Below are 115,343 nucleotides of genomic sequence, written 5' to 3' on the forward strand. Positions count from 1 at the left end.
TACTACCGGTTTCATGAATCGCTAAAGATTCGTGCGGTAAAAACCAAAGTAATTTCAAAACCCAAGCGGTCAACACAGTTTTATAAAAAAGTTCGTGGTTCATGGAAGAAAGATAAGATTTTTTTATATAAGTTTCGGTGTGATGATAGAGGTTATGAGACATAATTCAGGAGGCAGAAGAGAAGGGGGAATGCGGCAATTAACAAATGATTGGCGGCGATAACAAAAAAGCTAACGGAGGATTGCTGGTGGAGTTCCAAGAACGAACTATTCGACTATTGATTGTTATATTGTGCGGCGGCACACTTGAGTTGGATTTTGCTGTTTCTATGATAGAAACAAATTACATCTTCTTTTCTAACTTAAAGTTTGTTTGATGGAAGAAGCCGGATGGGGGTTGTTTGGTGGTTGAATGAGTTTATATCTCTGTGGGAAAGCTTGTGTGTGATAGAACTATGAACTTTGGGGAAAAATATTTTGAGGGATTGCAGTTCTGTTTGATGGAATGAGCGTTCTGTGGTAGAAGGAAGCCATTGGGTGGCGGGTCTAGTTCCCCACCCTACAATCAGGGCGGGGTGATTGTACTCACTAATACCTAACGTTAAACTGCATGTAACCATACCCTTCCTCCGCCAAAACAACGGTAACCCGACAGGAGCGATACGCCCACCGCCCTTACCCCCAAAATTCTCTTGCAATATCTTGATTCAATGTAAGAATTTCATGAACTTGGAATGAATTCCTATCTATGAAAAAAACATTCACTATATCTTTCCTCATCCTATTCACTTCTCCACTTTTTGCGGTCAATACCGTCATTCTTAAAAATGGAAAGACCCTAAAGGGCAAAGTTACGGATCAAAATGAAAGCGGACTCACAGTTCAAACTCCAGAAGGGCCACAAACCCTATCTAAATCTCAAATCCTAAAAGTTGTTTATAAAGACTTAAATGAACAAGAAGCAGAAAAAATTCGCATCGCAGAAGAAAAGAAACTAAAGGATAAAGAAGAGAAAGAAAAAGCAAAATTAGAAAAGGAACGTTTGATCGCTGAAGCCAAAGAACAAAAAAGATTAGAAGAAGAAGCCAAACTTGCAGAGCAAACCAAACTCACCGAAGAAAAAGATAAAGAAACCGAGGCCGAAAAAGAAGCCAAGGCAGAAGCAGAATGGTTAGCCACAAGAAAACTTGGCCCCTCACCGGCAGCATCTGAGTGTGGTGGTCGACTAGCTTTAATTTGGCGATCAGCACTCATTCCAGGATGGGGGCAACTTTGCGGTGGTTATTATACATCGGCAGGAACATTTAGCACAATGTTCTTTGGAACTTTATTTTATACTCTTGGTCCGCTTCGTACCGAAGAAAAAAACGCCCAATCACATTACGATACAATGATCCTTCTCAATCAGATTGTTGGGCCTGGAACAAGATTCAATGCTCAAAATATCAGCCTCCCCTCAGAATTATTTGCAGGAATCATTGAAACTTCTATTACTGATGATTTCATTGCCAAAAGCAAAGATAGTGCCAAAGCAGCCAATACCAAATACCTTGCAGGGCTTGGAACTGCTGGAATTATCTATATCACAAACTTAATCCATGCGTTTATGATTGGAACAGATCGTTATCCGGAACGTCCCAGTGTCACCACTGGAGGAAAACAAATCCGCGAGGGATTGGACTTCGATACAGGTTGGGACAAACCTTATACAATAACAGGAATTCGACCACAAACCAATTCAGTCTATGCGGAAGTCCGATATTCCATTCTGTTTTAAGGAGCTTCTAATGAAAAAATTAGTTTTAACAATCTTAGTTCTTATATTTTCCTTACAATGCAAAATATTTAAACCTTCTGACCTAGACCCTTCACAAGATTTAGGATCTTTACAAACATTACTTCGGTATCTCGCCTTGGCCGATGCATTCAATACCTGTAGCCAAACTGTTGCCTTTATGAAGTTTACCGATTCCAATGGAACACCATATAGCACGGGAACTGTTGAATATTCAGTTTTTAACGAAGCAGATGAAAATGGAATTCCAACCTCTCCCTATGGAGAAAATATTCAACCGTTGACTGTGACTTTAGATACGTCAGGTAGAGGTTTTTTATTTTTTAGCGAAAGAGGAATTGCGAATCTCACCGTTAAAAATTCAAGTAACGTAATTGTAGGAACAGCAAAATTTCGAATTTATAATGGGATCACCAAACAATCATTTTCGATCTTAAGCCAAACCGGAGCCACCCAAGTCATTCTTGAAGACTTAGCAAACTACCGTAATCGGATGGCATCATACGGTTCCCTTGTTCCACTCGGTTCTGCAAACGGTCGACAATTTCTTTACATCCAAACGCAAACTTCTTATATCTCTAGCACGGATAACGAAAACAGGGGTTATATAATTTCAAGTATTGATGGTGAAAATTATGACCAAGTCATTGCTATCGATGGCGTATCCATTAATACAAAAGGAGCAACGCAAAAATTATTAAAAATATCCCAACCAACTTTTGATGGAAATCAGTATGTGTTTTTCCTATCAGAACAAACAGATCTGTCAGGCACTTACACATCCAACAAAAATTTAGTCCTTCGAATTCCAACTTTTTCCACACCATCCTCAGTGACAGTAGAAACATTAGCACTTCCGACTAACTATAACTTGTTTACCCAAAATGATAATTCTTGGTTATACCCAGCACTCTATGTAGGGAATGGAAGATTTGTTGTAACTCCCTATTTTTCAACAAATTACCGTCCCACTCTAATTAGCTTTGATTCTATTACTACGAATGATTTAAATGCTGGATTTAGTTGTGCAATTGCAACACCAGAACGCCATTTTGCAGGATACCAAGTTTTTAATGACAATGGTAATGCTTATCTCCAATGTCCAACCTCTCTAACTTTAACAGTAAATCCATTACCGACTAGAACCATTCGAATGTCTGACCTTTCCATTAATATGATTAACTTCGATGCTACTGGCGTTAATTTCGAATCAAATGTATTCTCATACAAAGGTAAATTAATTGCATTGGCAAATGGTACTCCACCATACAATGGCTATACCTTCCCTACAGGTTCTTACTCCTTTTCTAATCCAACAATTTCAAGAAACTCTTCTCCCATTTCTGGAATTTCTACTTCGACTACGTCCACTGATTCGATATTAAGAGCTATCAAAGGATCTCTCAACTCTGATTATATGATTCTCTCCAACAATGCGTTATTTTCTGCTCCAACTCTAGTAATTTACAAATCAACAGATGCTTTTTCTAGTGCCACAACGGTTGGGTCAATTCCAACCTATTTCAGTTCACCCCTCTATAGTCTGGAGCAATTTCAATCTGCCAACGGTAAATTAAACTTAACCTGGAATATTTATGCAGGTACTGGCATTGACTCAAGACCTGTCTACCTCACTCATTTCACTAACGACGACGGAACTTGGGAAAGCCTACCACGATTAATCAAAATCCGATAACATTATCCACCTATCAATCAATAGGTGGATTAATCCAAAGCCAATATTATCCTTTCCAAATATTTACTTCGGAAAAGAAGTATTCTCTTTTAGGAAAGTATTCACCACTGATTCGTATTCGTCATAACGAAGGTCAATCGACTTACAATGTTTAGCCCCCCAATCAGTAACTAGTAATTGTTTTCGATTTGATTTTAAATTTTGAAAGATTTCTTCGGAATGAGATACGGGTGTGAATTCATCTGTTTTAGAATGAATGAGTAACACTGGTAAAACTATAGATTTTGCTGCCTTCTTAGGGGATACTTCATCCACAAGAAAGTCCGCCCGTAATTCTGCAATCGATAGGGCAATCGGAGATAAAAATAAAACTAGAGGTGAATATAAATCAACAGCTCTTTTTTCGACAATCGAACGCATATCCATATACGGGGAGTCCGCTATTACAAAAGCAAAATCATTTCGTCCTTCTGCATATTGCAAAGCCGTAGCAGCTCCAAAGGAAGCTCCCATAATTCCAATTTGTTCTTCGGGAACTGTGCTAATCTCAGAAAAAAATTCAATGGCGCGTTCTAGGTCTTGTTTTTCATAAAAACCGTATGTTCCGTGCTCTCCGGCACTTTCACCATGATGCCTCGCATCATAAGCAAACAAACTACAACCTCTTTTCCAAAACAGAGGCGCATACTTGAGGACACCGTAACGGGTTCTCGTATGCCCGTGAAGCAAAACGACCCCACATTTTTTCTTTTTTGGATTTTTGAAATACCAACCTCGAAGTCGTAAACTTCCATTTTGGAATCGAATGGATTCCGGTTCCGGAAGTCCAAAATCGGCAACGGATTCAATTTTTAATCTTGTTTTGTCTTCCTCTAAAGTTGTTACGGGAAAGGATACAATGGAAGATGAAAAATAGTAACCTGCACCTAGCAAAAAAAAGGTGAAAAAAATAATAAATGTACTGAGAATCTTTTTCATTAAAGGAAGCCTAGTTGGAAAAATCTAGGAGAGACCACAATCAGAAAAGCGAATTTTCCAAAATGTTCGATTTTAGTGCGAAAAAGAATTGCCTGCCTATGATCCTCCCCCCATTTCTAAAGGAAATCTATGAAACCATATTTAGCGTGCCTATCCCTCCTCCTAAGCCTTTCCTTTGCAAACTGTCGCACGATGGATGCTGCAATCCAATACCCTGATTCAGGAAAAGCGGATTTGGGAATTACCAAAGTAGCTATTTTACTTTTTGATATAGAAGAAGCGAAATGGGGTGACGAATTCACCGACGCCGTATCGTTACAAATTGCAAAAAATCTTCCCATCAAAGTCATCGAAAGGGAACAACTTTCCAAAGTTGTCAATGAACAAAGTTTTTCTAAAACAGGAATCATTGATACACAAACAGCCGTTCGTTTGGGAAAAGTATTAGGTGTTGATGCGCTCATATTTGGAAGAGGTTCTGCTCTCAAAAAGTATGATGAAAAAGGAAAACTTATCCCCAATCTCGTGGACACAGTTTCATTAAAAATAGTTCATATAGAATCGGGACATGTAATCGTAAATGCACGTAAAAAACCAGGTGCAGACTGGACTATAATCCGACTTTTGCAATATAGTTTGGGACTGGGACTTATTTGGAGTCGGGAAGACATTTTACTCTCTACTAGCGAATACGATTTCGTAGCAGAAAGTCTAGTGGGACGAATTGTATCCGAACTAAAGAAATAATCTATTTAAAATAAAGGACAAATAATGAAAATTAACATTGGAATCCCAGAAGAAGAAAGAAGTGCGATCTCAGAGTCTTTAAAAAAACTCTTAGCTGATACGTACACTTTGTATCAGAAAACACATAGTTACCATTGGAATGTTACAGGGCCTATGTTTCAAACTCTACATATTTTGTTTATGACTCAATACACAGAACTTTGGAATGCAATTGACCCTATTGCCGAAAGAATTCGATCCTTAGGTTATTATGCTCCTATGGGCGGGTGGGAATTCGCAAAATATTCTAGCATTTCCGAAGACAAAGAAGTTCCAAAGGCAACAGACATGATTAGAAGACTAGTGGAAGGTAATGAAGCAGTGATCCGCACAGCACGTGCCGCTTACGAACCTGCCGAAAAAGGAAATGACCAAGCCACCTTGGATCTACTCACACAACGTTTGGACATTCACGAAAAAACTGCTTGGATGTTACGTTCGTTACTCGAAGATTAAAAATTTGAACAGTAGTCAATTCTAGACTACTGTTCCTTAACCGCTTACAACCAACTCGGACTATTAACTTTTTTTGATAATTCCCAATCAATGAGCACAAGTCAGAACATAACCATCTTTAGAAATTAAAAATCCAGATCCAGTCCAACGTTTTTTCCCAAGTAAATCCTTGTTTTCAATCGAGATAGAAACTGTCCGCGAAACATAATTCGTAAAGATGTTTTGGTTGGGATTTTTGGAATCCAACTTACAAGAAAAACACAGAGATAAGATAAATGAAAAATAAAAAGGTAAAATTGCTTTCATAACGATAAACATCCGTTATGCGGTATTCTATTTCAAGAAATTAACGAAAGATCTTCTCTCAAAATTTCCAAATACTCTTTTTGATGAGTGAAGTGGATATAATGGCCGCCACCAGGAATGGTTTTAATGAGTAGATTGGAAAATTTTTTTTCAATCAAATCCAAGTCGTCTTTTGAAATATATTCCGAATTACCTCCAATCAAAAAAAGAGTTTTTGTTTTGGAAGATACAATTTCAGAAAAAACATCTTCAAACACTCGCCTTGCCTGATTTAGTCCTGCCACATTGAGTTTCCAACGATATTCTCCCGAATCCATACGTTCCAAACTCATCTGCAAAAATTGGCGAATGAATGTATCAGGTAAATACTTCGCCATCTCCGCATCAATACCGTTTCTGGATGAAAATCCATCCAAAGGAAAAGACATCGCCTGAATTTCTTTATCGTAAGCAAAAGGATAAGATCTGGGTGCGATGTCTTGGATGATGAGTTCCTTCAAAAATCCTGGATGGGTAAAATCAAAGTACATCGCAACAAGTCCACCCATAGAATGCCCAAGTAAAATTGGCTCTTTGATTTGATGATCGGATAAAAATTCTTCTAAATCCTCTGACATCAGTTTGATGGAATGTTCGTTTGTATGAGGAGATTCTCCATGATTTCTTTGGTCGAGTGTATAAACAGAACCAAAGTTTGAGAGATACTTTCCGACTGTGACCCAGTTTTTGGATGAACCAAATAACCCATGTAAGATAATGATATCACCGATTGATTTCTGGTTTTCGGAATTTACTTGGAAAGGATAGAGTTTGTAACTTAATTTCATTAAAACTTTCCTAAGAGTTCAGGTGACAGTTATCGAAAACATTCTTTTTTAAGAATTTGTAAATGAGGAAGGATTTGTTTTTTTTCTCTAGGCCCAATTTCCGATGCATATCGGATCATCTGATTAATTTCAGATTTAATTCCTTCACCCACCGGCACAAAACAAGGAATGGAATCTGGGTCTTTTGTCATCGATTGTAAATTGGAAACTATATCTTTAGTATACAAATTGATATAATTGCCATTAGGAAAAAGATAAATGTATCGAAGTTTTCCCTTTCTTATCTCTTCCAAACGACATTTTAAATCGGCTGCGCATTCTGCATTCGGCATACTTTCTGTTGCCAAATAACCTGCGTAATCCGAATGTTTGGTCTTAGGATAAGACTCCAGAAGTTTCCAAAAATAATTGGAATCTACATAGTATTTTCCAGAGTTATAATCATATAGTAACTTAGTTTGGTGGTGTTTTAAAAACTCGAGTGTTCCCGGATCATTATCTGGTTTGATTCCCTTTTCATTCATAAGATCCACTGTTTTTTTTAAGAAAAATCCAGCCTTGGCTCGTATAAAAATAAAATCATCTCCAGTAAATTTACCTGTCGAAGAAATTGCAAAAATTGTATCGGTAATCTCTTGTTTTGATGAAAAATCAATTTGATTAGAAAGAATCATCCGTTCTGCTTCAAATAACAAAGTTGGTAGGTATTGTTTTGGTGGAACAGAACGAACTACGGATCGTTTGATAAATCCAGAAAGACCATCTTCTAACTTTACAGGGATCCAATCTTCTTTGGGACTTTCCAGAGAATCCTTATCAAAAGAAACAGGTTCTCCAAATTTTAATTTGCGTAATACATCACTTTTTTGGTCAGCAAACAAATGCAAGTTGAGACCAATCACAGGAATGACAATTTGTGACTGCAAATCTCTTCGCAGAAGTTCGGAAGGTTTAATTTGTTTGGATTTTTCTCGGATGGTTGGAACTGATTCCAGGGAACCGGTCTTCAGTATAAAGACCATCAAAATAGAAAGAAAAGAAATACTAAAAAATCGAGAGCGAAAAATATTTTTCCTTCGCCAATTTACCATTAGATAAAAAAACAGAGCCCCTCTTCGAAGATATTTCGGCAAAGGGGCAGGTTTCATTTTACTTTTGTAAGTCCTCAACCATTTGTTTGATCCGAGCGACACCTTTTTCAATGTCCTTATCACCTAACGCATACGACAATCGAATGGCTTTGTCATCCCCGAAGGCAATGCCCGGCACCGCTGCGACATTGTATTTGTCGAGGAGCACATCACAAAATAGTTTTGAGTAAGAAGATTCTTTTTTCTCTGCGAGGAGTCTTTTGAACCCAGGAGTTGCGTAAACACCCGTGATGTAAGGGAAGGCGTAAAAAGCACCTTCTGGCATCCGGCATTCCACACCTGGGATCTCACGTAAAAGTCCCACGATCAGTTTACGGCGTTTGTCAAAAGCTTTGAGCATATCCGCAACGGGAGTTTGATCTCCCGAAAGTGCGGCCTCTGCTGCTGCTTGTGAAATGGAAGAAGCATTGCTTGTGGACTGGCCTTGCATGGTATCCATGTTTTTTATAATCTCTGGATTTCCTGCACCGTATCCAATCCTCCAACCTGTCATTGAGTATGCTTTGGACACTCCATTGATGACAAAGGTTTTTTCCTTCATTTTCTCGGAGATCATTGCAGGATTTACAAATTCCAATCCATCATAAATGATTTTTTCGTAGATATCATCCGAAACTGTAATGATATCTTTTGGTTCTAGTACCCTTACAAGTGCTTCGACATCCGCACGAGTGTAAGCCGCCCCCGTTGGATTGGAAGGGGAATTAAAAATAAATACCTTAGTTTTCGGAGTGATGGCTTTTTCCAATTGATCCGCTGTGATTTTAAATCCACTGGAAATATCAGTGGATACAATCACAGGAGTTCCTTCCGCCAAACGAACGATGTCCGCATAACTTACCCAATACGGTGCAGGAATGATGACTTCGTCTCCCGGATTTAAAGTTGCCATAAAAAAATTGTAAAGAACCTGTTTTCCACCTGTTCCCACAATGATTTGATTCTTTTCGTACTTTAATCCGTTTTCTGTTTCAAACTTACGAATGATGGCATCTTTTAAGGAAACCGTTCCACTCACAGGAGTGTATTTGGTTTTTCCTTGGTCCATTGCTTTTTTAGCAGCTTCTTTGATATGTGTCGGTGTATCAAAGTCAGGTTCCCCTGCTCCAAATCCAACCACATCAAGTCCACTCGCTTTCAACTGATTGGCTTTGGCAGTGATCGCGAGAGTGGGAGAAGGTTCTACGACATCCAGTCGTTTTGCTACAAGTTTCATTTTGTCCTCTATTTAGTGAGTGATTCCTCTGGAACTGTTTCTTTAAACTGATCCAAAGTATAAATTTCGTATTCATACCCTTGTTCGGTGAGGAAGAGTTGTCTGTTTTGACCAAACCTTTCTTCGTTAGTATCACGCGAAATTAACGAGTAAAAAATAGCGGTATTGTCTTGGGATTTCGGACGAAGGATTCGTCCTAGACGCTGCGCCTCTTCTTGTCTCGAACCAAAGGTTCCCGATACCTGGATGGCAATGTTTGCATCTGGTAAGTCGATAGAAAAGTTTGCCACCTTAGAAACCACAAGTTGTTTGATTTGTCCTGTACGGAAGGCTTGGTAGAGTTCTTGTCTTTCAGGAAGAGGAGTTTTTCCCGTAATCAAAGGAATTTTGAAAGTATTGGAAATCTCTTCTAACTGATTGATATACTGTCCAATCACCAAAATGTTGTTAGTGGAATGTTTTTTTAGGATATAACTAATCGCCCGAAGTTTTTCAGGATTTTCTGATGCCAAACGGAATTTTTCACGGTCATCCGCAACAGAATATTTCATACGAAGGTCATCTTCCATAGGAACACGAATCTCCACACAATTAGCTTCTGCAATCCAAGACTTTGCTTCAAGCTCCTTCCATGGTACATCGTATTTTTTAGGACCAATAAGTGAGAATACATCTTCTTCGAGTCCATCTTCACGCACAAGAGTTGCCGTAAGACCTAACCTACGTTTGGCTTGGAGTTCCGATGTCATACGGAAAACAGGAGCTGGTAATAAGTGAACCTCATCATACACAATCAGTCCCCAGTTGTTCGCACTGAAGATATGAAAATGTGTGAAGTCCCCACCTTTTTTCTTTCTATGAGTTAAGATGTTATAAGTAGCAATTGTTATGGGTTTAATTTCTTTCATCTCACCCGAATACTCACCAATATCAGACTCAGGGATATCTGTTTTGTCTAAAATTTCATTTCTCCACTGGCGAATGGACAAAGTGTTCGTTACAAGAATGAGAGTTTCTGCTCCAACAATTTGCATCACCCCCATACCCACGATGGTTTTTCCCGCACCGCAAGGTAATACAACCACACCCGATCCACCTTCGTTACGTCCACCGGCATGAAAGGCTTCGACCGATGCTCTTTGGTAGTCACGCATTCCGAATTTTATACCACTGATGGTAACAGGGCGTAAGTTAAATGGATATTTATTCCCTTCATCATAACCCGCAAGGTCTTCGACAGGGAAACCAATTTTGATTAACGCTTGTTTGATGTGACCACGATATTCTTTTTTAATACGAATTTTATCACCTTCCATTCCATCCACAAAGGGTTGAACCGCGCGGTTGTTTGCAATTTCTGTGATGAATCCTTTTTCGTTGGAAATGATATACAATTCCCCAGATTCTTCTTTTACCAGTTTTACTTTTCCGTAACGAGAGATTTGTTCTCTCACTTCATTCATTACGTTTTTAGGAACGGAATAACGTGCAAACTTAGTTAAACCTTCGATGATCTCATCTGCAGTCATTTTGATGGATGCGGCATTCCACAAAGACAGTGGAGAGATGCGGTAAGTATGCATATATTCCGGGCTTTTTTCAAGCTCTGCGAATTTGGCAATGAGGTCCCGACAGGCTTCAAATTCTGGGTTATCCACCTCAAGAAGCATTGTTTTATCACTTTGTACGGTGAGTGGTTTGGTCATGGTATTCCCTCTCAATTTAACCAGGCTGGGAAGAGAAACCGCCCTGTCAACTCATTTGATTTTAATAGATTTTCGAAGTGTTTTCGCCATGTTTTTCAGGCAAATCCAGAATATTTGGAACAAAGTTGAGTAGCGAACCGTCTAATTAAAGTTACTCTACGCCTTTTAAATTATTTTTTTTAGATTGACTGATTTTGTTTTTTATGGGCGTTCCCAATTGGATTTTTGTTTCCCACTCTCATTTTCCAAGGGTCAGGCTCACTCCGGGGTGCGCTTACGCTCCCGCCAGCTTCTCGTCGTTAGACGATACGCTGGCCTTACGCCCTACGGATCCTTAACGCTTCAAATAATCCCGTAAAATAGATTCATTGGCACCTGTTAGATGCATTCGGTCTGTGAGAAATTTTCGATATTCCCGGGCTCCCTTTTCTCCATGAAAAAGACCCAAAATATGCCTAAGGATATGGTGCACTTTTCCCTCTTTTTTTAGAGCCAACCGAATATAAGAGATTAGTTCTATTAGCACTTCTTCTCTCGAAGGAGGATTTTCCATGGAACCAAAGTAAAATTGATCCACTTCGTGAAACAAAAATGGATTGTCGTAGGCGGCCCGCCCTATCATCACTCCATCTACTTTCGCTAGGTGCTCTTTGATCTCTGTATGAGTTTTGATCCCCCCGTTGATAGTCATTGGTAATCCAGGAAAATCATTTTTTAGTTTATATACATCTGCGTATCGTAGCGGAGGAATTGTTCGATTTTCTTTCGGAGAAAGCCCCTCCAAAATAGCAATCCTTGCATGAACGATGATATGATCCACACCTGCTTCCTTAATTTTGGAAACAAAATGGAATAAATCTTCATAACTTTCTTTTCCATTCACACCAATTCGGTGTTTGACGGTGACAGGAACTTTTACTTTAGATTTGCAGGCCGCCACCATCTCTGCCACAAGTTCTGGTTCTTTCATCAGGCAAGCACCAAAACTTCCACTTTGCACCCGGTCCGATGGGCAACCAACGTTGAGATTGATTTCGTCATACCCATAATCTTCCCCGATTTTGGCACATTCAGCCAGAGCTTCTGGTGAATCTCCACCTAACTGGAGAGCTATGGGATGTTCTTCTTTTGAAAAGTCTAAGTATCTGTGATTGTCTTTTCCACGAAGGATGGCACCTGTGGTCACCATCTCCGTATAAAGTAATGCGTGTTTGGAGATAAGCCGGATAAAAAAGCGGAAATGTCTGTCCGTCCAGTCCATCATCGGAGCAACAGATATGCGATACGATGGAACGGGACTTGTCAAAAATATTCTCCTATGCTTCTTGTGGGTGTTCCTCTCTGGATGGAAGGCTTAAAACCGAAGCGATTTCTGTCGGAACCCCTCTATGGATCTCTTCAGAAGCAATTACTGCAAAGTTCCTGGGGGGTAGTTCCTTTGTCAAAAAGAATGCAAACGCTTGTCTGAGGTATCTAGAAACCACAAAAATCAGGAATCTGTTTTCATCCAATGCCTTTTGTAATTCGTTATAAACTGACTCCAAAATTCTCACACGAACATCATGAGGAAGGATGATGAGTTTACTTCCATCCGTTTCATCTAGAGTGATACTTTTATTCATACGATCAATGATCCTTGGATCAATGGTCACCACATGTAACTTTCCATCAGGAGAAAGGAAGTCATTGATGATTTGGCGAGACAATGCTTGCCTTACATGTTCTGCCAAATCAAACGGATTGTTAGTGCGTGTGAGATGATTTGCAATGGCATCCATAATTTTGGGAAGGTTTTTAATGGAAAGTCCCTCTGCCAAAAGATTCTGTAAGGTTTGTTGGATGATCCCAAGACGACCTTGTTTATCATAATCCAATTCACCCACAAGAGTGGGATGAGTTTGTCGTAAATGTTCGAGAAGTGCCTTCACCTCTTCTCTTCCGAGAAGCTGTGATGCATAATTAGAAATTAATTCTTTCAAATGAGTGATGATGACAGTGGAAGGATCCACCACCGAATAACCCTTGTTCTCTACTTCAATTTTATCATTTGGATCAATCCAGGTTGCTTTCAAACCAAATGCAGGTTCCGTAAATGGTTCTCCAATGATGGCTTCCAAATTCCTGGAAGTATTGTTCATGGCCATCAAACGATCTGCTTTCACTGCAGATTGACCAACAACCACTCCGTTGATACGAATGCTATAGTTATCATGAGGGATTTCTAAATTGTCTATGATCCGAATGGCTGGGATCACAAGCCCAAAATCAATGGCAAATTTTTTACGAGTGTTAGCAATTTGTTCGAGTAAATGCCCACCAGATGAAGCATCCACTAACGGAAGTAAATCGCGACCAAGCTCTACTTGAATGGCTTCTACAGAAATTTCTTTGATATAGTTTTCTGGTTTTTTCTCTTGGACTTTTTCCTGGGTAACGTTTTCAATTTTTTTGATTTCTTCTTTTGCTACTTTTTCTATGGAATAACCCAAATACCCAATCGCACCAGCTAAAAAGAGGAGAGAGAAAAAGGGAAGTCCAGGAATGAGACTTGCCATTCCAAGAGCGCCCGCAACGACATACAATGTTTTTGCATTTCCAAAAAGTTGGTCTTTGATCTCCACAGTCAGTTTCTTTTCTGAACTGGATCTTGTAACAATGATACCAGTGGCAGTTGTAGAAAGTAGACCTGGAATTTGGGAAACAAGTCCATCTCCAATCGTAAACTTTCCATAAGTTTCAATGGATGCGAGAAAGGATTCCCCACGAATGGTAGAACCAATAAGAATCCCTCCAATCAAATTGATTGCCGTGATGATAAGCCCTGCTCTTACATCCCCTTGTACGAACTTGGATGCTCCATCCATAGCCCCATAAAAATCAACTTCGCGTTGGACTTTTTTTCGTTTTACCTTGGCCTCTGCTTCGGTAATTGCCCCACTGTTTAGTTCCATATCAATGGACATTTGTTTTTGCGGCAATCCATCGAGTGTAAACCTTGCTGCCACTTCCGAGATCCGAGTCGCACCTTTTGTGATGACTAACACCTGTACAATGGTTAAGATAATAAAGATAATGAGCCCCACAACATACTTACCAAGTCCCGATTCTCCACCCACAACAAAGGTTCCGAAGGCTTCAATGACACTAGAGTTCATTGCAGGACCTTTGGATAAAATCTGTCTTGTCGTCGAAACGTTGAGCGCTAACCGAAACAAGGTAGTAATTAGTAATAAACTTGGGAAAATGGAAAACTCACTTGGTTCAGTTACTGATAGCGCTGTCATGAGTATTAGAAGTCCAAGCCCAATACTCACAACAATTAGAACGTCTAAGATAAACCCTGGCAAAGGGACAATGAGCATTGCCAGAATCATTAGTGTTCCCACACCTAAAACTAAATCGGATTGTTTGAGTATGTCTCTAAAGTTCATTCGCTTATCCCATTCCTACTTTTTTTCTAAACTTTTCAAGAGTGATGAGGATTTGCACCACTGCATTGAAGAACTCTTGCGGTATTTCCTGACCCACTTCAACCTGCGCATACAAAAGACGAGCTTGTTTGGGACTTTCTACTATAGGAACATCGTTTTCACGAGCAATCCTTCTTATTTCGAGTGCTAGGCGGTTTTCACCTTTAGCAATCACACGAGGCGCAGAGTCTCTTCCCATCTCATAAGATAATGCCACAGAATAATGTGTGGGATTGGTAATGACAACGTCAGCTTTCGGGACTTCACGTAACATATTGCCTTGCATCATGTCACGAGCCAGTTGCATCCTACGATTTTTCATCACAGGATCTCCGGAATCTTCCTTCATCTCTCGTTTGGCTTCCGAAGGAGTTTGTTTGAGTGAATCTTCAAATTCCGATTTTTGAAAATAAAAATCTGCGACGGCAATCCCAAGTAACAAAAGTCCGGCGGCCATCATAATCTTAAATCCAGAGTAAGTAATGAGTGAGATGGCCTGCATCATCCCCATATTCCCTGTCAAAAGTACTTTGAGAAAATCTCCAGAAATTAATATGTAACTGATGACACCGATCATCACAACCTTAGCCAAAGACTTAAGCAAATTAAACAATGTTTGGCGGTTAGGCAATACCCTTTTAAAATTGGGTTTAATCCGATCAAACCGAAACGCTAAGGCACGAGGTGAAAACATAAATCCAACTTGAACCACATTTCCCACAACGGCAAAAACAAGGGTAATCGCAAGAACAGGCCAAAGAAGATTAAAAAAATCACGAGAAACACCGGAAAGAATCACCCGGAACTCTTCTGCTCCAAACCTGTCTAGTTTCATACCCATAGGAAGGTATTTTTTAATAAAAATGGCAGTATTACGAATAAATGTATCACCCAAAATAAAAAGAACACCCGTCCCACCTAACAAAACCAAAGTGGATGCCACTTCATTGGATTTAGGAACGTTACCCTTTTCTTTTTCTTCTCGCCTACGCCTTTCACTCGGCGGCTCGGTTCTCCCTTCATCCGCTGCGGCAAAAAGTTGGAGTTGGATTTCATAGTATCCAGTAGCCAAACGAGTATCAGCTAACAAAACTTCTGTTTGTACGTTTGGTTTGAAAAAAAATAGGTTCAAACCAAGATCACCAAACAATGATTTGATCCAAGAACCAAACTCGGTGTTCTCAAAAGCAAATACAATCCGCATCCAATCTTTCATAGTTCTGGCCACTCCCGGATGAGTAAACTGGCCTTATCCATAGAAATTTGAATCCCTTGCACCATTTGTGTGGCAATGAAAGTGAGAGTCGCAATGAGAGTCAGTGTTCCAATAAAAACTTTGAGTGGAAAAGACATGGACATCACATTCATTTGTTGAGCAGCTTTACCCATAAGGCCTTCTGCTAACGAAACCAAAAATAATATCCCCATCACAGGAAGAGCAATTTTAAACGAAACCACAAACATGGCTCCAATTGCATCTTCGATGAGTTTGTATAAACCAGCATTTACTTTAGCTGTAAAAGAAATGATTCGAATTTTTTCAAAAGAATAAGCCAAAGTTTCGATAAGGAACCGATGAGCCCCAATCACAAGAAAAAGTGCCGTTGCCATAAGGTTTTTCATTGTACCAATGGCAGGAAGTGAGTTTTGTGTGACTGGATCTAAAATTTCCGTATACCCAAATCCAATTTGATTGTTAAAAAATTCTCCAGCCATTTGAAAGGCAGCAAACACAAGTGATACGAGAAATCCAAGAAAGATACCGATTAACATTTCTGAGATGATCAGAATTCCAAAGTTTACCATATGGCCGGGAACAGGCGGCATATACGTTGCGACAACAGGATAAACAATGAGAGAAACCATAAAAGAAAAAATCATCCGAAGTGAAAAATTGATCGATTCGGAAGAAAAAAATGGTGCTACAAGGAAAAGTCCGAGCAGTCGAACTAAAACAAAAAGAAAAGATTGAAAGTGTAAAACAAATGCTTCCATATCATATCTTTTCTATCATAAAAAAAATTTCTCTGGTGTAGTCCGTCATCACTCGTACCATCCATGCTGAAAAAAATACAATCACAGCAAAAATAGAAACAAGTTTAGGAACAAAGGCAATGGTTGGCTCTTGGATGGATGTTGTTGTTTGTAAAATACCAACGATTAGTCCCACAACCAGTGCCGTAATCAAAATGGGACTAGATATTTTTAACGTAACTATGAATGCTTCCCGGAGTAAATTGACTACGTCGACTTCTGTCATTTATAACTCCTCACAAGTTCTAACACTAGTAAGTTCCATCCATCAATCAAAATGAAAAGGATAAGTTTGAGTGGGAGAGAAATCATTACCGGTGGCAACATCATAAAACCCATAGCAAGGAGGGCCGATGCAACAATCAAATCGATGACAATAAACGGAATGAAGATATAAATACCAATGATAAATGCTTTTTTGATTTCGCTCAGCATAAACGCGGGAACTAAAACATAAGAAGGAACATCTTCGAATGATTTTACGTTTTGTACTTTTCCAATTTTTAAAAACAGGGCTACGTCTTTGGTTCCATCTTTCCCGAGTTGACGGATCATAAATTGACGAAGGTGTTTCATCGATCCTTCAATCATTGCCGTTTGGTCAATTTTCCCATTTAAGTAAGGTTGGAGGGCTTCGTCATTCACCTTACCAATGGTAGGCGCCATAATGAAAAAAGTAACAAAAAGAGCAAGCCCCATCATCACCTGGTTTGGTGGTAAGTTTTGTAAAGAAAGAGCCCTTCTCACAAAATCAAACACAATCACAACCTTAGTAAAGGAAGTCACACTCATCACAATGGCAGGTGCCAAAGATAGAATGGTAACTAAAAAAAGGATCATCAGAGACAAACTTGTTTCTTTTGGCCCCTTCGCCTCATTTACGTTAAATGATAAATTGGGAATCGGAATTCTGGAACCTTTGTCCTGCGCCATAAGCCCTGTAAACCCACCAGCCGTGATGAGAAACAGAATCCCAATGAGAAAAATAATAGATTTATGTCTCTTAACGAAGGAAAAAAATCGAGGTCTCACGATTCCCCTCCCTCTAATAATTCACGGTGTTTGCGTAGCCGCTCCAAACCTTCTTTGGCCTTTCTTTGGATTTCAGCCGCCCCATCAAATTCCAAACTTTCCATCTTGGAAGGGTTGATTCGGATTTTTCTTTGAGCCTTGGATTGTAAACTCTCGAGAACTGTTTCTAAAAAATTAGGAACGTAAGGATCTGCTTCCTCTTTCATCTTTTGGATTTGTGATTTTTCATCGGGAGCAGTTACTTCAGTAAGTAAACTCACAGATCCATCAGCAACACCGAGCACCAGTGTACGACCACCCACTTCCACAATTTGTACGGATTGCGTAGCAGAAAGTGGCAAACTAGACAAAACCTTCATAAACCCTTTCACAGGGTATTTAGCAGATTTTGTTTTTTGCATTTGTAGAATTAAATAATAACCCGCTCCCACAAGGATAGCGAGGACAAATAAAATCTTTAGTAAAATCCAGGTCGCAGAAGGGGAATCGTCTGGATTTTCCGCATACCTTTCTTGGATTAAATTGGTTTCTTCCGAAACTTTTTGGCTCTCTTCGCCTTTCGCTTTATCAGAGTTAGAGGATCCTTCGAACTTAGGAGCCGGATTAGAATTACTGGGATCCGCTGGTTTTGCTTTAGAATCTCCCAATTCTTGGCGAAGGATTTGGTCAAGTTCCTTGGTTTCCACATTTTGGGAAACGAGAGGAGAAACAACAAAAACAAGGATGAGGCAAAAGTACATAACTTGCCCCTTTTGTTTAAGGTTTCTCTGAAAAAATCTGATCATTTCTCGCCTTTGAGTCTGTCTGTAGGACTTACGATATCGGTAACACGAACCCCAAAGTTTTCATCGATGACCACAACCTCACCTTTAGCGATGAGTTTGCCGTTTACAAGTAAATCCACTGGCTCACCAGCTAACTTATCTAGTTCGATGATGGAACCTTCACCCAAACCCAAAATATCTTTGATGTACATTTTGGTTCTTCCAAGTTCCACTGTCAGTGCCATTTGCACATCCATAAGGAGGTTGAGGTTTGTTTGTCCAGGGCCACCACCTGCTGTAGCAAGAGATGGAAAATTAACACCTTTGATTCCAACAGATCCCTGGCCACCACCCATACCCATATTGGGTTGCATGTTGACATTCATCCCGCCGGACTGTTGTTGTTGTTTTTGGCCCCCACCTTTTTGGATATCAAGGATGGAGTTTGCCATAGATAATGCGATTACGTAATATACTTTAAAAGAGCCAACTCCATCAATATTCAAACTGAGGGATGTTTTCACCAAACTACTGTCATCTGGGAGTTGTAGATCCCGTCCTGAATTCACAAGAGCAATTTCAGGTGGGTTCCCTGACATAGTGCCACCAAGTTTCATACCAATTTGTGCGGTAACCGTTCCGAGGATTGGAGCAAGTGAATCTTTTAATGTTTGGAGTTGAGCATTGTCAAGTTGACCGGGAGGAGTCATTCCCCCCATCATCACACCTGCAATTTTTGCGGCGTTTTCTTGGGCCATAATGAGACAAACTCGTCCCGCCAAACTTCCGCTAATGGTTGAGAATAAACTGACGGACTTACTGCCCAGTTCTTTTTGGATATCGGCCGAGGAGCTCGATTCGGTGGCAGGGTTCATAAAACGAGTGTTTTTTGCCAAGATCGTGCCAAGTGTGTTCCCCGCCACCTGGAATGCAGAGCCGATCACATCAGATATAATGTCACGGTCAATAGGAGATAGGTTGTCCGATGACGAACTTGCGGCGCCACTTAAAGAAGAGAGGTCGAATGTATCATCCGCGCCTTGTAGTAATGCGTCTATCTCGTCTTGTGAGAGTGAACCTTCACCCATACCCTTTTATCTCCGGAAAAACTTAGGATAATGAGACATAATATGAACCTTTTTGTCACTCAGTTTTTTTCCGAATTGACAAAAAGTATAAGGAATCAGTCAAAAGCACTTTCGAATCCGTCGGAATATGCCCGAAGGTTGTCGTAGGAGTAAATTCCCGTGTTGTGGTAGTCACTCCAGACGATGGAAATCGCATAACGGCCCACTTTTGTCCATGACAAGAGTTTGATGGACTGGATGTGACCGGTTGCGTCCCCTACTTTTCCGCCATGCCCACCCCGGCAAGTGGCACAGGGGCATTTTTTTCGCAGGTCGAGGAGAGAATACTTCGACCCATGCCCATCCTTCCATTCGATATAGAGCGAATCGTCATCGAAAGAAATTTCTTTAGGGAAGGTGGCAAGTTGTGAGTTCGGCATTTTATGCTTTCACCGGTAGTTTGGTCGTTTTGGAGCGAAAGTTTCCAACCGTGGTTCCGTATTGAATTTTGTCACCAAGGGCGATGTTTGTCAAGTCGATGGTGTCATTTTCAAACACTAGGATCACGGTAGATCCCATTTCAAAACGGCCAAGTTCCGACCCTTTATCAATCATAATAGATACGTCTTTGTAATGGTGTTCCTTCGCAAAACGGATCCAATTGTTGGTCACAATTTTATTGTCATAAGTGACACGGATCTTTCCTACGTTGGAAGCCCCAACTTTGATCACGGCAATTTTACCGTATTCGGTTTGTAAGAAGGTGATGAGTCTTTCGTTTTTCGGGAAAAGCCCACGGATGTTTAGAACCGCCAAATCGTTTACAGGGAAAAGTTTTCCCGGTTCATAATAATAACCCAAAATTTGGCCCGCAAACGGACTGTGGATACGATGGTAATCCTGAGGTGACAAATAAAACGTGATGTATTTTCCATTAGTGAAGTATGGGTAGTATTTCTCGGAACCTAACAGTTCTTTTACGGAATAATCAATTCCTTTGGCTTGGATGATCGTTGATTGGTTGATATTTCCAAAACTAGTAATTTTAGAGTCTGTAGGAGAAACCACGGCATTGGCAGCTGAATCGATGATCCTTGCTTCGGCCCGAAGGGCACGAGTGAAAAACTGATTGAGTGATGCGTATTCTTTGATTTCGAGTTCTGCTTCACTTAAATTGATTTTATAAGCTTTGGCAAAAGCCTTTAAAATAGGGATCATCATAAACCGTGGTAACTTAAACATAGAGAAGTAACCAAAAAGTTTAGAAATTAGATTTTTAGGAAGAAGTGTTAGAAACAAAAGATAAATATCTTTGAAAATTTCGTATCTTGCACCCGACTCCGTCAGGTATTTTTTGAGTTCAAAATTGGCAGATTTCCCAAGCAACATAAGGGAAACTAACAGAGGAATGCTTGTGATGACGGCCGCAATATAACCCCAATGCATTACAATGCTTAGAACATCGATTCCGTATTTTGTATAAAGGTAAGCAAACCCAAGTGTGGATCCAATAAACAACATTCTAAAAAAATTGGCAAATTTTTCACCAAATACATAAAATGCGTTTTGTTCTCCACTATAGAACCAACCAGCTAAACTCAAAATTCCAAAACACAAAAAGGAAACAAAAAATAAAATGGCAGGTAAGGATTCCTTTTGTTCTAAAATTCGGTTGGGGAAAGCCAAAATGGTTTCTAAATTGACTGCTCCATAAGAATACAAAACAAATCCAACAAGGGTTGCCATTACAAAACCCTCAAAAAAGGAAGCGAGCATACTCACTAACCCTTGTTTTGCGGCATAATCAGTACGAACCACACCAGCAATCCCAGAGGATTTTCCAACTGCAGTTTCTGTAGACAGAAAGAAAGTACTTAAAGAAGCAGATAGTGCTCGTAAAACTCCAAAAGCACCGCCACCTTGCAGCGCTTTGATGGAAAATGCTTCTTTTGTCACATCAGATAAAAATCCAAAAAATGAAATCATCCCACCGGAAAACAAGGAAACATATCCAAAAATAAAAAGTATGATACCTATGGGCGCCAAAATGGAAGCCGCTCTACCAACTCGCCTAACTCCACCGATGACTATAAAAAGTAAAATGACGGAAATGGAGATGGGGCCGGAAAGCCCTGAAAGATTTAATCCTTCTTTTGTGATATATGTCAGTCCAACAAATGGGAAAATACCACCAAACAAAAGCACGGTGACAAGACTTGCTAAAGAAAAAGCTACAGCAAGCCACTTGGCACGTAATGCTTTTTCAATAAAATACATGGGACCGGAAAGGTAACGGCCACTGGGAAGTTGGTTTCTAAATTTAACAGCAAGTGTCGAGGAAACAAAGCGGATGGGCATCACAAACAAACTCATCACCCAGATCCAAAAGAGAACACCAATTCCACCATAGGCAATGGCAAGTGCGGTTCCAATGACAGAACCAAGTAGGAGAGACGAACCAATTCCTGCAAAGAAGGCTTGCGAATGTACGAGTTGGCCCTTGGAACCCTTGAAGTCCATATTCCCGGTAAGGATTTTGAGAGCCAAAAAGAGAAAACGAATTTGCGGAAATCCTAACCGAAAACTCAAATAAATAGAGGCGACCAGGATGAGATAGAAATAAGGGCTGAGAATGTCAGATCCTAAAATCAGATTAAACTTAGATCCGTTTTGAAAGAGTGTTTCCATATTGGTTCTTCCTCACGAAATTGGATGAAATTGTTATGTCAAGATGTATTGTGATTCTTCCGTTTTTGGTTTTTATGATTTCTTCCGCTTACTCCCTCTCTTTAAGTGCGGAACCTTCGGGGATCGAGGTGGGAATGAGGTACGGAGCTGGGGAACGAGTGCCTGGTCGTTTTGATGGAGACCTAAAACAGTTTTCTTCCACCTTTAACCCTCTTATTTTTTCCAGTGTCAGTTTGAACGGTGGAAAATCCACAGACCTCTACGAAGGTTTTGTTCGGTTCCTTTTAGATTCACGTTCAAGGGTGGGTTTTGTCGTCGGTAGAAATGACTGGCAGATGCTCCAATTAACAGAAGTTACAAGTGACCTTTATTATACAAAACTTCGTTCGGAAATTTATTCCTATCATGTCCTAGGGATGTATTATTTTAACATGCCCATCTTTCGCAATTGGGAATGGGAAAACGGACTAGGGGTGGGTTTTACTTCAGCGGATTGGAACCTTTGGGGTTACTCCATTGGAGAAGCCGCCCCCAACACGAGATACTACAACCAGAGGGGAAGGCTTAGAGGGAGTGGACTTGCCTACCGTGTAGAAACTGCCATCAATCGTAGGTTATACGAAGATACTTTTTTTCAAATTGGACTTGGATACCACCACGTCGCCATTGATAAGTTTAGCGGGAACTACAACGGGGAGTTGTCTAGTTTTTATATACGAGCAGATGGAAAGGTCGGGGTGATCGATGACACGAGAATCATTGATGCCACTGTGAGCACTGCACAAACTTTTAGAAGGTTGGATATGAATTCGGGATCATGGGTTCTTTATTTTTCAGTGTTCCAAAGGTTTTTAGATTGACGATCCTTCCTGATAAGTATCATGCTTTAAGAAAATTACATGAAATCCTCTAAAATCATTACCATTGGCATCAAAGAACTGGCTCACCAAAAAGTCATCCTTGCCGCTTGGTATAACTTTCTAAAAGAAAACTTCGATGCAAAAAAAGTGACTGCGGAAGAATTTACCCAGTATCTACAAGCACATGTGATGTATGATTTGGACAAAGATCAAATTGAGTTGATGTTGTCTGGATCGGAACCTCTTTTAGAAGATTTCAAAAAGTCTATTTTTGGATGAACCTCCAAATCTTCGGAACTAAAAAATGCAAAGACACTAAGAAGGCGCAGTTGTTCTTCCAGGAACGACGTGTGAATTTTCAGTTTATCAATCTCCAAGAAAAAGAAATGAGCAAAGGGGAACTCAGATCCATCTTAGGAAGTGTAAATTTGGATGATTTGATTGATACAGAATCTAAAGTTTACGAAGACAAAAATCTAAAATACATGTTATACGATAAAGAAGAGGCCTTACTGACGAACCCCCTCCTCTTCAAAACACCAATCGTAAGAGATGGCAAACGCGCCACCATTGGATTTGTCCCAGAAATTTGGAAACAGTGGATTTTAGAATCTAAAAAATAAATGCTCGAAACAATCGTTGAAACCGTAATTCACAAACCTGTGAAGGATGTATTCTTATATGTCCGCAATATGGAAAACCAAAGTTTATACAATTCGAGTATTGTTTCTTCGAAAGTTATCAACGAAGAACGAACAGAATATCAAGTCAAAATAGATTTAGGGATTCTCAATTTAACAGAAACATATACAATTCAAGAAATCATAGAAAACAAACTGATTGTTGCTAGTTGTAAATCGAATGCGATGACATTTACCGATAGTTACGAATTTTCTGATTCTAATGGTAGCTGCCTATTGACTGTCAAAGACAAAATGGAACTTCAAGGACTTTTTAAACTGAGTGAAGGTCTTGTAAAAATGAATCTAAAAACTCAGATGTATCAAAACTTATCTTCTTTAAAAAAAATCCTAGAATCTTAAACGTTAACTCCCTTCTTTTTTCTGTTTCGAGAAAGTCTTCACTACATCTGGCAAAAACGGGAGAGAACTATTGATCCGATGCATTTCCAATGCAGGCCTTGCGGGAATTCCAAAATATACTGTTTTTTCTTTGGAATCTTCTGCTAGTCCGGAAAGTCCCAAAAGGATGGATCCCTTTTTCATCGTTAGGTGCTCTGCAACTGCTGATTGGCCAGCCAAAAAACATCCATCTTCAATGGTTACTGATCCTGCAAGAACAGTTGCTCCCGCTATGTATACATAATTTCCCACACGACAGTTATGGCCCACATGTACATGGTCATCAAATTTTGTAAAATTTCCAATGGTTGTAGATTCCAGAGCCGCTCTATCTACCGTACAATGTGCACCCATTTCTACATCGTCACCAATCAGAACATTTCCAATTTGGGGTACTTTATAACGTACACCCCCGTAATCATAAAAACCAAAACCATCGGCTCCAATCACTGTATTAGAATGGATCAAATTTCTTTTTCCTAACTTACAATTGTAATAAACCACCACCCCTGATTTGATAACTGTTTCTTCACCGACCTCCACGTTTGGTTCCAAAACTACATTAGGATGAATGACGGCCCGATCACCGATAACTACATTTTCTTGAATGACAGCAAAATCCATAATGGTAACATCATTGCCAAGTTTGGCGGTAGGATGAACACTTGCTTTCGAAGAAATAGAAACGTCTTGTTTAGGTTTTTTTTCAAATAAAGAAATGACTTGAATGAATTTTACCTTGGAACCTTCTTCGGGAACAATAATGGCATTGGGAAAATGAGAAGCTAAAGAATCAATGGTAAGAGCAATTTTGACATCAGCTGATTTTTTGTGTTTGGCCAAATACTTTTTAGAAGCCACATAATAAATGCTATTGGGGTCTACTGGTGTGTGGTGTTCCAAATCTTTGATACCACTAATTTCCAAATCACCAGAACCGGTGAAACTCGCACCTAATTGTTCAGCCAAATCTTTCAGTTTCATTGATATACCTTAGACTTGAAAACTACTTGGAAGGGACATATTTCAATCACAAATTTAAAATCTATCGTATTGGAATTTTCCAAACATCCGATGATCATTATATGTACTACCAAAAACTACAAAAGAGCCTTCGTTTGCTTTTGTTAACTTACACTGTTCAATATTTTTTGTTCGCAAATGGGTTGGTAGCACAGGAAGGTGTGGTTTTCGAAAATCCATATAAAAAAACGGAAAATCCGTCCGAACAAAAAACGTTCACTATTTACTTTGCAAAAAATTCTTCCAAAATATCGAAAGCGGATTTGGCCCGTTTACAAACTACTGCCGATTTTTTAAACCAAAATAGAAATTATGAAGTTGATATTCATGCCCATGCCAATGAAGGAAAAAACGCAGCATCGGATGTAACTGTTAGTGAAAAAAGATCATTAGAAGTGGAACGTTTTTTTCTAATTCATTTTGTGGAACCAAACCAAATTAGAAGGTTGTTTTTTGGAAACGCCAAATCTCCAAACAAAACCAAAGAACACCAAGCACTCAATAGGCGAGTGGAAATCAGCTTAAAACAAATTCAATAAGTAGTCCCTTTCCAATACTTTAAATCATCGATATCGTCGATATCAATAAGTTCATCAATTAAGGAAAAAGTTTTGTTTTCTTTTCTTATAGATTCGATGGTCAATGAAAGAACATCTTTTGTACTCCACGGAATGGAGTGAAATAAAAAAGGAGAAACTTCTTTCATTCCAAGTAAATAGTAACCTCCGTCTCGAGCAGGTCCGATCACAAAATCAGAGTCATCTAGTTTTCTGTAAGCATCAAACAAAATATTTTCTGTTAAAAAAGGACAGTCTGTTCCAATAATAAGGATTTTATTTGTCCCCCTTTGGAATTCTTTTTGGAAAGCCATTTTCATTTTAAAACCTAGGTCGCCAATTTCCTGAACTTCATAATCAAATCCAATTCCAAATTCATACGGTGGATTTTCTTTGGTATGATCCCAATACACGATTTTTTTAACATTAAGTTTGGATGTGACGGAAGTAGTGATATTTAGTAACTCAGAATATATGTCTAAGGTTTTTTCCTCTCCAATACTAACAGCAAGGCGAGTTTTTACCTTTCCCAGTTCAGGATGTTTGGCGAAGATAATTAACTTGTTTGAATCCATAAGAACCTAAAACTAAAATTGAAACCAACCAATGGATGTATACAAAATCACTATTCACATACAATCCATAAGATAAAAACGCAACAAAAGTCACAACCGCAACCAAACTTTTATTTTTTTGAATACTCAAAGCAAAAAACACCCAAGGAATCCAATACCAAGGATGGATCACGGGAGAAAACAAAAGGAACAAAGAATAAATCATTAAAAATCGGACAGGTAATTGAAAGTTTCGAAACAGATTCTTTTGATAACAAAAAAAATAAACGAAACTCAAAGTGAGAAAAGAAAGGATTCCTGAAAGATATTCACCTTGGAAAGGAATTAATATAGAATAGAAAATGGGTTCTACGAGTCCAGCAAATCGAAACGAATGGAAGAATAATCCTAACCCTGCAGTTCCTTGCATAACCAAATTAGAAAAAACTGTGAATTTCCAAACAACCAATGAACCAATTATAACGAACAAAAGACTAATCAATGTTTTTCGGCTTCCGCGTATCCCCAAAATAAAAAGGAAAGCATTAAACTTTATTTGAGTTAAAAAAAAGAAAGAAACAATGATTTTAAAAGTAGATTTAGACAAAAACAACAAAAGACAAACTGTAACCAAAAGAATTTCCGGATGCATTTGAGAGATTCCTTCCATGATGACAATAGGATTTCCAAAATATAACCAGAGCGAATCTTTCGAAAGTGCAGGGTATAATTTTCGAATGAGAAACAGATTCAAAATATCAAATAGGATGATTAAAATTTGGACTGCTAAGAAACTATTCTGAATGAAGGATCCAATGATGGTACCTAAAGCAAAAAAGCACTGAAGTAACAACGGATAAACAGAATAATAATTAGGACTATTCATTTTTAATAAAAGAAAATCCAAACCAAACGAATTTGTTTGTGCATATTCAGTTAGTTCTTGAGGTGTGTATAAATAAGGAGAAATCCCCTCTAAAAGTATTTTTGCATCAAAAAGATAACGATATATATCATCACTCCATACAGGTGTAACCCCAACCACCACCAGTCGTAAAAAAATCACATACAATACGAAAAAATGAAACTTATTCCCAAAAATAAATAGACCATCGATCAAAAAGTAAAAATAAATCGGTAGTATAAAAGAAATTAAAAGGACGATATATAAGTCGTTTCTGTTTCCAAAATGAACGAAACCGAAAAGCAAAATTGGATAAAGTATAAAAAGTATAATTTTTGTTAGTTTATCTGTTATGAACACTAAAGAGTAACAACCGAAAAAAAGTGTATAAAATTTTGATTCCCACGCGAATCGACATGGAAATGGTTCCCGATATTTTGGAAACACCTGCAAACCGCTTGCGGTAGTTCACAGAAATTTCAATTATATCCATTTTCATTTGAAGTGCTTTCACATGCATTTCAATATTCCAACCCCAAGTGGGATCTTCCATCTGCAAACGAACAAGGGAAGAATATCGCAAAATACGAAGTGGCCCCATATCCGTAAATTTTCGACGAAAAAAAACAAAAATCAAAAAACAGGTAAGTGCATTTCCAAAAATTTGAATGGGGGACAGAGCTCCTTTTTCGACAACACCAATGGTCCTAGAACCAATCACCAAATCGGCCTTGTTTGTTTCAATTTTTTGGATTAGTTTCTTTATATCCATCGGGTCATCAGATCCATCGGCATCACAGAAAAGAATATATTCCGGCTCTGGTTTTTTATTTTTGATCCAGTTGAGCGCAACGAGACAAGCATTTCCATAACCAATTTCGGGACAGTCCAAAGTAAAAATCCCCATTTTCCGAAGAATAACAGGTGTTTGATCCTTTGATGCATTATTCACTACAATAAAACTAGATTTTGGCAAACCAGAATTTTTGATTAAACCTGTTAACGCACGTTCAATGCCTTCTTCTTCGTCCCGAGCAGGAATGATACAAAGGATATTACTCACCTTTTTTTTCTACATTCCGCTTGAATAATTCTTCTAAAGGCGTGTCTTTTCTAGACTTTGTTTTTACTTGGTATAGAGACTCAATGACGAGAGAACTATGAGGGTATAATTCTTTTATCTTTTCTACTTTTTCTTTATATGGAGAAGTAAGATAACCTGACGACTGACTCATATAATCCGAAGTAACATTCTTCAAACGAACATGTGTTGCTTGGAAAAGATAAGAAACCACTGGAAGTTCGGTTTGTTTCAATGCCCAAACATAGACCTTCCCCGATGGAATTCGTGTATCATTTACTTTTTTTGCTTGAGGTGACCAAGTCCATTCCTGACCAATCGTTGATTCCGATTGAAAAATCGAATTTCCGTTTTTGTCCAAACCAACGATAGACAATCTGTAAAACCGCTCTGGGTCACCCGTTGTCACATGGTGGTCAGCGTTAGTATTTTTAATATGCACTTCGATGGTATTGTTATCTACTTTCCAACGAGAAAGAACAATGCCAGGTTTATAACCCAAACGAATTTGATCAGGATACAAATCGAATCTTTTCGGAACACCACCGCCAATAAACCCATGTTTGTGGGATGTTCGAATCTGTTTGTTTAGCGAAGCTTTGACAAAAGAACGACGAACTTCCGGTTGGTGGCAAGAAGAACAAGTTTGCTTGGAATGTGTGGCTTGTAACTCTGTCCCGGTTTGGAAAGAACAAACGAGTGATTCATTTAAAGTATAAGTTTCATTATGACAATCATAACAACGTTTTAATAATTGGTTACGATCAATTTTAATAGGGTGAGGAGGAGAAGTCCCACCGGTTCCACCTATCACATAACTTTCTTTTGTCTGCGAATCCACTCGTACATGGCAGGTGGCGCAGGTAACCCCTTCCTCCTTCATATCCGGATTAAAATTAGGATTTGGAATTTCTATAGGACGAAAATAATCTCCATTCCGTAGACCAGTGATGATGGTTTCTCTTTGGTTTTGAACGGGGATATGACAGTTCAAACAAATCCATTTAGGAGAACTCGGTTTTGCAAGTTCTGATTGGAATTGGATATCAGTAAGGGCATTAGCATGGGTAGAACGTTGCCATTCCTCATAAATTTCCGTATGGCAGTTCCCACAATTTTTGGCCGTAGGAGCCCCGACTCCTTTTAAATCAGGAAGATTTTCAATTGGTTTGGCCCAAATTTTACCAGGAAACACTTGTTCGATGGGAACCTCTCTTTGGTTCAGATAAAGAAATCCTCCAATCCCGAAAACGATTAATACCAAAAGGAGGATAAGTAAATTTCGTTTCAATTTTTAATTTCCAGTTTCCAACGGAAGTTTTGGATCATTTGACCATTCCCACATTGAGCCCGCATAGTTGTATGCATTATATCCATAAGTGCGAAGGATTCCAACCACAAAAGCGGAACGAACCCCGCCTGTACAATAGGCTACAATGGGTTTTTCTTTTTGAATGCCTAACTGTTTTAAATAAACTTCAACTTCTGATTTTGATTTAATATTCCCTTTAGAATCGAACAACTCTTGGTAGAAAAAAGATTTAGCACCTGGAATGTGCCCTCCTCTAGATTCACCGTATGGCGTTGCCCCAGTGAACTCTCTCGGTTCTCTTGTATCCAAAATTTGGTGTTGTTTCGATGGTAATCCCTTTAATATTTCATCTTTAAAAATGGCTGCCGATACAAGGGTTTTGTCTTTTGCTAATGGCAAGTTGATTGCCAAAGTCTCTGGTTTAGGATTTGTTTTTTTCTGGATTTGTTTTTCATAAGAGGAATATCCCCCATCAATCCAATAGGATTGTTTGAATCCGGCTTCCCGAAGACTCCAAACAATTCGCCCTTCTTCTCCCCAACCAGAATTCCCATCACCTAACACAAGAATATTATCATCTTGTTTAATCCCTAAATCATTTATTTTTTTACGAACGATCTTTAGTTCTAATAATTCACCCTTATGTGGGGCATCAGTGCGAGAAAGATCTTCCCAAGATAAAACAACTGCTCCTGAAACTTTGTTTTTCAAACGAGGCAATGCAGAACGAGTATCTAGAATTTTATATTTCGGAAGGGAGAGGGCTGATTCAGCTGAGAGAAACCAAGGAGCATCTACTAGTTTTGCTGCCCGTACAGAAGGCCCAGCGCTTGGTTCTTCGAAGAATGCTCCCAGAAGAGAGAAAAAAAATAGATAGATTCCGTAACAACGTAGTACTTTCACGAAAATTCCCCCGAATTTATAAAGTCTTTCTCTTTTAAGACGAAATATCGTCAATAAAATAAATATTTCATCCAATAAAGCGAATTTTTCTTGATAGAAGCAACCCTCCTCGTACTTTGGAATGGAATGGAGGGCAATATGAAAATTGGTTATTATCCGGACGTGGTCAATGAAAATGTCACAAGGATTGTCGCCTCGACTGTCGTATTCCTTGGTGTTTTTGCGATTCTTTTTCCGAACCCTTATGTGCTCGCACTTTTATTTGCCGGGTTTACTTTGCGTTTGAGTTACGGACCAAAGTTTGAACCGTTTGCTTTTTTTACTTCTAGATACTTGGTCCCATGGCTCGGAATTTCTTTTGTAGCCACAGCAGGACCACCCAAACGATTTGCGCAGCTCATTGGATTTTTATTTAGCGTCGGTGCCATTGTGTTTTTTGTTTTGGATCTAAGATTGGCTTACCAAATCACTTTAGCGACTCTCGTTTTTTTTGCATCACTCGAATCTTTTTTAGGATGGTGTGCTGGTTGTTTTGCATTTGGTCTACTGATGAAACTAGGAGTGATTCCGAAAGAAATCTGTGAAAGATGTAACAATCTAAATTTTAATAAATAGTTTTTGTTAAGACATTGTTACAATGGATTCTATTCATAAGTATTTCCTTGGTTACCATTCTTTTTCTATGGATGGTAACCCTTCCTAAATCTTTTTTTAAAAAATACAAAACAGAAATTTTTCTCATCGGCCTTAGCCTTCGTGTTATATTTATTTTTCTTCCTCCAGTTTGGGAAGACGATTGGGCGAGATATTTATGGGAAGGAAATTTTATTCGAAACGGAGAGTCTCCTTATGAAATAGCTCCTGAAATTTCATTTCAAAAATCTAACTTAAGTGAAATAGAAACAGAAATTTTATCGCAAATCAACCATCCTGATTGGACAACGATTTACACACCTTTTGTTTTGCTCTATTTTGCCTTATTTTCTCCAGGTTTTTCAGGAATTTTTTTAAAACTTAGTTATCTTATTTTAGAAACATTTAGTTTTTTATTATATTCGAGAGGTAAACCCTTCAAGTTTCCACTCCTGTATTGGATTTTTCCAATTTTAATCAAAGAAGTATATTTAAATTATCATTTTGAAATATTGATTCTTTCTCTTTTTTGGATTTTTTTAAATACAATCAAAAATAAAAGATATTCCCTTTCGAGTTTTATCTTTGGTCTCATCGTTCACATTAAATTCTTTTCTCTATTCTATTTTATGTATCTGATCCAAAATATACCATTCAAAACTTGGAAAAGGGATTGGAAAGAATGCCTAATGATTGGTTTGTCTTTTGTTTTAGGATTTTTTATTTTTTATTTCATCTACTACTTAATTTTTCCAAATTCAAACGACTTTGGATTTACCAACTTACTAAGATTTGGTGGATTTTTCAAATTCAACCAGTTTTATGAACCATTCTGGAAAATATTTGGGGCCGCGAATCTAAGAACATTTCCACTAGTGATATTTTTGGCTACTATGCTAATTTTCCTATTCATCAACCTTGAAAAGAAAAATCGATTCCGCAAATTCGAATCCATCTCCCGAAAATTAGATTTATATTTTTTATTTGGATACCTCTCTTTATGTTTACTCCCCGTATACAACCCTTGGTATTTTTTAATCCTTCTTCCGATCCTAGTCACTTCCAAGTCAGAAAGAATATTTCCATGGATTTTGGTATCACTCCCCCAATTATCTTACTTCACATCTGTCCGTTTGGGACTTGAATTTACCTATTTCTATGAAATCCCAAACTCCATCCTCTTGTTTGAAGCCTCAATATCCTTAATCTGCCTCACCTGGTATTTTAGACAAATATTCATTTTACTTTACAAAATATCCAATATATCAAACATAGCCCCTAAGGGAAGTATTGGGTATGGAAACAGAAATTGAAAGTTTTTCTGCCACAACAGAAAACGAAAGAAATGTCGATGAAGTGCTAACGGTTGTCCTTGGGGAAACCTTAAAACGCAGAAGGTTAGAACTAGGTTTATCCATGGAAAAACTTTCTCAGCTGTCAACCGTTAGTCGAGGAATGCTAGGACTCATCGAGTCAGGAAAAACCACACCCAGTATTGGGATCTTATGGAAATTATCAAAATCACTTCGGATTCCCATCGGAGAAATGATCCCTGATCTTTTTGCCCAGTCCCCACGGTTTATCGGATCCAACGAAGGCAAACGCTGGATTTCCGCTAAAAATACAGCAGAATCAAGGGTTTTTTACCAAGAAGAAAGAGATCGTTTGAGTCTTGTCGAATGGAAACTGACACAAGGAAAGATCTCCCAGTTCGGCCACTTACCAACTGCTTTTGATATCAAAATCTACCAAGTTTCCGGAAAAATAAAAATCAAATTAAAAACCAAAGAAATCATTTTGGAACCAGCAGACAGTGCCTTCTTTCCCATTGCGGAACTAGAATTCATTGAAAATGAATTCAGCGAAGAATCTAAATTTCTTTGGATCGCGTCCAAAAAGGCTCGGTAAAATAAGGAAGTTTTCTTGGAACCAAGAATTTCTAAAAAAAAAGGAAAGGCCAAAAAGATGCACATCTCGTGAATATATTGAACAATATATAAGATATTAAGTTCAATATATAAGATTTACTGTTTTTTGTTCCGACCCCCTTTTTCAGACTGACCTTACCATGTTTCCTAACTCTGGTGCAACCCCTACAGGGGGGAAACGGGAATAAAATCTAAGGATTAACAAATGAAAACCAATCTACTAACCAAGTCGATTGCTCTTATTACCGCGGGGTTCATCGGAGCCTGCGGTGGAGCCAAAAATAACGACACACGAAACCTGCTACTGGCAGCCCTTGCCCTCTCTTCAGGAATTAAGGTCAATAGTGCAGCCGAGTTAGCAAAAGAGTCTAACGACGATTATAATCTAAATGAATATGGACTCATCACTCCTTCTACATTAGGAAAATGGGTGAATAATTGGTCTGGAACTAAACCTGCTGGTATCAACGGTAAATTAGTCATCTTACAAAACGGTGCTAGTGCCACTTCTGGAAAAGAATACATCGCTGGAAACGGAAATGACGTTGTTGTGTATTCCTTTACTTTCGCTGATGGAGCCAGTGCCTTAGACGGTGGCGATGGTTTTAGCCAAAAACGAAGCAGTGGACTAAGTGATACAGTTTCTATCATTGCGAATGGAACTAAAGTGGATGCCATTCTCAATCGTTACGGAATTGATCCAAACAATGACCTAGTTGTCTTTGTTTCTTCTGCCAATGCAAACAGTCACGTCCAAGGAACACTTCGGGGATTTTATACCTTCCGTTATTGGGGATTTGATCATAAAAATCTTGCCTTCTTAAATGGAACTCTTCCTCGTCTTGCAGTAACAGATGGAAACTTTGTTCCTTTCAGTTCTACAACAAACACTCCTCCAAGTTACTCCAACCGTTACAGTGTAAAATCTCTTCGAGTTGATAACACCATTCTTATGTTACCAGTAGAAGATGTCATCACTGCAGCAAAAAATCCTAACAATGTTACTATTTCCGGACTTACTTCAAGTGTATTTATCTCAGATGCTAGATCTTCTTCTGGAAGTAGCAACGAGTATAATGGTGTAATCAAAAGTACAACTTCGGAAGTTTCAGGTAAATATGTTGGCTTTGAAGGTCGCATCAAAGGAGCTAAAGAACTTAAATGGACAGATTTACTCGATACAGAATTTCGATTCAAATCCAAAGCTGATCTAAAAGCATATTATGCCGGTAAAGGTTACCAAGAAGGCCAAACAGCCATCCAACTTTGCCGAACAAATAACAGATCGCAGGTGACTGGATTTTCATACATTGCCATTCTCGGATACCCATCTACTTATTATGATGGAAGTTGGATTGAATGGGGTAGTTTAACGGGTGGTGGACCTGCTCCAAAACTACCGCCTGATTCTCCATACCGTACGGATCTTCCAGAAGTATCTGAAGTGATCACTTACAATGTGGCTGGTGACGTAGATCCAAATTTACCAACTAACTTAAATACATTTGCAACTACTTCAAGAAAAATCATAGAAGAAGACAAAGCTTACAAACGTTAAAAGAAAATTTAAAACAGAGAGGGATGTTCCAACGTCCCTCTTTTAAAAATATAAAAATCGATTCGCAGGGAAAGTTATATGAAGAACATAATAACATTTTTAATTTTTAATCTACTTTTGATCTCATCCTCCTTCGCCTCTGGAGGGATTGGTGGTGGTGGTATCGCAAATATCCCACAAGGGCAAGATAGAGAAAAATACCATTTAGGAAAAGCAGTCTATAATCAAGATCTGACTTTAGAGAAACAACCGAATGTAAAATTGATCGAACAAGAAGAACGATTGGAATACTTACAAGGAAGTTTGCCAAATACAGAAAAAAGAAGGGTAAATCTTCCTGATTTTGCGGGGAAATTGACAGAAGAACAAATCACAGCACTTGAATACTTTGTTCAAGTTAGATTTAATGTGAAACTTCCAGAGAAGAAGAAGGAATAAACAATGAAATCTTTCTTTAACTTTTTAAAATACATATCATTTTTATCCGTTTTTGTTACACCAAGTATTTACGCACAACAAGCTTGGGCACCATACGAAAGACAACTTTGGGTACGGCCTGTTTTCATTCACTCTGAATACGACAGTGCATTCCTCGCCGGACAAAAAGCAAAATACGATGATAACGTTCGTTTGTCGGTTGCTAACTTAGCCCTAGAATACGGAATCACAGATCGCCTCACCGTAGATTTTACATTTGGGTTTGGAAAATTAGGTCGTCATCGAGTTTTTAATCGGTATTTGGGTTTACAACAAACTCCCGATGTTCCCGATAAATATGGATTTATGGATACAAGATTTGGAATCCGTTACAAAATTTTGGACGAATTCGATTCTAAATACCGCTTCATGCCAACCATCTCCCTTCGTATTGGCGGGATCAAAAAAGGAGATTATGATAGAAACCCTCAGTCCCTGGGTGATGGCGCCAGTGGTGGAGAGGTGAATCTTTATTTAGCTAAAGATTTTGGAATCTGGGGATTAGGTGGACTTGGAGAGTTTTCCTACCGAAAAAGAGAAAACCCAGTTCCTGATGATATCTTGTATTACTCAGCCTTTTACAAACGTTTTTTTGAATCTTTGTTTTTGACTGTTGGTCTCCGGGGGCAAGTAGGGCAAGGTGGTTATGCTTATGCCGATCCAAGGCAAGAACCACCATGGAACATGACTCGTTTCCCACAACCTTCCGTTTATGGAGTAAATCCTTATGATGTTTACGTACAAAATGAACGGCCTGCATGGGGAAGAAAAGAGGATTTTCATAATGCGGAAGTTGGCTTAAGTTATCAGGATAGTTTTGGAAACTTCTATACCTTATTCTACTCAGAAACAATTGCAGGTTATAACACTGCAAGATTAAAAACTGTGGGATTTGCAGCAACACTCCCATACAATCTTTAAGGGTAATCCAATGAAATTAAAATATCTAACATTAATTAGTCTAATTTTCATTCAACTGATCGGTTGTAAAGGTCTGCCGGAGTATTTGTTTTTACCACAAAGTTTCAAACTGGATTTAACCCCATTTTTGTTTCGTGTGTATTCTCCAGCGGAACTGGCAACTCTATCCAATTCCGATTTTAATCTAAACGATAGTGGACTCATCACTTCGACAAAATTTTCTAGATTTTTGTCTAATTGGTCGAACAACCGCCCCGCCGGTGTCTCAGGAAATTTGGTTATTTTTCAAGTCCAAACTTCTGGATCTAGCGGTCGTTACGTGTTCTTTGACGGGAAACAAACCTTTGCTTATCCCATAGCCAATTTACCAGAAGTATTAGCAGATACTCGAGATGATGGAGTTTTGGCTGTCGATGGAATTGTTCCCAAAGGAAAAAAAATTACAGACCTACTTACTAATTACGGGATTGATCCGGCAATTGATTATGTAGTGTTTGCCCAAGACACTTCTTCCCTTGCCAATCTTTCATCGGCAACTTTTGCTTATTATACCCTACTCTATTGGGGTTATCCAAAGGAAAGGTTAGCGGTTTTAAATGGATCCATTGCAGATTTAACGGCTTCAAATGCAATATTCACCACACCTTCTTTTACTTATACCAATAGTAACCGCGGGAATGGAACAAAAACCCTTTACCGAGATCATACTGTCTTACAACTAACGATTGGCGATTTAATCCATGCGATAAAAAATGGAAACACCAATTTTGAAGAAGTAGACCCTCTTCCGTTGGAAGGTTTTTATATCATTGATGGAAGACCAAATGCCGCGTATACAGGAACGGCAAACTCTACGGCCTCCGGTTCCAAATATGCAAACTGTACAACAAAAACAAATTCAACATTTGTGAGTAATACTTGTTTGGTGACTTATGAAGGTAGGATTAAATCTGCTTCCAATTTAGTACCCACCGATTTATATGATGGAACTACATTTCAGTTTAAATCTTTTACCCAGTTACAAACCTATTTGAATAACACTGGATACCAATCAGGAAAACAAATTTATGTTTATGGAGAAGATGCTACGAAAGGTTCCCTCGTCTGGTTTATCCTTCATCAAGTTCTAGGAAAACCAACACGGTTGTATGAAGGTGGTTGGAGGCAGTATGGTGCACTTGGACTTCGAACTCCGGCTTCTGGATCTAGCCCAAGTGCCATTAGTCAACCTGCTTCGTATTGGAGGACTGACATTGCCACACTTTCCGAAAGTAATACGGCGAATGCAGATGCCAATGTTCCGAATTACCAATTAGATGTTGCAAGACAGTTCATCAAATCAGCAAACAAAATTAGAGTAGAAGACAAATCTTTTTTACGAGGGTCGTCTTCGGCTGCTGCTGCAAGCGGTGGAGGTGGTGCTCCCTCTGGTGGTGGAGGAAATGCTTGCGGTGGATAATAGACTTTTATAGATTCATCTTAACGTGAATTATCAATCTTTCCAACTTACGAACATTATTCTCTCTTTTCTTTTGTTCGTAAGTTGTTCGGATTCACAGTTTTTAGAATCACATTGGAACCATCCCATTTCCGCACAAGGAACTCCTCCTTCTGATTTCCCTGCTTTAGAAAGAAACTTAAACCCCAAGTCCTGTGGCACTTGCCATCAGAATCAGTTCCAAAATTGGGAAAAAAGTTTTCATGCAAAATCGATAAGTCCTGGATTTTTATGGCAAAAGGAAATTTTTACAAAGGAAGAATACAAATCTTGTTTGAATTGCCATTCTCCTTTAGCAGAAACAAAATCAGAGATTGATTCAAACTTTCAAACTCCGGAAATCATAAGTTCAAAATCTCACAACTTTCCCGATGGTATCGATAACCCGTCCATTCTATGTGCTTCTTGTCATATTAGAAACCAAATTCGTTTTGGCCCTCCTCCAAAAATAAATAAAAAAATAGAACAAAACTCAGGAAGAATTCCACATAACAGTTATGTTGTGAAAGAAAAATTTGAATCTTCTGAGTTTTGTAAGTCCTGCCATGAAAGTAAAGAAACAGGTGTCCGTCTGAATGGGAAACGTCTCATGGAAGTTTATACAGAATGGGAAGGGAGTTCTTATGCAAAAGATGGAATCCAATGCCAAAACTGTCATATGCCCGACAGGGAACATTCTTGGAAGGGGATCCACGATAAGGATTTTGTCCAAAACTCGTTAGAACCCAAATGGGAAGTAAAAAAAAATAATGGTGTCTACCAAATCAAAGCGGAACTAAAAAATCGAGGAGTGGGCCATAACTTTCCTACCTACCTTGTCCCTAAAGTTTATTTACGTTTTTTCGCAAGTTTAAAAAGCCAAAATTCACGAATCCTCCTAGAAGAATCAATTGTTGGAAGAGTAGTCAACACGAACCTAACAGAAGAATACTTAGATACGAGAATCAAACCAAATGATTCTTATAAAATTAGTTTTGATTACAAACCAAATGAAAATTTGGTTACCGAATTGATTTGGGAAATTGAAGTAGATCCCGATGAACAGTATGTGCGAAGTTTTGAAGAAGAATTAAAAAATAGAGCCGGAACACTTTCATACCATTCCAAAAAACAATTACAAGAGTCCTTATATGAAAAAAAGAACTCTCGTTATATACTTTTTACTTTGAGTTGGAAAGTGCCTGTTTCACTTCGACAATAATATCATCGATATGTTCTAATCCGACAGAAACTCGAATTAAACCCGGCAAAATACCAACCGCGACTCTTTCTGCTTCTGTTAATTTAGAATGAGTTGTGGATGTTGGATGAGTCACAGTGGTTCTAGTATCACCCAAATTGGCAGTCAGTGAAAACCATTTTAATGCATCTAAAAACTTTCTAGCCCGATCAACCCCACCTTTGATTACAAAAGAAACAATCCCACCACCAGATTTCATTTGTTTTTTAGCTATCGCATAACCAGGATCATTTGGCAAAAATGGGTATCGAACAAGTTCCACATCTTGTGATTGTTCTAAAAATTCAGCTAACTTCATTGCATTTTCAGAATGCCTATCCATTCTTACAGCAAGAGTTTCCAAACTTTTAGAGATAATCCACGCATTCATTGGTGACAAGGATGGGCCTGTATTACGAGCCATATACCGAATGGGTTGGATGAATTCTTTTTTACCCAAAATAATTCCTGCGATTACTCTTCCTTGCCCATCCAAATATTTGGTTGCCGAATGGATCACTATATCTGCACCAAAGTCAGCAGGTCTTTGGATATAAGGAGAACAAAAACAATTGTCTACAATGAGAATGGCTTTTTTCTTTTTACATAAAGCAGAAACCCATGCCAAATCCACAATATCAAGCCCAGGATTCGAGGGTGTTTCAATGTATACTATTTTCGTATTTTCTTGAAAGGCTTCTTCCCATAACTCAGGTTTGTTGATGTCTACGTAAGTTGTCGTCACTCCAAATCTCGGTAATATGTTTGCAAAAATTTGATGGGTGGAACCAAAAATGGCGCGTGCCGATACGATATGATCACCTGACTTCACAAGTCCAAACACAGAAGTAAACACAGCTGACATTCCAGAAGCTGTGGCTAATCCATCTTCTGTATGTTCCAAAGAACACATTTTATCTATTAACTCAGTAGTATTGGGATTGGAAAATCTTGTGTATTGATTTCCTGTTACTTCTTCTGCAAAAAGTGCTCTCGCATGTTCCGCATCATCAAAAACAAAACTGGAAGTTAAAAATAGTGGGGTGGAATGTTCTTTTTCCCCGGTTCGTTTGGTTTGGATGCGGATGGCGTCAGTTTCAAAGTGTTCAAACATATCTTCTACCAAGGTCGGGAATGAACCTCCGAATTCATCATTTTTTTTGGAAAATATCTGCTATAGAATCGGAATTAAACCAATATAACAGAATTTTTAAGAAATTTCTGCAATTTTACCGTCAATCATATGAACACGCCGGCTGGCAAGGCCCGCATAATCAGGATCATGCGTAACAAAAAGAATTGTAGTTCCATCCTCTTTGTTGATCCTTTTAAAAATTTCCATCACCTTATCTCCGTTAATTGTATCTAAATTTCCCGTTGGTTCATCTGCAAAAAGAAACTTCGGTTTTTGTACAAGTGCACGAGCAATGGCAACTCGTTGCCCTTCCCCACCAGACATCTGGCTTGGGAACTTGTCTTTACAATGCAAAACGGAAAAACTTTCCATCAAATGAAGTGCATAGTTTTCAATAGTTTTATGTGTCCCTGTTTTTCGAGCGGGCATAGTTATATTTTCGAGGCCGGTTAGTTCAGGAAGTAAGTAATGGAACTGGAAAACAAAACCGATGGATAAATTTCTTAAACTATGGACTTCTTTACTTCCCATCTTTTGGAGAGAGTTTCCATTGATTTTCACGTCCCCACTTGTTGGGTTGTCAAGCCCACTTACAATGTATAATAATGTGGATTTTCCTGATCCTGATTTTCCAGTCAGAGCCACAAAATCACCCATAGTAATTTCTAAGGAAACATCTTTAAGTATATCTTGTGGTGGTTCTCCAAAAGATTTAAAAATATGTTTTGCTTCGATTCCGAACATTTAGGTCGCTCCTCGAATGATATCAACAGGAGAAAGACGGCTTGCCATACGAGCAGGAATATAACTGGCAATAGACGAACTCAGAACAGCAATACAAAAACCTTTGAGGTAAATCATCCAGTCCCAGGATACCATCATGGTTTTCATCAGTGCCTTTGAATTTTGTTTTGGATCTCCGATGGGAATTCCATCAATATAATAACATCCGAGAATCCCAACTAAGATTCCAATGACCGCACCCAAAGTTCCTAAAAACAATCCTTGGAAAATAAAAAGTTGGATTGTATCCTTTTCATCGAAACCTATCGAACGAAGGATGGCTACTTCCTTTTTCTTTTGATTCACTACCATATTTAAAATATTATAAATCCCAAAAGCTACCACTAGGATGATCGTAAAGGTTGTAGAATTACGCACAATATCTTGAGTTCGGAATACTTGCAAAATACTAGCATTCACTTCGTCCCAACTTTCCACCTTGTCTTTACTAAAGTATCTTAAGTCTTCTGCAATTTCTTTTGCAGCCCGAATGTCTTTAATTTTGACGATGATTTGAGAAATTTCACCACTTGACTTTGTAATACTTTGTACGGAGGAAAGTGAGGAGTATACAATCACTTCATCGATGAGTCGATTTCCTGTACTCAAAATTCCAACTACTTTCACAGGAATTAAATTTGTTCCAGGAATATAAACAGAAATGGTATCACCCATTTTGGCCCCGAGTTTATTAAGAACACCTTCCCCCATTATGGCAAGGGAAGATCCGCGAGACAAGTCAGACAATTTTCCTTCAACGATATAGTCGCTTAAGTTTGTGACTTTGGGTTGGATATTTGGATCCACACCAACAAACCTAGCTGGTGCGGTAGCCTCTCCATTCACAAAAATAACTTCTTTTGACAATTGGGGAGCAAAAGAAAGAATTCGATGGTCATTGGAAAGTTTATCCATCCACCCAAGAACATTCGTTAACTGAGAATGATCGGTTCGACCCGATGGAGGAGACAACCATCGAACGATTTTATCTTTAAAAAAAACATCTTCAAAGGTTCGTTCAGAAATAAGTTCGTCTCTTGGTGAAATTTTTATTTGCCCATCGGAATTCACTAACTGGTCAGTGATGACTGCTTGGAATCCTAACATAATACCCGAAAATACAATATAACCGGCAGTCCCAAGAACAATTCCAATCAAAGTTAGAATTGATTGTTGTGGTCTTGAAAATATTTGTCTGATCGCAAGGAAAAACATCTTAGTTTTTTACCAATACTTCGTCGCCTTCTTTCAAATCTCCTTGGATAAGCTCACCAAACTCTGAATTGATGGCACCAATTCGTATTTCAATTTTATCTTTGTTGCCATCTCGAATACGAGTTACTTTTCCCCTATCTACGGCGACTAATGGAACTAGTACGACATTTTCTTTAGAGGAAACTTCGATGGCAACATCTGTTGTCATATCCGGCAAAATACCATCAGGCAGTTCTTCTGCTTCAATCCGAACCAAAAACTGTCCGTTAGATGGATAAATTCTTTCGACTTTCCCTTTATAGATATTTCCTCTAATGGATTCAAAACTAAGTTGTACACTCTGTCCGGGTTTGACACGTAAGGCAGATTCTTGGTCAAGAGCCACGGAAATATAAACCAATTTTAAGTTTTGGATTTCTAAGAGAGGAAGACCTGGCATAGCTGTTTCATTTTTTGCTACATTGAGTTTCGTTAAAGTTCCATCTAAAGGAGAACGAAAGGTAATACCCGAATCATTTGTAAGCAGGGCTTGGCCTTTTTTGACAATTTGACCTTCCTCTACAAAAATCTCACGGACGGAGGCAGCAATGCCAAACTTCAAACTAAAGTAGTCCAAAGGTTTCACCGTACCCAAAGCATAAACGGCTTCCACAAGGGATCCTTTTTCCACTAACATTCGGTTTGACTTAGAAGTTCTAAAGAAAAACGAAAAAACTAAAATTAGAATGATTACAAAAATTACGGAAATGAGATAAAGTTTTTTACGATCCATGATGACCAAATAACCACTGGTCGATAGGATTTGAAAATTCTTTTTCTAAGGAAAACTATCTCTTTACACAAAGACTAAAGGGAAAGTCCAAATACAAACTCACCTTCTCTATCTTTGGCGGGTTTATATTCCAAACACCTAACGTCCACAAATTGGCCTTTTTGCAATGTATCCAAAGAAATTGGATCAGCCAGACGTCCTTTGAGGTAATTGTCAGTCACAAACCTACCATCACTTTCGAGGATGGCTTCGTATTTTTTCCCAATTACAGATTCTGCATATTTCGTATGAAGTTCTGAGCTAAGGGACATCAAATCCAATACTCGACGTTTTTTTTCATCACCTGGAATGGGATCTCCAAACGATTCAGCGGATGTTCCTTTCCGAACCGAATAAGGAAATACATGTAATTTCGCAAATCCAAGTTCGACTAACAAATTCTTTGTTTCTTGAAACTCAGATTCTGTTTCGGAGGGAAATCCAACAATCACATCAGTTCCGAGGAATAAATTAGGAAGTTTTTCCTTTGCTAGTTCGATTCTTGTGCGGAAAGCATCGGGATGGTAAGTCCTACGCATGTCTTTCAATACTTTACGACTTCCACTTTGGATAGGTATGTGTAAAAATTTACAGAACCTAGGATGTTTCATTAAATCGAGTAATCCAGATCCTACGTCAGGTGGTTCTATGGAAGAAAGGCGAATGCGAGAGTATTCTAAGATTTTTAATATATCTTCCAAAAGATTCAGAAAACCTTTTTCTCCATTCTCCAACCGGTACCAACCAAGATTAACGCCGGTTAGCTGAATTTCACCAACCCCGTTATCTTGTAAGTATCTAACTTGATCGAGGACATCATTATAATTTCTACTGACACCAAGGCCCCGAGCGGCAGGAATTTTACAATAAGAACATTTCCTGTTACAACCGTCTTGGATTTTTAAATAAGCACGAGTATGGCCTTCTGGTAAAACATCCGAATAGGAAAACCTGTCAAAAGATAAGTTGGTTTCAATTTTTTTGCCTTCCCAATCCTCTAGGATTTTATAAGGAAGGGAACTTTTCTCTGTATTTCCAAATACTCCAAACACACCCGGAATATTCTGTAAAACTTCTTTATCTGTTTCCGCATAACATCCAGTCACATACACTTTAGCACCTGGATTGGTACGAATGGCATTCCGAATGATATTTCGATTTTTTACATCGGCTTTGTTTGTCACCGTACATGTATTCACAACAATGTATTCGGCTTTTTCTTCAGCATTTGCCAGAGAAAAACCTTTGTCTTTTAATACAGAGTACATACCATCGGTTTCAAAAAAATTCAACCGACAACCGAGTGTATGAAATTTAATTTTCAAAGTTCGTTTAGTGCTACAATCCGTTTAGAATTTTCTTTGATTGTATTACTTTCACCATTTAAGTCAGAAGCTTTTTGGATGCATTCTTTTGCTTCCGTCAAATAGGTGTTCGCTTGGGATTTTTTACCCAATTTTTTATTCGTTTTATAAAGTGACTCTTGGACAAGAGCCAAGTTATTCCAGATTTCAGGAGATTTTTGATTTAGAGAAGATGCCCAACGCAAACTCACATCTGCTTTATCATAATTTTTTAAATTATAATAAATCTTGCCTTCTAACTCTAACATTCGAAAGTCACTGGGACTTCCTGCTTTTGCTTTTTCGATTTGAGAAAGAGCAGTTTTGGATGCTCCTCTCTCCGAAAGTGCTAGAGCATAAAAATACCTAACTTCTGGATTTTGTGGGTATAAGGGAATGGTTTTTTCAGCAAGTTCTATCGCAGGTTTCCATTTTTTATGACGGGTTAGAATTGCAAGGCTTCCTTGTAAAAGGTCTTCATCGTCTGGTTTACGTTTTCTTGCTTCTAAAATGTTTTTATAAGAATTTTCAAAATCATTCAACTTATCATAGTTAAATGCCAGGAGTGCATAAAATTCATAAGATGACTTACCATCAGCCAAAAGACCTTTGACTAGTTCAATGGACTTGTTGTAATTTTTGACTTTATATTCATCCACAGCCTGAAAGTAAGCGGAACCAACTTGTTCCTTTTCTTGCGAATGGAGTGAAGTTACAAGTAAACAAGTAACAGCAAAAGAGAGAATCAAATGTTTCATAAAAGATCCGAAGGGACTGTAATGGAGTTCAAATTGACCGAATCTATCCTGGAATGATAGGGTTCGATGGGGTCCAGGTATAGGAAAACGCTTCCCCCTTTAGAAAGCAAGTAATGTTCGATATGTTCCTCGGTGATGATTTCTGAGTCTTCTGTGTATAAAATAGGGTTTTCGCCGGGACCTAGATGCACATGGAATTCTTGGGTGGGAAGGAAATCAGAAAGATTGAGGTAACCGGACCCAAAATAAAGTCCCGATTGGAAGTAGTATTTATAAAAAACTTTGACTTCTGGTAGGATGAGGTTCGGACGAATGTATCCCAATTCAATCCGCTCAATGGTTCCGACTGTTCGAATTTTCCGAAGTTGGAACCAAATTTTGCGGATAAAAAAATACGAAAACAGAAAGACGAGGGGAATGAGAATAGCCATTTCCGTTCGCCTTTCCGAAAGGCTCTCTAAACGAGAGCCAAATCTTTTTCCTCAGTGTTTGGTGAAGAACCATCATCTTTTTTAGGAGGTTCTTTGTACTCTGTCCAAGGAGTTTCCGAATACACAAGTTTACCTTCTACAAAATCAACTAAGATCTTTGTTGGGTTGTCATAAACTCCTTTCAAAGACTGCACTGCCATATAATCTTCCAATTCTCTTTGGAACACACGTCTGAGCGGACGAGCTCCATAGTTTTGGTCGTATCCAATGGTAGCAAAATGTTCTTTAGCCAATTGCGAAAGATCCACAAGCACTTTCTTTTCAGTCAAACGTTTGTTAAAGTCTTTTAACATGATATCCACAATGTTTACTATCTCTTCTTTTTTGAGAGGAGCAAAGTAAACCACCTCATCCACACGGTTGAGGAACTCTGGGTTAAAATGTTTTTTCAACTGTTCACGAGCTTGTTCGGCTTTATAAGATTCTCTTTCTTCTGCGAAGTCTTCAAAACCCAATCGTCCACCTTTCGAAATTTCTTTCGCAGCGATGTTCGATGTCATGATGATGATGGTATCGCGGAAGTTTACCTTACGACCTTTGGTGTCAGTTAAGTTCCCTTCTTCCATAATTTGAAGTAGGATATTAAAAAGATCATGGTGAGCCTTTTCAATTTCGTCAAGAAGCACCAAACTATATGGTTTTCTTCTGACAAACTCAGTGAGTTGGCCGCCATCATCATATCCTACGTATCCTGGAGGAGCTCCAATCAAACGGGATACAGCATGAGGTTCCATATATTCCGACATATCAATGCGGAGCATATTGTCTTCCGACCCAAACAGTTGTTCTGCGAGCGCCTTTGCAAGTTCCGTTTTACCCACACCCGTTGGCCCAAGGAAAATAAACGATCCTGTAGGACGTTTTTCACTTTTAAGGCCAGTGCGAGAACGTCTGACAGCACGTGCTACTTTTTCTATAGCATCAGTCTGACCAACGATACGATTTTTAATATCCCCTTCCAAGTTGAGAAGTTTTGTGTTCTCGGATTGTTCCATTTTTTTCAAAGGAATTCCTGTCCAAAGACTCACAACAGATAGAATGTCTTCTTCTTCAATGGATACGGCATAACCTTCCATACGTTCTTGCCATTGTTTGGTTTTTTCTTCTAATTGGCCTTTTTTACGATTCACTTCATCGCGAACAGCGGCTGCCTTTTCATACTCTTGGCTACGAACCAAATCTTCTTTTTTAACAGAAAGAGCTTTGATTTCTTCTTCAATTTCTTTGATTTCGTTTGGACGTTGGCAATTAGCTAAACGAGCTTTTGCTCCTGCCTCATCAATGATATCGATGGCTTTGTCTGGTAAAAAACGATCGTTGATATAACGGTGAGATAACTTCACTGCTTGTTCAATGGCTTTTTCCGAATAACGAACCTTATGGTGAGCTTCATATGCTTTTTTCAAACCATCAAGAATGAGGACTGCATCATCTACAGAAGGTTCAAGAACCTTTACCATTTGGAATCTTCTTTCCAAAGCAGAATCTTTTTCGATGTACTTACGGTATTCGTTATTTGTTGTCGCACCAATACATTGCAACTCCCCACGAGCAAGAGCTGGTTTTAAGATGTTTGCTGCATCCACCGCTCCTTCTGCCGCACCGGCTCCAATCAGAGTGTGCAACTCATCAATGAAGATGATGATATTTTGAGAAGTCACGATTTCTTTCATGATTTTTTTCAATCGTTCTTCAAATTCACCACGGTATTTCGTTCCGGCAATGAGACTTGCCAAATCAAGAGATAACACTCGTTTATCGAAAAGTAGATCTGGAACCAACTTTTCAATCACAGCTTGTGCAAGTCCCTCCACAATCGCCGTTTTTCCCACACCCGATTCTCCCACAAGGACTGGATTGTTTTTGGTTTTACGCGAAAGGATTTGGATGACACGTTCGATTTCTTTGGAACGACCAATGACCGGATCCAATTTTTTCTCACGAGCGAGTTGGGTTAGATCCCTTGCAAACTCATCCAAAATAGGAGTTTTGCTCTTTTCTTGTCTTGGAGCCGCTTGTTGTTGTGTTTGGCCTTGAGTCGCACCTTGTGTACCTGTCGTTCCGCCCACAGCACCAGAAGGCGGTGCCCCGAGAAGTCGTAAAATCTCAGATTTAATGACGTTATAATTTACGCTGAAAGAGGATAACGATCCACCTGCGATATTATTGTTATCGCGTAGTAATGCCAAAAGAATGTGTTCGGTTCCCACATAGTTATGTTTGAGGCGTTTTGCTTCCTCTTTAGAAACTTCGATCATTTTTTGGTACTTGTCTTGTCCTTGGCTTACATCCAAAAGCAAGGCACCAGAACCCTCACGAGTTCTTTTTTCGACTTCTTTGCGAAGTTCGTTTAAATTGATATTTAGATTCGTTAGAATCTTAATCGCGACAGAGTCCTCCTCCCGGAGAAGCCCAAGTAGAATGTGCTCAGGACCGATAAAATCGGAACCCAAACGTTTTGCCTCATCTTGGGCGATTTCGTTGATGACTCTTTTTGCTCTTTTTGTGAATTCCAACATGCCGCACCCTGCCTTTATTAATTAGACGAACGTTCTTTGTTCCCATCATAACCGTACCGGTTTAATAGGAGCCTAGTAAACCAAGAATTTTGTAAAACTTACGTTTTTGAATCACGGAAGCGTTCTTCCACGAAATTTTTACGACAATAACTCGGTCTTTTCCGATGTTTCTAGTTCTATGATCGGAGGAAGGAGCAAATTCTATACCAAATTCGAGAAGAGATTGTAATTTTGAAAAAAACTCAGAAACGGCTTCTGGCTCCACCGCAACCAGAAGAGAGTCCCTCCTCCCGGCCCCTAAATTGGTTGGACAGGAAGAAACAAAACCCAGTTCCGGGTGGTGTGCCCAATTTTCCTTTTGGAAAAAAAATCGGTAAATGGAGAGGTAATTTCCAAATCCGCTCTCATTTTTCTTTCTGCACCATTGCCCACCGGGAACGATTTTTTCAAAACGAATGTGATCTTCTGATCCCAAATAAAAACCCATCATAGATTCCGGATTTTCATTTCGTGTTTCCGTAGACAGAGACTGGTTTGGATAAAGAAAAAAGTCCATTTTATTATCCACTAACAGTTGTTTTGATTTCAATTCGGAAGGTTCGTAAAAGGGAAAAAGATTTGATTTGAGATTTCTTGTGATTCTTGTTCGTAAAGATAAAAGTGTTAAGGACTTTGGATTTTCTTTTACAAAGTTTTCTAAGGTTTGGATTTCTTTATCAGAAATTATTTTTTTATGATTTGGTTTGGGGTAATCAAAAACAGAAACACAGTGGATACAACCGAACTTACCGCTTTTACGAAACTGAGATTCTTTGGTTCCGCAAAAACGGCAAAAGCGCATTTTATGTAACGGGAGTTAGCTTTCCGGATACAATTCGATTTCTTTTGTGAGCCATGGAGGCAAGTTCCAAGTCATGTGTCACAAGAATTAAAGAAAACTTAAATTCGTTTTGGAGTTCTTTGATAAGGTCCATCAAATGGCGCGAGTTATCACGATCCAAATTCCCTGTAGGTTCATCTGCCAAGATGAGTTGCCTTCTTCCCACAAGTGCACGTGCCACACCGACTCTTGCGCTTTCACCACCGGAGAGTTGGGAAGGAAAACTTTCTGTTCTCTCCCCAAGCCCTACTTTTTGTAAAATTTCAATGGCTCGTTGTTTTGCTAAACTGGGATTCATCCTTGCAATCAGAAGTGGCATCATCACATTTTCTAATGCAGTAAAGTCTGGTAACAATAGATGTTGTTGGAAAATAAAAGAAATTTTTTCAGCACGAAAACTTTCTCTTTGTTTTTCGTTTAGATTTTTTAGGCTCACTCCGCAAACATCCACCTCACCGTCGTCAAACGAATCCATGGCCCCAAGGATATTCAGAAGTGTGGACTTCCCCACTCCCGAAGCTCCTTCCACAGAGACAATCTCACCAGGTAAAACTTCAAAATCAAGGCCGGAGATGATATGGTATCTATTGTCCACAACCTGGTAGTATTTTTCTAATTTGCGAACAGAAACAGTTGGTTTTACATTCATATCAGTCATTTCGTATTGTATCCACAGGGTTTAGATTGGCTGCCATACGCGCAGGGAAATATCCTGCAAGCCCAGAAAGGATGGTCGCTGCCGTTGTTACCATAAAAATAAAGGAAATATCGATATCCACAGGGATATGATCAAAGTAATAAATATCTTTGGGAACTAGTTCCACAGGATCCCAATCGCCTGGGTTGAGTAATCCTCCCACACCATTGATGATTTCAGAAATTGCATTGATGATGACTTCTAGCTGTGTCGCAATAAAAATTCCGGTCATCCCACCAACAAGGGAAGATAAAATTCCCACGATCATTGCGTTCAATGTAAAGATGAGAAGGATATCATTAGAAGCAAGACCAAGTGCTTTTAAGGTTCCAATGGATCTTCTTTTAGCACGAATGAGAGAGTGGACTGTTGCTACCATCCCGAGGGCCGCAAGAACGATAAAAAGAAAAACAATAATAGAAATGATTGTTTTTTCAAGTCGGAGTGCTGCCAAAAAGTTTTCTTGTTCTTCTGCGATGGTTCGAACAGACCAGGAAGTATCATCTTGGATTTTTTTATTCCAATTGTCTTCGTTTAACCGGGATAAGATTCTATGTTTGGTCAATTTCAAATCATCAAGGGAACGAACCTTAATGGCTACTTGGTTGACTGCACCTTTCATTTTAAAAAATTCTTGGGCTTGTGGAAGAGATAAAAACACAAACTTAGAATCATAATTATAATAACCTGTTTTAAAAAGTCCGGCCAAACGAAAGGTTTGAACGTTGACTTGAACCCCACGTTCCACAGTGAACCTTCCACCAGGAACAGCCATAGTGATTTCTCGACCTAGACCGTAACCATAGATGGCACTCATTTCTTTTCCTACTACTACCAATTTCTCAGTATTGATGGATTGGATTTTATCACGATCGTATTGCAATAACCTAGGAAAGTTGGGAAGTCCATTCTCCACCAATTTTTCAATTGAGTCCACAGGGACTGCACGAATCATAATTGGATTAAAATTGTTATTACTTTGGATGAGACCATGGCTAGTGATATTTCCTTCCACAGAAACGAATGACTCGGCAAGTTTTGGATCATCCTTAAGGTGCGCGATGACCTTTTCATAATCATAAATCGCCCCTGACCCATAGGAATTCTCAATTGTGATGTGTGGCCCCCCTTGCCAGAGAGATTCTTTTACTTGTTTTTGGAATCCGTTGAAAATGGAGAGGACAACTACTAGGAGTCCCACTCCCACCGCCATAACAATGAACGACAGCCTGGATTTGATGGAGAGGAAACCCAGAACTCTGGACCCTCGGATGTAACGGATTGTGATTAAAGAGACGATTCCCATGATGACCTAATCTTTTTGACAGCTTTCTTCTAAAGATGGATACTGTCAAAAAAGAACCTTATGCCTGAGACACCAAACTATTATTCTGTCAAAGTGAACCTTCGAGACGAAGCGAATATGGTCTACACCATGATTGCGGCAGTCATAGACCCGGTGGAAACCAAATCGGTGAAGTATGAGGGTGTTTCGTGTACAAGCCCGCTCTCGCTTTTGCCCATTCGCTCGACGTTTCAGGATTTTTACAACCGGATGCAAAGGGTAATCTACAAAGGCGAACAACAAAAAAACATAACCAAATCGCTACAAGAACTCATTAAAACCAAATTTGGATCAGAAAGTTTCTTAGAAGAGATCCTCCACTACATGGATCACAACCTAACAGACAGATTGGACTTCGTATTTAGCGAAATGCACAAAAGAACTGCTGGAAATTCAGAACCAAAAGTTGAAATTCATTTCGAACTGATTTCTCCCGCTGAAATGACCAGAACAACTGTGGATGAAGACGAGATCGCAAAAAAAGAAGCACCTCCACCCACTCCTGTTCCGCAATCTTCTGGATTTTTAATTCCTGCTGACAAACAAATTGTTCAGTTTAAGTTCCAACTTTCCCCAGTAAACGGAACACCTCTTGTGGACTTAAAAGCAGGTGATAACGTTTATATCCGTTTGGTTCCTGGAGATGCCATCACTGATTCAATCATAGGAAATTTAGAACTCAAAGAAGAGTCGGGAGCCATCAAACAAATCGCGGCAAAAATTGTTAACATCTCGAATAACAAAAATTTTTCGGAAGTTGTCATTAAAATCAATGAACAAGTTTACGGAAAAATCATTGAGGAAGAAAACTCTGTAAAAATCAAAACCACTGATGCTCAACTAGGTGCTGCTAATATTATGAGTTCTGTTGCTTCCCCCACAGCAGCAGTTTCCAAAGCAAAACAAAACCAAACACTTTCTGCAGATGAAAGTTTTCACTTGATGCCCTACATCATTATGTTAGTAGTCCTTGCCATTGGTATGATGACTATTTTTGTGATCTTATAATTTAAACCTCTATGGAAAAATTCAAAAAACAACTTCCTATCCTTACACCTCTATTCATAGCACTAGTCATTCTCCACTCTCTTTTTGTTGACTATTCCGTTCAATTCCCCGATTCTTTTTCTTCCGAAAATTCGGAATCTGCCATTCAAGCCATGAAACCTCAAGTAGTTTCTGAAAATGGAGTTTTGAATCGGATTTCTTATTTAGAATCTTTCCTAGTAGAATTAGAATCCAGAGAACTGCCTGTAGATACAGAGCAAGAAGAAACAAAAGACAATATCAAACGAGTTCTTGTGGGACAAAAACTTTTACTAGGGCTTTCTCTTTTTTATTTATTGTTAAGTTTTTCCGTAGCTGTGTCTTATGTTTTCCGAGTTTGGTTTCATAAGGTACTTGCCAACGTATTTTATCCTATTTCTTTCGTTTTTCTTTTACCAAAGGTTTTTTTCCAACTCAACCTCATGGTTCAAAATGAGGTTTTTTCCTATTTTTATTTTGTATTTTTAGTTTGTACTTACATCTCAAGTATTTTGTCTTACAGATGGATTCTAAAAAACAAAGAATTGGCAGAAGGGTTCCAGGCTTTACAGTTTTCTTCTTCCTTAGAAGAAGAAGGTAGATCTCCAAGTTCTACAAAAACAGGATCTATTTTTTCACCAATATTCCATGTTGCGATCATCATCCTCATTGGAATTTTGATTGGAAACTTAATTTATATCCCACTTTTTCTCTTACAAAAACACTATGTGAGCGAATTTAGTTATTTTATATTCTTTTTACTGGGGATTTTGTCTTTGTTTTATATCTTCAACTACAAAAAGGTTGGAGGAGAACCGAGCATTAACAATTGGAAAAATTTTGCAGTTAGTTTTGCTTATTTACAATTTCGATTTTTAAGGAATAGTTTTTGGGCGATGTTTAGCACCGTAGTGATTGTTCTGTTTGTAACTTTTTTATTCAGCCTACTTCTATTTAATATCGATCTCATCCAAAACAATTTAGGATTATTCGGTAAAAGCACAGAATTTTAGAACCAATTTTGTAACAGAACCAAACCTTGATTTGACGAAGTTTAAGAGTGCTAACTAAAAGATTAGATTAGTGGCACTCCGGGTCTTTTCCTTTCTGCACCACACACCATAACTGGCCGTTCGGATAATAAGTAACACGTTTCAAAAGTTCGCCTTCGGAATTATAGACTTCTGAAGCTTCTTTGGTTCCAGTTGGATAATAATAAAACCACTCCCCAACCTTCTTATCATTTTCATAACTTCCTTTTTCTTCCACTTTTGTGTCTGGGTAATAACGAACCCAATCACCTGTGCGAAAACCACCATCAAAGAAACCTTTTTCGTTCAAACGACCACTGTGAAAGTATCTTTGGTAAGAGCCGGTTTCATTTCCAAGTTCCGCAGTTTGGATCCACAATTGTTTCTTTCGATTCCCCGACTGATAGTTTAGTTCGATATAAGGTTTACCGTCAGAAAAATGAAACTTCCAAAGCCCATCCCGGTCGCCGTTGACAAAATTACCTTCCATAATGGGAATTCCGTTTAAGTAATTCAAACGGTTACTTTTTCCATTTGGTTGCCCAAAGGCATTCACGGGAACTTCGGTTACTAAATTTCCGTTTTCATACCACTCGCGATAGGTACCATCCGCGGTTAGTTTATAATAGTTTGTTTTTTTCTGATACTCTGCTTCTTTGGGAACAGAACTTGGTCTTGTTACCGTACCCTTACATGGGCCAAAAACCAAACCAACTAACAATACAAATAGTAATAAGGACACAAAGATCCAAATCGAACTTTCTTTAATGGGTGTAGATGTGGATGTCATTTTCATTTTTAAACTTAGTTAGAATTTCTTTAGAGATAAGAATTCGATTGAGACGTTTAGATCTAATTGGTGTTAAATACCTTAAACACATAAGGATGGTTCCCTCTGGTTCTAAGGAAGTATATACGATTGGAGTGGTTTTGCCAAGTCTCACGAGATAGTTTTTTGACATTTCTCGGATTTTAGATTCCACAAGTTCGGGTGCTAGTACCAGTTCTTCATGTAGGATTTGAGAACAGATTTTTTCAGCTTTTTCCCAATTGGAATTGATATTTAAATAAACTTTAAACTCATCCCAAACAAAATCCATAGTTTCGGAAACAATAAAGAATCGATGCAAAACAATATTGTAATTGGGAAAATGAATGAGCCGGTTTGTGGACTGTTCAAACCTTGGGTCGGATGCAATTTCAAGTAAGGTAAACTTAAAAAAACCAATGTTCACAACATCACCTTTGATGTTATCGAGTTCGATTCGGTCTCCTACTTTAAATCCATTGGCGCCCATAATCATAAACCACCCAACCATGTTCAGCCAAACTTCTTTGAGTGAAATGACAATCCCCGCACCGGCAAGACCGAGGACAGTAGGAAGCAAAGATAAACTAGAAAAAATAACAGGGAGGTAGGCAATTCCAAAAACCAAAAGGAAACCCATACGTGCTACTTTTCTACGATTGTATTCATGAACGGCATCGGGGGCTGGTTTGATTCTTTCGACAAGAATCATGGTGACTTTATAAGAGAAAACAGCGAATACAACCATGTATCCAAATAGGATCATAGTTTCCGCAAAATCACGATTCGACCGTACGAGCAAGGTGAGTGGATTCAAATCCCAATAGAATTCTTTTAGGCTACTTCCACCCATTCTAGAATTTCCCTTTTTGGCGTTTTAAAATTTCGAGAATCATTTTACGTTCTACAGAAACACCAAACTTTGGTTTCCCAAAATCTTCTAGTAACACAAACTTCAAAGAACTTCCTTCCTTCTTTTTATCATGTTCCATATGTTTTAGGACTAATTCAGGTTTTTCTTCTAATAAAGTGGGTAGTTCCAATTGATTCATGAGAGTGATTGCTTTTTTAAAATTGGAATCAGAAAATCCAGATAACTCGCGAGATAATAATAAAGCTGTGACAAGGCCGATGGACACGGCCTCTCCATGAGAATATTTTTTATATTGAGTTAATGATTCGATCGCATGGCCGGTTGTATGACCTAAATTCAAAACAGCACGGAGTCCCGATTCTTTTTCGTCTTGTGCCACAATCCCAGACTTCACACGAACCGACTCCTCAATCGCATAACGAAGGATTGCCGATTTTTCAGAATATTCGGAACGTTTTGAATTAGTTATTTTTTCTAAAAAACTTCCGCCATCAAGAAATGCGTGTTTTGCGATCTCAGCAAGACCACAACTCCATTCTTTTTCTGGCAAAGTAGAAAGTGTAAAGAGTGGTGCAAAAACAAATTCCGGTTGGTAAAAAGCTCCTACCATGTTTTTGCCAGAATCCACATTCACAGCGACCTTACCCCCTACCGAGGAATCCACACAAGCAAGGACTGTTGTAGGAACCTGGACAAACCGCACTCCCCTTTGGTAAGTAGCGGCAATGAATCCTGCGAAGTCTCCCACTACCCCTCCACCGAACGCTAGGATCACGGCCTTTCTATCTGCTTCCGTTTCAATGAGTTGGTTATAAACTTTTTTTACACGATCAATGTGTTTGTTTTTTTCACCGGGTTTTAAATAGATAAAAGAAAAGGGGACACTTAGTGATTTTAGTTCTTTAGAAATATATTTTTCATAGATCCCCGCAATTTCGCGGCTGGTGAGAACATAAACTTTGGAAACCTTCGGCAGTGCATTTATTTTTTCAGCAAGGCCCTGGAAGTCTTCGTGTAATTCGATGGGGTAACGAAAACCTTCACCGATAATTTCTCTTTCCGACAACTTCATGGTTCATTCACCCATGGGCTGGAAATATATCTAGGTTTATTTAAACTTTTGGCTCGAAAGTAATCTTTTATGTCTGGCCTGATGTCCATGGACAAAATTTCTTTGGTAGTAAAATAACCAAATCCTGAGATTGCTTTTTCTTTTGGATCGAGAACCGGTAATAAATCTTTTACCTTTGTTAAAAAAACAATTTGGATGAGATGGCGTTTTTTGTTTGGATCAATGGATTCATTCAAAAATAAAAAATCGATTTTACTCACTTCTAAAGACAATTCTTCCTTTAGTTCTCGTTTGAGTGCTTCCTCTCCCGACTCACCAAATTCAATTCCACCACCGGGAAGTAACCAATAACCGGATTGTTTTTTCTGCTGTTGTACAAGCAAAATTTTTCCCTTAGGATCTTGGATGAGGGCCGCCACACGCACCCGCATCGATTTGGATTTTATTAAAAAATCAATCATAGTATTTTTAAATATCTTAAGGCGGCCTTTGCTGCCATTTGTTCTGCCCGACGTTTGTTCTTCCCATCTCCATTGGATTGGAAGTGATTTTCACAAACCACAGTCACCTGGAACTCTTTGTCGTGGTCAGGGCCTTCTTCTTTCATAACAGTATATTCAGGTAATTTTTTCCATTTCTTTTGGCAAAATTCCTGCAAAATGGTTTTATAATCTTTTGTTTCTTCCGCGTCATCTACCGCTTTTTCCATGGTTTGGAAATGTGGAGTGAGAAACTCTCGGCAACTTGTCAGTCCTTGGTCCAAATACAATGCCCCTAGAAAGGCCTCAAAACAATCTGCTTGGAGATTGAGATTGGATTCACCCTTTTCCCTTTCCCCTCTGCCAAGTAAGAGAAACTCAGGGAACCGGTAACTACGTGCTAGTTTGGCAATGGCCGGCGCAGACACCATTTTACTTTTTAATTTGGCAAGTTTCCCTTCTTTTCCTTTTGGAAGGGATTTATATAAAAATTCAGCAGCTAAGATACCAAGAACAGAGTCTCCCAAAAATTCCAAACGTTCATTATCAGAAAGATAACGATCCGAGTCTTCATTGGCAAATGACCTATGAACAAACGCTAGGTGGAGAAGAGAGATGTCTTTAAATTGTGTTTTTGTGAGAGATTGAAGTTCTTTGAGAGAGGAAATTCTTTCGGGAGGAAGTTTGATACGAATCGAGTCGGACAAGGTACAAAGATCCGGGTTCCTCTTTCGGGGAACCCGGTTTTTGGATTGGGAATTACCCCTTAAGTTTATCGATGAATTTAATTACATCGCCAACTGTTTGGATTTTTTCTGCGTCTTCGTCAGAAATTTCCACACCAAACTCTTCTTCAAGAGCCATTACTAGCTCAACTGTATCAAGAGAGTCAGCACCAAGATCATTGATGAAGTGAGCTTCAGGTGTAACTTCTGACTCATCAACGCCAAGTTGTTCTACGATGATTGACTTAATTTTATCGAAATCTGCCATTTTATATCCTCCAGGCCACTGTGAACAGTGGGGCAAGTGTTAAATCGTTTTCCGCCAGGTATATATGTACGCCTAGCGTTTTTTTAAAATGAAATTGTCGGAATTTTTGGCAAGTCTAAATAGATTATTTTCCTCTTGAAACCTTTGACATCGTTCTAACATCACCTAACGTTAATTAACCTGATCATACAAGCGACTATTTGCTAAAAAAGGACACGAAGTAGCACAACACTTCTGAATTTCCAAAATCCTAGTCCGATTTCCAATGCTTTGCTCCATTTTAGCAGATTTAACTTCTGCTATAGCGGAAACAACTTCCCCTATTCGTTCGTGATTACGAAATCATCCTTACGAATAAAAAATAAGGAGAACTCCATGACTCAAAAATGGATCCATACATTCACAACTTTCCTCCTACTTTCCTTTGCCGTATCTTGTACAGAAAAGAAAGAAGACAACAATGCCTTACTTGCAGGTTTATTGCTATTTGCGGCAAACCAAGTCAAAGTTAGTTCCGCTACCGATTTGGTAAACGAGTCAGCAGATGATTACAACCAAAACAATTGGGGACTTATAACACCACAAACCTTGGCTAAATTTGTGAACAATTGGCCTGCAAACAAACCAAGCCATATCACTGGTAACCTGATCATTTTACAACATGATGCGGCGAATCGTGTAACCGGTGGTGCAGCATTACCGTATGTAGCAGAAAATCCAAGCCAAGGAGTTTATGTATATCTTCTTGATGACTATATACTAGCATCCGGTGGTTCTTTTCGCTTCAACCAAACCAGAGATACTGGTTTATTTAAAGATTCAGTTCGTTACCAAGCCAATGGTCAATATGTGGATGATTGGTTGAAAACCTTCGGAATCAATCTCTCGAAGGATTTAGTGGTCTTTGCCGTAGGGACTGGAAATGGAATCACCGGTGGTGCCTATCCTGCCAAAGGAACAGGCGCAGGTGCTGTGCAAGAGATCACTCGTGGCGTGTATTGGTTGCGGTATTGGGGAGCTGATATCAAAAACTTGGCAATTCTCAATGGTAACTTACACAGAAAAGCAACGGCAGCGGGAATTCCATTATCGAGCAGTCGATCAGGAATCAACTTAGAACGAAATGGTGGATTCTCAGTAAAACAGTTGCGAGTTGACAACACTGTCCTGACATTAGGACTCGAAGATATTTATGAAATTGCAAAATCAGGAGGAAATGCAAATCTCACTGGTCTTACCGCCAAACAACAGATTATCGATGCTAGGCCTGCCATACAATACGATGGGACTGCAGATGGATTGAATGTTGCAAGAAATGCGCTTGTAGCAAATCCAGCAAACTCAGCTTACATCACTACGTCCTACCAGTCTTCTGGGGCACCATCAGCTTCAGCGGGGAACCAAACATTTGTTCCTTTTGAAGGAAATATCAAATCCTCAAAAACATTCCCATGGTCTGATCTTTTAAAAGATAATGCAGACGGATATGAATATTTAGATAAAGCAGCACTCAAAACACTGTTTAATACAACAAGGGCAGTTTACACTCCGGGAACAACGATCGTTAGTCAATGTAGAACCAATTTTGAGGCTCAAGTCAATGGATTCGCATCTTTGAATATTCTTGGATATCCCACTGTGTATTATGATGGTTCACTTGTGGAATGGACAGCTCTAGTCGCAGGACATGGAACCAGTGCCGTGAACCAAGTACCATCCGACTTTAAATGGAGAACTGACATTGGAGATGTTTCAACAAAACATTGGTACAATGAACCAACTCATGTGGTTCGTCCTAGTATTGATCTCACAGCAACAACCACAAAAAAATTCATCCAAGAAGATAAGGCGTATAAGTACTAATCTCTTTCCCAGTTTGCACACTTCGTCTCCTGGCATCTGCCGGGAGACATTCTTTTGTTATTTAAAATCCCTTTTCAAAAATGTTTTGTCTGACAGTTTGTCATAATGGCAAGGAACGAAAAAGAAGAATCCATTCATATAGGATTTAAAGAAACATTAGCACTCATAACCCCTTACTTTCGTAAAAAAATTTGGGAACAAACAAAGTCAGTCGTTTGGGTTGTATCCTATCTAATATTGTTCCAACTCATTGTACTCAGAATCCCCATTAAAGAAGCAGGAGTGATTTCTTTAGGAATTTTTGCTGTTATCCTTGGTTTAACCTTTTTTATGGAAGGTTTGTATTTAGGCATCATGCCACTTGGTGAAACAATTGGATTAAGACTTCCGCAAAAAGCAAACTTGTTAACAATCATGGTTTTTTGTTTGTTTGTGGGAATCGTTGCCACACTCGCAGAACCTGCCATCTCCGTATTAAAACAAAGCGGATCGGCTGTGAATCCTTGGGATGCCCCATTGTTGTTTCATCTACTCAACGAAGGTGCGGATGTGCTTTTCCTTAGCATCGCGATTGGTGTTGGTTTTTCTATCGTATTTGGAATCATTCGTATTATTTATGGAATTTCTTTATCTAAGTTTTTAGTACCAAGTTTGATCATTCTCATTTTGATCACGATATATTCCTTTAACAACGACAACCTAAGATTAATTTCAGGACTTGCTTGGGATTCCGGTGTGGTAGCCACTGGTTCTCTCACAGTTCCACTGATTGTGGCATTGGGTCTTGGTGTATCCAAAGCATCACGCACAAGCGACACCACAACAGGTTTTGGTGTGGTGACACTCGCTTCTCTCTTTCCCATCTTAAGTGTATTTGTTGTTGGTCTTTACTTTGCGCCAAAGTTACCCCAACCAATGTCTAAAGAAAAATTTTTTGGAAATGGAATCACTGTAGAACAATCCAAACTGATGTTTGGAGAAAAAAATCCAGAAACTCTTTTTGGAGCACATGAGAAAGAACAAAATACCCAGTTATCAATCCATAACAAATTAGTAAAAATCATCGAAGGAATTTTGGAAAGTTTTTCCGGTTCTCTCCAAGCCATCATTCCTTTAGCCGGATGTTTGATTCTCTTTTTATACATTATCTTAAGGGAAAGTTTACCTTTTACAGATGAATTGTATTTAGGAATTTTATTTGTCTTTTTAGGACTCGCAATTTTTAATTTTGGAATCTTTTTTGGACTCAGTAAACTCGGAAGTCAAGTAGGGAACAAACTTCCCTCTTCTTTTCGTTCCATTGAACTTACAGATTCCACACGTGAAATTAGAAACTTTGATCCAAAAATTGTTATCACCGCAACGGATGAACAGGGAAAAAAGGAAGAATTCTTTTATCTAAAAGATAAAAAGTCTTTTTCTCAAATTCCGTTTCGAGAAAAAAACCATGATTCCCAATCAGAGATCTACAGTTATGTGCCAATCCATGGACCACTTTTTGGCAAAGAAGATAATCTTTTGGGATATTTTGTCGCACTTCTGTTTGCTTTTTTATTGGGCTATAGCGCCACACTCGCAGAACCAGCGCTAAGTGCTCTTGCGACAAGTGTCGAAGAAGTAACAGTTGGAACCGTAAAAAAAGCAGTTCTCATCCAAGCAGTAGGGATTGGGGTAGGACTCGGCACTTTACTGGGAATCTTAAAGATCTTTGTAGGGATTCCACTTTTGTACATCCTTCTACCTTCTTATATCTTTCTCGTTTTTTTAACCTTACTCAGTAAACCTGAGTTCATCGACATTGCTTGGGATAGTGCCGGGGTAACAACAGGACCCATTACTGTTCCCCTAATCATTGTTCTGGGACTCGGAATCGGGAACCAATTGAACATTGTGGATGGATTTGGAATTTTATCCTCCGCCGCAATCTTTCCGGTACTGACAGTGCTCATTATGGGATTGTGGATGGAGAGATCCCGAAGACAATCACTATCAAATATTGAGGCAGAAGAAAAATGAATCATTGCCAAGCCATTCGACTTACCGTTGTTGTTCACAAAGACATTGCAGAAGACGTTCAAAAAGTATTTACCGATTTAGGTGTACCCTACTTCTCTCATGAACTCGGAAGGTATCCTATCCTCAAAAGAAATCATATTTTTCTTTTGAACCTATATTCCAGTGCTCAGTTGTATAATTTACCTGTTGTTATTTTTCAAGTGCTTACAGATAAGAAAACAGAAGATTTTTTATTCAACAAAATCATTGAATCGGCAGACCTTACCATTCCTGGCCATGGTTCCATATATACTGAAGAAATTTCCGTATTTAGTCCGATGGCAGAAAATCTAGTCTACCGAAATCCCATCAAAACAAAACCGATGGGATTTACTGGGCTCACCGGAATCTTTTGTATCATCCAAAGAGGAGCCGCAGACACCATGTCGCATTACATCCTAGAAAATGGAGTGGCAGTTCCAACCATTACTTATGGTGTGGGTCGGGGCTTACGAGACCGACTTGGGTTACTCAGAATCACAATCCCCAAGGAAAAAGAAATTGTTAAGTTAATTGTCCACTCTTCTGACGCCGAACACGCGCTAGACTTTATCATTGAGGCAGGGAAACTCGATTTGCCTGGAAAAGGATTTATCTTTGAATATCCAATCAAACGAGGACTCATCAACACAAAGATCAGTCTGGATGGGCCCAAACAAGCAGCCAGCATGGAACAAGTCATATCGGCTTTAGATCATCTATATGGAAATATAGATTGGAGAAGGCAGTTTACGAACTTCCGGAAGGGTGCACGAAAAAGAAATTATTTCGAAGGTGTCAACATCCATCTCAATGCAAAAGAAGGTTTTGTTGAAAAAGTGCTGATGAAACTTTCGAAGCTCGGAATTTCAGGAGCAACCATTTCCCAAGACCGCCTAATCAAATTTGATGAAGAAAATAGTCTCTTTAACCCAGCACGTGATTCGGCAAATTTGCTCATCCCTAAAAAAATGTTAAACGAAGTGATTTCTGAACTAGAAGCTTTAAGATTTTTTGCAGAAGAAACAGAGGGGATTGCATACACAATGGAGATTCCAAGAGCATTTTCTTATCAATCGAAAGGGAATCAGAAAAAATAAAAAATCCCCTCTAAACCCGAAAACATCCGGAATGAGGGGATCCAATGTAACGAATCGAAATCTATCGTTACCACTTTAGCAACCATCACGAGAATTTAAGTGATGGTTACTAAGTTACTAAAGTATCTAAATCTTAGTGACCGCCACCTGGTAAAAATCCACCACCATTGATATCAAGGATATGTCCTGTGATAAAAGAAGAGGCATCAGATGCTAGGAATGCAATTCCGTTTGCGATGTCTTCTGGAAGACCAGCACGTTTGAGTGGAATTGCTTGCACCATACCGTGTCTGATGTTTTCAGGAATTGCTTCTGTCATTTCAGTTGCGATAAAACCTGGAGCGATTGCGTTACAACGAACTTTTCTAGAAGCCATTTCAAGAGCCACAGCTTTCGTAAAACCAATCACACCTGCTTTAGATGCAGAGTAGTTTGTTTGTCCAATGTTTCCGTTTTCACCAGAGATAGAAGAAAGGTTGATGATCGATCCACCATTTTCTTGTTTCATCATAACTTTGATGGCAGCTTGTGTACAAAGATAAGTTCCAGTAAGGTTTACTGCAATGACAGAGTCCCACTGCTCTTTTTTCATTCTCATAAGGAGAGTGTCACGAGTGATCCCTGCGTTATTGACTAGGATGTCTACAGTTCCAAATTCTTTTTTTGCTGAATCAATTAGTTTTTGAGCATCTTCTTCTACAGAAACGTTTGCTACTACTGCGATTGCTTTGTAACCTTTCGATTTTAATTCTTCAGCTGTTGCATTCGTTGCTTCTGGGTTCATATCCGCTACAACGATGTTAGCTCCAAGAGAAGCTAGTTTCAAACAAGTTGCTTTTCCAATTCCTCTTGCTCCACCTGTTACGATGGCTGTTTTTCCTGATAAACTAATCATTTGGTTTTTTCCTCTTTTTTTCTAATTCCTAAAAACATTTTCTAAACTAAATCAATTAAAATGAATCCTACTGGTTTCTAAGCCGAATCACCGAGTATTGTTTTGTATTCACCGAGCCTGGTTCGAATCCTCTCGTTAATTCCATGTTTGGCGCACTCAGCAATGACACGCACAGCATTTTTAACTGCCAATGCATTGGATGAGCCATGACCAATCATACAAATCCCTTCTACACCGAGTAGAAGTGCACCGCCATATTCCGCATAGTCTAAACGTTTTTTCACGGCGTTAAAAGTTGATTTTAAAAGTAAGGCACCAGTTTGTGCAAGACTGGATTGTCTGATGGAATTTTTTAAAACATTGAATATAGATTTCGCAAGGCCTTCTGTTGCTTTGAGAACAATGTTCCCAATAAAACCATCACAAACCACAACGTCTACTTCACGACCACCACCATAAAGATCGCGACCTTCTACGTTTCCTACAAAGTTAAATGGGATTTTTTTTAAGAGATCAAAGGTTTTTACAGAAACCGTATTTCCTTTTTTGTCTTCTTCCCCATTGGAAAGGATTCCAACTTTGGGATTTTGAATTCCAAAAAGTTCACGAGAATAAATTTCACCCATCACTGCAAATTGTGCTAAGTATTCGGGTTTACAATCTACGTTAGCACCGGCATCTAACAGAAGTACAGGTGGCCCTTCTTCTCTTGGTATATGAGCCGCAATGGGTGGGCGCAAAACGCCAGGTAGGCGGCCGAGATGTAACAAAGCGGCGGCCATAGTAGCACCTGTGTTTCCAGGAGAAAACACACCGATACATTCTTTATCTGCTACTAAACGAACTGCTTTGACTACGGAAGAATCCTCCATAGCGCGGACTGCTATCGAAGGAGAATCATTCATACCGATGATTTCAGTAGAATGAATGACACGGACTTTCTCAGTGTCATAATCAAATTTCAACAGGATATCAAGTAACTCTTGTTCGTCGCCAACGAGATAAACTGACAATCCGAATTCTCGAACTGCCAGTATCGCGCCCTCGACGATACCTTCAGGGCCGTAATCTCCGCTCATCGCGTCCACGGCGACCCACATAACGGTTAGTTATCTTCGGTCGTTTTTTTAACTTTTTGAGCGACTACGAGTTTTCCCTTATAAAAACCGCAATAAGGGCAAACACGGTGGGACAGAACAAATGATCCACAATTGGAACACGGGTTTAAGTTAGGTTTGCCTATCGCGTGATGGGCTCTTTTTGTTCTAACTTTCGATTTTGATTTACGTCTCTTTGGGACTGCCATGGCTATCCTCTATGGAATTATAACTGGTTTTTACTATGTTTTGGAAAACGAATGTGAAAACAATATTTTAATTTTCTAGGCTCTCGATAAGAGACCGTAATTCGGTGTGTTTGTGATAAAAAGAGGAACGATTGCAGACCAAACGGGCTGTACTGTATAAAATCGACTCAAATTCCTTCAAACCATTGGCTTTTAGGGTTCCACCAGTGGAAACTAAGTCCACAATACAGTCTGAAAGGCCCACAATGGGAGCAAGCTCAATCGAGCCATAGAGTTTGATGATTTCGCAGGAAATCCCTTTGGAAAAAAAATATTCACGAGTAAGGTTCGGGTATTTGGTGGCCACACGTACTTTGGAACGTTTGGCAAATAGATCAAAGTCAGGAAAGGATGCTAGAGAAAGCCGACAAGCCCCTAGTTTCAAATCCACAGGGGAAATGAGGTCAAATCCACCTTCTCTGAGGATGTCCCAACCCACAATGCCAGCATCGGCTGCTGCTTCTTCCACATAAGTGCAAACATCTTGGGATCTGACAAATAAAAGGCGGAGGCGTTTGTCTTCGGAGACAAAGGTGAGTTCTTTCGAACCCTCGGATGGCAGAGTTTTCAACCATCCTTTGGATAACAAAAGAACCGCAGTTTCTTCGGCAAGCCTACCTTTCGGAAGAGCCAAAGTTAGCATAGGTTAGTTTTTCCCGAGTTTGAGGAGTAAATAACTAGAAAGGAGTTTCACATCTTCCCCAGATTCTGCCGCGTCTAGTTTGACTGCTTTTTCAAGATACTGTTTGGCACCCGCCTTGTCTCCGTTAAGGTAAGACAAGCGACCTGCTTGGTAATAAGACCATGCTTTAAAACCATTGAGTTCTCTTGCTGGTTCGATCACCGCAGCAGCAATTTTATAATTTTCTAAAGACTTTGTGTTGTTTTTTTCACGTTCACGGTAATTACCAGCAACGTAAAAATAAAGAGCTTTGATTTCTTTAGGAGTATCAATTTTTTTAGCAGCGTCTTCGAGATATCCGGCAGCTTTTCCGAACTCTCCTTTTTCGGCGTAAAGTTTAGAAAGATCCTTCCAAACCCTAAGTTCCATTTTACCGGTGCTTTGGTTTTGTAGAAAGGTTTCTAAACTTTGGATTTGAACATCAAGACCAGCTTTCGATTTCTGTTGAGTGAGTTTCAAATCTTCCAATGTGACCGTTTCTTTTTCAAACAAATACGCTCGGTATTCGAAGAATCCGATAATCACAGCTAACACAACAATGGCGGAAGCAAGACCGATAAAAACGGACTTACGATTGCGCGCCAAAAAATGTGTGAACTTTAAAAATGCTAATTCTGCTTTGGAACCTTCAAAATCAGCGAACTCATCCTTTTGGATGAGTTCTGCTTGTTTCTTTTGTTCGATTTGGTTTTTTTTATGAAACTTATCCATAGACCTATCGGTTTTGGTTTAAATTCATAAAAGAACCGATGGATTCACGTGAAGGTTGGTTGTCTTCCTTCATGTATTTCGCCATCTCTTCACGTTCTACTGCTTTATCAAAGTCTTTGATAGAGAGAGAAATTTTCTTATTGTTAGGTTCAATTTTGACAACAACTGTGCGAACCGAATCGCCCACTTTGTAAAGATCCTCTAACTTAATGTTGCGACCATCCGGAATTTCAGAGATGTGAACGAGGCCTTCGTAACCAGGTTCTACTTCTACGAAAACACCAAAACTAACAATCGACTTCACACGACCTTCTACAAGTGTACCCGGTGGGTATTTTTTGCGAAGAGCTTCGTATGGATGTTCTGAAAGTTGTTTCAGACCACAGCTGATTCGTTGTGCATCTAAGTTGACATCAAGGATTTTGTATTGAACCGATTGGCCTTTTTTAAGGAGGTTTAATGGATTCTTTTCTTTTTCATCCCAAGTGATGTCAGAGATATGAATGAGTCCTTCGATTCCACTTTCCACTTCTACGAAAGCACCGTATTTAGTGATTCCTGTGATTTTACCTTCGAGCACGTTTCCGGCACGAACGTTAGCAGAAAGAGCTTCCCAAGGGTTAGGAAGGAGTTGTTTGAGTCCGAGTGACAATCGTCTTGCTTCGAAATCAATGTCCAAAATTTCAGAATCTACTTCTTGGCCTTTTTTCAAAACATCTTTTGGATGAGGTGGTTTTTTCGCCCAAGAAAGTTCTGTTGTATGGATGAGACCTTCGAGTCCTTCTTTGAGTTCGACGAAAGAACCAAAATTAGTGAGAGAGGTTACGATTCCGCGAACCACCATACCTTTTTCGAGTTCTTTTTTCGCCCAAATCCATGGATCTTCATAGAGTTGTTTGATTCCAAGAGATAGTTTGTTGTTCTCTTTATCAACTTCCAGAACAACCACTTCCACTTCGGCACCGATGTTGAAGTATTGTTTGAAAGGAGCAAATTTTTTGTAAGAAATATCGTTTTGGCGGAGAAGTCCTACCACTTCGTAAACAGAAAGGAAAACACCAAAATTGGCAATTTTCACAACCTTACCGTTCACTTTGTCCCCAACTTTTACTTTGCCAAGAAGTTCTTCCCACTTCTCGCCGTTGATCTCGTCGAGGAGAGTTTTACGAGAGACCACACCGGTTCTTGTTTTTTCGTTGAGTTCAATGATTTTGAATGAAAACTCTTTTCCACCTTCTGTGGATTCTTTAAAACGAACCCCTACGTGAGAGGCAGGTAGGAACAATTGAATTCCTTCGCTTTCAACTAGGTATCCTTTGTTTTTAACTTCTCCGACAATTTTACCAGAGAGGGGATAACCGTTTTGACTTGCGTCTTTGATGGTTTCCCAACCAACTCTTTGGTCCGCTTCTTTTTTGGAGAGGACACAATATCCGTCGACCCGCTTCTTAATGATCGCACTGACTTTCTCACCGCGTTTTGGCGTTTCAGAGAAGTCTTCACGTGAGACACGAGCTTCCAATTTTTCTCCAATATCAAGGAAAACAGTGTCACCAATGACATCGACTACAGTCCCTTCAATGAGGGTACCTTTTCCTGCGGAGTTTTCTTGTTCTTGTGCTTGTGATTGCGATTCCCACTTCTCTAATAATTCGCCGAAGGAAGTGGTCTCATTTTTGGGGGAGGATGGGTTGGTTGAATTCAATGGTTACCGGGATACAAAACCTAGATTTGCCCAGAGGATGAAACCTTGGACAGGATAGTATTTAGGACAGTTTCTGTGTCGAGGGTGCTCGTGTCAATTAGGATTGCGTCGGAAGCCTGTTTCAGGGGAGCCACAGTACGGGTGGTGTCACTTTCGTCCCGGGCCGCAATTTCGTCCTGAATGTGGTTTAGGTCGGCTTTGAAGCCTTTTGCAACTAACTCATCGTATCGGCGTTTGGCCCGCACTTCCACAGAGGCAGTCAGAAAAAATTTGAATTTGGATTTAGGAAATACTTCTGTCCCAATGTCTCGGCCATCCATCACCAATTTGTGAGTTTTGGCAAATTCACGGATATGATGGTTCAGGATTTCACGGAAAGCACGTTTGGGCGCAATGTACCGAATTTTTTTAGTGATCTCTGGATCGCGAATATCAAGACTTATGTCTCTTTCACCCAGGAACATTAAATTTTCTCCACTGGACGAAAGTTCACAATGTACGGGAATTTTCGCCACGGAAAATCCGAACTCTACTTCGTCTTTTTCTAGGAGTGTGGCATCAGCCAATCTTTCTACGAAAAAAGGAAATTTAGACTCCTCTTCACCGGTTGTTAAAAATTTTTCCCATATAGCAAGAGTTAATGCTCGGTAATAAGCTCCCGAATCCAGATAAAGATATCCGATTTTATGGGCGATCATTCGTGCAAGTGTACTTTTTCCAGAGCCGGCTGGCCCATCAATGGCAATGACGTTTTCGATATTCAGGAGACTCATAGTTTCAAATTCTAAAACTAGAAGGGGAATTGATTTCGTCCAGAGGAATTCTTTTAGAGAACAAAGGCTAACCGGTGGTAAACGATTTTACCTTGACAATTCAACTTCGCCCCCGATAACTTAAGCGATTCAGGGCAGGTGCTAGTGAAACTAAGAAATCGCAATCTAGATCCTGAACGCATTGCCGACTTCGAATGTTTCCGAAGTGGGATCCTAGAACTCATCGTAGGAAACGCTCCTCTCACCAAAGTCTTAAATGAAATTGTATTTGGGATTGAAACTCTAAATCCCAGAATGATCTGCACTGTCATTCTTATCGAAAATTCAAAAATAAAAATGGGAGCTTCTCCCTCACTTCCTAAAATTTACAATGAGGCCATTGATGGTGTTACCATTGGACCCGAAGTTGGTTCTTGTGGGACAGCGGCTTACACAGGCAAACGAGTCATTGTAGAAGACATTAGCAAAAGCCCCTTGTGGAAAAATTATAAAGACATAGCTCTCAGTGTGGGCCTTTATTCTTGTTGGTCGGAACCCATTCGTTCGCATAAAAACGAAGTCATTGGCACCTTCGCCATTTATCATAAAGAAATTTTAGGCCCAAGTGAGTTTGATATCTTTATCATTACGGAAACGGCAGACCTTGTGAGTATTGCCATTGAAAAATCGATTGTATCGGAAAGGTTAACGGAAAGCGAAGGAAGGTTTCGTAATTTTTTTGAAAAAAATTCTTCCGTAATGCTCATCATCGAACCACATACAGGTGAAATCATCAATGCCAACCAAGCTGCAGTGGCATACTACGGTTACCCTCATGAAGTTCTGACCAAGATGAAAATTGATGAGATAAACATTTTACCGGCAGAACAAGTCAAAGAAGAAAGAATGCGTGCCCTTGCCGAAGAAAGAAGTTATTTTTCTTTTCCACACAAACTGGCAAATGGAACCACCAAACAAGTAGAAGTTTATTCCACTCCGATTGAAACAAACAACCGCCATCTTCTTTTTTCCATCGTTCATGATGTCACAGAAAGGAAAACTGCCGAAGCAAAGGTAAAATCCCTACTTTCTGAAAAAGAATTAATTTTAAGAGAAGTCCACCACCGAATCAAAAACAATATGACGATCCTCTACAATCTCCTCGATTTGCAAGCAGGGTCACAAACAAATGTAGATGTAAAAAACTCTCTTAAGGATGCCACAAGTCGGATCAAAACCATGTCTCTTTTGTATGACAAACTGTATTCCGGCAAAGGCATCCGAGAATTACCGTTAGACGAATACTTAATTCCTCTTGCGGAACAAGTGATCTCCCTATTTCCTTTTCCTGTAAAACTAAATACAGAAATCACCAAACAAGAATTATCCGCAGATCAACTACAGGCGATTGGGATCATTACCAACGAACTTCTCACAAATAGTTTGAAATATGCGAGAGAACCAAACAAAGATTTAATCATTACCATCAAAACATGGATCGAAGGCCAAAACTTCCAAATACTCATTAGTGACAACGGAAGAGGTTTTGACCTAAAAAAGGTTAACCCAGAAAACCTGGGTTTTGGACTTACTTTAGTGACGATGCTTGTTCAACAAATCCAAGGAACGGTTAGTTTCCAAGGGAATCAAGGTGCCAAATGCCAATTCAATTTCCCTATCAGTAAACCCCATCCTTAAAAGCCGCAAAAGTATACCGAAATCGTTTTTTAGAACTACCGAGATAAGCAAATTCCATTCGGATATTTTCTACATGATTCGAATCATTGCCACCATCTAAATACAACCGAACTTCCTTCTCCATAGTATTTCGATAAAAATAATTATCTTTGATATAACGATACATTTGGAGATATAAAACTTGGTTTTCCTTGGATAACTTTGGATTGGGTTTGTCTGCACTGATACTTGCGAATTTCAATTTTCCATTTAGAAAATGTAAGTTAGAAGAAAACAAATAATTCATTGGGTTTGTCTGTTCCATTTGAATCACAAGTGGAAGTTTCACTTGGTTACAATTCCAATAAAACCGAAGTGTAGGTTCTTCAACACCAACTTCCTGCCAATAAAATTCCAATTCATTCTTTGTATTACAAAACTCATTTGATTTTTCATCTGAATTAGGAACACGAACCAAGGTTTTTGGAAATACTGAAAATACAGATTGGTTGCGACTCATTTTTGAATACAATCCGTGAGGAATCAAAACTTTATTTTCCATTTGTAAGGCCACTTCCCTGGCCTTTTCTTCTCCATTTCGTTTTTTTAATTCGGTAAAAAGAGAAGAAGAAAGAGTATTGATGAACTCTGGAAAAAACCGATCCCCTGCATTTGTTTTTGTGATCGCTTGAAAGATCGTAACATCGGCTAACTCAGCACCAACAAGTTCTCTATATTGCCAAAGTAAAGAGGGAATGAAGGTAAAATCTTTTTTAAAATCGGACTCAATGGCCGCATCATAAAAACCAATTTGTTTATCCAAACGAAAGGAAGAAACTAGAAGTTGGCGTTTGACAGCTTCACAGGTTTTATGTGTATAAAGTTCCGGGTAATTTAATAAGGAAGCAGCATAATAATCAGAAATACCTTCTGCAAGCGAACGACCAATGGCATTGTTTCCAAGGTACTTCCCTGTGATTAAATGAGTGTATTCATGATAAATGGAATCGGGGCAAGTTGCCGTATCAATGATCCTTTCAAAAGCAAATGTGCTCAATACAGGGAAATCCCATTTGGGAGCAAACCACAATTCACTATTCCAATTTCCATTGGATTCTGCTGGAGGAATTGTCAGTGCAGTGTTTTTTAAACCAACTTTCGAATCAAAATAATCTGTCGGCGAATATGCGTAAGGTGCATCAACCCGGACAATTACCTTAGAAGGAAAATTTGTGATTCTTTCTTTTGATCCAGACAAAGTGGAAATGGTTTGGAATTTGGATTCTATTTTACGAAGATGAAATCCTAAGGTTAATAACTTTAAATTTCCTTCTACTTGTTCTAGAGGGATCGGTGTATGATCCAACTGGGAATGGATGGAAAAGTTTTCCAAAATATAATGTGTTTGTGACTTGAGGCCAAGTTCTTCTAAAGTTACATTTTTATGTATGAACTGTTTACGGCCAGGATCCCAATCTAAAACTTGGTTTTCTTTTTTTACTTCAGCGTTTAGGTTTATACCGATGAGGAATATAAAAGTAGAAAACAGAATGTAGATTCTTTTTTTTCTATCAATGCTCTGAAACTCTATACTTTTCATTTTTATACTCGTTTGAATTTTGTTTTAAAAGAAATCTTGTTTCTAGTGACCATCATCATGGGTAGAAACAAGATTCTTATGTTTTTTGTTTTTATAGAACAGAGAGGATTAGAATCCTAGTCCTACGGAATCATACATCCCGCCAGAAACTACGTTTCCAAACCCACCTGTGTGAATGAGTAATCCAACAACGGCCACAACAGTCACAGAAGCTAAAACGTTTTCAAAAACTTTGAAGTTTGTTCCGTGAAGGTAGTTTCCTGTAGATTTTTTTAACTGAATGGAAGAAACTATCTGATCCAAGTCTTGGTCAAGAGTTCCAGCAAATTCAGCATTTTTGATTTCTCTACTGATTCTTACGAATTCTTGAGGAGTGATATGAGCTTTTAAATACTCATGTGCTTCCTTGTTAGTCATTCCATTGTTTACCAAAACTCTTGCTGCTTCTTTTACACTCATCTGGTTTGCAGGTGCTGCAAATACAACTTGGCTAGCAAAGGCGATCGCGAGTACTAAACTGATTTTCTTTTTCATGGGATTATCCTTTGAATCAAATTTGTTTTCGTGGGATTTGTTTTTCCCTCTCAAACTTGAATCCATCCTACTACGAAAAAGAATCCGAATCGTCTGGATCGATCGAGTTGGATAGAAAACTACGACCGACTGGATCGAACTGGATGTTTTTTCAGGTTTTTTTCTCTATATTCTCTAGGAGTGGTTCCTGTTTCCTTTTTGAAGGCTTCATTGAACGTAGATTTAGAACCAAAACCCACATCATAAGCAATGGCAAGGAGGGATCTATCCGGTTCTTTTTCGATTTTTTCTTTCGCTTCGTTCACACGGTAGAAATTTGTGTATTGATAAAAACTTTGTTTTATTTCTGTATTTAAAAATTCAGAAAGTTGGTGGGAACTTAAGTCCATCCTTTCGGAAAGTTCTCGAAGGCTTAGTTTTTCTTCCCGGTAAATCTTTTCTTTTTCGAATAAATCTTGGAGTTTGTTCCTCAACTCTGTATGATCTAGTTTCGAAATTTGTGAGATTTTTGCTTTTTTCTCATCTTCTACAATCTTTCGAACTTCCAAAAAGAAGTCTGGGAAACTCTGTCTGAGTACATATAAAAAACATAAAAATATTCCAATGGCAATTCCTGACAATAGGTGGGCCGTTTGGCCCCCTGTGACCAAAGTTTTTAATCCATTTAAGGACAAAGCCAAACAAAACCCAACGATCAAAATTCCAATCTTTAAGGTATAGTTTGTACGAAAGGTACTCCAACGAATTTGTTTGGATATCCTTCTAAAAATCCGAAGCATACACCAGATATAAATCAAAATGGTAGGCAAAACAAGAACCAAAGGCCTATTTAAGAATGGATTTAAACCACTATTTTCACTTTCTAAATAATATGTTTTGTTCCAAAAATTCCAAATCAGTATGGATACAAATAAAACAACTAGAGGAACAATGCGGTAGGATAACCTACGGAAAGAACGAAATTTCCCTTCTAAAACAGTAAGAAAGTATTCATCAAGTAAAACCCCGAGGCAGGCAACCACAGGTAAATCAGTGCGGAAAAGGAGATAAAACCACTTCATTTTCCCAGAAGAAATTAGGTAAAAATTTAATAATTGGTAGGCAGTTCCTAAAAAAATAATCCCAAGTAGAACTTGTTTTCTATTTTTATGATAACTGAAAAATTCCCCAATCGCATAAAGAAAGGCAAGTAAGGAGGAAAACAAAAGAAAGAAGTTTAATGATTCATGGTGAGTTTCAAAAAAAGAAAACATCGTTATACCAGCTGGATTAGAGATTTAAAGGGAAATGATCACTGTTTAGACTAATCATGATTTCCCAGCAAGAATTGTTACCATTCATTTTCTTTCGAATGGAAATATTTATTTCCCAATGAATTAACATAACTAACAAATTTTTGGGACACAATATGTCCGGTTCGATCGAAACGGATGTATTTATAAGTAAGATCCGATCCACTCAGACGACCAAATTTCATTTTTAAAGTATCCTTAAATCATTAAGAGGTGCCAAATGTCCTTTGTCAGTTTTTCCACAGGTAATCCCAAATTCACAGAAAAAACAAACGATCCTATCTTCGTAGAAGAAAATAGAAACAAGAACCAGCGACTCACGAGTGAAGAAACATCGCTACTCGAAGGGAAAGTTTTGTATCATAGCCATCTCTCCATTTCTCTTTCTGCGATTGATATGACTTTTTATTGGAAACGTTGTGATGTTTTATCCAATTTTATTTCTCAATTTTATTTTCATTCTTATGAATCAAAAAAATTAGATAACAATGCCATTTCCACAATCATTAACGAACTCGTAGAAAATGCAGCGAAGTATTCTGATAAAGAAAATAGTAAAATTTTTCTAGAAATAAAAGACTTAGGAACTCATCTACGTGTGGAAGTAAAAAACCGAGTGACTCCTTGGACAAAAGCAATTTTTGAAAATAAAATTAATACAATCCAATCGGGGAACTTAGAACAGTTGTATTTTGATGCACTTGAAACAAGAAACCATGGATCCGGGAATGCAGGGATTGGACTACTAATGTTACTCAAAGATTACCATTTGAATTTAGCTTATGAGTTTACCAAAGTGGATGAATTTAGTTTTGAAGTGACGATGAGAGTCCATATCCCAACTGAAACCTAAAACTAAATTTTAAAATGACTTTAAGATATCAAAAAACCCTGGGAAACTTGTGTCTACCCAACTTGTGTCATCAAACGTAAGTTCAACGCCTGATAACTTAGAAAGGATAGCAAAACTCATAGCAATTCGGTGATCCATAAAAGTTTCAATCGCAGTGGATTTAATTTCTTTTACTTCACCGAATTCGTATCCATCTTTGGATTCGTTCACGGTGACACCTAATCTTTCGAGGTTGGATACCATAGACAAAATGCGATCCGATTCTTTCGCACGAAGTTCTTCTGCATGAGAGATTTGAAATCCTCCTTCAGAAAAAAGTCCAGCTATGGTTAGGATCGGAATTTCATCGATGATGGAAGGAATCAAATCTTCTGTGATCACAGAGCGCTTTAGTTTGGAAGGATAAACAAGTAAATCTCCGATCTCTTCCCCGCATTCTTGTCGTTTGGCGGTCACTTCAATATTGCCACCCATATTTCTGAGTACTGTGATGATTCCCACTCGGGAAGGATTGAGTCCAATATTACGGATGAGAAGAGGTTCCGTCCCTCCGGCACAAAGTCCAAAAACAATATAAAAGGCAGCACTCGAGATATCTCCGGGAATCACAAACTTAGCCCCTTCAAAATGATAAGGTGGTTTTACAGTAAAATGAACCGGTGAATGGTGCTGAATATTTCCACCGAGAAACCGAATCATATTTTCCGTATGGTCGCGGGAAACTTCAGATTCTTTGTACTCAATGGAAATCTCCGAAGCAAGGGCCGCAAGTACGAGAGCACTTTTGATTTGGGCCGAAGCAATTGGACTTGTATAAGAATAATCGTTTAGTTGTTTTCCCGTCACAAGCAAAGGTGCCCTATCATTCCCTGCCACAGAAACAATTTCGGCTCCCATTTCCCGAAGGGGATTCATAATCCTTGCCATAGGTCGTTTGCAAAGGGAAACATCGCCAGTCAAAGTGGCGGTAAGACCGGGAAGTCCAGCAAGAAGGCCTGCGGAAAGCCGAATTCCCGTACCCGCATTTCCAAAGTCCAGAACTTGCGAGGGAGATTTTAAGTTCCTTTTCCCTGGACTTTGAACGGAATAACTCCCTTTGCCAATGGATTCGACTGAAAGTCCTAAACTGACAAAACATTTTAAGGTATGAAGCGGATCTTCCCCTTCTAAAAAACCATGAATTTCGGATTTTCCTTGGGAGAGTGCACTAAAGAGTACCGACCGATGCGAGATGGACTTATCTCCTGGGACATAAATTTCTTTTTTGGCACTTAATTTGGTTTGGGGCTTCAACATGTTGTATTTTTCTAAAAAGTATTTTGCAATTTGGTGCTTCTTTATTAGGTTTTGACGGAAACCAAAGTTTCGCAAAACGAACAACCAAATGCCTCTAGATACCAGTAAAAATAACCAAAAGATCCCAGTCAATCCAGGTGAAGTCCTTTTCATCGGAGGCAAAGCCTCGACTTCCATGAACATCCTACACGAAGGATCGGTTCGAGTGGAAACCACTTTGGGTGATACAAGCATCGTACTCTATAGTTTAGAAGGGGCAAACCTCACACCAGGTATCTTTGCGCTTTTAGAAGGAACGCCCTATCCATATACCATCCGAGCTAAAACTTCTTGTGTCATTTCAACCTATGTAATGAACCAACCCAATGCCAAAAAAACTCTGACTTCTAAAGTTTCTGTGGGAGTGATGGCAGTAAGAACTCTACTCAAAGAAATTGGTGAACTTTACAAACGAGTCATTTCGATCAAAGGTCTTTCTGCAAAGTTTGAACAAACTATGGACAACTTGGGTGCGGTGTATTATATTCTAAACCCTTCCATCTTTTCCGATGTAAGTCCGGGAGCCCTCATCACTCGTGATGAAAATATCATTGATCCAGTGATGAAACTCATCCGAAACAACTTGGCCGGGTTCCAAGAACACGGGGGGATGTTACCAGACAAACCAAGTGTAACCTTTTTAGAGGAAGACCATGGTGAGTTTTTTGAAAGGAACTATAGCGAAGCAGTAGAATGGAACGATGCAGAGTTTCATTTCATTCGCAAAATTCTTTCCGTGAATCCAAAAATTTCACAGGCTTTGTTTGAAGCAGATCCTACTCTTTTACAAAGTGCAGCAGAAAGTTATGTAAAAACCTATCGCGAGTTATTTGAAATTCTAAATAAAGAAACATTCGAACTTTCCGAAATGTTGAATTCAATGTTTGCTGGAGAAAACTCTCTCATTGAAAAATTCAATTTAACTTTGGATTTATTCAACACGGGATACTCTACCATTCCTTCTACAGTTTTATTACCTGTAACAGAATGGGCTCTCAAAAAATCAAAGTCCTTACTCGAAGAGTATAAACAAATTTTTGGATCTCCTTTTGCTTCTGTAGGAAACAGTTTAGACAAATTAGAAACCAAACAAACTGAATTAACAAATAAATACAGCCACGAACTATCTGCACAAAAAAACAAAGAGGAACTGTCGGCACAAGGGAACGGAACCATCCATGCAGGGATCGATACCCAAGCTCTCAAGGTGGAACTATTAAACTCCGCCAGTCAAATTCTAAACTACTCACAAGCAGATCCAGAATCAGTAAAAGAGTTTTCCACTCTTATGGTAAAACTCAAATCCTTTAAAAACCCATTGGATCCAGAACCAGACAATCGGAAAATTAGAAGGACAATTGCAAAAACGTATTGGGACGTTTATAAAAAATCTTTTACCAAATGGTTACAGGCGGGCAAACAGGCCCCGAAAGCCGTTGAACTTATGTTACGTTATGGATACTTTGACGAAACCCTTTTGGATGAGGGTCATATCGTAGAACTGGTTGGCCGTTTGCACCAAGGTGGTGGAAATCCTAGCGCCCCAATCCATTACGGAACCGATTGGTTAGAAAGAATTTATTCGCGCGAAGCCCCAACTTCTGTGGATGAACTCGGGCAAACGTTTTTCGAAAAACTAAAAATGGAGTTAAAAGATTCAGGCATTAAATCAGAAAAAGACATCCCACCTGATTATGATACAGGAGAGGCAAGACTTGGATCTGAAATTTCATCCATGTATGAACCAAACGTACGTTTGACGTCTGGTAATATTGCCAGCCACTTCCCAATTTTGACTAAATACCATATCACCATTCCTTTGGAAAAATGTTTTGTTTCCAAAGAAGATGTGGAAAAGGCCCTCCAATACATCTTAAGCGTAGACTACACCGCTTTCAATAGAGAAGTCATTTATAGAAACGAAGACATTGGAATCAAAAACGAATTCATCCAAAGATCCATCATTCCGGATTTTATCTTAGTTCCGTCAATCGGACCCAAAATCATGATGTGGCAGGATCTTTCCATTTTCCGTGGAGCTGGTTCTAAGGAATCCAGGGGTCGTATTTGTATTCCTCACTTTGTCACTGGAGACTTAAAAACATTTATGTTAGAAGCCATTGCGGCATTCCGTTGGGAACTTTGTAAAAATATTCTTGGTCCAGACTGGAACAACGTGGGGATTCCTTCCATCACAGCAGATTACACGGATTATGTGCAGTTCTACAAAAAAAGTAAGGATCTTTCTCCAGAACTCAAAGAGAAAATTTCTTCTGAATTCAAACGATTCCGTACTGACCGCGACAAATTTGCTTACGATTATTCCATGTGGATTCGGTATGAAGCGGAAGGAGTGCAGCGGGTCAACCGAGTGGTCAGGTCCATCTTCTACCGCCATATCCCTTTCCACAAAAATATCAGAGAAAAGGTGAGCTCCCAACCTGCTTATTCTGAACTACACAACCGCTTCAAAAACATTCGCACACGCCAACATAAGGAATTTGAAAACAAATACAAAAAGTATATGGATGCTAGCGGGAACCTACCCAAAGAACTCTACGAGAATTTAACTTTTTACGAAGTTTAATCCTTGCCAACTTTCATAGATGCAACATAATTGCATCTATGAAATCCCTTCAAAAAGCCGACGTCACCATCATTGGTGGTAGTTTTTCTGGTCTCTCCGCCTCACTCTCTCTTGTAAGATCCTTACGAAAAATCATAGTCATCGATTCCGAAAGGCCCTGTAACAAAACCACACCGGCCTCCCATAACTTCATCACCCATGATGGAGAATCTCCCGCACTCATTCGTTCAAAAGCTATAGAAGATTTAAAAGGTTATCCAACTTTTAAACTCGAGTTAGGTGAAGTAACTTCTGTGCAAAAAATGGAAACCGGATTTTTAGTCAAAGGGAATGGATTTCAAGAAATCCAAACGGGGAAAATTATTTTTGCAACGGGACTAAAGGATATCTTACCTGAGATTCCTGGTTTTAGCGAGTCCTGGGGAAAATCGGTCATCCATTGCCCTTATTGCCACGGATATGAATTTGTTGGAAACAAAACAGGACTCTGGATGAACGAAACGGGTGTATACGAACATTCTAAATTTCTAAAGCACTGGTCAAAGGAACTGACCGTCTATACGAATGGCCCTATCCAATTTTCAAAAGAAGAACAAGTCCAATTAGAAAAAGAAGGGATTTCGATTGTTACGGAAATTGTAAAAGCCCTGATTCATAACGAAGGCCAAATTTCTGCGATCCAACTAGAATCCGGTAAGGAGATTTCGATCGAGGCCCTGTACACAAGAATACCGATTGTACAACATTCTAAGTTACCAGAAGAATTGGGTTGTAAACTCCTTCCCAGTGGCCATCTAGAAGTTTCCAATTTTTATGAAACAAATGTTCCAGGTGTTTATGCGGTTGGTGATATGGCTTCGATGTTTCGTTCGGTGGCACACGCAGTCCACTCTGGAAATATTGCAGGTGCTATGCTCAACCGGTCGATGATTTTGTCTTAACTATACTTCTTCGACAAAATATGGTCTTGTGTATTCTCTCACAATTTCTACCACGAAGCGGCCCCAGGATTTGGGGTCTTCTTGGGAGATATTGACCTGTTTGATTTTTGGAAAATACGCCGCGGGTTTAAAAACGGAATGGGTGAGCTCCAAAGCTCTGAGGTAGTTGTCCAATCGTTTTACTTTTACAAAATTGATGATTTCGTTTTGGATTTTTTCTTTGGGAAGGTATCCCACAATGATCATCCTTGGGAATAGGTTTTTTTTCAGAAGTCCGATGAAGTCTTCAAAACTATCCACTCGGTCGATAAACCCTTCATAAGCACCACCACCGAGGTTCATAATTTGGGTCACAATGTCCATGGAAAAGGAAACCCCTTCCATCGTAGACATATCGGAGATGATGACAAGCCCCTCGTCCGGTTGGAAGACCTTAAACATATCCACACCCTTAAAATGGCGCCTGAGGAGTTTTGCCGCGGATACATCGATTTCTTGGGCTTTGGCCAGGAGAACCTTTCCTTGAGGGTCGAGAATGGGATCTCGGGTGATTAGGTACCGTTTTTTCACGGCATTTTGGTTCATGACTCGAAAGGCCTTTACTTTTTCCTCGATTTCATCCAAGGTTGAGTAACCAATCTTAAGTACATTTTCCCGTTTGCGTTTCCCGATGTCTGTTTCTTCCATGAAAGCTTGGTGCCTAAATCTTTGTATTGCTTATCCTATGGTAATTCTACCAATGTATAGCATATTTTTGTCTAAGGAATAGAATGAGGTTTAATTTTTCCCTATTTCCCCTACTCTTACTTGTCATCCGCTGTTCTACAGTGGATTTTATCCCAGAACCTGATTACAGGCCAAATGATTCGCGTTATAAGGTCAATTCCTGGGAAGATGTTGAAATCATAAGAGAACGACCAAAACGCCTGTTTAAAATTGTTGGAGAAGTGGTGATTCGTAATACGGAAGACCTCACTTGGGACGATTATGAGCCAAGGGTCAAAAAAGATATGTTCCGGCGAAAAATCGATGGAGTTTGGATGACAGAAAAAAACCAAACCACCATTGACTCTGTTTCCGTTGAAACGATGGATCAAAAAGGTCGTTCTACCAATTCCTATTTACAAAAATCAAACCTTCCAAGTTGGAAGGGATATGCCTACAGGTACAAATAAAATTTTATGCCAAGAATTTTTGACTCAGAAATCTATGTATCTTCAAACGACGAGTGGATCTTTCGTGAAAACAAAATTGATAAGGAAGAGATTTTACAATACTTCAGAAACAATCTTCATGGGAACGGGAAGGGAGTTTACATTGAGAACAAGTTCGGCGAACTCTCCGAACACGGATACATCAGGATTGACGGATGTCCCTGTCATGTTTTGCATGTGGAACAAACAGATACTGAATTAGTATTTCATACCGATGATGGAAGGAGTTATCCTTTTGGTGAATTTGAAATTTATGAAACGATCGATGGTGGACTGATAGGCCTTCGTTCAGCAGAAGAAAAAATAAAATATAGATTCACTTGGAATGCAGCAAAAGAACTTTCGGATCATTTAGAAGAAGAAGGGGAATCCACCTATTTGGAATGGAACGGAGTGAAAATGGAAGTGCCTAAGTATTTGGGAGAGATTGTTGTCCCTCTCCCAACCGATTTTTCTTAATTTCTTAATTCGAAGGAGCTTCTTCGTCAGATTTTAATTCCCGCCAAAGATCATTTGCTTCTGAAAAATCTTTTTTTAAAGTCAGTGCTTTGTGAAGGTATTGTAAGGATCTTTCTGGCCGATTCCATAACTTATACAAAGTTGCTAGATTAAAATAAGAAATATGAGGGGCATCATTACGTTCACAACGAACGGATTTTTTTAGCCAGTAAACTGCTTCTTTATCGTTCCCCATTCTTAGCAAAAGAACACCAATTTCATTACAAGGGTTGCCATATTCGTGATTTAGGCTTACGGCTTTGTAATAAGAAGCAAGTGCATCACTCCATTGGCCAAGAGCGTTTTGAACCAAACCTAAATAAAAATAGGCCTCTTCGGATTCTTCCAATTCCAAACTGGAACGAAGGTGGAATTCGGCTCGGTCTAAGTCACCGACTTTGAAATGGTCTTTTGCTAAATCTAAGGAAAGTTGGAAAGAACTAGAAGACAATGAGATACTCGCCTGTTTTCTTTCATTTTCGGATGACTTAAAAAAACTCCGTAAAACTATTTTTATTTTTTCAAAGACAAAGTGAGTTCTTCTGCGATTTGCGAAGCCGTCAGTTTGTAATGGTTTAAAATCTGGTTTCTTTCCCCGTGATGGATGGGTTCCGGTGGCAGTGCAAAGGTCTTTAAAAATTTGCTCAAGTAGTCGGAAGGGATTTCATTCAATAAAAATCCCGAGGCACCCGCATGGACATAACTTTCATCCAAAATCACAAACCTTTGGTTTTTTTGAATCTGTTCGTGAACCAAATCCGTATCATAAGGTCGTAACCAAAAAAGATCTACAACAGAAACAGAAATCCCTTTTCCTTTCAAAATCTCAGCGACAGCAGTTGCGATTGGCAACATAAATCCCACGGAAAGAATGAGTAAATCTTTTCCTTCGGTCACTAACCTACTTTTTGCCTTTTTAACAACTTGGGGTGAGTCAAACTTTAACTCACGTAAGTCGCCGTTATCTTTTGGAAACCGAATGGCAATCGGATGTTCCGTATAATCCTTCATAAAATGAAGGCTATCAATGATATCCTGTGCAGAGCTTGGAACAATGATGTCCATATTGGGAAGCCCAGCCAAATACCCAAGATCAGAAAGACCTTGGTGGGTTTCCCCGTCCGGGCCAACAATTCCAGCACGATCAATCACAAACCGAACTGGCAAATTCATAAGCGAAACATCTTCCACAAGTTGATCCATAGCCCTTGTGAGAAATGTGGAATAAATACACATATAAGGAATGGCACCGCCACTCGTCATGGCACCGGCAAAGGCAACCGAATGTTGTTCTGCGATTCCCACATCAAAGGTATGAGCGGGATATGTTTCTTGGTATTCCCGTAGTCCCGACCCTTCAATCATCGCAGGGGTGATGACAGCAATTCGTTTGTCTTTGTCTGTTAGGTCGGTAAGTGTTTTTCCAACAATTTTAGAAAGGCTGATTTTATTGGAATCAGAGGATGCCATCTTCCCCGACTCTTTGTTAAACGGTGTGACACCATGGTATTTGATGGGATCGGCTTCTGCTGGTTTATAACCTTTTCCTTTTTGTGTTAACACGTGCAAAAGGATAGGACCTTGGATTTTGGAAAGGTTTTGTAACATATGAACCACACGGTTCACATCATGGCCGTCAATGGGTCCAAAATATGTAAAACCCAAATCTTCAAAAAGGCCACCTGGACGCATCATAAAATGTTTAAAAGAAGTTTCCATATTATGAGCAAGCGCTTGTAAGGCGGGCCCAATGAGAGGAATCCATTTTAAAAAACTATAAAATGCCGTTTTCCCTTTGTTATAAACCTGGGAAGAGATGATACGATTCAGATAATTTGAGATGGAACCCACGTTTTTGGAAATCGACATGTAGTTATCATTCAAAATGACCAACATATTTGGTTTGATATGTCCGCCATGGTTCATGGCTTCGAGTGCCATTCCTGTGGCAATCGATGCGTCTCCAATCACTGCGGCAACTTTGTAATCTTTGCCTAGCAGGTCTCGAGCACAAGCCTCACCCAGAGCTTGGGAGATAGATGTTCCCGCATGACCAGTGTTGTACAAATCGTATTCTGATTCTTCTCGTTTCGGAAAACCGGATAAGCCTTGCCACTTACGAACGGTAGGAAGTTCTTTCTTTCGACCTGTGAGAATTTTATGAGGATAGGTTTGGTGGCCTACGTCCCAGATGATTTTGTCAGTGGGTGTTTGGAACACATAATGGAGAGCTACAGTGAGTTCCACAACGCCAAGGTTACTAGCGAAGTGCCCTCCCACGTCAGAGAGGGTGTCGATGATGTATTCCCGAAGGTCATGGCAAACCTTCGGGAGATCCTCTTCGTTTATCTTTCTAAGATCTTCCGGTAATTGGATTTTGTCGAGATAGGGATATGATGGCATGTAAACTTCATGTTGCCGCCTTTTGGAGAGGCCGCTTCATTTTCTCCATATCTTCTGGGTTTGTGATTCCAAGCAATTCGTAAATCCTAACAGGTTGGGTTTTTCCTTTTACTCGCACTAAATCCAGTTCCCGAGCGACCACTCGGTCTTTCACTTTTTCGTAAGTGTATTCAGAAATGATCACATTTGTGGTGTACATTTTATTGGACCCTTCTAATCGGGATCCTAGGTTGATGGTATCACCCATACAAGTGTATTCCATCCTGTGGGAAGATCCCATGTTTCCTACTACCGCTGGGCCGGAATTGAGACCACAACCAATATCGATCACAGGAACATTCCGTTCTGCCCATTTTTGTTGGAGTACTTTTAAATAATCTAACTGAACGAGTGAGGCAACACAAGCATAGTATGCATGATCTTCGAGTGGAACCGGAGCTCCCCAGAAAGCCATAATCGCGTCACCCATATACTTATCAATGGTTCCCTTGTATTCAATGATGATGTCTGTCATTGCTGATAGGTATTCGTTCAGTAACTTCACTAAATCTTCTGGACCTAATTGTTCGGAGATGGTAGTGAATCCGCGAACGTCGGAGAAAAAAATTGTGATCTCTCTTTTGGATCCACCTAGGGCCAGGTTGTCCGGGTGTTTGAGGAGTTCATCCACAACGTCTTTGGATACGAATTTGGAGAAAGTTTGACGAATGTATTTTACGTTTTCTTCTTCTGTTAAAATTCTAAATCCAATGATAGCAACAAACACAACTATCTGTTCGATGGTTACCGATGGAAGGACTGTAATTAAGTTGAAGGTTTGGAAAATATACAACGCGACCACAACATAAAGTAAAAGTTGGGTCAACATAATCGCAAAACCAATATGTGTTTTTACCCTTGGTTGCAAAAATCCAATCATCACACCAAGAGCCACATAAATCAGAAAAATTCCCCAGTTAGGGACTGTGGATAAAAAGTCTTGGTTTAAGATGGTATTAACGGCATGAGCGTGATGCTCGATTCCGGACATATCACCAAACGGAGATAAGTGGGAGTCTTTCGATGCCCCGCGACCGGTTGCATAATACATGGCAACAAGAAAGATTTTATTACTGATTTGGTTGGCTTCAAGAAGTTCCGCATCCCAATCATTGGTCACTTCGAAAATTTCGTTTTGTTTGAAAGAATAACGTCCACCCACAAAATTGATTTCCATTTGCCCTTCCCAGTCAATAGGAATGACAACTTCTCTTTTTTCATTCGGAACTTGCATCACATCTCTTTCTTCAAACTTACGTTCTTTGATGTTAAACTCACGAATGATTTTTTTTGGGATGTTCGACAATTTCACATAATGTCCCATATTGACTTCTACATCTCTTTGGATATCGATCCCATAGTATTTACAAACAATGAGTAAGTCGATAGAAGGAAAATATTCTGTTTCTCTGTCTTTGCCGGAATTGTATACTTTTACAACGAGAGGCATTTTCCGATTCAAACCAGACTCGTCTTTTTTTACGTTCGCAAAACCAAGACCTGCTGATAATTCAGCAATAGGTTCAATCGGAGGTTGTGGGAACTTAACCCAAGAGATTCCTGCATCATTTTCATCGATGACATTTTTCAATTGAAACTTACGGAGGATATCAATTCGTTTTTCTAAATTGAGAACTGCCTCTTTTGATTCCGCACTGACTTCCATTGGAAAGTCGAAGAGGACATTCCGATTCTTTTGAAGAGCTGCTGCCATCTCTTCCGTTTGACCGGGTTTGTAATCTACGAAGAAAATATCGAACATCAGAATGTTGTTCGAATCTTTAAAAGTTTCTATGATGTCAGCGTAATAACTCCAAGGTAAAGGCCAAGTCCCTTGTAGTTTTTCGAGTGACTCTGTTGTGATACCAATGATATTGATATCCTTACGGGCCTTAGCTGGTGGTTGGAACTGAATGTATTCGATACGTCCAGTATCCCCTTCACTTTCGGTTTTTGTATTGGAACCGCGTAAAAATTGGAACCTTGTAGAAACAGAATTTTCTTCCAAATCTTTGAGTGGTTGGAAAGTGTTTACCATTGCATACATAAAAATGGCAATTACATAGGACAACCAAATAGCACCTGACTTCTGTTTGTCTTTGGAAACCTTTTCAATGGTTTTGTATACAAAGTATGAAGAAACTAGTAAGGCGAGCAAACCACCGACGAGGAAGGAAAATTCATATTCCCATCCTGTCATGATGACAGAAATGATTACACCGAGTGTTCCTAAGGTGGCGACGGTAACACTGAGATAGTCCAAAATCGAAAGCGATTTTGATTCTTTGTCGGACATAGAGCCTCTTTATTCGTTTGGGAATTTCCGACCATTATCCCCGAATTTTTAAAGAGACTCAAATGTTTTTGAAAGATTCAGGAAAAAAATTTAGGGAATGGCAGCCCTGATTTTTGAAATGTAATCCGCCAATGCTGCAATGGTTTTGGTTTTGTCCGATCCATTTTCCTCGATGACCCTTTGGATGGCAGAACCAATGATGATTCCGTCCGCATACTGAGAAATTTGGTTGGCTTGGTCCGGTGTCGAAATTCCAAACCCAGCACAAATGGGCAATCGGATGGTATCTTTCAAAAATTTGATCCTTTCTTTCAAATCCACAGAAAACTCGCGTCTTTCTCCGGTAACACCAAAAGAAGTTACATAGTAAATGAAACCAGAAGATGTTTTAGTTAGAGCTTGAATCCTTTTTTTCTCAGAAGCTGGGGTGACCAAATGGATGAGATCCATGTCCCGAACTTTTAGTTCTCGAAACAAAATTTCGCTCTCTTCCGTATCAAATGGCAAATCAGGAATCACAAGTCCTACAATCCCTGATTCCTTGGCACGATCCAAAAATTTCGTAATCCCACAGTGGTAAATGGGATTGAAATAAGTGAGATACACAAGAGGAGTCTCTGGTTTGTGATCATGAATGGCTTTTGTCACACGAAAGATTTCATCGAAGGAAAAACGATTTTTTAAAGAACGAGCGGCTGCCCTTTGGATGACTGGGCCATCAGCAACAGGATCAGAAAAAGGAATTCCGAGTTCTAAAATATCTGCACCATTGTCTAAAATTGTTTTTCCAAATTCGATGGAGTCATTATAGTTTGGATCCCCTAAGGTAAAATAAGGGATAAAGGCTGATTTAAAACTTCCACTCTCAAATAAAGATTTAATTTTACTCATTTACTTTCTTTCACCTAAAAGTCGCAAAACCTCTGTTACGTCCTTGTCACCCCGGCCAGAAAGACAAATGATAAGATCTTTTTTCTTTCCTAAATCTTTGGCAACGTCACGGGCCACATGAAAAGCATGAGCTGTCTCAAGGGCAGGAATGATTCCTTCCACACGAGTGACTTCTAAAAACGAATCTAATGCTTGTTCGTCTGTTACCATCCGGTATTCCACTCTTCCTGTTTGGGAAAGGTGGGCATGTTCTGGTCCAACCCCCGGGTAATCAAGTCCCGCAGACACAGAGTGTGCTGGAACAATTTGACCAAACTCATCTTGGATGATTAAGGTTTTTGTACCATGTAAAAATCCAGTTTTCCCATAGGTGAGAGTTGCTGAATGTTCGCCTGGTTTTGAACCAAGTCCACCAGCTTCCGCACCATAAATGGCAACCTGTTTGTCTTTTAGAAAGGCATGGAACATTCCAATGGAATTAGATCCTCCACCCACACATGCCACGATGGCATTAGGAAGTTTTTTATTTCGTTTTTTAAACTCAGATCTTGCTTCTGATCCTATAAAATCTTGGAAGTCTCGAACGATTGTAGGAAATGGATGAGGGCCAATGGCAGAACCAACAATATAATGAGTTGTGGATACATTCAGTGCCCAGTCTCGCATGGCTTCACTGGTGGCTTCTTTCAGAGTGGCTTCTCCTGCAGTGACTGGAAGAATTTTAGCACCTAACATCTCAATTTTCTTCGCGTTGAGGTTTTGTCTCTCCACATCGACGGCACCCATGTATACCACAGTTTCCATTCCGAACATAGCACCAACCGTTGCTGTGGCAAGGCCATGTTGACCAGCTCCCGTTTCAGCAATGATTCGTTTTTTTCCCATGAAACGTGCGATGAGAGCCTGCCCTATGGCATTATTAATTTTATGAGCACCAGTATGATTTAGATCTTCGCGTTTGAGCCAGATACGAGCACCTCCCCAAAGTTTGGTGAGACGTTCGGCATAAGTCAGAGGACTAGGTCTTCCGACGTAGTTCTTTAAATAGTATTCGAGTTCTTTTTTGAACTTCTTACTTTTCTTTAACTTTTGATAGGTGGATTCAAGTTCTTCTAATGCTTCCGTTAAAATCTCAGGCGAGTAACGACCGCCGAATTCACCAAAATATCCAGGTAGGTTTTTGCCCATATATCCCAAGATGAGAGGATGGGGGAATATGAAAACTGCTTCTTTTGTGGGGGGTGGGGGTTTTTGGGTACAATCTCCCCGCCCTGACTTAAGGGTGGGGAACTAGACCCGCCACCCAATGGCTTCCTTCTATCACATCGCCCGAATTCCGGCCATCCATTCTTCCGATTCTTATGAAAAAATCAAAAGAAGTTCACGTTCCCACTTGCTCTACTGCTTTCTCAAGGCTCTCGTGAAGGTTTCGGATTTGGTTTTGCAATCTTCCTACCAAGTCTTCATTTGTTGTAAAGTTGACGGTTTCTTCGGTCATTGATTTTCGGTCGAGGATGGTAATTTCCCCTTTTTCCAAAAATCCTTTTCCAAGAGTGAGCCTAATGGGAAATCCAATGAGTTCAGAATCCTTAAATTTAAAACCAGGCCCTAGGTCACGGTCATCCCAAAGAACTTCAATCCCTGCTGCCACAAGGGCTTTGTAGATGGATTCAATTTTTGCGATATCGTCTGGATTTTTAGCAATACTCACCAAACAGACAGTAAACGGTGCTATAGATACAGGCCAAAAAATTCCTTTATCGTCATTACATTGTTCGATAACAGTGGCCATACATCGATTCACACCAATCCCATAACAACCCATAGTGGTTGTGGTGGCTTTCCCTTTATCATTGAGAACCGTAATATCAAAGGCTTTGGAATACTTTTGGCCTAATTTAAAAATGTGACCAACTTCAATTCCTTTTTCTGCGGTTAGTCCTGTTCCACAGTTAGGACAAGGATCCCCAACTTTGGATTGCGACACATCGATTTTAGTCACATCTTCTTCTTTGAAAAAGTTAACTAACTTAACCCCTGCTATATGATGATCCACTTCGTTCGCACCAGAAATGTATCCAAAATTCCAATCAACTAACGAATCAATAATGATTTTGAGTGATTCTGATTTTTGAAATCCGGGCCCGATGAATCCAGGAACAAAACCAAGTTTCTCCATTTCCGCTGCGCCCATAGGTCTTAACTCATTGCAAGCCAAATGGTTTTTTAATTTGTTTTCGTTGAGTTCCCGGTCTCCCTCTAAAAAAACAAGGACGTAGGTTCCATCCGCCCATAAAGCTACCGCTTTTAAAAGATTTTCTTCTTTGGTTTTCAGAAACTCAGCCACTTCCGTAATTGACTTTTTAGAAGGTGTATGGATCTTATCATTTCCAACAAACTCTTGTTTTACTACCTTTGGATTTCGAATCACAGGAGTTTTTTCAATATTTCCAGAATATTGGCAAGAAGGACAGATCGTAAGTGTTTCTTCTCCAATCGGAGAGACCACCATAAATTCTTCAGAGGCAGAACCACCCATATTTCCTGAGTCAGCTTGCACTGGGATTGTAGAAAGTCCCATCCCTGCAAAAATCCTACGGTAAGTTTTACGCATCGTTTGGTAAGTTTTGTCTAAAGACTCATCATCCAAATGAAAGGAATAAGCATCCTTCATTGTAAATTCACGAGAACGAATCACCCCAAATCTCGGACGAATTTCATCCCTAAACTTTGTATGGATTTGATACACATTGATAGGAAGATCTTTGTAAGAACGAACCATCGGTTTTACAAGGACACAAAAAGATTCTTCGTGAGTGGGACCAAGGCAACTTTCGTTGTCATGACGATCTTTCAAACGAAACATCTCTTTTCCCATTTTATCCCAACGACCAGACTCTTTCCAGATTTCACTAGGCGTTAGAATCGGAAGTTGGAATTCTAAGGCTCCGGCTCTGTCCATTTCCGAACGAACAATGCCTTCAATTTTTTTTAAAATTCTAAGTCCAAGAGGCAAATAAGAATACAAACCTGCAGCAGATTTACGAATGAGGCCTGCTCTCGTCATCAATTTATGCGAGGCAACAACTGCATCTTGTGGATCTTCTTTTGCCGTAGGAATCAAATAGGAACTAGCTTTCATCGATCTTTTCTCTTTTATTTATCTACAATTCAAATTATCAAAAATTAAAAAATACGCATCACATCATTGAACGAAACATAAAGTCCAAGGCCAATGAGAAAGAAAAATCCCAATCGAAAAATAGCTTCGATTGCTTTTCTCGGGAGTGGTCTACCCGTAATGGCCTCATAAGCATAAAGTACAATGTGTCCGCCATCAGCCATAGGGATTGGTAATAAATTCATAACCATAAGGGCAAGTGAAATTTTCGCAACAAAGTCAAGGTAAGTCACCCAACCGTATTCCAAACTAATTCCTGCAATTTGTACAATACCAATCGGTCCAGAGAGATTTTCTTTTGGAGAAAGTAATCCAGAAAACAACATTCCAATTCCTTTTAAGGTAGTGGATACGTTTTCATAAACCTTATTGGATGCACCGACTAATGAAGAGTATACGGTTGATTCTTTCCGTAACTTTTCTGCTTCAAACTTCATAGAAGCACGAAAACCAAGAAGTCCAATAGGTTTCAAATTGGCATCAGCCGAATATTTCATATTCCCAATCCAAATATCTTTCCTACCAGAGTTGTTTTTTAAGTATTCGGAAAGAGAATCTGCCTTATCAAAAATTTTGTCTTGGATTTTGATATTCGAAAGTCGATTCTCAATTTCTGCATCATAACTATCCAAACGGAAATAAGGAATCCCAAGTTCAGGAAACTTGGGATGTTTGATATCCCAAAACTCAAATACATTGGCACCTAATACAGGTATTTGGATTGTGACAGTTTCAGTCGCCCATGGTGTTAGAAGTGGATAGGTTTTTCTTTCTACGACAACAGGAATGGTTTTTCCTTGGTGTTTTCCTAGTTCTGTTTGTAACTCAGGGACAGTATGAACATCCACACCTGCCACTTGCAAAATCATATCTCCATCTTTTAAAAAAGATAGAGCTCGCCTGCGGAGAGATTTTTCTCTCTCCTGGATTTCTCTTTGTTTTAAAAGTTCTTCTGGGATTTCATCCTTTCGTTCTTCAATTTTTTCCTGAAAGTAAACAGAAGATTTATCTTCACGATCGAGTAAGTTCGCGATAAAGTGGCTGATTTGTTCCCCGTAGGTAAAAGTAGCCACCACTCGTCTTTCTCCAAATGGCATCACTCCAATGGTGGGATGTCCACCCGCAGAATATAAATTGGGTACAATTTGTACGGATTTAACTTCTTCTTCACGTTTATAAGAAACTTCGATTGGATCACCCGTAGTCAAACTCACATTGGTAAAAATATCTTCGAAACTTTCAGTTTTTTTCCCGTTGATGGAAACAATTTGATCCCCAGTGCGAAGGCCTGCGCTGTAAGCAGGACTAGAAACCTTGTTGGCATCTTCGATAAAAATGCGATTAGAAGAAGGACTATCACCTGAAAGTTCCAATATAAACAACAAAACAAAACCTAACACCAAATTAGCGAAAGGCCCACCAAGAACAGGAATCATTCGGCGAAGTGGTGGTGTGGAAAGTAAATCCCCTTGTCGTGGTTTTTTATTTTTAGAATAATCATCTCCACGAAAAAGAACATAACCACCAATAGGAATGGCTGTAATTTGGTAGATGGTTTTCCCAATTCTTTTTTTCCATATCCCTTTTCCATAACCAAGAGAAAAAATCCGAGCTTCCACTCCAACTAACTTCCCACATAAGAGGTGTCCCAATTCATGGATAAAAATAGAAACAGCTAACATGAATACGGCGCCAAATATCATTACGATCATACAGTCACTCCCCCTTTTACAAATTCTTTTTGAATATAATTACGAGATTCTCTATCTTTTTCTAAATACCCTTCCAAATCATCAGGGAAGGAATTAGAAATTTTATTTAAGGCCGATTCAATTAACTTTGGAATGGCGGTAAAAGAAATTTTTTCATCTAAAAATAATGCAACAGCTTCTTCATTAGCTGCGTTAAACACACAAGGAGCCGTACCCCCTGCCCTACCTGCTTGGAACGCTAAGCGAAGACCCGGATAACGACTGAAATCTGGTGGAAAAAATTCCAAGGTTTTCCAAGTTCCAGGTTTTCTTTCAATTAACATCTTTGGTGTTGGTGTTGGATAAAATAAAGAATGAGCTATGGGATAAATCATATCGGGATGGCTCGTGTATTGCAAACAAGCTCCATCCATCGTTTCAATGATTCCGTGGGTGAGTGATTGCGGGTGGATCACCACTTCAATTTCGTCATAGGAAAATCCAAATAAATAATGAGCTTCGATGACTTCTAGACCCTTATTGATAAGGCCTGCAGAATCCACAGTAATTTTTGGTCCCATCGACCAAGTAGGATGGCTTAGCGCCTGTTTTACGGACACATGTTCCAATTCTTCGATAGGAAGGGTTCGAAAACTTCCCCCCGAAGCAGTGAGAGTGATGGCACGAATATTGGATCTTTTTTCTCTTTCTATTAATTGAAAGAGTGCATTGTGTTCGGAATCCACAGGAACCATCAAGGTATTGTGTTTTGCCACCAAACGATTGATGAGTGGGCCAAAAGTAACCAGTGTTTCTTTATTGGCAATGGCTATTTTTTTTCCCGCTTCGATGGCGGCGATGGTTGGTTTTACACCGCGCGCTCCGACAACGGCTGTTACAACCACAGAAACAGAAGGAAGACGAACCAAATTCGATAGGGAATCCTCTCCATAAAGAATGGTAGTAGATTTGTATTTGGATCCAAGGCTACCTTCTAACTTCGAATCGGTGATAGAAATCACTTCTGGAGAAAATTCATCCATCAGTGATTTTGCCAAATCTAAATTAGAATGAACTGAAAAACTACGTAAAGAGAAAGAATCTCTAAATTGACGGAGCACCTTCACTGTCGAAGAGCCAACAGAACCAGAAATTCCTAATACGGATACTCCAACCATCTAACTCTTAGACCGATCCAGATCTGAGAATCAGACCGCGTAACCGAGAATTCCCTTAAATAGGAAATAATAATAAATCACAGGAACGGTAAATAAAAGTGCATCGGCCAAATCTAAAACCCCACCGTGACCAGGAATCAAACTTCCAGAATCTTTGATTTTGGCATCTCGTTTCATAGCAGACTCAGCCAAGTCTCCCATCACCGAAATGATAGAAACGACAAAAGCTACGATAATGGATTCTAAAACTCCAATCGGCAATTTCACACCACTAAAATGTTCCCAAGTAAAATTGAGAATTTGGACACCGAGTACAGCAGTGATATTTCCAGTCACATACCCTTCCCAAGTTTTTTTAGGTGAGATCTTTAGGCCCGCAGGATGTTTTCCAAACCAACGACCGCCAAAATAAGCACCTGCATCACTCATAAAAGTAATCACAGACACAAGAAAGATATAATAAGCACCAAAAGGAAACGCGAGTAGAAGTAAAAAATGACCGATGGGAATGGCTAGATAAATTGGACCGAGTATTGTCGCACTCGCTGAAAACAGAGCACCATCTAATGGGCGTTTCAGAATTTGCAAAATCCAAACAGTCAGAGATAGAGCTATGAGTAAAAACGGAATCGGATGGAATCCTTCCCGTAAAACCTTTGACAGCTCTAAAACAAAAGCAGGAGGAGTGACTTCAAATTGAAGGCCCAAAAACTGAATGTAGTAAACAGTAAAAATCAAAAGTGAAAAGATAAGGCCTGTTCCAAAAAAAGGCTTGGAATCTTCTCTTCTGCAAAATGCATACAATTCTTTTAAACCCAAGTAGATGGTAATACAACCAAAGGCATAAAATTCCAAATAGTAAAAGGAACTATGGAAGATCATAAACACATAGACAAAAGTCAATACGATTGCAGATAGAATACGGAGTGTTGTCTCACTCATAACAAACCACCAAATTTACGTTTTCGGGAATCAAAAAAAAGAAGGGCTTCCTCCAAAGAGGTTCTTCCAAAGTCCGGCCAAAGTGTATTTGTAAAATACATTTCAGCATACGCACTCTGCCACAAAAGAAAATTGGATATCCTTTGTTCTCCCGCAGTTCTGATCAATAAATCTACCGGCGGCAAAGGGGATGTATACAAATATTTTTCAAATTCTTTGGGACTAATGGGTTTGTCCAAAGTCTCTTTTTTGGACTTACGCACAGCCATGATCCGAGAAAAGTTACTGAGGATCTCTTCATGGCCACCATAGTTTAAACAAAAGTTGGCAGTCAGTTTTTTGTTCTTTTTTGTGACAGCCATCGCATGGTCAATCTTACTTAAAACAGTTTTAGAAAGTTTATTCCGTGCTCCACTGTGGTGGATGCGAATTCCTTTTTCGTGGATGGAATCGAGTCTAGTTTCAATAAACTCAACTAACAAACCAAAGATGGCTTGGATTTCAGTGATAGGACGTTTCCAGTTTTCAGTGGAAAATGCATAGAGAGAAATGTTGGGGATTTTATATTCCAAGGCCACATCCAAAAGGCGATCGATTGCGTTCGCCCCTTCTCTATGGCCTTCGGTTCTTTTTTTCCCTTGGCTTTCGGCCCACCTTCCATTTCCGTCCATGATGACAGCAATGTGGGCAGGGATTGTGTTCAACTTCATAGAAAATTAAAGAGTGGTGATCTCTTTTTCTTTTTCCTTTTCTAAATCTCCCAATTTGGCAATATAAGAATCCGTAATTTTTTGGATTTTATCTTGGTGGCCTTTGAGTTCGTCTTGGGACATTTCTGCCTGGTGTTTTTTTAATTCATCATTGGCATCACGGCGGATATTACGAATGGCAACTTTTTTTTCTTCGGACTTTTGTTTGACCACTTTAGCCAATTCTTTTCGTCTTTCCCCTGTTAGCTCGGGAATATTAATACGAATGCTAGTTCCATCGTTGTTAGGTGTGAGCCCAAGACTTGCTGCAAAAATAGCTTTTTCAATGTCTTTCAACATTCCTTTTTCAAAAGGAGTGATAAGGATCATACGAGGTTCTGGACAAGCAATTTTACCAAGTTGGTTGAGAGGTGTGAGTGTTCCATAATAGTCCACTCTTACGTCTTCAACCATCATTGGACTTGCTTTTCCGGTACGAATCGTACCGAAGTCTTTTTTCAAAGCATCAACCGTTTTGTCCATTTTGGACTGCATGGATTTTATAATTTCATCTACCATCTAAAATCACTTCCTCTGAATTGGAGATTAACGTACCAATTGGCTCTCCATCGATTAATTTTCTTAAATTTCCTGCCTTAAAAATATCAAACACAATGATGGGCATATTATTGTCCATACAGAGACTGAGAGCAGTTGAATCCATAACCTTTAATCGGTGTTTGATGGACTCCATAAAAGAAACTTCTAGGTAACGTTTTGCCGTTGGATCTTTTTTAGGATCTGCAGTGTACACTCCGTCCACTTTTGTGGCTTTAAGGATGACTTCACATCCCACCTCCACTGCACGTAACGAAGCAGTAGTGTCCGTTGTAAAATACGGATTTCCTGTTCCACCGGCAAATATAATGACACGATTTTTTTCTAAATGGCGAACCGCACGTCTACGGATATAAGGTTCGGCCACAGATTTCATTTCGATGGCGGAAAGAACTCGAGTAAACATCCCTTGTTTTTCGCATGCATCTTGTAAGGCGAGACCATTCATGATGGTGCCTAACATTCCCATGTAGTCTGCAGTAGCTCTGTCCATTCCAGACTTTGCTAAGGTTTCGCCACGGATCATATTTCCCCCACCGACAACCACAGCAACTTCGAGACCTAAGTCATGAACTTCTTTGATTTGTCCGGCAAGTGAAAATGTTTTATTGGTATCAATACCAAGTTCACCCTCGCCGGCAAGAGCCTCGCCGGAGAGTTTGATAAGAATTCTTTTGAAACGCGGACTAGTTCCCACCTACTTGGAACCTCGAGAACCTACCAACAGTAATGTTCTCTCCAAACTTCGCAATGGCTTCTTGGAGAAGGTCATTGATGGTTTTGGAGTTGTCACGAATCGATTTTTGGTGGATGAGACAAATCTCTTCAAAGTATTTTTTCATTTTACCTGGAAGGATTTTTTCGATTTGGTCTGCTTTTTTGCCTTCTTTTTCAAGAAGTGCTTTTTGCACACCCATCTCATTGTCAATTTCTGACTGAGGAATGGATTCTTCGTTTACATACAGTGGGTTCATCGCAGTGATTTGAAGAGCGATCTCTTTTCCAAGAGCTTCAAACGCTTCATTGTTTGCCACGAAGTCAGTTTCACAGTTAAGTTCTACAAGAACTCCTGTTTTTCCTGTTCCGTGAATGTAAGCGATGACCTTACCTTCACCAGTTTCGCGACCAGCACGTTTCGCTGCTTTCGCTAAACCTTTTTCTCTTAAGTATGTAACTGCTTTTTCAATATCGCCACCCTTTTCTTCGAGGGCTTTTTTGCAGTCCATCATCCCCGCGCCAGTACGTTCGCGGAGATCTTTAATTTGTTCGGAGCTAACTGCCATTAGTATTATCCTTCTGTAGTAGGTTTTACTTCTGCTTCCGTTGCTGCTACAACTTCTGCTGCTTTTTTCGCTGCTTCTGCATCCACAGGGATGTCTTTTGCAACTGGAGGAAGTTCATCGTCCATAATGAATTTTCCGGATTCGTCATACTCACCTTGGTATTCAAGAGCAAGTTGTTCTGCGTCCATATCTTCAGCAAAATTAGTTTGGATGACTTCTCCACCTGTTCCTTCGAGTACAGCATTTGCCATAGTATCGAGGAATAAAGAAATCGCACGAATCGCATCATCGTTACCTGGAATTGGGTAATCGATTGGCTCTGGATCACAGTTTGTATCAATCACTGCAAACACTTTCAAACCAAGTTTTTTTGCTTCTTTTACAGCAATTTCTTCTTTTTTAGGATCGATTACAAAAAGAATCTCAGGCACAACAGCCATATCTTTAATTCCACCAAGTGTTTGGCGGAGTTTTTCTAACTCACGTTTGAGTGAAAGTGCTTCTTTTTTAGTTCTAGCTTCTTGTTCGAAAGAGTTGTTCTCTTCCATTTGCTCAAGTCTTTTCAAACGAGCAATTGACTTCTTCACTGTGTTCCAGTTAGTCAAAAGTCCACCTAACCAACGGTTAGATACGTAGTACATACTGCAAGCTTGTGCGGCTCTTTCAATCGCGCCACGAGCTTGTTTTTTAGTTCCTACAAAAAGAACTTTCTTACCTTGACCGGTAAGTTTTTTCAAAGCATCGTAAGCTTCTTTTGTTTTTTGAACAGTCTTTTGAAGGTCGATGATGTGAATTCCGTTACGAGCAGTATAAACATACGGGCTCATTTTTGGATTCCAACGACGTGTTTGGTGACCGAAGTGTACGCCTGCTTCTAGCAGACTTTTCATGGAAATTACTGACATAGTTACCCCTTTTTTAATGCGAGATATCCAGACGCTACAAGACCAACGATACTTGCAGGGGTTAGCTGGAACTCGACTTTAATTATGTAAAGCTCTAATGATACTGGTGAATCGAACAAAAACCGAGAGAGGTATGTTGTGCCAAGAAGTCGGTCAAGGACCACTCCAGCCACAGCTCCCGCCATCAGTCCCAAAAAAAGCACCAAAAGTAGGTTCCCGATTTGGGTTTTGTTCATCCAAAAGCACCTTTGTCAAGCTTCCCTGTCAGGATTTGGAATTTAGGCAGATTGTCAAGGGGAAAGGCAGAAGAAGGTTTCCAAAATGGACTTTGGGCGCCATTTCCGGCTCTCCCTCGACGAGGGCGCTCGGTCGATCCGGGGCGCGGATGGATTCTAAGGATCCAAATCTTAAATCACCTACACCCAACAACTATACTTATTATAAACGGAGGCATGTTCCGCAGTTTTATATGCTGTTTTTATTTTGGTTGAGAAACAGATAGAAAAATGAAAAAATCAAATTACACTTTTTGAATAATTCAATAAATATTCTTTAGAATTATATTGCGAAATTTGTTACTTAGAAATCTAAACTAAAATTTACAATTTTGGAGATTTTGATAATCAACAGTGAAGTTATCACCATCCATTACTCCTAAGAATCGGAAGCGCTCAGGATTTTTAATAATTAACCAAAAAAGCGATTTGATGAAAATATATTATGTCGCATATGATAATAAAATTTTCGATTATAGATTAAACTATCCAAAATCAGTTATTTTTTAACTTTCATAACCTATCATTTCGGTTATTTCAAAAAAAATGATGAATAACGTTCATTTCGTTCTAAAAACGCTGTAAAACCGTTTTTAGCGGTCTGACAGATTAAAAATATTAGAAACAGAATATTCTAATATTTTTAATATCTTTTCATGGCCATACGAGGTTATATGGATAGATTTTTGTTAATTGTTATATCAGGATTTGCAATTGTAGGCTGTGATTTTAACACCCCGAAGGGGAAATTGCCTCCATTCCTATCAGTTACTCCAGCGCCAAAATTTCCTGCTCTCATAGTCCCAGAAAATTTTTCGCCTACGCCTATTACTGCGGATGAAGTTAAATCGATGGAGAGTTTCAAGAATATTGAACACAAAAGAGGACATGATCTGCTTGAATCTAAAATGATTCAACTAGAAGGATTCAAAAGTATCAATGAAAACTTAAAAAACATTACGGAAGATGAATTGAAATTCCTTGGTCCCGTAGAAGGCTATAGTCCAGGCATGACTATAGAAGAATATTCAGATCAAGTCATACAGCAAATGATGGTTGAAGCTGAGAAATTTCCCGTACCTGTTCTGGTGGAATTCCGCTATGAAATCGTTTCTTGGATATATCGATTGCAATCATTAAAACAAGTATGTACTCCTGAAAATAGCGAAGAATGCCTGATTCTGGGGAAACTTTCAGAGAAGTATTTATTACTTAGAGAACGGATAATTGAAATGACTGGTAGAAAATATGCTGAGGAAATTAGAAATAAATGAAAAATAAAATACTATGTTTAATCTTTACAATGGTATTTGGATTGCCTTTACAGGCGAGTCAATTGAGCGAATTTTTTGATGAATTTAATGCAACATTCAACGGTATTCCAACTCAATCCCAATTGTTGGAAACATTTGTCATGGCTCTATTAGCCAAAACTGAAGCCGCAGGAATTTTTAATGATAGTCTTGGGCAGAAGTGCTTTTTAAAAAACCGTCCGACTGACATGCCGAGAGGAAATATTTCTGAGACAGATGTATTAAATAACAATCGAAGGCACATAATATTTTGGGGAGATTCAATGACAGATTGGATTGATAGAATCCCTAAGAAATTTCCGTTCCCAATAATTGGGGACCAACAGGTTGACATCCCTGTGGATCCTTATGTTTATTATGGTGCAAATTGGAATTTAATAGATAAGCGAGCTGTAGGTGGGACAACTACTGAAGATCTAAGAAAGCACTTCGATATAAAAGGTGGAAGTAATCCTAGCTTATTTTTCCCTAATCCTGCAACTGATACACATATCAATTTAGAAAATAAAAATGCAGTAATATTATACGGTGGAAATGATATCGTAAGATACGAATCATTACTAAAAGCTATTCCATGGTTAACAGTATTTCGTCATAATGCTGTAGTTAATAATTTAAATAGAATTGTTACTTATCACCAAGCACAAGGTGCAAAAGTACTGCTTTTAGGTCATACTCCTAGACCATCTGTTCCTGATTTCAATTTTTTTGGAGATCAAGGCATTTTCGGTGATTTCATGAATTCAATTCTAAGTCAGACGTTAAGTGCTTTGGTAGGTGCCATTCAAGTTGGAGGTCAAGCCCTTTCTGATATTACAACATGCATAAACATGGGACAATGTCACAAACCACCAAATGTGGTTGAAATGACTGCCTCAGCTATCTACGCCGGTGCAAGAGAAAGAGAAGCAGAGAAATTTCTTGCTACAGCTTTGAATATGTCCGCTAGCAAAAGAACCGATTCTACTTGGGTATCTAAGGAACTTGCATACCAAACTATTATGATAAAAAATCTAGTGGCAATGCAAAGAAATACTGAATATATGGATGAGTGGCTTGAATTTGCGGACTGGGGACAAGTGGCACGGGGGCAATGGTGGGCTGGAAATCCTACATTATATGACGGAGATTCTATTCATTTCTCCCACCCTTGGGGTCATTCACTTCATGCAACGTTAGTTTCAAATAAAATAACCGCTCTTGGTTGGTGGAATAATCCTATACCATCACAAGGTGACCGTTGTAATTTTACTAATTCAGCGACTTTTCAAACTGGACAACCCGTAGGTTGGACACCAGAGCCACCGGAACTTCCTGAAGCAAATGAGGATGCAATGTTACTTTTATTGCTTTGTTTTTATTTTGGGTACTGTAGTTTTTGAATATGAAAGACGTGTTAAAACTAATTAGTATTTTTCTGTTTGGTTTGTTTTTGGGGTGTTCGAATGACGGCAAAATAACAAGTCCATTTTCTGAAAAGAAAGAAAGTGACAAAAGGGTTTGTGGAGCATTGTATTTATATTGCCAAGAGCAGTTTAATCAGTGCACCAATAACCCCGAAACAACTGGAACCTGTGGAAGGTCTTACCAAGATTGTAATAATACAGTAAGAGGTTGCATTCTAAATTGAGCTTTAGATTTACTTTTCTCTTAGTTATTTTTTTAAATTTTTGTGTCTCCTGTAAAGAGGATAGCGTTACAGAGACTCGGAATTTAGATTTGGAATCTAAAGTTGAAAAAGAAAACTTTATTGAAATTAGTAAAAAGGCAGTTAAATCTACCTGCGAACATAAACTAATGAAAGTAACTATTTTGCCTCATCCACCAAATTTTGATGAGGCGAGATTGATTGATTTTTGTTTTTATGAAAAAATAAATGGGTCATTTAAATTTTACTCCGGGAACCAGCCAACAAAAGCAATTTTGGAAATCGATGATGAAAGCTCTATTAAATGGTAAGTTAATTTTAAGTTTCTGCCTATTATTCGCGAATCCAATATTTTCCGAATCTACTTGGCAAAATGGATATATTAATTTGAAAGACGGTTATCAGATAAATGCGGAATATTCACATGAGACTGGCGGAAATTATTATCTAAGACAGGGCAAAAACGGACATGTTATTGATAAGAATAAAGTGATATCGATTGTTGATAAGGAATATGTTGAATTAATATCCAACTCATCACCTACTCGAAGTTTAATAGAGAGTGTTTTTTACTTTCAAAGTGGTTCAACTTATACCAACATAAGTTATGAGTCTAAAAAGAAAAACGACTTGTGGGCTTTTGGAATTAAATCGGTGTCTTTCGCAAGCATGGCATTCTTTTTTAGTGAAGCTATCTCTAGCCAAAGGAGAGTTCAAAATTCTACATATCTTTTGGATTATGATAAATCGAGGGCAAAATTTCTTAATGCAAGGGAAAACTTTACCTATTCCATTGCACTATTCTTCTTTATAACCGCATATTACGCAATAGATGCTTATGTAAATTTTGATACGGATTCAATTGGAGAAAAAACAAATACTTTTAAGGCGAAAGAAATACGTTTAGAAGAATATTTGAGATTACAATATCCAGAATCTAAAAGTGGCATTAATTTTGAAAAAAATATTCCTACATTAGTTTCTTATGAAAAAAGCTATAATTTTAATTTTTAGCATTTTTATATCATGTATCAGAGAGTCTGGACCTTCTTTGGAAAAATCTACATTATTATTCGGTTTTATATATTCAAACCTAGAAGGCTGTAGATTTCTTTCAAGAAACTCTAACTCAGACAATGAATACTGTTCTGCAGTAAAATTTGGGGATTGTACTGTAGATAGACAAGAAATTTTAAATAAGAATAGAACAACCAAGTTCATCAAAGGACTTGAGAATTTGGCTTTGACAATCAATCAATGTACTATTGATGCCTATAATGAAATTCAGTATATTAAATCTTTAGGTGAATACACAGATCCATACATCGCAAAAAAAAATGAGTCCCCAAATTTAAATTCTTATTCGCCTAATTTAAATTGTGCTGGATTTCAAATTACCAACAAAATGACTAATTCCGAACTAGAATATTTGTATGATGTTAATATTTACCTGGCTATTTTTGCACAAAACAGTAACTGTAGTTTATTGATCCCTCTTTCTGATGTTGAAAGATTGTTTGTAATTAATTACAAAAAAGGTGAAAAATTAATTTTTACAACAAGATTGTAAACTACTAATTCGGATTTGCATCGTCAGTTTACCAACATTGTTCAAAAATAATATTATAAAAAAAACTAGAATCGGGAAAAAAGGATCTGCAACGAACAGGCCTCAATAACGGCACTTTGGATATATTTATAGTATCGAAGGAGGCCAGATAGACAATTGAAGGAGAAATCTTTATGGGATACGTAATTTATATATCAGTCGTTATGTTGGTTGCTCCTATTTGTTGTATATTAGGAGAAATCTATTTTCGTTCCAGACAAACCAAGGTTTTGGATATCACATGGAAGTGACTCCTATTCTGGGCGATCGGGATCCGACTCGCAAGCGCAGGGATCAGCCAGGTAATAAATCCCACATTTACAGCAGGAATTTTACAATTAAGTGAATCCGTCCATATCATCATCAGAGAATTAGGATTTGCGAATTTACTTATGGGAGGACTCGCCGTCTTATAGTTATTTTTTCCATCCCTGCGACTTGCGGCAACCATGGGCGGACTTTATCTGGGAGCGGCAGGTTTACTGCACATCATTCGCGGAATTGATTATGTCAACTTCAAAGAAGCCACTGCATTAATCTCTGATATTTGGGCACTATTCATTGTTCTCGCAAATTATTTATAGCATTTGATGAATTACCTTAAAACAAAACATAACTAAGTTTTGTGCCTTAGTACAGAATCTAACTTTTTATCAAAACCACGGAACAAGTGTTATTTTAAATTCGAACGAATCCATCGAAAAAATATGATTGATTCATTTGTTTAATGGATGATCATCATACTCAAATGAAACGGAACACCATCTTATTTCTGTTTTGCTTTCAAAACTGTATTGCAGGCCCTAGTTTTCATGGATTCGGGAATATGAGTTCTGCAAGTCACCGAAACCGAGTCTATTATGATGAAAAAACTGGAAACTTTGAAACGATTGCCAATTTCAGAGGGAACATTGTCAAATTAGGAACAGTTGTTCCAGAACAAACAAAAAATTTAGATCCCAAACTAAAGAAAAAGAGAATTTGCGAAACAACTGATGTCGATTTGATCAAAATTTTTGACCTAATTGATGAGAATACAATTGTATCAGTTTACGAATCTTCTGGATTTATATGCATCGAATATTATTAATCCTGTTTATTGGTTTTTCTGTCGGCTGTACAAACCACAGATCCTATAGGCAAATCACTTTTGAAAAAAAAGATTACCAAACAAACAAACGCCTACCATTCATTGGAACTACCTGCTCCCCTGGACTCTTTTTTCCAAATAAACTAAATAATCATTACTCACTGATCCAAATTTGGGAAGATGGAGAATATAGAATTTCCAACTTATCGAAAGAACCATTTGATGCGATTGAAGATCTAAGAATTTACCATTCACCTGACTACATCTGGATGTTTTCCTTTATACCATTTTTTAGCAAATACGATTGCGACGAATACCATGTCACTGGGTATCTTCTGTATTTTGATGAAATTACAAAACAAAAGTTAAATGCAAAAATACAAACAGAGAGAACAAAAAAAATACCAGACCTACCGATGATGGTAGTTAGAGAATATCTTTTGATGGATTCAGACACTCTTTTACAAAAAAAAGATAAACAAAGAGAAATAGAAAGTTTAACCAAATCAAAAAATCGTAGAGAAACCTTCCAACTTCCAAAAATCTGGGATCCAAAACCCAAATCAGAAATTGTTAATTTAACTAACGAAAAACTGATCGATAACTGTTTAGAATTTCCTTATGAATGTGTGACAGATTCCAATTACATGGGCGAAATTCGAAATAGAAACCAAAAGAGTCTGAAAGAAAATCCCAACCTTTCCGATTTTTCTTCTTCTCTTTCATCTAAAATACAAAACACATCCAATCAAATTTATTTCGGCTGTTACTGTCGAAAGAATCCAGACCTAACCATTTACAGTAATTGTCCTATTGATCAATTTGGTTTGGATTCAATTTGTAAAAATAAAAACGATTGTTTAGAAAAAACAAGTGATGGGAATAAACAACTTTGTCATAGAAATTTCAAAGCAGATTTATCCAATCTTATGAAAACCAAAGAGTCAAAAGACACAATCCACAAAGAAAAAGATAATTTCGACAGAATGATTTTTTATACAAAAAAATTATGGGCCCTTGAGATTTTAAAGGAATTAAACGAATGAACGTAAAAGAACACTAAACAAATCATTTGGGTAATTTCTATACTTGGTTGGTTGGCGAATAAAAAAAATTAACATTCGAATTGTAAAACAGTCTAAATAGTTTACACAAATCATTTTACTAAAATAATATTAATATATAACAACATACCGATTGTTGTATTTTTTTCACATAAATCCCTTGCAATGATCTTTCTAAATGTTTTCCTTGTAGCATGAGATTGATACTTGTATCCAACAGGTTACCAGTCCAATGGGATGGAACACCTAACGTAGGTGGTTTAGCCACCGGGCTTTCTAGTTTTTTATCACAGTGGAAATCAGAAGGAAATGAAATTATATGGGTAGGCTGGCCAGGTAAATCCATACCAGAAAAAGAACAATCAACCTATGCGGAAGTCATGAAAAAGGAACATGGCACCGTTCCCGTATTCTTAAAACAAAAGTTAGCTGATTCTTTTTACAATGGATTCTGTAACAAAACCCTTTGGCCTTTATTCCATTACTTCACTGCACACTGCGAATATTTAGATACTACTTTTGATTCCTATGAAGAAGCCAATAATGAATTCGCTAAATCAGTAGCAAAAGTTTACCAACAAGGAGATTGGGTTTGGATACACGACTACCACCTTTTTTTATTACCAGGAATTTTAAGAAACTTATATCCCAATATTTTAATTTCTTTTTTTCTGCATATTCCCTTTCCTACATTTGAAATTTTCCGTTTATTACCCGAAAGGTTCCGCACCAAAATCTTAACAGGAGTTTTAGGAGCCGATTTAATTGGTTTTCACACGCAAAGTTATACACAATATTTTTTAAGAACTTTACTACGATGTTTAGGAATCGAAAACGAAAGAGGGATCATTTACCATCAAAATCACATAACAAAAACAGGTGCTTTCCCAATGGGGATCAATGTAAAACAATTTTCCGACTATGCAAAATCTGAAGAATGTCGGGATATAGCATCAACCTTCAATAAAAACCATAAAGATCTCAAACAAATTCTTTCCGTAGATCGACTAGACTACACCAAAGGTGTATTGCAAAGGCTGAATGCTTTTGAACTATTTTTAAAACAAAATCCTCTATGGATCAAAAAATGTAAGTTAGTATTAGTACTTGTTCCATCAAGAACCGATGTATCGAGTTATCAATCCATGAAAAGAGCTATTGATGAAAAAGTAGGATCGATTAATGGAAGTTTTGGAACACTAGACTGGACTCCTATTTTATACCAATACAAAGGTTTCCCCTTCGAAGAATTGGTCCCTTTATATTGCAACACTCATGTAATGCTCGTTACCCCATTTCGCGATGGAATGAACTTAGTAGCAAAAGAATTTTTGGTTTCTCAAACAAACGGGATGTTGGTCTTAAGCGAAATGGCCGGAGCATCAGCAGAACTACCGGAAGCAATTTTAGTAAACCCAAATGATTTATCAGGAATGGCAGATTCAATCAAAGAAGCAATCGAAATGGATGAAAAAGAAATTCAATTTCGAAACCAGGTGATGATCACTCGCCTTTCAGAAAACACGGTCAACGATTGGGCTAAAAGAATCTTTGCAGATACAGAAGATACCTCTAAAAAGAATTTAGCATTCCAAACAAAATCAGTATCACCAAATTCTGAAATTTTATTACCACCCAAAGACAAACCAATTTTTATTATCTTTGATTACGATGGGACACTTGTTCCCTTCGAAACATTACCACACTTGGCGATTCCAAGTCAGGAGCTACTGAATTCTTTTAAGGAAATGTTAAAAATTCCAAATCTATCCATCGCCATCATCAGCGGCAGAGATAAATCGTTTCTAGAAAAAACTTTTCACACGCTTCCGATACATCTCGTAGCTGAACATGGTGCCTGGCATAAACCACCTTACGGATCCAAGTGGAATTCTCTATTTACTTCTAATGTAGATTGGAAATTACAAATCAAAGACCATTTAAATGAATTTACAAAAAGAGTTCCTGGATCCTTTACCGAAGAAAAAGAATTTTCTTTAGTTTGGCATTTTCGGAATGCAGACCCTGACATTGGCCTCAATGCCGCAAGAGAGATGTTAGATGAGTTATCTCAAATTTCTTCCAATAGTGGATTTTTTGTCCAGAGGGGAAATAAAATTATAGAAGTAAGGGAATATGGAACCGGCAAAGGGAAAGCCGCTTCAAAAATAGTTCCTCAGTCTGAATTAAGTTTATTTGTGTTTGGTGATGACACAACAGACGAAGACATGTTTCGAGAATTACCAGAATCTGCATTTACTATTAAAATTGGGAAATCAGAAACAATGGCAAAATACCGATTCAAAAACCCGGAAGAAGTCCACTCTTGGATTCAAAATTTAATTTCCCACTTGAAAAAGGAAAACTGATGGAACCACATAAATACAATCTTGGAATTATCGGCAATGGGAGTTATATCGCCCACATCAATACCAAAGCAGAAATAGTTTGGTTGTGTTGGCCTAATTTCGATAGTTCTCCAATTTTTGGTGATTTAATTGATCAGAGTTGTGGATCTTTCTCACTGATTCCTCAATCGAAGATTATTTCGCATTCACAATCTTATTTAGAAAATACAAACATACTTCGTACAGATATAGTTACAGAAACCGGTTCATTCGCAGTCATTGATTTCGCACCTAGATATTACAAAAACGGTGTGTTACATTACGAAAGAAATTTGTATCGGAAAATCATTCCAATAAATGGGAATATAAAAATTAAAATATCAATAAATCCTACATATTCTTATGGCAGTGAAATTTTACGACCAAGAGTTGTATCAAACCAAATTCAATACGAATCTTCTGAATTCAAAATTAAATTATTAACAAACGTCTCGGTAAACCAAATCCTCAAAGGAAACTCTTTCCAACTAAACCAGACATTGTATCTGGGTTTATTTGAATCAGTCCCAGAAGAAATCATTTTGAATGAATGGATTGAATCAGAATTCATAAAAACAAAAAACTACTGGCAAAACTGGGTCAAACACTGTACGATTCCGAATTTTGCGCAAAAACAACAAATTCGTTCTGCACTTTGTTTAAAACTCCATCAGTTCCAAGAAACAGGAGCGATCATTGCGGCTTCCACTACAAGTTTACCTGAAGCTCCTAAGTCAGGTCGCAATTGGGATTATCGTTTCTGTTGGTTACGCGATGGTTTTTATACCCTACTCGCACTCACGAATCTCGGTCAATTTGAAGAATTGGAAAGATATTCACAATACATTAGCAATCTAACACCTACAAAAGAAGGAAGATTCCAACCATTATATAGTATATTTGGAGAATCCCTACTAGAAGAAAAGATTTTAGAGTTGGATGGATATTTAAAAAATGGACCAGTCCGTATTGGCAACTCTGCATATACGCATAAACAAAACGATGCTTACGGACAAATTTTGTTATCTTTACTCCCCCTATACTTAGATGAACGGATTCCTGAAAAAAATAGATTCCATAATCTAAACTTAGTAAAAAGCATTTTAGAACAAATTGAATTGACCATGGATGAGCCCGATGCAGGCCTTTGGGAATTTCGTAATTTTTCACAAAAACATTGTTATACGTTTTTATTTCATTGGATAGGTGCAAAAGCAGCAAGAGAAATTGCTATTCAACTAGGTCAGGATGAAATATTAAATAAAACCGAAGTTTTAATGAAAAAAGCCGAAAAAAATATAGAAGCTTGTTACGATGAAGAACTCGGTTGTTATACGCAAGCACAAGGGAAAAAAGATTTGGATGCAAGTTTACTCCAACTCATCACTCTTGGTTACCTAGATCCAAAAACTGAGAAAGCGAAATCTCATATTAGAGCGATTGAAAATTCTTTAAAATCAGAAAATGGATTCATGTATCGATATCTTCATCAAGATGATTTTGGTAAACCGGAAACGACATTTTTGGTTTGTACATTTTGGTATATCGAAGCACTGGCTTGTATGGATCGCGTTGATGAGGCTGTTGCATTATTTGAATATGTTTGCGAACATTCTAACCATCTAGGATTATTTAGTGAAGACTTAGAATCGAAAACGGGAGGCCAGTGGGGCAATTTCCCTCAGACCTATAGTCATGTAGGACTCGTAAATGCAGCACAAAAAATTTCCGAAAAGAAGTCTAAAAGTTTGTTCTGGTAATCGTTTAAAAGATAGCGGAATCCCTAACCTTATGATCTAAAATTCCCAACGTTACCTTTCCTTTCACGATCGAAACGACATTCGAATCACTTCTATTTTTCTTTCCTTAAACTTCATTTTGTCTTGAATCATTCTAAAAATTCTCAAAAATTATAAAATCCAAGAATCTTATGAAAACTTACGAAGGTATTAGTTTAGAAGAGGCAATCCAGAAAATCGCTGAGCTGGAAAAAATCCTCGAAGAAAAAGAACAAAATACCTATAAGACCTTTTTTGAACAAGATGAAGAAGCCATTGTCGTTTTTGATATCCAAAGCCGGTTGTTTACTGACTGCAATGCAAAACTAACAACCGTACTTGGATTTACAAAAGAAGAATTCACAAAACTATCAGTAATGGATATCAGCCCGAAATACCAACCAAACGGGCAGTTGTCGGATTTTCTCGCAAAACATTATATTAGTGAAGGGTTCAGACACGGAAGTATTCGGTTTGATTGGGTTCATTTAAACAATAAATCGGAAGAAGTTTTTTGTGAAGTGCGTTTATATAATTATACAACTGCAAATGGTGGAGCCTTTGCTAGAGCAGTAATCCAAAAAAAAGACCAAGTAGTTCAATTACAAAAAAAATTAGAGCAGAAGGAAAAACTTTTATCCAAAGTAACACAAACCCTTCCCGGAATCATTTATATCCAATCTATTGCGACAGATGAGTTTCTTTATTTAAACAATACATTGGAAACACAATTAGGTTATCAAGTTGGCTCCATTTTAACATTTGATTTTTTAATTAAAAATATTTTGTATCCGGATGATGTTCCACGAATCGAAGAACATGCGAAACGAATGTTAGCGGAAAAAAACACAGATATTTATGAAATCGACTTCCGAGTATTCCACAAAAATGGGAATATCCATTGGCTTCGTGTTTGGGAAACAAACTTTTCTTTTAACGCCGAAGGAGTTCCTACCGAAGTATTGGGAATTGGTCAAGATATCACCAGCATCAAAAATATAGAATTTAATCTTAAAAAACAAAATGATCTGAGTGAAGAAATTCGCCGTACCTCAAAATCAGGAGTTTGGGAGTGGACAGTGAAAACAGACGAAATGTTCTGGACTCCCGATTTATATTTTTTATTAGATAATGATCCAAAACACGACAAACCAAACAAAGAAAATCTAATTGCATTTTTTACACCAGAAAATCGCCAAATCATTGCTAGTGCATTCAAACAAGCCGAACTAAATTTCGAACCATTTGACTTAGAATTAGAAATGATGGTCAAAACGAAATTTTGGGTTCGTATCCAAGGAAAAACAATTTTAGATGCCAATCAAGAAATCAAAATCATTGGAAGTATCGAAAACATAGACGACTCTAAAAAGAAAAAAATCGAACTTCTAGATAACGAAAACCGATTTCATGAGGTGGCTGACCAAACGGGACTTATTATTTATGATTACGATGTAGGTTCAGGAAAAATTGTCTGGGACGGTGCCATTAAATCCGTATTAGGTTACGGGAAAGAAGAGTTCAACCAATTTGATATCGATGGATGGGAAAACCTACTCCATGAAGAAGATCGTTTGCATACAATCCAGGCTCTCAAAGAATCCATTGCTACAAGGACTCCTTACCGAGCCTACTACCGAATTCGCAAAAAAGATGGAAGTTTTACTCCAATTGAAGAAAGAGGAGCATTTTTATCTACTGACTTCTCGGAGCCAGGCCGTCTAGTTGGTGTATTAGAAAACGTATCTGCAAAAGTAGAATTTCTTAAAACCATAGAGACCAACGAAAAAAGATTTAGAAATTTTTACAATTTTGCAAGTGAAGCCATAGTCATCACCGAAGAAGACCAAATCATAGATGCAAACCTTGCTTTCCAAAAGTTATTCGGTTATGAAACATTTCATGAAATCACAATTTCTAGTTTGATTGGCGACCCTCTTTGGATGGGGTTGTCTTCTAAAGAAAAAACATTTTCTGCGGAAGGGCACAAAAAAGATGGTGTTTCGATTCCGCTCCAAATCAATCAAAAGGAAATAGGAGAAGGGAGATACCTCCTTTCTTTTATTGATCTAACCTCCATCAACGAAGCCGAATCCATTAAACGAGCATTAGATGATATTCAAAAAAGAAACGATCGTATCGTCACACAAAAAATCGAACTTGAAAAAGCTCTCGATGAATTAAAACTCACACAATCACAACTCATTCTCAATGAAAAGATGGCCTCTCTTGGACAATTGATCGCAGGTATTGCCCATGAAGTCAATAATCCTTTAGGTGCAATCAAAGCATCTAGCGAACTGATCTTAAACAAAATCAAAGACCAAATCCCAAGGCAAAGTGAAATCATCCATTTCCTCAATCAAAAATCTCCAGAAATTAGAAAAACATATTTTGATTGGCTCTTAAAATCATTTAATACAAAAAACCACGTACACGGTTCTATTTCTAGAAAACAAAAACGAAGTTTGACTGTCCATTTGAACGAACTTGGCTGTAAATACTCCGAAGTCATCGCAGAAGAAGTAATCGATTTAGGAATCCAAGATTCTTTTTATATAATCGAATCTCTGGCAAAAGAAGAAGACTTTTTAGTACTATTCAATTACGGACTTGATTATATCCAGGCAGCCCAATATTTAAATTCCACACTTGAATCCATCCAACGTGTTTCCAAAATTTTATATGCACTAAAAAACTTTACCCACTTTGATAAACTAGGTGGAAAAGTAAAAGCCGATATCATTACAAATATAGAAACCGTTTTAACACTTTATAACAACCAAATGAAAAATGGAATCACAGTGATCAGAGATTACCCAGAATCCATATCGCCTATTTACTGTTATCCTGATGATCTCATACAAGTTTGGACCAACTTAGTTTTTAATGCCATTCAAGCGATGAGCTATAAAGGCCAACTCAGCGTCCATGTGAGAGAAAAAGTATCAACAACCAACCATATTCCTCTGGTAGAAGTGACTATTGAAGACAATGGCTGCGGGATTCCGGATGATATCAAAGAAAGGATATTTGAACCCTTTTTTACAACGAAGGAACTAGGAGAAGGGAGTGGCCTCGGCCTAGATATTGTCCGCCGAGTCATTCTCAAACATAACGGACATATTGAAGTGAACTCTAAACCTGGGAAAACAACGTTTACGGTGCTTCTTCCTATTTAGAACCTTGCCAAATAGGCTCTCCATTTTACCTAATCAAAGGATAACCACCACAAATTCATGAGATTGGATCTAAACTGCGACGGGAAGGGAAATTTTCTTCTATCCGTAGCAATGATGATCAATTTTATATTTACCATTTACACAGACAAACGAATATGCGAGTTGTGACCGCAAAACCTACAAACGTCGCCATCATTTTTTCTCTTTCTCTTCTGTTGCTCATCTTACAGATTCTGATTCGTGTCGATACATTCTATTTATCTGACCCATTAGTGAAAATGATCCAAGTGATTTCGCTTTGGAATCAAAATTGGTCTACAGAAGGAATCCTTTATTCAGCCAAAGATTTAGACCCTCTTTTTTTAATGAGTCCTCTCAATGAAGGATTTGTTTTTTTACATGAAGGACGATTGATTGGACAGTATCCGATTGGACTCACTTTCCCCTATTCTTTACTAGGTTTTTTACCCTTAAATTTTCTTCCATACTTCAATGTTGTTTTTTTAGTTCTATTTTTGAGATTATTATTCAAAAACGGGATCAAAACATCGGTGGTTCTTCTAGTAGCATTCGGAACTGTAACATTTCCACTGTTAGTGGATTTTTCAGAGAATGGATTATTTTTAATTCTTTCTGGTTATGGTTATGTTTTTTTATATAAAGCTTTTTTAGAGGATAAAAAAGAAAATTGGATTTTAGGAAACATATTTCTCGGATTATCTCTTTGGCTTAGATTGGAAGGGATTCTTTTGTTTGTTTCCATACAATCGACAATTTTTCTAATTTATTATTTTGTAAAAAAACGATCTTTTTTGGAATCGATCCATCCGAAAAGGTATTCCATTTTTTTCTTGTTTATTGTTCTATTTTTAATTTGGAATGCAGTCAGTTATTCCCATCCACTTGGCACAAGATATCTAACAAATTTCGGTAAGTTTGAAAAACAATTCTACAAACAAATTGAGATTTTTTTATCTATCGCATTTACCTACCCGAGACAATCCGCCTGGTCTTTAGGTTTTTTTCTCCATACTCCTATTTTTATTTATCTTTTCATCAAGTTACGAAAAACTCAAATTCTTAAAAACTTAAATATAACATTCCATTTATCTATTGTGATTCTATTTTTATTTTTTGTAGCTTTAACCTCACCCAATGACGGAATCACTCTCACCGGAAGGTATTTACTTGTTTTAGTATACCCTCTCTCCTTTCTCTTAAATGAAAAGATGGATGAATTACAAACAAACAAAGTGATATTCAAATTACTTTATACCTGGTCATTTGTTTGTACAACGCTGATCATGGTTGTTTTTTATCTTTCAAGTAAGGAACTAAAAAAATTACGTTCAGAATTGACCCAATTCCATTCTCCCCTCATTGTCACCACAAATGAAATATTATCCGGAAGTTTTGGTTTAGATCTATTAAATCAGAAAGTAATTTCTATTCGGAGAAAAGAAGTTGTAAAATATTTTTACGATAATATTAACAAAATGGCTCCAGAAGAATTTATAGTTTTGACCGTTGGGAAAGAAACCAAATACAATACGGAAGAAAAAGATGTATTTTCGGCCATCTTATTTGATTCGAAAGAAGCAGGTTACAACTGCGAGAAAGAAGAACGTTCTTCTAGAGTGCTCGCCAGGAGGTGTATCCGAGCAAAAAACCGCTAATTTTTTCCAGGGGAACACAAGATTAAAGCAAAAAATTGATTTGAAATCGTTAAGCTAAATTTATATTCTCTCTGCACCATGCAGAACTTCTTACTCAGTTTACTTCCTTGGACAAAAAGAGAATGGTCGGATTTTTTGGCAGACCTGGCTCCCTTATTTGGTTTATTTATTTTTGCATCTGAACCAAGAAATATTATGATCGCTCTTTATCCTGAGTTGTATTTTGTTTTTGGGTATGGAATGCTTCGACTCATTTCAACGGCAATTTATGCCGCAATCCAAGAAAGTAAAGAAATGGGTTTGCAAGATTTGAACATCCCAGAACCAATCATTGGAAAAATTTTTTATTTTATCTTTGTTCCATTTTTTGGTGCGATCCTACTCAGTGCATTGATCTGCATTATAATGTTACTAGTTGGTTTTAATTTTTTCTTTTATATGATGATTGAATTATTCCTCAGTGTAGCAACCACAGGTGGAATAGAAGCAAACTTTATTTTTTTAAACCTCTATAACTCACTCGAACCAAAAGAACAATATTATATTTGGGGAATCTTTTTGTTCACACTCTATCGTTATTTACCCAAAATTTTTGAATTTTTTAAAACGCAGACTTATAAAAACTACAAAGATTCTTGGGCTTGGGTTGCCTTAGGTACTCCGCAAATTCCTAAACACAACCAATTCCAACGAATTACAAATGCCTTTCGAGCTATGATTGGCATAAAAAACAATCCATCTGATCTTTGGGAATACACTCCTATATTTTATATTGGATTTTTATTCTTTTATTTTGGGGTTCTTGTTTTAATGATCAAATTTCCTTTGTTTGGCCCTATCATCACTCTTGTGATCAAAGCTTTTGTAGAAATGTATTTTTTTCGGCTCCACAAAGAAGCGCAAGGGATCGTAGCGTAAATCCTTTGCGAAGCAAAGATTGGAGCGGAGAGCGCGGTCGCACATTGTGCGATGCGCCCAAAAATAGCAAAAACGATCCAATCTGTCCATTTCATTTCCTGTATACTAAATTCAATCAAAAGGAGAGAATATGGCATTCCAACAAATCCAAACAGGTATCATTACCGAAAAATTAAATGAAACAAAAACCTTTTATGAGAAATGGTTAGGACTGATTACAAAATTTGAATCAGATTGGTTTGTTCTATTATGTTTACCAAATAAGCCTGAAGTGGAAATCGCAATCATGAAACCTAACCAACAACAGGTGAGAAAACCTTATTTTCAAATTCCTTATCAAGGAAAAGGGATTTGGTTTATCTTTGAATCAAAAGATGTGGAAAAAGAATTTGCAGAATTAAAACAAAAAAACGCACCGATTGACCTTCCTCTCACAACGGAAGAATGGGGAGATGTCCACTTCACTTTGATTGATCCCAATGGAATCGGCATTGATATTGTCCAAGAAAGAAATCCAAATTAAAATTTAGAAAGACAAATGGCTATGGACTTTCTTAACTTAGTTTTATACTTAAGTAGGAAAACCTCCATTGCCACAAACACCCAACCTCTATCCAGTTTGGAACCAATTAGAAGGAAAATTGGATGATACCATTGGCCTGAATCAAATTGCATTTTTTACTGGGTATAGTGATTGGCATTTTCATCGGTTGTTTAAGTCCTTCCAAGGTGAAAATGTAAAGGAATACATTCGTAGGTTACGATTAGAAAAAGCTGCATACGAATTAAAGATCACAAACTTTCCTATTATAGAAATTGCTTTGGAAGCTGGTTTTTTATCACATGAAGCATTTTCCAAAGCATTCAAACGAGTGATTGGTTCTACACCTTCTGATTTCCGAAAAAAATACCAAAAGAAAAAATCATTAACTAAATCATTTCACCAAACATTGCCAGACGGAATTTCGAAATTTGGATTTCAGAAAAAAAACATTTCTTCCTTTTTTATAGCTTTTGTTCGCCATATCGGAACTTACGAAGAACTACCCGGACCAATCCCTGGGAGTAAGGAAGTAAAACAAATCCAATCTTTGATTGATCACTGGAATTCATCTCAGTTCCATCATAAATGGATTGGGATCAGCCAAGATGATCCTGAAATTTCGCCAAAAGGAAAAATTCGATTTGATTTGGGTATTACCATTGGAACAAATCAAAAAAACCTTCCTCAAGGATTTGGAATCCAAACCATTCCCTCTGGGAAGTATTTACAAATTCGTTACGAGGGAAGTTACCAAGGCCTGCCAAAAATTTACGATTGGATTTTAAATGAATATATCAAAACAACTCCAATCAAACTAAAGAACAGACCACCTTGGGAGTGTTATCTGAATCCTTTTGAAAAAGAAGATAATAAACGAATTACGGATATTTATATTCCGATTGAATAAAATTCCTTTTAGTTTACTGAGAATCGGTGGCTCATAAACTACATAGACAATGGAGTTTCTGGCCCTGGCCCAAACAGACCACGACACACGGGGAAATTGGGTCGAATGTTATTTGCGGCATTCACAATCGACTCGCAGGGAAAAAATAAAACTTCATTCAAACATACGGTTAAATCCTTTTTCTGAACGTATTTATAAACCGACTTACAACTTCTGAGAGTGGTTTGTGATTCTTTTGTTGTAGAAGAGCTGTTACATCCGGATCCTAGATTGGTAGTATAATAACCAGCGCTAGTTAGAGTAGTATCCATCGACTGTGGGCAAAGGGAACGTTTCACCACCAATGCACCATAAAACTGTCGTACGGCGACATCTCTCGACACCTTATCTCCGTTCATTTCGTTGTGTGTATCAAAATACAAATCACCAATACAGCCGTAAAACGTAACTGCTATGGCAAAAATAATCTTAAAGAA

112 protein-coding genes (1 of these 112 running past the window's edge) are annotated in these 115,343 nt (G+C 38.5%); 44 read left to right on the top strand and 68 right to left on the bottom strand.

Annotated features, from left to right (window positions below; translation table 11 throughout):
- Positions 1-206 precede the first annotated feature (206 nt).
- The 3 genes from EHQ24_RS19255 (at position 207) to EHQ24_RS15245 (ending at position 3,491) form a co-directional block, all read left to right on the top strand.
- The gene (locus EHQ24_RS19255) at positions 207-377 is read left to right on the top strand and encodes a hypothetical protein (RefSeq protein ID WP_167483089.1); all 171 of its coding nucleotides are present in this window, start codon (positions 207-209) and stop codon (positions 375-377) included.
- Between the two features lie 371 nt (positions 378-748).
- Positions 749-1,777, top strand: coding sequence for an LA_0442/LA_0875 N-terminal domain-containing protein (locus EHQ24_RS15240; RefSeq protein ID WP_135602498.1), 1,029 nt, complete (start codon positions 749-751; stop codon positions 1,775-1,777).
- 10 nt (positions 1,778-1,787) lie between these two features.
- Positions 1,788-3,491 (top strand): hypothetical protein, encoded by a 1,704-nt coding sequence (locus EHQ24_RS15245; RefSeq protein ID WP_135602499.1) that lies wholly within the window; start codon positions 1,788-1,790, stop codon positions 3,489-3,491.
- Positions 3,492-3,554: 63 nt separating this feature from the next.
- Here the strand turns inward: EHQ24_RS15245 and EHQ24_RS15250 are convergent, their stop codons facing one another.
- Positions 3,555-4,469 carry an alpha/beta hydrolase gene (locus EHQ24_RS15250; RefSeq protein WP_135602500.1) on the bottom strand — a complete coding sequence of 305 codons (915 nt, stop codon included), beginning with the start codon at positions 4,467-4,469 and terminating at the stop codon, positions 3,555-3,557.
- A gap of 129 nt (positions 4,470-4,598) precedes the next feature.
- Between EHQ24_RS15250 and EHQ24_RS15255 the strand changes: the two genes are divergently transcribed.
- Positions 4,599-5,216 (top strand): CsgG/HfaB family protein, encoded by a 618-nt coding sequence (locus EHQ24_RS15255; RefSeq protein WP_244310464.1) that lies wholly within the window; start codon positions 4,599-4,601, stop codon positions 5,214-5,216.
- A gap of 21 nt (positions 5,217-5,237) precedes the next feature.
- Positions 5,238-5,711, top strand: coding sequence for a Dps family protein (locus EHQ24_RS15260; protein ID WP_279632388.1), 474 nt, complete (start codon positions 5,238-5,240; stop codon positions 5,709-5,711).
- Positions 5,712-5,798: 87 nt separating this feature from the next.
- Here the strand turns inward: EHQ24_RS15260 and EHQ24_RS15265 are convergent, their stop codons facing one another.
- From EHQ24_RS15265 to asd, 15 genes are all read right to left on the bottom strand, one after another.
- The gene (locus EHQ24_RS15265; RefSeq protein WP_135602502.1) at positions 5,799-6,017 is read right to left on the bottom strand and encodes a trypsin-like peptidase domain-containing protein; all 219 of its coding nucleotides are present in this window, start codon (positions 6,015-6,017) and stop codon (positions 5,799-5,801) included.
- 32 nt (positions 6,018-6,049) lie between these two features.
- Positions 6,050-6,844, bottom strand: coding sequence for an alpha/beta fold hydrolase (locus tag EHQ24_RS15270; RefSeq protein WP_135602503.1), 795 nt, complete (start codon positions 6,842-6,844; stop codon positions 6,050-6,052).
- A 29-nt stretch (positions 6,845-6,873) separates the two neighbouring features.
- A complete protein-coding gene (locus EHQ24_RS15275) occupies positions 6,874-7,770 on the bottom strand; it encodes an SH3 domain-containing protein (RefSeq protein ID WP_244310465.1) in 897 nt (298 codons plus the stop codon).
- Positions 7,771-7,993: 223 nt separating this feature from the next.
- Positions 7,994-9,211 (bottom strand): pyridoxal phosphate-dependent aminotransferase, encoded by a 1,218-nt coding sequence (locus EHQ24_RS15280; protein WP_135602504.1) that lies wholly within the window; start codon positions 9,209-9,211, stop codon positions 7,994-7,996.
- 8 nt (positions 9,212-9,219) lie between these two features.
- A complete protein-coding gene (locus EHQ24_RS15285; RefSeq protein WP_135602505.1) occupies positions 9,220-10,917 on the bottom strand; it encodes a DNA repair helicase XPB in 1,698 nt (565 codons plus the stop codon).
- A gap of 334 nt (positions 10,918-11,251) precedes the next feature.
- The gene (dusA, locus tag EHQ24_RS15290) at positions 11,252-12,223 is read right to left on the bottom strand and encodes a tRNA dihydrouridine(20/20a) synthase DusA (protein WP_135602506.1); all 972 of its coding nucleotides are present in this window, start codon (positions 12,221-12,223) and stop codon (positions 11,252-11,254) included.
- A 10-nt stretch (positions 12,224-12,233) separates the two neighbouring features.
- Positions 12,234-14,348, bottom strand: coding sequence for a flagellar biosynthesis protein FlhA (locus EHQ24_RS15295; RefSeq protein WP_135602507.1), 2,115 nt, complete (start codon positions 14,346-14,348; stop codon positions 12,234-12,236).
- A 4-nt stretch (positions 14,349-14,352) separates the two neighbouring features.
- The gene (locus EHQ24_RS15300; protein ID WP_244310466.1) at positions 14,353-15,603 is read right to left on the bottom strand and encodes an EscU/YscU/HrcU family type III secretion system export apparatus switch protein; all 1,251 of its coding nucleotides are present in this window, start codon (positions 15,601-15,603) and stop codon (positions 14,353-14,355) included.
- Positions 15,600-16,382 carry a flagellar biosynthetic protein FliR gene (gene fliR / locus EHQ24_RS15305; protein WP_135602508.1) on the bottom strand — a complete coding sequence of 261 codons (783 nt, stop codon included), beginning with the start codon at positions 16,380-16,382 and terminating at the stop codon, positions 15,600-15,602. The genes EHQ24_RS15300 and fliR overlap by 4 nt, the downstream gene beginning before the upstream one ends.
- Position 16,383: 1 nt before the next feature.
- Complete coding sequence (gene fliQ / locus EHQ24_RS15310; RefSeq protein ID WP_002974890.1) at positions 16,384-16,647, bottom strand: flagellar biosynthesis protein FliQ; 264 nt, start codon at positions 16,645-16,647, stop codon at positions 16,384-16,386.
- On the bottom strand, positions 16,644-17,453 hold the full coding sequence (gene fliP / locus EHQ24_RS15315; RefSeq protein ID WP_135602509.1) for a flagellar type III secretion system pore protein FliP: 810 nt from the start codon (positions 17,451-17,453) through the stop codon (positions 16,644-16,646). Before fliP ends, fliQ begins: the two co-directional genes overlap by 4 nt.
- Positions 17,450-18,193: a FliO/MopB family protein gene (locus tag EHQ24_RS15320; protein WP_135602510.1), complete on the bottom strand. Its 744-nt coding sequence runs from the start codon at positions 18,191-18,193 to the stop codon at positions 17,450-17,452. Before EHQ24_RS15320 ends, fliP begins: the two co-directional genes overlap by 4 nt.
- A 41-nt stretch (positions 18,194-18,234) precedes the next feature.
- The gene (gene fliN / locus EHQ24_RS15325) at positions 18,235-19,305 is read right to left on the bottom strand and encodes a flagellar motor switch protein FliN (RefSeq protein ID WP_135602511.1); all 1,071 of its coding nucleotides are present in this window, start codon (positions 19,303-19,305) and stop codon (positions 18,235-18,237) included.
- 95 nt (positions 19,306-19,400) lie between these two features.
- On the bottom strand, positions 19,401-19,724 hold the full coding sequence (locus EHQ24_RS15330; RefSeq protein WP_135602512.1) for a DUF971 domain-containing protein: 324 nt from the start codon (positions 19,722-19,724) through the stop codon (positions 19,401-19,403).
- Between the two features lies 1 nt (position 19,725).
- Positions 19,726-21,972 carry an archaetidylserine decarboxylase gene (gene asd / locus EHQ24_RS15335; RefSeq protein WP_135602513.1) on the bottom strand — a complete coding sequence of 749 codons (2,247 nt, stop codon included), beginning with the start codon at positions 21,970-21,972 and terminating at the stop codon, positions 19,726-19,728.
- A 35-nt stretch (positions 21,973-22,007) separates the two neighbouring features.
- Here asd and EHQ24_RS15340 point away from each other — a divergent pair, with 35 nt between their 5' ends.
- From EHQ24_RS15340 to EHQ24_RS15355, 4 genes are read left to right on the top strand one after another with little or no spacing between them, the layout of a single operon-like run.
- Positions 22,008-22,832 (top strand): LIC_11366 family protein, encoded by an 825-nt coding sequence (locus EHQ24_RS15340; RefSeq protein ID WP_135602514.1) that lies wholly within the window; start codon positions 22,008-22,010, stop codon positions 22,830-22,832.
- 39 nt (positions 22,833-22,871) lie between these two features.
- Positions 22,872-23,111 (top strand): hypothetical protein, encoded by a 240-nt coding sequence (locus tag EHQ24_RS15345; protein WP_135602515.1) that lies wholly within the window; start codon positions 22,872-22,874, stop codon positions 23,109-23,111.
- On the top strand, positions 23,108-23,455 hold the full coding sequence (locus EHQ24_RS15350) for an arsenate reductase family protein (RefSeq protein ID WP_135602516.1): 348 nt from the start codon (positions 23,108-23,110) through the stop codon (positions 23,453-23,455). Before EHQ24_RS15345 ends, EHQ24_RS15350 begins: the two co-directional genes overlap by 4 nt.
- Positions 23,456-23,875, top strand: coding sequence for an SRPBCC family protein (locus EHQ24_RS15355; RefSeq protein ID WP_135602517.1), 420 nt, complete (start codon positions 23,456-23,458; stop codon positions 23,873-23,875).
- Positions 23,876-23,878: 3 nt separating this feature from the next.
- Here the strand turns inward: EHQ24_RS15355 and lpxD are convergent, their stop codons facing one another.
- On the bottom strand, positions 23,879-24,898 hold the full coding sequence (lpxD, locus tag EHQ24_RS15360) for a UDP-3-O-(3-hydroxymyristoyl)glucosamine N-acyltransferase (RefSeq protein ID WP_135602518.1): 1,020 nt from the start codon (positions 24,896-24,898) through the stop codon (positions 23,879-23,881).
- Between the two features lie 26 nt (positions 24,899-24,924).
- Between lpxD and EHQ24_RS15365 the strand changes: the two genes are divergently transcribed.
- A complete protein-coding gene (locus EHQ24_RS15365) occupies positions 24,925-25,476 on the top strand; it encodes an OmpA family protein (RefSeq protein WP_244310468.1) in 552 nt (183 codons plus the stop codon).
- On the opposite strand, the gene EHQ24_RS15370 is transcribed toward EHQ24_RS15365, so the two are convergent.
- The 5 genes from EHQ24_RS15370 to EHQ24_RS15390 all read right to left on the bottom strand — a co-directional run bounded on the left by EHQ24_RS15370 (position 25,470) and on the right by EHQ24_RS15390 (position 30,248).
- Entirely contained in the window at positions 25,470-26,069 is a 600-nt protein-coding gene (locus EHQ24_RS15370; protein WP_135602519.1) for a TIGR04282 family arsenosugar biosynthesis glycosyltransferase, read from the bottom strand. The two genes, EHQ24_RS15365 and EHQ24_RS15370, sit on opposite strands and share 7 nt — an antisense overlap.
- Positions 26,029-27,168, bottom strand: coding sequence for an MptA/MptB family glycosyltransferase (locus EHQ24_RS15375; protein ID WP_244310469.1), 1,140 nt, complete (start codon positions 27,166-27,168; stop codon positions 26,029-26,031). The genes EHQ24_RS15370 and EHQ24_RS15375 overlap by 41 nt, the downstream gene beginning before the upstream one ends.
- 127 nt (positions 27,169-27,295) lie before the next feature.
- Positions 27,296-28,015 carry a glycosyltransferase family 2 protein gene (locus EHQ24_RS15380; RefSeq protein WP_135602521.1) on the bottom strand — a complete coding sequence of 240 codons (720 nt, stop codon included), beginning with the start codon at positions 28,013-28,015 and terminating at the stop codon, positions 27,296-27,298.
- Positions 28,008-29,324 carry a multiheme c-type cytochrome gene (locus tag EHQ24_RS15385; protein WP_135602522.1) on the bottom strand — a complete coding sequence of 439 codons (1,317 nt, stop codon included), beginning with the start codon at positions 29,322-29,324 and terminating at the stop codon, positions 28,008-28,010. The genes EHQ24_RS15380 and EHQ24_RS15385 overlap by 8 nt, the downstream gene beginning before the upstream one ends.
- 3 nt (positions 29,325-29,327) lie before the next feature.
- The gene (locus EHQ24_RS15390; RefSeq protein ID WP_135602523.1) at positions 29,328-30,248 is read right to left on the bottom strand and encodes a sulfurtransferase; all 921 of its coding nucleotides are present in this window, start codon (positions 30,246-30,248) and stop codon (positions 29,328-29,330) included.
- A gap of 138 nt (positions 30,249-30,386) precedes the next feature.
- On the opposite strand from EHQ24_RS15390, the gene EHQ24_RS15395 reads away from it, so the two are divergent.
- The 8 genes from EHQ24_RS15395 to EHQ24_RS15430 all read left to right on the top strand — a co-directional run bounded on the left by EHQ24_RS15395 (position 30,387) and on the right by EHQ24_RS15430 (position 38,464).
- Positions 30,387-30,863 carry a DUF4395 domain-containing protein gene (locus tag EHQ24_RS15395; RefSeq protein ID WP_135602524.1) on the top strand — a complete coding sequence of 159 codons (477 nt, stop codon included), beginning with the start codon at positions 30,387-30,389 and terminating at the stop codon, positions 30,861-30,863.
- Between the two features lie 47 nt (positions 30,864-30,910).
- Positions 30,911-32,194, top strand: a complete 1,284-nt coding sequence (locus EHQ24_RS15400; RefSeq protein ID WP_244310470.1) for a hypothetical protein — start codon at positions 30,911-30,913, stop codon at positions 32,192-32,194.
- A complete protein-coding gene (locus EHQ24_RS15405) occupies positions 32,178-32,789 on the top strand; it encodes a helix-turn-helix domain-containing protein (RefSeq protein WP_135602526.1) in 612 nt (203 codons plus the stop codon). Before EHQ24_RS15400 ends, EHQ24_RS15405 begins: the two co-directional genes overlap by 17 nt.
- A gap of 225 nt (positions 32,790-33,014) precedes the next feature.
- On the top strand, positions 33,015-34,367 hold the full coding sequence (locus EHQ24_RS15410; protein WP_135602527.1) for a rhodanese: 1,353 nt from the start codon (positions 33,015-33,017) through the stop codon (positions 34,365-34,367).
- Between the two features lie 78 nt (positions 34,368-34,445).
- Entirely contained in the window at positions 34,446-34,805 is a 360-nt protein-coding gene (locus EHQ24_RS15415) for a hypothetical protein (protein ID WP_135602528.1), read from the top strand.
- Between the two features lie 3 nt (positions 34,806-34,808).
- Positions 34,809-35,765 carry a hypothetical protein gene (locus EHQ24_RS15420; protein ID WP_135602529.1) on the top strand — a complete coding sequence of 319 codons (957 nt, stop codon included), beginning with the start codon at positions 34,809-34,811 and terminating at the stop codon, positions 35,763-35,765.
- 10 nt (positions 35,766-35,775) lie between these two features.
- On the top strand, positions 35,776-37,224 hold the full coding sequence (locus EHQ24_RS15425; protein ID WP_135602530.1) for a rhodanese-like domain-containing protein: 1,449 nt from the start codon (positions 35,776-35,778) through the stop codon (positions 37,222-37,224).
- Positions 37,225-37,249: 25 nt separating this feature from the next.
- The gene (locus tag EHQ24_RS15430) at positions 37,250-38,464 is read left to right on the top strand and encodes a multiheme c-type cytochrome (protein ID WP_244310471.1); all 1,215 of its coding nucleotides are present in this window, start codon (positions 37,250-37,252) and stop codon (positions 38,462-38,464) included.
- Here EHQ24_RS15430 and EHQ24_RS15435 read toward each other — a convergent pair.
- The 11 genes from EHQ24_RS15435 to EHQ24_RS15485 all read right to left on the bottom strand — a co-directional run bounded on the left by EHQ24_RS15435 (position 38,424) and on the right by EHQ24_RS15485 (position 50,420).
- A complete protein-coding gene (locus tag EHQ24_RS15435) occupies positions 38,424-39,596 on the bottom strand; it encodes a trans-sulfuration enzyme family protein (RefSeq protein WP_135602531.1) in 1,173 nt (390 codons plus the stop codon). The genes EHQ24_RS15430 and EHQ24_RS15435 overlap by 41 nt on opposite strands.
- A 96-nt stretch (positions 39,597-39,692) precedes the next feature.
- Positions 39,693-40,361: an ABC transporter ATP-binding protein gene (locus EHQ24_RS15440; RefSeq protein ID WP_135602532.1), complete on the bottom strand. Its 669-nt coding sequence runs from the start codon at positions 40,359-40,361 to the stop codon at positions 39,693-39,695.
- Complete coding sequence (locus EHQ24_RS15445) at positions 40,362-41,615, bottom strand: ABC transporter permease (protein WP_135602533.1); 1,254 nt, start codon at positions 41,613-41,615, stop codon at positions 40,362-40,364.
- Position 41,616: 1 nt separating this feature from the next.
- Complete coding sequence (locus tag EHQ24_RS15450) at positions 41,617-42,387, bottom strand: efflux RND transporter periplasmic adaptor subunit (RefSeq protein WP_135602534.1); 771 nt, start codon at positions 42,385-42,387, stop codon at positions 41,617-41,619.
- Between the two features lie 74 nt (positions 42,388-42,461).
- The gene (gene mtaB, locus EHQ24_RS15455; protein ID WP_135602535.1) at positions 42,462-43,751 is read right to left on the bottom strand and encodes a tRNA (N(6)-L-threonylcarbamoyladenosine(37)-C(2))-methylthiotransferase MtaB; all 1,290 of its coding nucleotides are present in this window, start codon (positions 43,749-43,751) and stop codon (positions 42,462-42,464) included.
- Entirely contained in the window at positions 43,748-44,527 is a 780-nt protein-coding gene (locus tag EHQ24_RS15460; RefSeq protein WP_135602536.1) for a tetratricopeptide repeat protein, read from the bottom strand. The genes mtaB and EHQ24_RS15460 overlap by 4 nt, the downstream gene beginning before the upstream one ends.
- Positions 44,524-44,958, bottom strand: a complete 435-nt coding sequence (locus tag EHQ24_RS15465; protein ID WP_135602537.1) for a hypothetical protein — start codon at positions 44,956-44,958, stop codon at positions 44,524-44,526. The genes EHQ24_RS15460 and EHQ24_RS15465 overlap by 4 nt, the downstream gene beginning before the upstream one ends.
- Before the next feature lie 26 nt (positions 44,959-44,984).
- Positions 44,985-47,537, bottom strand: coding sequence for an ATP-dependent Clp protease ATP-binding subunit (locus EHQ24_RS15470; RefSeq protein ID WP_135602538.1), 2,553 nt, complete (start codon positions 47,535-47,537; stop codon positions 44,985-44,987).
- A gap of 61 nt (positions 47,538-47,598) precedes the next feature.
- Positions 47,599-48,378, bottom strand: coding sequence for an ATP--guanido phosphotransferase (locus tag EHQ24_RS15475; RefSeq protein ID WP_135602539.1), 780 nt, complete (start codon positions 48,376-48,378; stop codon positions 47,599-47,601).
- A 1-nt stretch (position 48,379) separates the two neighbouring features.
- A complete protein-coding gene (locus EHQ24_RS15480; RefSeq protein WP_135602540.1) occupies positions 48,380-49,075 on the bottom strand; it encodes an ABC transporter ATP-binding protein in 696 nt (231 codons plus the stop codon).
- Positions 49,068-50,420, bottom strand: a complete 1,353-nt coding sequence (locus EHQ24_RS15485; protein WP_208725837.1) for an ABC transporter permease — start codon at positions 50,418-50,420, stop codon at positions 49,068-49,070. The genes EHQ24_RS15480 and EHQ24_RS15485 overlap by 8 nt, the downstream gene beginning before the upstream one ends.
- A gap of 60 nt (positions 50,421-50,480) precedes the next feature.
- On the opposite strand from EHQ24_RS15485, the gene EHQ24_RS15490 reads away from it, so the two are divergent.
- Both EHQ24_RS15490 and EHQ24_RS15495 read left to right on the top strand, forming a co-directional pair.
- Positions 50,481-51,467 carry a hypothetical protein gene (locus EHQ24_RS15490; protein WP_135602541.1) on the top strand — a complete coding sequence of 329 codons (987 nt, stop codon included), beginning with the start codon at positions 50,481-50,483 and terminating at the stop codon, positions 51,465-51,467.
- An 11-nt stretch (positions 51,468-51,478) separates the two neighbouring features.
- On the top strand, positions 51,479-52,498 hold the full coding sequence (locus EHQ24_RS15495) for an LIC_10230 family protein (RefSeq protein WP_135602542.1): 1,020 nt from the start codon (positions 51,479-51,481) through the stop codon (positions 52,496-52,498).
- A 67-nt stretch (positions 52,499-52,565) separates the two neighbouring features.
- Here the strand turns inward: EHQ24_RS15495 and EHQ24_RS15500 are convergent, their stop codons facing one another.
- From EHQ24_RS15500 to acpP, 6 genes are read right to left on the bottom strand one after another with little or no spacing between them, the layout of a single operon-like run.
- Positions 52,566-53,306, bottom strand: a complete 741-nt coding sequence (locus tag EHQ24_RS15500) for a toxin-antitoxin system YwqK family antitoxin (RefSeq protein WP_208725838.1) — start codon at positions 53,304-53,306, stop codon at positions 52,566-52,568.
- Complete coding sequence (locus tag EHQ24_RS15505; protein WP_135602544.1) at positions 53,281-54,177, bottom strand: mechanosensitive ion channel family protein; 897 nt, start codon at positions 54,175-54,177, stop codon at positions 53,281-53,283. The genes EHQ24_RS15500 and EHQ24_RS15505 overlap by 26 nt, the downstream gene beginning before the upstream one ends.
- A 1-nt stretch (position 54,178) precedes the next feature.
- Positions 54,179-55,270, bottom strand: a complete 1,092-nt coding sequence (gene aroB / locus EHQ24_RS15510) for a 3-dehydroquinate synthase (RefSeq protein ID WP_135602545.1) — start codon at positions 55,268-55,270, stop codon at positions 54,179-54,181.
- Complete coding sequence (locus tag EHQ24_RS15515; protein WP_244310488.1) at positions 55,267-55,728, bottom strand: NUDIX domain-containing protein; 462 nt, start codon at positions 55,726-55,728, stop codon at positions 55,267-55,269. Before EHQ24_RS15515 ends, aroB begins: the two co-directional genes overlap by 4 nt.
- Entirely contained in the window at positions 55,728-56,456 is a 729-nt protein-coding gene (gene rnc, locus EHQ24_RS15520; protein ID WP_135602547.1) for a ribonuclease III, read from the bottom strand. The genes EHQ24_RS15515 and rnc overlap by 1 nt, the downstream gene beginning before the upstream one ends.
- A gap of 52 nt (positions 56,457-56,508) precedes the next feature.
- Positions 56,509-56,742 carry an acyl carrier protein gene (acpP, locus tag EHQ24_RS15525; RefSeq protein ID WP_100744393.1) on the bottom strand — a complete coding sequence of 78 codons (234 nt, stop codon included), beginning with the start codon at positions 56,740-56,742 and terminating at the stop codon, positions 56,509-56,511.
- Between the two features lie 375 nt (positions 56,743-57,117).
- On the opposite strand from acpP, the gene EHQ24_RS15530 reads away from it, so the two are divergent.
- From EHQ24_RS15530 to EHQ24_RS15540, 3 genes are all read left to right on the top strand, one after another.
- Complete coding sequence (locus EHQ24_RS15530; RefSeq protein WP_135602548.1) at positions 57,118-58,605, top strand: sulfurtransferase; 1,488 nt, start codon at positions 57,118-57,120, stop codon at positions 58,603-58,605.
- A 105-nt stretch (positions 58,606-58,710) separates the two neighbouring features.
- Positions 58,711-60,621: a DUF1538 domain-containing protein gene (locus EHQ24_RS15535; protein ID WP_135602549.1), complete on the top strand. Its 1,911-nt coding sequence runs from the start codon at positions 58,711-58,713 to the stop codon at positions 60,619-60,621.
- Positions 60,618-61,739, top strand: coding sequence for a P-II family nitrogen regulator (locus EHQ24_RS15540; RefSeq protein ID WP_135602550.1), 1,122 nt, complete (start codon positions 60,618-60,620; stop codon positions 61,737-61,739). The genes EHQ24_RS15535 and EHQ24_RS15540 overlap by 4 nt, the downstream gene beginning before the upstream one ends.
- A 133-nt stretch (positions 61,740-61,872) precedes the next feature.
- On the opposite strand, the gene fabG is transcribed toward EHQ24_RS15540, so the two are convergent.
- The 7 genes from fabG to cmk form a co-directional block, all read right to left on the bottom strand.
- Positions 61,873-62,634: a 3-oxoacyl-ACP reductase FabG gene (gene fabG / locus EHQ24_RS15545; protein ID WP_004787563.1), complete on the bottom strand. Its 762-nt coding sequence runs from the start codon at positions 62,632-62,634 to the stop codon at positions 61,873-61,875.
- A gap of 77 nt (positions 62,635-62,711) precedes the next feature.
- Positions 62,712-63,734 carry a phosphate acyltransferase PlsX gene (plsX, locus tag EHQ24_RS15550; RefSeq protein ID WP_135602551.1) on the bottom strand — a complete coding sequence of 341 codons (1,023 nt, stop codon included), beginning with the start codon at positions 63,732-63,734 and terminating at the stop codon, positions 62,712-62,714.
- Positions 63,735-63,739: 5 nt separating this feature from the next.
- Complete coding sequence (gene rpmF / locus EHQ24_RS15555) at positions 63,740-63,940, bottom strand: 50S ribosomal protein L32 (protein ID WP_015679024.1); 201 nt, start codon at positions 63,938-63,940, stop codon at positions 63,740-63,742.
- A 67-nt stretch (positions 63,941-64,007) separates the two neighbouring features.
- Positions 64,008-64,622, bottom strand: coding sequence for an ATP phosphoribosyltransferase (gene hisG / locus EHQ24_RS15560; protein WP_135602552.1), 615 nt, complete (start codon positions 64,620-64,622; stop codon positions 64,008-64,010).
- A 3-nt stretch (positions 64,623-64,625) separates the two neighbouring features.
- The gene (locus EHQ24_RS15565) at positions 64,626-65,372 is read right to left on the bottom strand and encodes a tetratricopeptide repeat protein (RefSeq protein ID WP_135602553.1); all 747 of its coding nucleotides are present in this window, start codon (positions 65,370-65,372) and stop codon (positions 64,626-64,628) included.
- A gap of 4 nt (positions 65,373-65,376) precedes the next feature.
- Positions 65,377-67,077: a 30S ribosomal protein S1 gene (locus tag EHQ24_RS15570; RefSeq protein WP_135602554.1), complete on the bottom strand. Its 1,701-nt coding sequence runs from the start codon at positions 67,075-67,077 to the stop codon at positions 65,377-65,379.
- A gap of 20 nt (positions 67,078-67,097) precedes the next feature.
- Positions 67,098-67,850: a (d)CMP kinase gene (gene cmk, locus EHQ24_RS15575; protein WP_135602555.1), complete on the bottom strand. Its 753-nt coding sequence runs from the start codon at positions 67,848-67,850 to the stop codon at positions 67,098-67,100.
- Positions 67,851-67,994: 144 nt separating this feature from the next.
- On the opposite strand from cmk, the gene EHQ24_RS15580 reads away from it, so the two are divergent.
- Positions 67,995-69,527: a histidine kinase dimerization/phosphoacceptor domain -containing protein gene (locus EHQ24_RS15580; protein WP_135602556.1), complete on the top strand. Its 1,533-nt coding sequence runs from the start codon at positions 67,995-67,997 to the stop codon at positions 69,525-69,527.
- On the opposite strand, the gene EHQ24_RS15585 is transcribed toward EHQ24_RS15580, so the two are convergent.
- The 4 genes from EHQ24_RS15585 to EHQ24_RS19260 all read right to left on the bottom strand — a co-directional run bounded on the left by EHQ24_RS15585 (position 69,508) and on the right by EHQ24_RS19260 (position 73,117).
- Entirely contained in the window at positions 69,508-71,106 is a 1,599-nt protein-coding gene (locus EHQ24_RS15585) for a hypothetical protein (RefSeq protein ID WP_135602557.1), read from the bottom strand. The two genes, EHQ24_RS15580 and EHQ24_RS15585, sit on opposite strands and share 20 nt — an antisense overlap.
- A gap of 108 nt (positions 71,107-71,214) precedes the next feature.
- Positions 71,215-71,640: a hypothetical protein gene (locus EHQ24_RS15590; RefSeq protein ID WP_135602558.1), complete on the bottom strand. Its 426-nt coding sequence runs from the start codon at positions 71,638-71,640 to the stop codon at positions 71,215-71,217.
- 119 nt (positions 71,641-71,759) lie between these two features.
- Complete coding sequence (locus EHQ24_RS15595) at positions 71,760-72,893, bottom strand: helix-turn-helix domain-containing protein (RefSeq protein ID WP_135602559.1); 1,134 nt, start codon at positions 72,891-72,893, stop codon at positions 71,760-71,762.
- Between the two features lie 77 nt (positions 72,894-72,970).
- Entirely contained in the window at positions 72,971-73,117 is a 147-nt protein-coding gene (locus tag EHQ24_RS19260) for a hypothetical protein (protein ID WP_167483090.1), read from the bottom strand.
- 35 nt (positions 73,118-73,152) lie between these two features.
- On the opposite strand from EHQ24_RS19260, the gene EHQ24_RS15600 reads away from it, so the two are divergent.
- Entirely contained in the window at positions 73,153-73,785 is a 633-nt protein-coding gene (locus tag EHQ24_RS15600) for a DUF6272 family protein (protein ID WP_244310472.1), read from the top strand.
- Positions 73,786-73,794: 9 nt separating this feature from the next.
- Here the strand turns inward: EHQ24_RS15600 and aroA are convergent, their stop codons facing one another.
- The gene (gene aroA, locus EHQ24_RS15605; protein WP_135602560.1) at positions 73,795-75,081 is read right to left on the bottom strand and encodes a 3-phosphoshikimate 1-carboxyvinyltransferase; all 1,287 of its coding nucleotides are present in this window, start codon (positions 75,079-75,081) and stop codon (positions 73,795-73,797) included.
- 88 nt (positions 75,082-75,169) lie between these two features.
- Between aroA and EHQ24_RS15610 the strand changes: the two genes are divergently transcribed.
- Together EHQ24_RS15610 and EHQ24_RS15615 are read left to right on the top strand one after the other, a co-directional pair.
- Positions 75,170-77,707 (top strand): cyclic nucleotide-binding domain-containing protein, encoded by a 2,538-nt coding sequence (locus tag EHQ24_RS15610; RefSeq protein WP_135602561.1) that lies wholly within the window; start codon positions 75,170-75,172, stop codon positions 77,705-77,707.
- A 38-nt stretch (positions 77,708-77,745) separates the two neighbouring features.
- Positions 77,746-78,648, top strand: coding sequence for an NAD(P)/FAD-dependent oxidoreductase (locus EHQ24_RS15615; protein WP_135602562.1), 903 nt, complete (start codon positions 77,746-77,748; stop codon positions 78,646-78,648).
- On the opposite strand, the gene EHQ24_RS15620 is transcribed toward EHQ24_RS15615, so the two are convergent.
- On the bottom strand, positions 78,649-79,335 hold the full coding sequence (locus tag EHQ24_RS15620; protein WP_135585119.1) for a hypothetical protein: 687 nt from the start codon (positions 79,333-79,335) through the stop codon (positions 78,649-78,651).
- An 83-nt stretch (positions 79,336-79,418) separates the two neighbouring features.
- Between EHQ24_RS15620 and EHQ24_RS15625 the strand changes: the two genes are divergently transcribed.
- Together EHQ24_RS15625 and EHQ24_RS15630 are read left to right on the top strand one after the other, a co-directional pair.
- Entirely contained in the window at positions 79,419-79,823 is a 405-nt protein-coding gene (locus tag EHQ24_RS15625; protein WP_135602563.1) for a hypothetical protein, read from the top strand.
- A gap of 6 nt (positions 79,824-79,829) precedes the next feature.
- The gene (locus EHQ24_RS15630; RefSeq protein WP_135602564.1) at positions 79,830-80,321 is read left to right on the top strand and encodes a hypothetical protein; all 492 of its coding nucleotides are present in this window, start codon (positions 79,830-79,832) and stop codon (positions 80,319-80,321) included.
- 4 nt (positions 80,322-80,325) lie between these two features.
- Here EHQ24_RS15630 and EHQ24_RS15635 read toward each other — a convergent pair whose 3' ends face one another.
- The 15 genes from EHQ24_RS15635 to EHQ24_RS15705 form a co-directional block, all read right to left on the bottom strand.
- Positions 80,326-80,811 carry a tetratricopeptide repeat protein gene (locus tag EHQ24_RS15635; protein ID WP_004787621.1) on the bottom strand — a complete coding sequence of 162 codons (486 nt, stop codon included), beginning with the start codon at positions 80,809-80,811 and terminating at the stop codon, positions 80,326-80,328.
- A 62-nt stretch (positions 80,812-80,873) separates the two neighbouring features.
- Positions 80,874-82,763, bottom strand: a complete 1,890-nt coding sequence (gene dxs / locus EHQ24_RS15640) for a 1-deoxy-D-xylulose-5-phosphate synthase (protein ID WP_135602565.1) — start codon at positions 82,761-82,763, stop codon at positions 80,874-80,876.
- 7 nt (positions 82,764-82,770) lie between these two features.
- Positions 82,771-85,098 carry an adenylate/guanylate cyclase domain-containing protein gene (locus EHQ24_RS15645; protein WP_135602566.1) on the bottom strand — a complete coding sequence of 776 codons (2,328 nt, stop codon included), beginning with the start codon at positions 85,096-85,098 and terminating at the stop codon, positions 82,771-82,773.
- Positions 85,099-85,188: 90 nt separating this feature from the next.
- On the bottom strand, positions 85,189-85,989 hold the full coding sequence (gene trpA / locus EHQ24_RS15650) for a tryptophan synthase subunit alpha (RefSeq protein WP_135602567.1): 801 nt from the start codon (positions 85,987-85,989) through the stop codon (positions 85,189-85,191).
- A complete protein-coding gene (gene trpB / locus EHQ24_RS15655) occupies positions 85,990-87,177 on the bottom strand; it encodes a tryptophan synthase subunit beta (RefSeq protein ID WP_135602568.1) in 1,188 nt (395 codons plus the stop codon). It lies immediately after the preceding gene.
- 193 nt (positions 87,178-87,370) lie between these two features.
- On the bottom strand, positions 87,371-89,131 hold the full coding sequence (locus EHQ24_RS15660; protein ID WP_135602569.1) for a proline--tRNA ligase: 1,761 nt from the start codon (positions 89,129-89,131) through the stop codon (positions 87,371-87,373).
- A 44-nt stretch (positions 89,132-89,175) separates the two neighbouring features.
- Complete coding sequence (locus EHQ24_RS15665; RefSeq protein WP_135602570.1) at positions 89,176-90,882, bottom strand: site-2 protease family protein; 1,707 nt, start codon at positions 90,880-90,882, stop codon at positions 89,176-89,178.
- The gene (gene dxr, locus EHQ24_RS15670) at positions 90,879-92,039 is read right to left on the bottom strand and encodes a 1-deoxy-D-xylulose-5-phosphate reductoisomerase (RefSeq protein WP_135602571.1); all 1,161 of its coding nucleotides are present in this window, start codon (positions 92,037-92,039) and stop codon (positions 90,879-90,881) included. The genes EHQ24_RS15665 and dxr overlap by 4 nt, the downstream gene beginning before the upstream one ends.
- Before the next feature lie 30 nt (positions 92,040-92,069).
- A complete protein-coding gene (locus tag EHQ24_RS15675; RefSeq protein ID WP_135602572.1) occupies positions 92,070-92,981 on the bottom strand; it encodes a phosphatidate cytidylyltransferase in 912 nt (303 codons plus the stop codon).
- Entirely contained in the window at positions 92,978-93,652 is a 675-nt protein-coding gene (locus EHQ24_RS15680; RefSeq protein ID WP_408611738.1) for an isoprenyl transferase, read from the bottom strand. Before EHQ24_RS15680 ends, EHQ24_RS15675 begins: the two co-directional genes overlap by 4 nt.
- A 45-nt stretch (positions 93,653-93,697) precedes the next feature.
- Positions 93,698-94,249, bottom strand: coding sequence for a ribosome recycling factor (gene frr / locus EHQ24_RS15685; RefSeq protein ID WP_135602574.1), 552 nt, complete (start codon positions 94,247-94,249; stop codon positions 93,698-93,700).
- A complete protein-coding gene (gene pyrH / locus EHQ24_RS15690) occupies positions 94,239-94,985 on the bottom strand; it encodes a UMP kinase (protein WP_135585145.1) in 747 nt (248 codons plus the stop codon). The genes frr and pyrH overlap by 11 nt, the downstream gene beginning before the upstream one ends.
- The gene (tsf, locus tag EHQ24_RS15695; protein WP_135579135.1) at positions 94,975-95,571 is read right to left on the bottom strand and encodes a translation elongation factor Ts; all 597 of its coding nucleotides are present in this window, start codon (positions 95,569-95,571) and stop codon (positions 94,975-94,977) included. Before tsf ends, pyrH begins: the two co-directional genes overlap by 11 nt.
- Before the next feature lie 5 nt (positions 95,572-95,576).
- Positions 95,577-96,476 carry a 30S ribosomal protein S2 gene (gene rpsB / locus EHQ24_RS15700; protein WP_135602575.1) on the bottom strand — a complete coding sequence of 300 codons (900 nt, stop codon included), beginning with the start codon at positions 96,474-96,476 and terminating at the stop codon, positions 95,577-95,579.
- A gap of 2 nt (positions 96,477-96,478) precedes the next feature.
- Complete coding sequence (locus EHQ24_RS15705; RefSeq protein WP_020776532.1) at positions 96,479-96,712, bottom strand: hypothetical protein; 234 nt, start codon at positions 96,710-96,712, stop codon at positions 96,479-96,481.
- Between the two features lie 713 nt (positions 96,713-97,425).
- On the opposite strand from EHQ24_RS15705, the gene EHQ24_RS15710 reads away from it, so the two are divergent.
- From EHQ24_RS15710 to EHQ24_RS15775, 15 genes are all read left to right on the top strand, one after another.
- On the top strand, positions 97,426-98,025 hold the full coding sequence (locus EHQ24_RS15710) for a hypothetical protein (protein WP_135602576.1): 600 nt from the start codon (positions 97,426-97,428) through the stop codon (positions 98,023-98,025).
- On the top strand, positions 98,022-99,446 hold the full coding sequence (locus EHQ24_RS15715; RefSeq protein ID WP_135602577.1) for a hypothetical protein: 1,425 nt from the start codon (positions 98,022-98,024) through the stop codon (positions 99,444-99,446). The genes EHQ24_RS15710 and EHQ24_RS15715 overlap by 4 nt, the downstream gene beginning before the upstream one ends.
- Positions 99,447-99,783: 337 nt before the next feature.
- Positions 99,784-100,023, top strand: a complete 240-nt coding sequence (locus EHQ24_RS15720) for a hypothetical protein (protein WP_135602578.1) — start codon at positions 99,784-99,786, stop codon at positions 100,021-100,023.
- Positions 100,001-100,726, top strand: a complete 726-nt coding sequence (locus tag EHQ24_RS15725; protein WP_135602579.1) for a hypothetical protein — start codon at positions 100,001-100,003, stop codon at positions 100,724-100,726. The genes EHQ24_RS15720 and EHQ24_RS15725 overlap by 23 nt, the downstream gene beginning before the upstream one ends.
- Positions 100,727-100,763: 37 nt before the next feature.
- Complete coding sequence (locus tag EHQ24_RS15730) at positions 100,764-101,282, top strand: hypothetical protein (RefSeq protein WP_167483091.1); 519 nt, start codon at positions 100,764-100,766, stop codon at positions 101,280-101,282.
- Positions 101,283-101,770: 488 nt separating this feature from the next.
- Positions 101,771-101,905: a hypothetical protein gene (locus EHQ24_RS19410; RefSeq protein WP_279633560.1), complete on the top strand. Its 135-nt coding sequence runs from the start codon at positions 101,771-101,773 to the stop codon at positions 101,903-101,905.
- Positions 101,906-102,147: 242 nt separating this feature from the next.
- A complete protein-coding gene (locus tag EHQ24_RS15735) occupies positions 102,148-102,411 on the top strand; it encodes a hypothetical protein (protein WP_135602581.1) in 264 nt (87 codons plus the stop codon).
- Positions 102,393-103,457: a hypothetical protein gene (locus EHQ24_RS15740; RefSeq protein ID WP_244310473.1), complete on the top strand. Its 1,065-nt coding sequence runs from the start codon at positions 102,393-102,395 to the stop codon at positions 103,455-103,457. Before EHQ24_RS15735 ends, EHQ24_RS15740 begins: the two co-directional genes overlap by 19 nt.
- Before the next feature lie 212 nt (positions 103,458-103,669).
- Complete coding sequence (locus EHQ24_RS15745; RefSeq protein ID WP_135602582.1) at positions 103,670-105,844, top strand: bifunctional alpha,alpha-trehalose-phosphate synthase (UDP-forming)/trehalose-phosphatase; 2,175 nt, start codon at positions 103,670-103,672, stop codon at positions 105,842-105,844.
- Entirely contained in the window at positions 105,844-107,622 is a 1,779-nt protein-coding gene (locus EHQ24_RS15750) for a glycoside hydrolase family 15 protein (RefSeq protein WP_135602583.1), read from the top strand. Before EHQ24_RS15745 ends, EHQ24_RS15750 begins: the two co-directional genes overlap by 1 nt.
- A 170-nt stretch (positions 107,623-107,792) precedes the next feature.
- Positions 107,793-110,822, top strand: coding sequence for a PAS domain-containing protein (locus EHQ24_RS15755; protein ID WP_135602584.1), 3,030 nt, complete (start codon positions 107,793-107,795; stop codon positions 110,820-110,822).
- A 155-nt stretch (positions 110,823-110,977) separates the two neighbouring features.
- Entirely contained in the window at positions 110,978-112,498 is a 1,521-nt protein-coding gene (locus tag EHQ24_RS15760) for an LA_3751/LA_3752 family putative glycosyltransferase (protein ID WP_135602585.1), read from the top strand.
- 78 nt (positions 112,499-112,576) lie between these two features.
- Entirely contained in the window at positions 112,577-113,416 is an 840-nt protein-coding gene (locus EHQ24_RS15765; protein WP_135602586.1) for a hypothetical protein, read from the top strand.
- Between the two features lie 130 nt (positions 113,417-113,546).
- Positions 113,547-113,939, top strand: coding sequence for a VOC family protein (locus tag EHQ24_RS15770; RefSeq protein WP_135602587.1), 393 nt, complete (start codon positions 113,547-113,549; stop codon positions 113,937-113,939).
- Positions 113,940-114,006: 67 nt separating this feature from the next.
- Entirely contained in the window at positions 114,007-114,867 is an 861-nt protein-coding gene (locus tag EHQ24_RS15775; RefSeq protein ID WP_135602588.1) for an AraC family transcriptional regulator, read from the top strand.
- Positions 114,868-114,905: 38 nt separating this feature from the next.
- Here EHQ24_RS15775 and EHQ24_RS15780 read toward each other — a convergent pair whose 3' ends face one another.
- Positions 114,906-115,343, bottom strand: partial view of a hypothetical protein gene (locus tag EHQ24_RS15780; protein ID WP_135602589.1) — the 3' portion only. Its footprint extends 27 nt past the window's final position; only the last 438 of its 465 coding nucleotides appear in the window; its start codon lies beyond the right edge, outside the window; it ends in the stop codon at positions 114,906-114,908.

It is taken from the genome of Leptospira noumeaensis (assembly GCF_004770765.1).
Taxonomy (GTDB): domain Bacteria; phylum Spirochaetota; class Leptospiria; order Leptospirales; family Leptospiraceae; genus Leptospira_A; species Leptospira_A noumeaensis.

Coding starts and splice junctions, on each gene's coding strand:
- EHQ24_RS15340 (WP_135602514.1), top strand. CDS start 22,008: ATGTCAAGATGTATTGTGATTCTTCCGTTTTTGGTTTTTATGATTTCT.
- EHQ24_RS15240 (WP_135602498.1), top strand. CDS start 749: ATGAAAAAAACATTCACTATATCTTTCCTCATCCTATTCACTTCTCCA.
- EHQ24_RS15485 (WP_208725837.1), bottom strand. CDS start 50,420: ATGGGAATCGTCTCTTTAATCACAATCCGTTACATCCGAGGGTCCAGA.
- EHQ24_RS15735 (WP_135602581.1), top strand. CDS start 102,148: ATGAGTTCTGCAAGTCACCGAAACCGAGTCTATTATGATGAAAAAACT.
- EHQ24_RS15450 (WP_135602534.1), bottom strand. CDS start 42,387: ATGGATCGTAAAAAACTTTATCTCATTTCCGTAATTTTTGTAATCATT.
- fliN (WP_135602511.1), bottom strand. CDS start 19,305: ATGGGTGAAGGTTCACTCTCACAAGACGAGATAGACGCATTACTACAA.
- EHQ24_RS15715 (WP_135602577.1), top strand. CDS start 98,022: ATGAAAAATAAAATACTATGTTTAATCTTTACAATGGTATTTGGATTG.
- EHQ24_RS15630 (WP_135602564.1), top strand. CDS start 79,830: ATGCCAAGAATTTTTGACTCAGAAATCTATGTATCTTCAAACGACGAG.
- EHQ24_RS15660 (WP_135602569.1), bottom strand. CDS start 89,131: ATGAAAGCTAGTTCCTATTTGATTCCTACGGCAAAAGAAGATCCACAA.
- EHQ24_RS15705 (WP_020776532.1), bottom strand. CDS start 96,712: ATGAACAAAACCCAAATCGGGAACCTACTTTTGGTGCTTTTTTTGGGA.
- EHQ24_RS15750 (WP_135602583.1), top strand. CDS start 105,844: ATGGAACCACATAAATACAATCTTGGAATTATCGGCAATGGGAGTTAT.
- EHQ24_RS15590 (WP_135602558.1), bottom strand. CDS start 71,640: ATGAAAAAGAAAATCAGTTTAGTACTCGCGATCGCCTTTGCTAGCCAA.
- EHQ24_RS15620 (WP_135585119.1), bottom strand. CDS start 79,335: ATGGAAGAAACAGACATCGGGAAACGCAAACGGGAAAATGTACTTAAG.
- EHQ24_RS15415 (WP_135602528.1), top strand. CDS start 34,446: ATGAAGAACATAATAACATTTTTAATTTTTAATCTACTTTTGATCTCA.
- frr (WP_135602574.1), bottom strand. CDS start 94,249: ATGGTAGATGAAATTATAAAATCCATGCAGTCCAAAATGGACAAAACG.
- EHQ24_RS15755 (WP_135602584.1), top strand. CDS start 107,793: ATGAAAACTTACGAAGGTATTAGTTTAGAAGAGGCAATCCAGAAAATC.
- cmk (WP_135602555.1), bottom strand. CDS start 67,850: ATGAGTCTCCTGAATATCGAAAACGTCATTGCCATTGATGGGCCAGCC.
- EHQ24_RS15440 (WP_135602532.1), bottom strand. CDS start 40,361: ATGTTCGGAATCGAAGCAAAACATATTTTTAAATCTTTTGGAGAACCA.
- EHQ24_RS15665 (WP_135602570.1), bottom strand. CDS start 90,882: ATGATCGTAATGATATTTGGCGCCGTATTCATGTTAGCTGTTTCTATT.
- EHQ24_RS15760 (WP_135602585.1), top strand. CDS start 110,978: ATGCGAGTTGTGACCGCAAAACCTACAAACGTCGCCATCATTTTTTCT.
- trpA (WP_135602567.1), bottom strand. CDS start 85,989: ATGAGTAAAATTAAATCTTTATTTGAGAGTGGAAGTTTTAAATCAGCC.
- EHQ24_RS15610 (WP_135602561.1), top strand. CDS start 75,170: ATGCCTCTAGATACCAGTAAAAATAACCAAAAGATCCCAGTCAATCCA.
- EHQ24_RS15465 (WP_135602537.1), bottom strand. CDS start 44,958: ATGGCTATTCTCATTCCCCTCGTCTTTCTGTTTTCGTATTTTTTTATC.
- EHQ24_RS19260 (WP_167483090.1), bottom strand. CDS start 73,117: ATGAAATTTGGTCGTCTGAGTGGATCGGATCTTACTTATAAATACATC.
- acpP (WP_100744393.1), bottom strand. CDS start 56,742: ATGGCAGATTTCGATAAAATTAAGTCAATCATCGTAGAACAACTTGGC.
- EHQ24_RS15245 (WP_135602499.1), top strand. CDS start 1,788: ATGAAAAAATTAGTTTTAACAATCTTAGTTCTTATATTTTCCTTACAA.
- EHQ24_RS15595 (WP_135602559.1), bottom strand. CDS start 72,893: ATGTTTTCTTTTTTTGAAACTCACCATGAATCATTAAACTTCTTTCTT.
- EHQ24_RS15565 (WP_135602553.1), bottom strand. CDS start 65,372: ATGGATAAGTTTCATAAAAAAAACCAAATCGAACAAAAGAAACAAGCA.
- EHQ24_RS15435 (WP_135602531.1), bottom strand. CDS start 39,596: ATGTTTGAACACTTTGAAACTGACGCCATCCGCATCCAAACCAAACGA.
- EHQ24_RS15645 (WP_135602566.1), bottom strand. CDS start 85,098: ATGTCCGACAAAGAATCAAAATCGCTTTCGATTTTGGACTATCTCAGT.
- EHQ24_RS15675 (WP_135602572.1), bottom strand. CDS start 92,981: ATGAGTGAGACAACACTCCGTATTCTATCTGCAATCGTATTGACTTTT.
- EHQ24_RS15405 (WP_135602526.1), top strand. CDS start 32,178: ATGGAAACAGAAATTGAAAGTTTTTCTGCCACAACAGAAAACGAAAGA.
- EHQ24_RS15740 (WP_244310473.1), top strand. CDS start 102,393: ATGCATCGAATATTATTAATCCTGTTTATTGGTTTTTCTGTCGGCTGT.
- EHQ24_RS15445 (WP_135602533.1), bottom strand. CDS start 41,615: ATGTTTTTCCTTGCGATCAGACAAATATTTTCAAGACCACAACAATCA.
- asd (WP_135602513.1), bottom strand. CDS start 21,972: ATGGAAACACTCTTTCAAAACGGATCTAAGTTTAATCTGATTTTAGGA.
- EHQ24_RS15475 (WP_135602539.1), bottom strand. CDS start 48,378: ATGCGCTTTTGCCGTTTTTGCGGAACCAAAGAATCTCAGTTTCGTAAA.
- EHQ24_RS15480 (WP_135602540.1), bottom strand. CDS start 49,075: ATGACTGATATGAATGTAAAACCAACTGTTTCTGTTCGCAAATTAGAA.
- dxr (WP_135602571.1), bottom strand. CDS start 92,039: ATGGTTGGAGTATCCGTATTAGGAATTTCTGGTTCTGTTGGCTCTTCG.
- EHQ24_RS15615 (WP_135602562.1), top strand. CDS start 77,746: ATGAAATCCCTTCAAAAAGCCGACGTCACCATCATTGGTGGTAGTTTT.
- EHQ24_RS15680 (WP_408611738.1), bottom strand. CDS start 93,652: ATGGACGGAAATGGAAGGTGGGCCGAAAGCCAAGGGAAAAAAAGAACC.
- tsf (WP_135579135.1), bottom strand. CDS start 95,571: ATGGCAGTTAGCTCCGAACAAATTAAAGATCTCCGCGAACGTACTGGC.
- EHQ24_RS15500 (WP_208725838.1), bottom strand. CDS start 53,306: ATGACATCCACATCTACACCCATTAAAGAAAGTTCGATTTGGATCTTT.
- hisG (WP_135602552.1), bottom strand. CDS start 64,622: ATGCTAACTTTGGCTCTTCCGAAAGGTAGGCTTGCCGAAGAAACTGCG.
- fabG (WP_004787563.1), bottom strand. CDS start 62,634: ATGATTAGTTTATCAGGAAAAACAGCCATCGTAACAGGTGGAGCAAGA.
- EHQ24_RS15255 (WP_244310464.1), top strand. CDS start 4,599: ATGAAACCATATTTAGCGTGCCTATCCCTCCTCCTAAGCCTTTCCTTT.
- EHQ24_RS15495 (WP_135602542.1), top strand. CDS start 51,479: ATGGAAAAATTCAAAAAACAACTTCCTATCCTTACACCTCTATTCATA.
- lpxD (WP_135602518.1), bottom strand. CDS start 24,898: ATGAAACTGAAAGATTTGGCTGAACAATTAGGTGCGAGTTTCACCGGT.
- EHQ24_RS15530 (WP_135602548.1), top strand. CDS start 57,118: ATGACTCAAAAATGGATCCATACATTCACAACTTTCCTCCTACTTTCC.
- EHQ24_RS15280 (WP_135602504.1), bottom strand. CDS start 9,211: ATGAAACTTGTAGCAAAACGACTGGATGTCGTAGAACCTTCTCCCACT.
- EHQ24_RS15295 (WP_135602507.1), bottom strand. CDS start 14,348: ATGAACTTTAGAGACATACTCAAACAATCCGATTTAGTTTTAGGTGTG.
- EHQ24_RS15285 (WP_135602505.1), bottom strand. CDS start 10,917: ATGACCAAACCACTCACCGTACAAAGTGATAAAACAATGCTTCTTGAG.
- EHQ24_RS15355 (WP_135602517.1), top strand. CDS start 23,456: ATGCTCGAAACAATCGTTGAAACCGTAATTCACAAACCTGTGAAGGAT.
- EHQ24_RS15395 (WP_135602524.1), top strand. CDS start 30,387: ATGAAAATTGGTTATTATCCGGACGTGGTCAATGAAAATGTCACAAGG.
- EHQ24_RS15600 (WP_244310472.1), top strand. CDS start 73,153: ATGTCCTTTGTCAGTTTTTCCACAGGTAATCCCAAATTCACAGAAAAA.
- aroA (WP_135602560.1), bottom strand. CDS start 75,081: ATGTTGAAGCCCCAAACCAAATTAAGTGCCAAAAAAGAAATTTATGTC.
- EHQ24_RS15745 (WP_135602582.1), top strand. CDS start 103,670: ATGAGATTGATACTTGTATCCAACAGGTTACCAGTCCAATGGGATGGA.
- EHQ24_RS15265 (WP_135602502.1), bottom strand. CDS start 6,017: ATGAAAGCAATTTTACCTTTTTATTTTTCATTTATCTTATCTCTGTGT.
- EHQ24_RS15425 (WP_135602530.1), top strand. CDS start 35,776: ATGAAATTAAAATATCTAACATTAATTAGTCTAATTTTCATTCAACTG.
- EHQ24_RS19255 (WP_167483089.1), top strand. CDS start 207: ATGATTGGCGGCGATAACAAAAAAGCTAACGGAGGATTGCTGGTGGAG.
- EHQ24_RS15410 (WP_135602527.1), top strand. CDS start 33,015: ATGAAAACCAATCTACTAACCAAGTCGATTGCTCTTATTACCGCGGGG.
- plsX (WP_135602551.1), bottom strand. CDS start 63,734: ATGTGGGTCGCCGTGGACGCGATGAGCGGAGATTACGGCCCTGAAGGT.
- fliR (WP_135602508.1), bottom strand. CDS start 16,382: ATGGAAGCATTTGTTTTACACTTTCAATCTTTTCTTTTTGTTTTAGTT.
- dxs (WP_135602565.1), bottom strand. CDS start 82,763: ATGCCATCATATCCCTATCTCGACAAAATCCAATTACCGGAAGATCTT.
- EHQ24_RS15535 (WP_135602549.1), top strand. CDS start 58,711: ATGGCAAGGAACGAAAAAGAAGAATCCATTCATATAGGATTTAAAGAA.
- EHQ24_RS15345 (WP_135602515.1), top strand. CDS start 22,872: ATGAAATCCTCTAAAATCATTACCATTGGCATCAAAGAACTGGCTCAC.
- EHQ24_RS15270 (WP_135602503.1), bottom strand. CDS start 6,844: ATGAAATTAAGTTACAAACTCTATCCTTTCCAAGTAAATTCCGAAAAC.
- EHQ24_RS15625 (WP_135602563.1), top strand. CDS start 79,419: ATGAGGTTTAATTTTTCCCTATTTCCCCTACTCTTACTTGTCATCCGC.
- EHQ24_RS15460 (WP_135602536.1), bottom strand. CDS start 44,527: ATGAAACATTTGATTCTCTCTTTTGCTGTTACTTGTTTACTTGTAACT.
- EHQ24_RS15330 (WP_135602512.1), bottom strand. CDS start 19,724: ATGCCGAACTCACAACTTGCCACCTTCCCTAAAGAAATTTCTTTCGAT.
- EHQ24_RS15770 (WP_135602587.1), top strand. CDS start 113,547: ATGGCATTCCAACAAATCCAAACAGGTATCATTACCGAAAAATTAAAT.
- EHQ24_RS15350 (WP_135602516.1), top strand. CDS start 23,108: ATGAACCTCCAAATCTTCGGAACTAAAAAATGCAAAGACACTAAGAAG.
- EHQ24_RS15300 (WP_244310466.1), bottom strand. CDS start 15,603: ATGAAAGATTGGATGCGGATTGTATTTGCTTTTGAGAACACCGAGTTT.
- EHQ24_RS15420 (WP_135602529.1), top strand. CDS start 34,809: ATGAAATCTTTCTTTAACTTTTTAAAATACATATCATTTTTATCCGTT.
- EHQ24_RS15505 (WP_135602544.1), bottom strand. CDS start 54,177: ATGGGTGGAAGTAGCCTAAAAGAATTCTATTGGGATTTGAATCCACTC.
- EHQ24_RS15585 (WP_135602557.1), bottom strand. CDS start 71,106: ATGAAAAGTATAGAGTTTCAGAGCATTGATAGAAAAAAAAGAATCTAC.
- rpmF (WP_015679024.1), bottom strand. CDS start 63,940: ATGGCAGTCCCAAAGAGACGTAAATCAAAATCGAAAGTTAGAACAAAA.
- EHQ24_RS15470 (WP_135602538.1), bottom strand. CDS start 47,537: ATGTTGGAATTCACAAAAAGAGCAAAAAGAGTCATCAACGAAATCGCC.
- EHQ24_RS15490 (WP_135602541.1), top strand. CDS start 50,481: ATGCCTGAGACACCAAACTATTATTCTGTCAAAGTGAACCTTCGAGAC.
- EHQ24_RS19410 (WP_279633560.1), top strand. CDS start 101,771: ATGGGCGGACTTTATCTGGGAGCGGCAGGTTTACTGCACATCATTCGC.
- EHQ24_RS15710 (WP_135602576.1), top strand. CDS start 97,426: ATGGATAGATTTTTGTTAATTGTTATATCAGGATTTGCAATTGTAGGC.
- EHQ24_RS15540 (WP_135602550.1), top strand. CDS start 60,618: ATGAATCATTGCCAAGCCATTCGACTTACCGTTGTTGTTCACAAAGAC.
- fliQ (WP_002974890.1), bottom strand. CDS start 16,647: ATGACAGAAGTCGACGTAGTCAATTTACTCCGGGAAGCATTCATAGTT.
- trpB (WP_135602568.1), bottom strand. CDS start 87,177: ATGGGCAAAAACCTACCTGGATATTTTGGTGAATTCGGCGGTCGTTAC.
- EHQ24_RS15725 (WP_135602579.1), top strand. CDS start 100,001: ATGAAAGCTCTATTAAATGGTAAGTTAATTTTAAGTTTCTGCCTATTA.
- EHQ24_RS15250 (WP_135602500.1), bottom strand. CDS start 4,469: ATGAAAAAGATTCTCAGTACATTTATTATTTTTTTCACCTTTTTTTTG.
- rpsB (WP_135602575.1), bottom strand. CDS start 96,476: ATGTCAGTAATTTCCATGAAAAGTCTGCTAGAAGCAGGCGTACACTTC.
- EHQ24_RS15320 (WP_135602510.1), bottom strand. CDS start 18,193: ATGTACTTTTGCCTCATCCTTGTTTTTGTTGTTTCTCCTCTCGTTTCC.
- EHQ24_RS15765 (WP_135602586.1), top strand. CDS start 112,577: ATGCAGAACTTCTTACTCAGTTTACTTCCTTGGACAAAAAGAGAATGG.
- aroB (WP_135602545.1), bottom strand. CDS start 55,270: ATGAAGTTGTCGGAAAGAGAAATTATCGGTGAAGGTTTTCGTTACCCC.
- EHQ24_RS15370 (WP_135602519.1), bottom strand. CDS start 26,069: ATGGATTCAAACAAGTTAATTATCTTCGCCAAACATCCTGAACTGGGA.